General features: G+C 72.0%; 105 protein-coding genes and 5 pseudogenes (1 of these 110 cut by a window edge). 53 read left to right on the top strand and 57 right to left on the bottom strand.

Features of this window, described 5'->3' with window-relative positions:
• Both metK (AC061S_RS12080) and AC061S_RS12075 read left to right on the top strand, forming a co-directional pair.
• Window positions 1–1,023, top strand: the 3' portion of a protein-coding gene (gene metK, locus AC061S_RS12080; protein ID WP_478685895.1) for a methionine adenosyltransferase. The gene continues 201 nt to the left of window position 1, outside the view; 1,023 of the gene's 1,224 nt are visible here — the last part of the coding sequence; its start codon lies off the left edge, out of view; the stop codon is at window positions 1,021–1,023.
• A 32-nt stretch (window positions 1,024–1,055) separates the two neighbouring features.
• Window positions 1,056–1,418 carry a hypothetical protein gene (locus AC061S_RS12075; protein ID WP_478685894.1) on the top strand — a complete coding sequence of 121 codons (363 nt, stop codon included), beginning with the start codon at window positions 1,056–1,058 and terminating at the stop codon, window positions 1,416–1,418.
• A gap of 63 nt (window positions 1,419–1,481) precedes the next feature.
• Here AC061S_RS12075 and AC061S_RS12070 read toward each other — a convergent pair whose 3' ends face one another.
• The 6 genes from AC061S_RS12070 to AC061S_RS12045 form a co-directional block, all read right to left on the bottom strand.
• Complete coding sequence (locus tag AC061S_RS12070; protein WP_478685893.1) at window positions 1,482–2,489, bottom strand: hypothetical protein; 1,008 nt, start codon at window positions 2,487–2,489, stop codon at window positions 1,482–1,484.
• A gap of 147 nt (window positions 2,490–2,636) precedes the next feature.
• Window positions 2,637–2,867 (bottom strand): hypothetical protein, encoded by a 231-nt coding sequence (locus AC061S_RS12065; protein ID WP_478685892.1) that lies wholly within the window; start codon window positions 2,865–2,867, stop codon window positions 2,637–2,639.
• Window positions 2,864–3,814: an oxidoreductase gene (locus tag AC061S_RS12060; protein ID WP_478685891.1), complete on the bottom strand. Its 951-nt coding sequence runs from the start codon at window positions 3,812–3,814 to the stop codon at window positions 2,864–2,866. The genes AC061S_RS12065 and AC061S_RS12060 overlap by 4 nt, the downstream gene beginning before the upstream one ends.
• A gap of 29 nt (window positions 3,815–3,843) precedes the next feature.
• Window positions 3,844–4,383 (bottom strand): carboxymuconolactone decarboxylase family protein, encoded by a 540-nt coding sequence (locus AC061S_RS12055; protein ID WP_478685947.1) that lies wholly within the window; start codon window positions 4,381–4,383, stop codon window positions 3,844–3,846.
• A 182-nt stretch (window positions 4,384–4,565) separates the two neighbouring features.
• The gene (locus AC061S_RS12050; protein WP_478685890.1) at window positions 4,566–5,108 is read right to left on the bottom strand and encodes a carboxymuconolactone decarboxylase family protein; all 543 of its coding nucleotides are present in this window, start codon (window positions 5,106–5,108) and stop codon (window positions 4,566–4,568) included.
• Between the two features lie 20 nt (window positions 5,109–5,128).
• Complete coding sequence (locus AC061S_RS12045) at window positions 5,129–6,130, bottom strand: hypothetical protein (RefSeq protein ID WP_478685889.1); 1,002 nt, start codon at window positions 6,128–6,130, stop codon at window positions 5,129–5,131.
• Between the two features lie 233 nt (window positions 6,131–6,363).
• Here AC061S_RS12045 and AC061S_RS12040 point away from each other — a divergent pair, with 233 nt between their 5' ends.
• Together AC061S_RS12040 and AC061S_RS12035 are read left to right on the top strand one after the other, a co-directional pair.
• A complete protein-coding gene (locus AC061S_RS12040) occupies window positions 6,364–6,903 on the top strand; it encodes a carboxymuconolactone decarboxylase family protein (protein ID WP_478685888.1) in 540 nt (179 codons plus the stop codon).
• Between the two features lie 14 nt (window positions 6,904–6,917).
• Window positions 6,918–8,231, top strand: a complete 1,314-nt coding sequence (locus AC061S_RS12035) for an MFS transporter (protein ID WP_478685887.1) — start codon at window positions 6,918–6,920, stop codon at window positions 8,229–8,231.
• Window positions 8,232–8,251: 20 nt separating this feature from the next.
• On the opposite strand, the gene AC061S_RS12030 is transcribed toward AC061S_RS12035, so the two are convergent.
• Window positions 8,252–9,043, bottom strand: coding sequence for an MBL fold metallo-hydrolase (locus tag AC061S_RS12030; protein ID WP_478685886.1), 792 nt, complete (start codon window positions 9,041–9,043; stop codon window positions 8,252–8,254).
• A gap of 719 nt (window positions 9,044–9,762) precedes the next feature.
• Here AC061S_RS12030 and AC061S_RS12025 point away from each other — a divergent pair.
• The 3 genes and pseudogenes from AC061S_RS12025 to AC061S_RS12015 all read left to right on the top strand — a co-directional run bounded on the left by AC061S_RS12025 (window position 9,763) and on the right by AC061S_RS12015 (window position 12,173).
• The gene (locus AC061S_RS12025) at window positions 9,763–10,608 is read left to right on the top strand and encodes an aminotransferase class IV (RefSeq protein ID WP_478685885.1); all 846 of its coding nucleotides are present in this window, start codon (window positions 9,763–9,765) and stop codon (window positions 10,606–10,608) included.
• Window positions 10,609–10,903: 295 nt separating this feature from the next.
• A pseudogene (locus AC061S_RS12020) lies at window positions 10,904–11,675 on the top strand (transposase).
• Window positions 11,676–11,825: 150 nt separating this feature from the next.
• Entirely contained in the window at window positions 11,826–12,173 is a 348-nt protein-coding gene (locus AC061S_RS12015) for a VOC family protein (RefSeq protein WP_478685884.1), read from the top strand.
• Window positions 12,174–12,206: 33 nt separating this feature from the next.
• On the opposite strand, the pseudogene AC061S_RS12010 reads toward AC061S_RS12015, so the two are convergent.
• From AC061S_RS12010 to AC061S_RS11995, 4 genes and pseudogenes are all read right to left on the bottom strand, one after another.
• Window positions 12,207–12,997, bottom strand: a pseudogene (locus AC061S_RS12010) (IS5 family transposase).
• Between the two features lie 57 nt (window positions 12,998–13,054).
• A complete protein-coding gene (locus AC061S_RS12005) occupies window positions 13,055–13,468 on the bottom strand; it encodes a transposase (RefSeq protein ID WP_478685883.1) in 414 nt (137 codons plus the stop codon).
• Window positions 13,456–13,911: a helix-turn-helix domain-containing protein gene (locus AC061S_RS12000; RefSeq protein WP_478685882.1), complete on the bottom strand. Its 456-nt coding sequence runs from the start codon at window positions 13,909–13,911 to the stop codon at window positions 13,456–13,458. Before AC061S_RS12000 ends, AC061S_RS12005 begins: the two co-directional genes overlap by 13 nt.
• 406 nt (window positions 13,912–14,317) lie before the next feature.
• The gene (locus AC061S_RS11995; protein WP_478685881.1) at window positions 14,318–15,040 is read right to left on the bottom strand and encodes a GbsR/MarR family transcriptional regulator; all 723 of its coding nucleotides are present in this window, start codon (window positions 15,038–15,040) and stop codon (window positions 14,318–14,320) included.
• Between the two features lie 240 nt (window positions 15,041–15,280).
• Here AC061S_RS11995 and AC061S_RS11990 point away from each other — a divergent pair, with 240 nt between their 5' ends.
• Window positions 15,281–15,952 (top strand): DUF4097 family beta strand repeat-containing protein, encoded by a 672-nt coding sequence (locus tag AC061S_RS11990; protein WP_478685880.1) that lies wholly within the window; start codon window positions 15,281–15,283, stop codon window positions 15,950–15,952.
• Between the two features lie 113 nt (window positions 15,953–16,065).
• Here AC061S_RS11990 and AC061S_RS11985 read toward each other — a convergent pair whose 3' ends face one another.
• A complete protein-coding gene (locus AC061S_RS11985) occupies window positions 16,066–16,440 on the bottom strand; it encodes a DUF4267 domain-containing protein (RefSeq protein ID WP_478685879.1) in 375 nt (124 codons plus the stop codon).
• A gap of 98 nt (window positions 16,441–16,538) precedes the next feature.
• On the bottom strand, window positions 16,539–17,522 hold the full coding sequence (locus AC061S_RS11980; RefSeq protein WP_478685878.1) for an NADP-dependent oxidoreductase: 984 nt from the start codon (window positions 17,520–17,522) through the stop codon (window positions 16,539–16,541).
• 71 nt (window positions 17,523–17,593) lie between these two features.
• On the opposite strand from AC061S_RS11980, the gene AC061S_RS11975 reads away from it, so the two are divergent.
• Window positions 17,594–18,046, top strand: coding sequence for a winged helix-turn-helix transcriptional regulator (locus AC061S_RS11975; RefSeq protein WP_478685877.1), 453 nt, complete (start codon window positions 17,594–17,596; stop codon window positions 18,044–18,046).
• Between the two features lie 102 nt (window positions 18,047–18,148).
• Here AC061S_RS11975 and AC061S_RS11970 read toward each other — a convergent pair whose 3' ends face one another.
• Window positions 18,149–18,892 carry a class I SAM-dependent methyltransferase gene (locus AC061S_RS11970; RefSeq protein ID WP_478685876.1) on the bottom strand — a complete coding sequence of 248 codons (744 nt, stop codon included), beginning with the start codon at window positions 18,890–18,892 and terminating at the stop codon, window positions 18,149–18,151.
• 814 nt (window positions 18,893–19,706) lie between these two features.
• Between AC061S_RS11970 and AC061S_RS11965 the strand changes: the two genes are divergently transcribed.
• Window positions 19,707–20,147, top strand: a complete 441-nt coding sequence (locus tag AC061S_RS11965; RefSeq protein ID WP_478685875.1) for a nuclear transport factor 2 family protein — start codon at window positions 19,707–19,709, stop codon at window positions 20,145–20,147.
• A gap of 68 nt (window positions 20,148–20,215) precedes the next feature.
• Here AC061S_RS11965 and AC061S_RS11960 read toward each other — a convergent pair whose 3' ends face one another.
• Genes AC061S_RS11960 through AC061S_RS11950 form a run of 3 tightly spaced genes read right to left on the bottom strand, consistent with a single transcriptional unit; the run spans window position 20,216 to window position 22,480 of the window.
• On the bottom strand, window positions 20,216–21,136 hold the full coding sequence (locus AC061S_RS11960; RefSeq protein WP_478685874.1) for an MBL fold metallo-hydrolase: 921 nt from the start codon (window positions 21,134–21,136) through the stop codon (window positions 20,216–20,218).
• Window positions 21,133–21,669, bottom strand: a complete 537-nt coding sequence (locus tag AC061S_RS11955; protein ID WP_478685873.1) for a flavin reductase family protein — start codon at window positions 21,667–21,669, stop codon at window positions 21,133–21,135. Before AC061S_RS11955 ends, AC061S_RS11960 begins: the two co-directional genes overlap by 4 nt.
• A 25-nt stretch (window positions 21,670–21,694) precedes the next feature.
• A complete protein-coding gene (locus AC061S_RS11950) occupies window positions 21,695–22,480 on the bottom strand; it encodes an SDR family NAD(P)-dependent oxidoreductase (protein ID WP_478685872.1) in 786 nt (261 codons plus the stop codon).
• Window positions 22,481–22,657: 177 nt separating this feature from the next.
• On the opposite strand from AC061S_RS11950, the gene AC061S_RS11945 reads away from it, so the two are divergent.
• Window positions 22,658–23,125, top strand: a complete 468-nt coding sequence (locus tag AC061S_RS11945; RefSeq protein WP_478685871.1) for an SRPBCC family protein — start codon at window positions 22,658–22,660, stop codon at window positions 23,123–23,125.
• Between the two features lie 53 nt (window positions 23,126–23,178).
• On the opposite strand, the gene AC061S_RS11940 is transcribed toward AC061S_RS11945, so the two are convergent.
• Complete coding sequence (locus AC061S_RS11940; protein WP_478685870.1) at window positions 23,179–24,201, bottom strand: methyltransferase; 1,023 nt, start codon at window positions 24,199–24,201, stop codon at window positions 23,179–23,181.
• A 246-nt stretch (window positions 24,202–24,447) separates the two neighbouring features.
• Here AC061S_RS11940 and AC061S_RS11935 point away from each other — a divergent pair, with 246 nt between their 5' ends.
• Entirely contained in the window at window positions 24,448–25,566 is a 1,119-nt protein-coding gene (locus tag AC061S_RS11935; protein WP_478685869.1) for an acyl-CoA dehydrogenase family protein, read from the top strand.
• Here the strand turns inward: AC061S_RS11935 and AC061S_RS11930 are convergent.
• On the bottom strand, window positions 25,530–26,081 hold the full coding sequence (locus AC061S_RS11930; RefSeq protein ID WP_478685868.1) for a DinB family protein: 552 nt from the start codon (window positions 26,079–26,081) through the stop codon (window positions 25,530–25,532). The genes AC061S_RS11935 and AC061S_RS11930 overlap by 37 nt on opposite strands.
• Before the next feature lie 177 nt (window positions 26,082–26,258).
• Between AC061S_RS11930 and AC061S_RS11925 the strand changes: the two genes are divergently transcribed.
• From AC061S_RS11925 to AC061S_RS11900, 6 genes and pseudogenes are all read left to right on the top strand, one after another.
• A complete protein-coding gene (locus AC061S_RS11925; RefSeq protein WP_478685867.1) occupies window positions 26,259–26,789 on the top strand; it encodes a nuclear transport factor 2 family protein in 531 nt (176 codons plus the stop codon).
• A gap of 102 nt (window positions 26,790–26,891) precedes the next feature.
• Window positions 26,892–28,004 (top strand): annotated as a pseudogene (locus AC061S_RS11920) (cytochrome P450); the annotation flags it as partial.
• A 114-nt stretch (window positions 28,005–28,118) separates the two neighbouring features.
• A complete protein-coding gene (locus AC061S_RS11915) occupies window positions 28,119–29,525 on the top strand; it encodes an NDP-hexose 2,3-dehydratase family protein (protein WP_478685946.1) in 1,407 nt (468 codons plus the stop codon).
• Window positions 29,526–29,657: 132 nt separating this feature from the next.
• Entirely contained in the window at window positions 29,658–30,686 is a 1,029-nt protein-coding gene (locus AC061S_RS11910; protein ID WP_478685866.1) for a zinc-binding dehydrogenase, read from the top strand.
• Window positions 30,687–30,805: 119 nt separating this feature from the next.
• Window positions 30,806–32,446 (top strand): MFS transporter, encoded by a 1,641-nt coding sequence (locus AC061S_RS11905; protein ID WP_478685865.1) that lies wholly within the window; start codon window positions 30,806–30,808, stop codon window positions 32,444–32,446.
• Complete coding sequence (locus AC061S_RS11900) at window positions 32,443–33,609, top strand: winged helix DNA-binding domain-containing protein (protein WP_478685864.1); 1,167 nt, start codon at window positions 32,443–32,445, stop codon at window positions 33,607–33,609. Before AC061S_RS11905 ends, AC061S_RS11900 begins: the two co-directional genes overlap by 4 nt.
• Window positions 33,610–33,631: 22 nt before the next feature.
• Here the strand turns inward: AC061S_RS11900 and AC061S_RS11895 are convergent, their stop codons facing one another.
• The gene (locus AC061S_RS11895; protein WP_478685863.1) at window positions 33,632–33,982 is read right to left on the bottom strand and encodes a hypothetical protein; all 351 of its coding nucleotides are present in this window, start codon (window positions 33,980–33,982) and stop codon (window positions 33,632–33,634) included.
• A 62-nt stretch (window positions 33,983–34,044) separates the two neighbouring features.
• Here AC061S_RS11895 and AC061S_RS11890 point away from each other — a divergent pair, with 62 nt between their 5' ends.
• Entirely contained in the window at window positions 34,045–35,151 is a 1,107-nt protein-coding gene (locus AC061S_RS11890; RefSeq protein ID WP_478685862.1) for a winged helix DNA-binding domain-containing protein, read from the top strand.
• Window positions 35,152–35,155: 4 nt separating this feature from the next.
• Here AC061S_RS11890 and AC061S_RS11885 read toward each other — a convergent pair whose 3' ends face one another.
• The gene (locus AC061S_RS11885; protein ID WP_478685861.1) at window positions 35,156–36,043 is read right to left on the bottom strand and encodes an NHL repeat-containing protein; all 888 of its coding nucleotides are present in this window, start codon (window positions 36,041–36,043) and stop codon (window positions 35,156–35,158) included.
• 172 nt (window positions 36,044–36,215) lie between these two features.
• On the opposite strand from AC061S_RS11885, the gene AC061S_RS11880 reads away from it, so the two are divergent.
• Window positions 36,216–37,367 carry a nucleotide disphospho-sugar-binding domain-containing protein gene (locus AC061S_RS11880; protein WP_478685860.1) on the top strand — a complete coding sequence of 384 codons (1,152 nt, stop codon included), beginning with the start codon at window positions 36,216–36,218 and terminating at the stop codon, window positions 37,365–37,367.
• A gap of 47 nt (window positions 37,368–37,414) precedes the next feature.
• On the opposite strand, the gene AC061S_RS11875 is transcribed toward AC061S_RS11880, so the two are convergent.
• The 7 genes from AC061S_RS11875 to AC061S_RS11845 form a co-directional block, all read right to left on the bottom strand.
• Window positions 37,415–38,203, bottom strand: a complete 789-nt coding sequence (locus AC061S_RS11875; RefSeq protein ID WP_478685859.1) for an SDR family oxidoreductase — start codon at window positions 38,201–38,203, stop codon at window positions 37,415–37,417.
• Window positions 38,200–38,796, bottom strand: coding sequence for a dTDP-4-dehydrorhamnose 3,5-epimerase family protein (locus tag AC061S_RS11870; protein WP_478685858.1), 597 nt, complete (start codon window positions 38,794–38,796; stop codon window positions 38,200–38,202). Before AC061S_RS11870 ends, AC061S_RS11875 begins: the two co-directional genes overlap by 4 nt.
• Window positions 38,793–39,530, bottom strand: a complete 738-nt coding sequence (locus tag AC061S_RS11865) for a class I SAM-dependent DNA methyltransferase (protein WP_478685857.1) — start codon at window positions 39,528–39,530, stop codon at window positions 38,793–38,795. Before AC061S_RS11865 ends, AC061S_RS11870 begins: the two co-directional genes overlap by 4 nt.
• 79 nt (window positions 39,531–39,609) lie before the next feature.
• Window positions 39,610–40,623: a zinc-binding dehydrogenase gene (locus AC061S_RS11860; protein WP_478685856.1), complete on the bottom strand. Its 1,014-nt coding sequence runs from the start codon at window positions 40,621–40,623 to the stop codon at window positions 39,610–39,612.
• Window positions 40,624–40,724: 101 nt separating this feature from the next.
• A complete protein-coding gene (locus AC061S_RS11855) occupies window positions 40,725–41,216 on the bottom strand; it encodes a hypothetical protein (RefSeq protein WP_478685855.1) in 492 nt (163 codons plus the stop codon).
• Window positions 41,217–41,241: 25 nt separating this feature from the next.
• Window positions 41,242–42,486, bottom strand: coding sequence for an NAD(P)/FAD-dependent oxidoreductase (locus tag AC061S_RS11850; protein ID WP_478685854.1), 1,245 nt, complete (start codon window positions 42,484–42,486; stop codon window positions 41,242–41,244).
• Window positions 42,486–42,809: a 2Fe-2S iron-sulfur cluster-binding protein gene (locus tag AC061S_RS11845; protein ID WP_478685853.1), complete on the bottom strand. Its 324-nt coding sequence runs from the start codon at window positions 42,807–42,809 to the stop codon at window positions 42,486–42,488. Before AC061S_RS11845 ends, AC061S_RS11850 begins: the two co-directional genes overlap by 1 nt.
• A gap of 227 nt (window positions 42,810–43,036) precedes the next feature.
• Between AC061S_RS11845 and AC061S_RS11840 the strand changes: the two genes are divergently transcribed.
• Genes AC061S_RS11840 through metF form a run of 8 tightly spaced genes read left to right on the top strand, consistent with a single transcriptional unit; the run spans window position 43,037 to window position 55,225 of the window.
• On the top strand, window positions 43,037–44,524 hold the full coding sequence (locus AC061S_RS11840) for an MFS transporter (RefSeq protein WP_478685852.1): 1,488 nt from the start codon (window positions 43,037–43,039) through the stop codon (window positions 44,522–44,524).
• A 20-nt stretch (window positions 44,525–44,544) separates the two neighbouring features.
• Window positions 44,545–46,032: an alpha/beta fold hydrolase gene (locus AC061S_RS11835; protein WP_478685851.1), complete on the top strand. Its 1,488-nt coding sequence runs from the start codon at window positions 44,545–44,547 to the stop codon at window positions 46,030–46,032.
• Window positions 46,029–47,468, top strand: coding sequence for an adenosylhomocysteinase (ahcY, locus tag AC061S_RS11830; RefSeq protein ID WP_478685850.1), 1,440 nt, complete (start codon window positions 46,029–46,031; stop codon window positions 47,466–47,468). Before AC061S_RS11835 ends, ahcY begins: the two co-directional genes overlap by 4 nt.
• Before the next feature lie 52 nt (window positions 47,469–47,520).
• Window positions 47,521–48,744, top strand: a complete 1,224-nt coding sequence (gene metK / locus AC061S_RS11825; protein WP_478685849.1) for a methionine adenosyltransferase — start codon at window positions 47,521–47,523, stop codon at window positions 48,742–48,744.
• Window position 48,745: 1 nt separating this feature from the next.
• The gene (locus AC061S_RS11820) at window positions 48,746–49,732 is read left to right on the top strand and encodes a carbohydrate kinase family protein (RefSeq protein WP_478685848.1); all 987 of its coding nucleotides are present in this window, start codon (window positions 48,746–48,748) and stop codon (window positions 49,730–49,732) included.
• Window positions 49,729–53,208, top strand: a complete 3,480-nt coding sequence (gene metH / locus AC061S_RS11815; RefSeq protein WP_478685847.1) for a methionine synthase — start codon at window positions 49,729–49,731, stop codon at window positions 53,206–53,208. Before AC061S_RS11820 ends, metH begins: the two co-directional genes overlap by 4 nt.
• Window positions 53,209–53,246: 38 nt before the next feature.
• Window positions 53,247–54,323: a methyltransferase gene (locus AC061S_RS11810; protein WP_478685846.1), complete on the top strand. Its 1,077-nt coding sequence runs from the start codon at window positions 53,247–53,249 to the stop codon at window positions 54,321–54,323.
• The gene (gene metF / locus AC061S_RS11805) at window positions 54,320–55,225 is read left to right on the top strand and encodes a methylenetetrahydrofolate reductase [NAD(P)H] (protein ID WP_478685845.1); all 906 of its coding nucleotides are present in this window, start codon (window positions 54,320–54,322) and stop codon (window positions 55,223–55,225) included. The genes AC061S_RS11810 and metF overlap by 4 nt, the downstream gene beginning before the upstream one ends.
• 75 nt (window positions 55,226–55,300) lie before the next feature.
• Here metF and AC061S_RS11800 read toward each other — a convergent pair whose 3' ends face one another.
• The 4 genes from AC061S_RS11800 to AC061S_RS11785 form a co-directional block, all read right to left on the bottom strand.
• Complete coding sequence (locus AC061S_RS11800; protein ID WP_478685844.1) at window positions 55,301–56,524, bottom strand: cytochrome P450; 1,224 nt, start codon at window positions 56,522–56,524, stop codon at window positions 55,301–55,303.
• Between the two features lie 33 nt (window positions 56,525–56,557).
• Window positions 56,558–57,700, bottom strand: a complete 1,143-nt coding sequence (locus tag AC061S_RS11795) for an epoxide hydrolase family protein (RefSeq protein WP_478685843.1) — start codon at window positions 57,698–57,700, stop codon at window positions 56,558–56,560.
• A 175-nt stretch (window positions 57,701–57,875) separates the two neighbouring features.
• The gene (locus AC061S_RS11790) at window positions 57,876–58,646 is read right to left on the bottom strand and encodes an SDR family NAD(P)-dependent oxidoreductase (protein ID WP_478685842.1); all 771 of its coding nucleotides are present in this window, start codon (window positions 58,644–58,646) and stop codon (window positions 57,876–57,878) included.
• A gap of 123 nt (window positions 58,647–58,769) precedes the next feature.
• The gene (locus AC061S_RS11785; RefSeq protein WP_478685841.1) at window positions 58,770–59,873 is read right to left on the bottom strand and encodes a winged helix DNA-binding domain-containing protein; all 1,104 of its coding nucleotides are present in this window, start codon (window positions 59,871–59,873) and stop codon (window positions 58,770–58,772) included.
• A 117-nt stretch (window positions 59,874–59,990) separates the two neighbouring features.
• Here AC061S_RS11785 and AC061S_RS11780 point away from each other — a divergent pair, with 117 nt between their 5' ends.
• From AC061S_RS11780 to AC061S_RS11725, 12 genes and pseudogenes are all read left to right on the top strand, one after another.
• On the top strand, window positions 59,991–61,181 hold the full coding sequence (locus AC061S_RS11780; protein ID WP_478685840.1) for a CaiB/BaiF CoA transferase family protein: 1,191 nt from the start codon (window positions 59,991–59,993) through the stop codon (window positions 61,179–61,181).
• Window positions 61,182–61,280: 99 nt separating this feature from the next.
• A complete protein-coding gene (locus AC061S_RS11775; protein WP_478685839.1) occupies window positions 61,281–62,402 on the top strand; it encodes a DegT/DnrJ/EryC1/StrS family aminotransferase in 1,122 nt (373 codons plus the stop codon).
• A 13-nt stretch (window positions 62,403–62,415) separates the two neighbouring features.
• Window positions 62,416–63,480, top strand: a complete 1,065-nt coding sequence (locus AC061S_RS11770; RefSeq protein WP_478685838.1) for a glucose-1-phosphate thymidylyltransferase — start codon at window positions 62,416–62,418, stop codon at window positions 63,478–63,480.
• 176 nt (window positions 63,481–63,656) lie between these two features.
• Window positions 63,657–65,282 carry a citramalate synthase gene (cimA, locus tag AC061S_RS11765; protein WP_478685837.1) on the top strand — a complete coding sequence of 542 codons (1,626 nt, stop codon included), beginning with the start codon at window positions 63,657–63,659 and terminating at the stop codon, window positions 65,280–65,282.
• Between the two features lie 25 nt (window positions 65,283–65,307).
• Window positions 65,308–66,342 carry a ketoacyl-ACP synthase III family protein gene (locus tag AC061S_RS11760; RefSeq protein ID WP_478685836.1) on the top strand — a complete coding sequence of 345 codons (1,035 nt, stop codon included), beginning with the start codon at window positions 65,308–65,310 and terminating at the stop codon, window positions 66,340–66,342.
• Window positions 66,343–66,434: 92 nt separating this feature from the next.
• The gene (locus tag AC061S_RS11755) at window positions 66,435–67,418 is read left to right on the top strand and encodes an aromatase/cyclase (RefSeq protein WP_478685835.1); all 984 of its coding nucleotides are present in this window, start codon (window positions 66,435–66,437) and stop codon (window positions 67,416–67,418) included.
• Entirely contained in the window at window positions 67,405–68,034 is a 630-nt protein-coding gene (locus tag AC061S_RS11750) for a hypothetical protein (protein ID WP_478685834.1), read from the top strand. The genes AC061S_RS11755 and AC061S_RS11750 overlap by 14 nt, the downstream gene beginning before the upstream one ends.
• A 95-nt stretch (window positions 68,035–68,129) precedes the next feature.
• The gene (locus AC061S_RS11745) at window positions 68,130–68,342 is read left to right on the top strand and encodes an acyl-CoA carboxylase epsilon subunit (protein ID WP_478685833.1); all 213 of its coding nucleotides are present in this window, start codon (window positions 68,130–68,132) and stop codon (window positions 68,340–68,342) included.
• Complete coding sequence (locus tag AC061S_RS11740; RefSeq protein WP_478685832.1) at window positions 68,339–70,066, top strand: fatty acyl-AMP ligase; 1,728 nt, start codon at window positions 68,339–68,341, stop codon at window positions 70,064–70,066. The genes AC061S_RS11745 and AC061S_RS11740 overlap by 4 nt, the downstream gene beginning before the upstream one ends.
• Entirely contained in the window at window positions 70,063–71,790 is a 1,728-nt protein-coding gene (locus AC061S_RS11735) for an acyl-CoA dehydrogenase family protein (protein WP_478685831.1), read from the top strand. The genes AC061S_RS11740 and AC061S_RS11735 overlap by 4 nt, the downstream gene beginning before the upstream one ends.
• 31 nt (window positions 71,791–71,821) lie before the next feature.
• Entirely contained in the window at window positions 71,822–73,054 is a 1,233-nt protein-coding gene (locus AC061S_RS11730) for an acyltransferase domain-containing protein (protein ID WP_478685830.1), read from the top strand.
• A 108-nt stretch (window positions 73,055–73,162) separates the two neighbouring features.
• Window positions 73,163–73,753, top strand: a pseudogene (locus AC061S_RS11725) (4'-phosphopantetheinyl transferase family protein); the annotation flags it as partial.
• Window positions 73,754–73,870: 117 nt separating this feature from the next.
• Here AC061S_RS11725 and AC061S_RS11720 read toward each other — a convergent pair.
• The 4 genes from AC061S_RS11720 to AC061S_RS11705 form a co-directional block, all read right to left on the bottom strand.
• Complete coding sequence (locus AC061S_RS11720; RefSeq protein ID WP_478685829.1) at window positions 73,871–74,485, bottom strand: response regulator transcription factor; 615 nt, start codon at window positions 74,483–74,485, stop codon at window positions 73,871–73,873.
• 23 nt (window positions 74,486–74,508) lie between these two features.
• The gene (locus tag AC061S_RS11715) at window positions 74,509–75,720 is read right to left on the bottom strand and encodes a sensor histidine kinase (RefSeq protein WP_478685828.1); all 1,212 of its coding nucleotides are present in this window, start codon (window positions 75,718–75,720) and stop codon (window positions 74,509–74,511) included.
• 156 nt (window positions 75,721–75,876) lie between these two features.
• The gene (locus AC061S_RS11710) at window positions 75,877–78,156 is read right to left on the bottom strand and encodes a TOMM precursor leader peptide-binding protein (protein ID WP_478685827.1); all 2,280 of its coding nucleotides are present in this window, start codon (window positions 78,154–78,156) and stop codon (window positions 75,877–75,879) included.
• Window positions 78,153–78,407, bottom strand: coding sequence for a hypothetical protein (locus tag AC061S_RS11705; protein WP_478685826.1), 255 nt, complete (start codon window positions 78,405–78,407; stop codon window positions 78,153–78,155). The genes AC061S_RS11710 and AC061S_RS11705 overlap by 4 nt, the downstream gene beginning before the upstream one ends.
• A gap of 281 nt (window positions 78,408–78,688) precedes the next feature.
• Between AC061S_RS11705 and AC061S_RS11700 the strand changes: the two genes are divergently transcribed.
• The 7 genes from AC061S_RS11700 (at window position 78,689) to AC061S_RS11670 (ending at window position 86,324) form a co-directional block, all read left to right on the top strand.
• Window positions 78,689–79,483 (top strand): AfsR/SARP family transcriptional regulator, encoded by a 795-nt coding sequence (locus tag AC061S_RS11700; protein WP_478685945.1) that lies wholly within the window; start codon window positions 78,689–78,691, stop codon window positions 79,481–79,483.
• A 50-nt stretch (window positions 79,484–79,533) separates the two neighbouring features.
• Window positions 79,534–81,123, top strand: coding sequence for an acyl-CoA carboxylase subunit beta (locus AC061S_RS11695; RefSeq protein ID WP_478685825.1), 1,590 nt, complete (start codon window positions 79,534–79,536; stop codon window positions 81,121–81,123).
• Between the two features lie 194 nt (window positions 81,124–81,317).
• The gene (locus AC061S_RS11690; RefSeq protein WP_478685824.1) at window positions 81,318–82,622 is read left to right on the top strand and encodes a beta-ketoacyl-[acyl-carrier-protein] synthase family protein; all 1,305 of its coding nucleotides are present in this window, start codon (window positions 81,318–81,320) and stop codon (window positions 82,620–82,622) included.
• Window positions 82,619–83,833: a ketosynthase chain-length factor gene (locus tag AC061S_RS11685; RefSeq protein ID WP_478685823.1), complete on the top strand. Its 1,215-nt coding sequence runs from the start codon at window positions 82,619–82,621 to the stop codon at window positions 83,831–83,833. Before AC061S_RS11690 ends, AC061S_RS11685 begins: the two co-directional genes overlap by 4 nt.
• A gap of 68 nt (window positions 83,834–83,901) precedes the next feature.
• Complete coding sequence (locus AC061S_RS11680; protein WP_478685822.1) at window positions 83,902–84,201, top strand: acyl carrier protein; 300 nt, start codon at window positions 83,902–83,904, stop codon at window positions 84,199–84,201.
• Window positions 84,202–84,333: 132 nt separating this feature from the next.
• A complete protein-coding gene (locus tag AC061S_RS11675) occupies window positions 84,334–86,100 on the top strand; it encodes an acyltransferase domain-containing protein (protein WP_478685821.1) in 1,767 nt (588 codons plus the stop codon).
• Complete coding sequence (locus tag AC061S_RS11670; RefSeq protein ID WP_478685820.1) at window positions 86,097–86,324, top strand: DUF6059 family protein; 228 nt, start codon at window positions 86,097–86,099, stop codon at window positions 86,322–86,324. Before AC061S_RS11675 ends, AC061S_RS11670 begins: the two co-directional genes overlap by 4 nt.
• 24 nt (window positions 86,325–86,348) lie before the next feature.
• On the opposite strand, the pseudogene AC061S_RS11665 reads toward AC061S_RS11670, so the two are convergent.
• The 7 genes and pseudogenes from AC061S_RS11665 to AC061S_RS11635 form a co-directional block, all read right to left on the bottom strand.
• Window positions 86,349–86,537: pseudogene (locus AC061S_RS11665) on the bottom strand (integrase core domain-containing protein); the annotation flags it as partial.
• Between the two features lie 33 nt (window positions 86,538–86,570).
• Window positions 86,571–86,810, bottom strand: a complete 240-nt coding sequence (locus AC061S_RS11660) for a transposase (protein ID WP_478685819.1) — start codon at window positions 86,808–86,810, stop codon at window positions 86,571–86,573.
• 128 nt (window positions 86,811–86,938) lie between these two features.
• Window positions 86,939–87,274, bottom strand: a complete 336-nt coding sequence (locus AC061S_RS11655; protein ID WP_478685818.1) for a hypothetical protein — start codon at window positions 87,272–87,274, stop codon at window positions 86,939–86,941.
• Between the two features lie 113 nt (window positions 87,275–87,387).
• The gene (locus AC061S_RS11650) at window positions 87,388–88,377 is read right to left on the bottom strand and encodes a hypothetical protein (RefSeq protein WP_478685817.1); all 990 of its coding nucleotides are present in this window, start codon (window positions 88,375–88,377) and stop codon (window positions 87,388–87,390) included.
• Between the two features lie 541 nt (window positions 88,378–88,918).
• Complete coding sequence (locus tag AC061S_RS11645) at window positions 88,919–89,368, bottom strand: DUF2871 domain-containing protein (protein WP_478685816.1); 450 nt, start codon at window positions 89,366–89,368, stop codon at window positions 88,919–88,921.
• A gap of 398 nt (window positions 89,369–89,766) precedes the next feature.
• Entirely contained in the window at window positions 89,767–90,012 is a 246-nt protein-coding gene (locus AC061S_RS11640; protein ID WP_478685815.1) for an IPT/TIG domain-containing protein, read from the bottom strand.
• Entirely contained in the window at window positions 90,009–90,209 is a 201-nt protein-coding gene (locus AC061S_RS11635; RefSeq protein WP_478685814.1) for a hypothetical protein, read from the bottom strand. The genes AC061S_RS11640 and AC061S_RS11635 overlap by 4 nt, the downstream gene beginning before the upstream one ends.
• A 239-nt stretch (window positions 90,210–90,448) precedes the next feature.
• Between AC061S_RS11635 and AC061S_RS11630 the strand changes: the two genes are divergently transcribed.
• Together AC061S_RS11630 and AC061S_RS11625 are read left to right on the top strand one after the other, a co-directional pair.
• Entirely contained in the window at window positions 90,449–91,093 is a 645-nt protein-coding gene (locus AC061S_RS11630; protein WP_478685813.1) for an RNA polymerase sigma factor, read from the top strand.
• A 15-nt stretch (window positions 91,094–91,108) separates the two neighbouring features.
• Window positions 91,109–91,516: a hypothetical protein gene (locus AC061S_RS11625; RefSeq protein ID WP_478685812.1), complete on the top strand. Its 408-nt coding sequence runs from the start codon at window positions 91,109–91,111 to the stop codon at window positions 91,514–91,516.
• Between the two features lie 548 nt (window positions 91,517–92,064).
• On the opposite strand, the gene AC061S_RS11620 is transcribed toward AC061S_RS11625, so the two are convergent.
• From AC061S_RS11620 to AC061S_RS11590, 7 genes are all read right to left on the bottom strand, one after another.
• Window positions 92,065–94,647 (bottom strand): ABC transporter permease, encoded by a 2,583-nt coding sequence (locus AC061S_RS11620; RefSeq protein WP_478685811.1) that lies wholly within the window; start codon window positions 94,645–94,647, stop codon window positions 92,065–92,067.
• On the bottom strand, window positions 94,644–95,411 hold the full coding sequence (locus AC061S_RS11615; protein ID WP_478685810.1) for an ABC transporter ATP-binding protein: 768 nt from the start codon (window positions 95,409–95,411) through the stop codon (window positions 94,644–94,646). Before AC061S_RS11615 ends, AC061S_RS11620 begins: the two co-directional genes overlap by 4 nt.
• A complete protein-coding gene (locus AC061S_RS11610; protein ID WP_478685809.1) occupies window positions 95,408–95,698 on the bottom strand; it encodes an SHOCT domain-containing protein in 291 nt (96 codons plus the stop codon). Before AC061S_RS11610 ends, AC061S_RS11615 begins: the two co-directional genes overlap by 4 nt.
• Before the next feature lie 135 nt (window positions 95,699–95,833).
• The gene (locus AC061S_RS11605; protein ID WP_478685808.1) at window positions 95,834–96,508 is read right to left on the bottom strand and encodes a response regulator transcription factor; all 675 of its coding nucleotides are present in this window, start codon (window positions 96,506–96,508) and stop codon (window positions 95,834–95,836) included.
• Window positions 96,505–97,713: a sensor histidine kinase gene (locus AC061S_RS11600; protein WP_478685807.1), complete on the bottom strand. Its 1,209-nt coding sequence runs from the start codon at window positions 97,711–97,713 to the stop codon at window positions 96,505–96,507. Before AC061S_RS11600 ends, AC061S_RS11605 begins: the two co-directional genes overlap by 4 nt.
• A gap of 53 nt (window positions 97,714–97,766) precedes the next feature.
• Window positions 97,767–98,342: a DUF2269 domain-containing protein gene (locus tag AC061S_RS11595; protein WP_478685806.1), complete on the bottom strand. Its 576-nt coding sequence runs from the start codon at window positions 98,340–98,342 to the stop codon at window positions 97,767–97,769.
• A 108-nt stretch (window positions 98,343–98,450) separates the two neighbouring features.
• Window positions 98,451–98,888: a DUF4345 domain-containing protein gene (locus AC061S_RS11590; protein ID WP_478685805.1), complete on the bottom strand. Its 438-nt coding sequence runs from the start codon at window positions 98,886–98,888 to the stop codon at window positions 98,451–98,453.
• Between the two features lie 87 nt (window positions 98,889–98,975).
• Between AC061S_RS11590 and AC061S_RS11585 the strand changes: the two genes are divergently transcribed.
• Window positions 98,976–99,662, top strand: coding sequence for a TetR/AcrR family transcriptional regulator (locus AC061S_RS11585; protein WP_478685804.1), 687 nt, complete (start codon window positions 98,976–98,978; stop codon window positions 99,660–99,662).
• Here the strand turns inward: AC061S_RS11585 and AC061S_RS11580 are convergent.
• A complete protein-coding gene (locus tag AC061S_RS11580) occupies window positions 99,613–100,584 on the bottom strand; it encodes an aldo/keto reductase (RefSeq protein ID WP_478685803.1) in 972 nt (323 codons plus the stop codon). The two genes, AC061S_RS11585 and AC061S_RS11580, sit on opposite strands and share 50 nt — an antisense overlap.
• 113 nt (window positions 100,585–100,697) lie before the next feature.
• Between AC061S_RS11580 and AC061S_RS11575 the strand changes: the two genes are divergently transcribed.
• Window positions 100,698–101,075 (top strand): MerR family transcriptional regulator, encoded by a 378-nt coding sequence (locus tag AC061S_RS11575; protein ID WP_478685802.1) that lies wholly within the window; start codon window positions 100,698–100,700, stop codon window positions 101,073–101,075.
• A gap of 268 nt (window positions 101,076–101,343) precedes the next feature.
• Here AC061S_RS11575 and AC061S_RS11570 read toward each other — a convergent pair whose 3' ends face one another.
• The 5 genes from AC061S_RS11570 to AC061S_RS11550 form a co-directional block, all read right to left on the bottom strand.
• On the bottom strand, window positions 101,344–101,775 hold the full coding sequence (locus AC061S_RS11570) for a DUF5958 family protein (protein ID WP_478685801.1): 432 nt from the start codon (window positions 101,773–101,775) through the stop codon (window positions 101,344–101,346).
• Between the two features lie 301 nt (window positions 101,776–102,076).
• Window positions 102,077–102,985: an ATP-binding protein gene (locus AC061S_RS11565; protein ID WP_478685800.1), complete on the bottom strand. Its 909-nt coding sequence runs from the start codon at window positions 102,983–102,985 to the stop codon at window positions 102,077–102,079.
• 173 nt (window positions 102,986–103,158) lie between these two features.
• Entirely contained in the window at window positions 103,159–105,582 is a 2,424-nt protein-coding gene (locus AC061S_RS11560; protein ID WP_478685799.1) for a transposase family protein, read from the bottom strand.
• Window positions 105,579–106,313 (bottom strand): TnsA-like heteromeric transposase endonuclease subunit, encoded by a 735-nt coding sequence (locus AC061S_RS11555; RefSeq protein ID WP_478685798.1) that lies wholly within the window; start codon window positions 106,311–106,313, stop codon window positions 105,579–105,581. Before AC061S_RS11555 ends, AC061S_RS11560 begins: the two co-directional genes overlap by 4 nt.
• 169 nt (window positions 106,314–106,482) lie before the next feature.
• A complete protein-coding gene (locus AC061S_RS11550) occupies window positions 106,483–107,469 on the bottom strand; it encodes a hypothetical protein (protein WP_478685797.1) in 987 nt (328 codons plus the stop codon).
• 351 nt (window positions 107,470–107,820) lie between these two features.
• On the opposite strand from AC061S_RS11550, the gene AC061S_RS11545 reads away from it, so the two are divergent.
• Both AC061S_RS11545 and AC061S_RS11540 read left to right on the top strand, forming a co-directional pair.
• A complete protein-coding gene (locus AC061S_RS11545; RefSeq protein WP_478685796.1) occupies window positions 107,821–111,291 on the top strand; it encodes a Helicase associated domain protein in 3,471 nt (1,156 codons plus the stop codon).
• Between the two features lie 433 nt (window positions 111,292–111,724).
• On the top strand, window positions 111,725–112,129 hold the full coding sequence (locus tag AC061S_RS11540; RefSeq protein WP_478685795.1) for a hypothetical protein: 405 nt from the start codon (window positions 111,725–111,727) through the stop codon (window positions 112,127–112,129).
• A gap of 369 nt (window positions 112,130–112,498) precedes the next feature.
• Here the strand turns inward: AC061S_RS11540 and AC061S_RS11535 are convergent, their stop codons facing one another.
• Window positions 112,499–113,131 carry a hypothetical protein gene (locus AC061S_RS11535; protein ID WP_478685794.1) on the bottom strand — a complete coding sequence of 211 codons (633 nt, stop codon included), beginning with the start codon at window positions 113,129–113,131 and terminating at the stop codon, window positions 112,499–112,501.
• Between the last annotated feature and the right edge of the window lie 756 nt (window positions 113,132–113,887).

The raw sequence follows: 113,887 nt of genomic DNA, 5'->3' as shown, positions 1-113,887 counted from the left end.
CTCGTGCGCGAGAAGATCCTGGAGATCGGTTACGACTCCTCGAAGAAGGGCTTCGACGGCGCTTCCTGTGGTGTGTCGGTGTCCATCGGCGCGCAGTCTCCGGACATCGCGCAGGGCGTCGACACCGCGTACGAGCAGCGGGTCGAGGGTGCTGTCGAGGGCGAGGAGGGCGATGAGCTCGACAAGCAGGGCGCGGGCGACCAGGGCCTGATGTTCGGCTACGCCTGTGACGAGACGCCCGAGCTGATGCCGCTGCCGATCCACATCGCGCACCGACTCTCCAGGCGGCTGACGGAGGTCCGCAAGAACGGGACCGTCCCCTACCTGCGTCCCGACGGCAAGACCCAGGTCACCATCGAGTACGACGGCGACAATCCGGTCCGTCTCGACACGGTCGTCGTGTCCTCGCAGCACGCCGCGGACATCGACCTGGACTCACTGCTGACCCCGGACATCCGCGAGTTCGTCGTGGAGCACGTCCTGAACCAGCTCGCCGTGGACGGCATCAAGCTGGAGACCGAGGGTTACCGCCTGCTGGTCAACCCGACCGGCCGTTTCGAGATCGGCGGCCCGATGGGCGACGCGGGCCTGACCGGCCGCAAGATCATCATCGATACGTACGGCGGCATGGCCCGCCACGGCGGCGGCGCCTTCTCGGGCAAGGACCCGTCCAAGGTCGACCGCTCCGCCGCCTACGCCATGCGCTGGGTCGCCAAGAACGTGGTCGCCGCCGGCCTCGCCTCGCGCTGCGAGGTCCAGGTCGCGTACGCCATCGGCAAGGCCGAACCCGTCGGCCTGTTCGTGGAGACCTTCGGCACGCACAAGGTCGACGTCCAGAAGATCCAGGACGCCATCGGCCAGGTCTTCGACCTCCGCCCGGCCGCGATCATCCGCGACCTCGACCTGCTCCGCCCCATCTACGCCCAGACCGCCGCCTACGGCCACTTCGGCCGCGAACTCCCCGACTTCACCTGGGAACGCACCGACCGCGTGGACGCCCTGCGCACCGCCGCCGGTCTCTGATCCCCACTCCTTCCCCGAACCGAGGAACACTCATGACGCACTCCGCCACCCCGTCCGCCGGCACCCTCCTCCTGGAGCGGCCGGCCACCGAACAGGCCCGCCGCCAGGTCGAGGACCTCCTCACCGACCTGCGCCTCGGCGACTGGACGCCGACCCCGCTGGAACGGCGCGTCGCCGACATCCTGCACCTCTCGGCCGCCACCGGAGCCCTGAGCTCCCGGCACGTCCGTGACGCCCTCTGGGAGGGCGCCCTGACGATGACGCAGGAGAACGGGGCCCGCTTCGCCACCGCCCTGGCCCTCCTCGTCCCGGTGCTCGAAGAGCCCGCGCCGAGCGCCCCCGACGTGGCGTACGCGGCCGTGGAGCTGCTCGCCGCGATCGTCGATCACCGCTGAAACGGCAGACGGCCCGGGAGGAGCGCCGAGACGCTCCTCCCGGGCCGACGGCGCCCGTATGCCTCAGGCAGCCCAGGGAGCCAGCGGGTACCAGATCAGGTCCCGGCGCGCGAGCATCCGCACGTCCCAGTAAAGGATCATGAAAATTCCGGCGGCGATGAACGCGGCGGCCATCACCGCGGACGCCCGGCTGGGCTTCGCCGTCATCCAGCGGTGCAGACGCTCGCCGAGGAAACCGCTGACCAGCAGGAACAGCACCGCCACGATGACGATGTTGCCGAGGGTCTGCAGGCTGAAGACCAAGGCCCCGTAGAGCACGTTGTGGCTCTCGGCCGCGTCCTGGAACAGCTGGCGGAACAGCGAGAACGGGCGGCCGATCAGGAACGCGCCGATCAGCCCGCCCATGACCACCATCGGGGCGTTCGGGAAGCGGACGCTCAGCCGGGCCAGCGGGTCACGGACCATGCCGAGCGCGGCCAGGCCGAGGTACGTCATGACGAGGCCGATCAGCCCGTAGACCACCATCGCCTGCACCAGGCGCGGAGAGAAGCCGGTCCCGCCGCCCGCGACGCTGGTCTGGAACTGCGGCATTCCGGTGCCCACCAGCGCGACGACGACACCGTAGAGCGCGGAGACCGCCACGGCGCCGGCAGCGAGGAAGCCCAGCGGCCGCAGCGCCGCGGCCATCCGGCCTCGCCGGGTCGTGGCCGTGCCGGCCAGCGGCGCGAGCGCGCTGAAGACGGCGACGTTGCAGGCGGTGAAGGTGCCCGCGACTCCGGTGGCGAGCGCGAAGGCGATACCGGCCAGCACCCCGGTGATCGGGGTGCCCTTGGCCGCGTGGCCGAGCAGGGAGTCCGCGACGTTGTCACCGATGGTCTTGTCGACGAACTTGGCCGACCAGACGACGGTCAGCGCGAAGCCGAACAGGGCTGCGGTCAGGAGGACCAGCGCGCGGCGGCGCGGGGCGTGGCCGTTGAAGAAGAAGGAGGGCGTCCGTGACCGTCCGGTCCCTGCGGTGCGGCGCTCACTGGCTTCGGGCGCCGGGGCAGGTCGATGCGCGACCTGAGTCATGGGGGTGGCCTTTCCACTGAGGCGTGACTGTCGGTGAGGGCAGACTAGGACGGCGTGAGCGGCCTCAGGCGGCCCCGATGCCACCCCGTCCCTTTCATCCCCCGCCTCGTCTCCACCCAGCCAGGTCGGACGCCCCGGCGGGGCCGCTCACTGCAACGTTCGTGTCAACGACCGTACGACCAGAGGCGGTTCGGGCATCTTGGAAACCGGAGCGGCGGGATCGGTCTGCCACGCGGCCCCGCTGACATCGGGCAGGGACAAGTCGAAACTGCGCCACGCCCACGCCCAGGCGGCGGCCTCCCGGAACCGTCCGCCGCCCTCGGCGATGCCCTCGCCGACCGAGGCCGCGACGGATTCCTCTCCCGTCACCACGCTCATCGGGCCACCTCCACGACGGGCTGCCGCTCTGCCCTGCGCGAGGCATCACGCGCGTAACGCACCCCGGTCAGCTCCTCGGACATCTCCCACAGCCTGATCTGCGCGATCACATCACGAGAGGCCCGGCTCGATCGCGCCGGCCCCGCCCCGCCATGGCACTCGGAGACGCCGCCCGGGCCGAAGTAGTCGCCGCCCCGTACGAGGGGATCGGTGGCGGCCCGCAGCGTCGGCAGTGCGGCCCCCGCGGCGGGCTGTCCCAGCCACCGCAGGGCGGCCGTGCTCACCGGCCGCAGCCACGCCGGTGCTTCGTCGTGCCACAGCCCGGTCGCCGACAGGCCCGGATGGGCGGCCACCGAGACGGTCTCGGCCCCCGCGTCGGCCAGTCGGCACTGCAGTTCCCGGGCGAACATCAGGTTGGCCAGCTTGGACCGGCCGTACGCCGCGACCGAGCGGTGTCCGCCCGCCGCGTGCACGTCGGCCGGACCCGGCCCGTGCCCGGCCACCCGGTGGGCGAGGCTCGCGACCGTCACCACCCGCGAACCCGGCACGTCCCGCATGAGCCCCAGCAGCAGGCCCGTCAGCGCGAAGTGCCCCAGGTGGTTGACGCCGAAGTGCGGCTCGAAGCCGTCCTCGGTACGCCGGTACGCCGGGAACATCACGCCGGCGTTGTTGACGAGGAGGTCGAGCCGGTCGAGCCGGCGCCGCACCTCCAGCGCTGCTTCCCGGACCGACTCCAGCGAGGCCAGATCGACCCGGACCACCTCCGTACGGCCGCCGATGCGGGCTGCCGCGGCAAGGCCGCGCTCCATGTCGCGGCAGGCCAGGACGACCCGCGCGCCGCGGCCCGCGAGAGCCCGGGCCGTCTCCAGCCCGATGTCGCCCGAAGCCCCGGTGATCAGGGCCGTCCTGTCGCTCTGGTCGGGCATCTCTGCCGTGGACCACACCATTGCGTCCTCCTCCGGACCGGGATTGCGTGTCAGCGGGCCGAGCCGTACCCGTGCGCGACGATGCGGTCGGCGACGGCGGTGTAGTGCGAGCCGTCGGCGGGCAGGTCGGTGGCCAGGCAGTTCACATAGCGGTTGAACATGCAGAACGCGGCCGCGATCAGCACCGTGTCGTGGATCTCGGCATCGCCCGCGCCCTCCTTGCGGGCTGCGGCGACGGCCTCGTCGGAAAGCGGCTGCGCCAGCTCCTGCACCTCCGCCGCGATCCGCAGCAGAGCCCGTAGCAGCGGGCTGATCGGCGCGGACTGCGGGTCGGCGAGCACCTGCGCCACCAGCTGCTGCCCGCCCTCCAGCTGCGCGGCGGCGAACGCGCTGTGCGAGTCGGCGCAGAAACGGGTGCGGTTGAGCTCCGAGACGTATGCGGCGATCAGCTCGCGCTCGCCCCGGCTCAGCGGGGACTCACCGCGCAGCAGCGCATTGGCCACCGCGTTGAGCGGCCCGGCCGTGTCGGGGCGCTGCACCATGAGACCGCTGATGCCGGGCAGGTCGTTGGTGATCTCGATGTGCGGCACTGGAGCATCCATTTCTGAACGGACTGGTCGGTACTTCATCGTGACCAGACCCCGAAGCCATGCCAACTCCTCCTGTGCGGAGGCGAGTTCACCGCACACCGGGCCGGGGCGGCGGGCCGCCGCCCCGCCGCCCCGCGTGTTCAACCGCCGCGTGAACGCGGCGCGGCACGCGCCCTGCTCCGCTACTCCGCCGGAGGCAGGTACCCGTGCGCCGTCAGGAACGCGCCGATCTCGTCGTACACCGCCGGGTCGTCCGGGGTGATCGCGCCCAGCCCGTCCACGTACCGGTTGAACATGCAGAACGCGGCCGCGATCAGCACCGTGTCGTGGATCGCCTCGTCGTCCGCCCCGGCGGCCCGGGCCGCCGCGACGTCCTCCTCGCCCACCTCGCGCGCGTCGCCCCGCACCTTGCCCGCGATCGCCAGCAGGGCCCGCATCCGCTCGCTGACCGGCGCACTCGCCGGGTCCCGCTTGACGGCCTCCACCAGCTCGTAGTCACCGCCCAGCGCGTGCGCGGCAGCCGCAGTGTGCGAACCCGTGCAGTAGCGGGTCTGGTTGCGGAAGGACACGAAGGCGGCGATCAGCTCCCGCTCACCCACGCTCAGCGGGGACTCGCCCCGCAGCAGCTGCTCGGCGAGCTCGCTCAGCCGCCGCCCGGAGGCGGGCTTGCTGGCCATCAGACCGCGGATCCCCGGCACCGGGGCCGGAATCTCGATGTGCGGCACGGTACGTGCTCCTTCTCCGGTTAGTTGTTGAACCAGGGGGTGGTCGTCGAGTCCGTGCTGAACTGGTCGAGGATCAGGTCGGCGACCTTCTGCTGACCGGTCGCGCTGGGGTGCACACGGTCGGACACCAGGTCGGAGCACGCCCACTCCAGGCCGTCACTGCGCCCCGGGGTGCCACCGGCCACACCGTCCGCGCCCAGGCCGTCCGCCCACAGGTACGGACCCCAGGACAGCCACGGCGCTACGCCGCCCTGCCCGTAGGTGAGGTTCGAGGCGCCGTTGATCTGGTTCTGGATCAGCTTCTTGACGGCCCAGCCCTGCTGGTACGCGCCCGCGCTGCGCACCGGGTTGTAGGTGTAGATCCGGCTGGCCACGTAGCCCAGAGCCAGGTTCGGGTAGTTCGACCGCGCGTTGCGAGCGATCGTGCCGAGCGTGTTGGCCAGGGCGTCGGCCCCGGCCGGGAAGGCGCCGATGTTGTCCCCGACGAGCTGCTCCTTCAGCCACACCGCCTGCACCTGCGCGGGGGTCACCCCGGCGGTGGAGAGCCGGGAGGCGAGCACCGACCAGGTGGCGTTCGCCGGGTCCGCCCACGCGTTGGCGTCCTTGCCGCCCTGGGCGCCGTCGACGATGACGAGCTTCGAGTTCAGGTTGGCGTACCCGCCGGCGGTCTGGATGAACTTCTGGAACTCCTGGGTGGTGTTCGACATGCCGATGGAGATCAGCACCACCTTGCCGTTGACCAGGTCGACCTGCCCGGCCGCGTTGCGCGGCAGCACGTGGTTGTTCGCGATGTTCTCGCCCGCGGTGTTGTGCGCGGCCGGCCGGGTGTTGCTGCCGCCCGGGTACAGACCGCCCGTCAGCCCCTGGTAGGTGCCGGTACCCAGGTCGTTCAGCGGCACCAGGCCGCTCTTGGTGTACGTGCAGTCGACCGGGGCCGCGGACGACGCGGTCTGCGGGATCAGGGCGATGGCGACGGCCGTGGCGGCCGAGGTCACGAAGGCGGCGGTACGGGTGATCTTCATGGTTCCTTCCGGATGTCGACAGCGGGGCATGCCGGGACGGTCCCCCTCCTACGAGGCTGTCGACAGGGGCGGGGCAACCGCACCTTCCGCCGTGCTCTTCCGTGGCCGGCCGTCCGCGGCCGGCGCATCGCGCGCCAACCCAACTCCGCACAGCAGGAGTTGGCACGATCGTGCCAGCCGCGCCAACGATGGCACCCACCCCGCGAGCCACCCTCCAGCAAAGGACGCACCCGGTGCCGCACATCACGATCGTCAGCGACCTGCCCGGCATCAGGGGGCTGATGACCGACCGTCCCGAGTCGGCCGCCCCGCTCAACGCCGTCGCCGACACCCTGCTGCGGGGCCCGTCCCCGCTGCCGCCCGGCGAGCGCGAACTGATCGCGACGTACGTCTCGGAGCTCAACCGCACCCGCTTCTGCTCCGACACCCACGGCGCGGCCGCCGCCGCCCAGCTCGAAGGCGGCGCCGACCTCGTCAAGGCAGTCCAGCACGACGTGGACACCGCCCCGCTGTCCCCGCTGGTGCGCGCCCTGCTGCGGGTCGCGGCCGAGGTCCAGGCCCAGGCCGCGCCCGTGTCCGACGAAGCGATCGCCGCCGCCCGCGCGGAAGGCGCCACCGACGGCCACCTCCACGACACCGTGCTCATCGCCGCGGCCTTCTGCATGTACAACCGGTACGTCAGCTGCCTCGCCACCGCCCTGCCGGCCGAGCCCGGCTACTACGAGGAAGCGGGCCGCCGGATCACCACCCACGGCTACGCCCGCGCGGTCTGAGAGGCCTGACGACCATGTCCACCGCGTCCCCCGAGGCCCGCGCCACCAAGCGGACCCACCGCCGCGCCGTCACCGCCACCGTCGTCGGCAACTTCGTCGAGTCCTTCGACTGGCTGGGCTACGGCCTCTTCGCCCCGCTCCTCGCCCCCCACTTCTTCCCCTCCAGCAACCCGGTCACCTCCCTGATCGGCGCGTTCGCCGTCCTCGGAGTGGGCGTCCTCGTCCGTCCGCTCGGCGGCATCCTGCTCGGCCGCCTCGCCGACCGGCGCGGCCGGCGCCCCGCCCTGATGCTCGCCATCGGCCTCATGACCGCGGGCTCGTTCGTCATCGGCATCGCACCGACCTACGGCGTGGTCGGCATCCTCGCCCCCGTCATCCTGCTGCTCGCCCGCGTGGCCCAGGGCATCTCCTCCGGCGGTGAATGGCCCGCGGCGGCCGCCTACCTCATGGAAGTCGCCCCGCCCCAGCGCAAGTCCCTCTACGGCAGCCTCTTCTCCCTGACCACCGCCGCGGGCGCCTTCACCGCGGCGATGCTCGGAGGCCTCCTGACCGGCGTCCTCGGCGCCGACGCCATGGCCGCCTGGGGCTGGCGCGTCCCCTTCCTCGTCGGCGGCGTCTTCGGCATCGTCCTGCTGTTCCTGCGCCGCGGGCTCGCCGAGACCGAGGTCTTCCAGCGGGAGGTCAGCTCCCGGGCCACCCGGGGCTCGCTGCGCCGGGTACTGGTCACCTACCGGCGCCAGGTGCTGATGTCCGTGCTGTTCATCGCGGGCATGGGCACCATCGGCGGCACGTGGACCTCCGTGATCCCGGCCATGGGACAGCGCCTGAGCGGGCCCGGCACCATGTTCGGGGTCGTCGTCTGCGCGACGGCCATCCTGATGGTGATCAACGTGCCCATCGGGCTGCTCGCCGACAAGGTAGGACCCCGCCGCTTCCTGCTCGGCGCGACCCTCCTCTTCGCCGTCACCGGCTCGTACAGCTTCCTCACCATCGACGGCACCTTCGCGCGCCTGCTGTTCGCCTACCTCAGCGGCACCGTCTACCTCGTCTGCGCCACGACCACGCTCCCCGGCATCCTCTCCGAGCTCTTCCCCGCCGAGAACCGCGCTCTGGGCATGGGCCTGCCCAACGCGGTCACCTCGGCGGTCCTCGGCGGCATCGCCCCGGCACTCGCCACCTACCTCGGCGAGCACGGGGCCTCCGGCTGGTTCATCGCCGGCGTCACGGCCATGGTCCTGCTCGCCTGGCCCGCCACCCTCCTCGCCCTGCGCACCCCCAGCCCGTCCGAGCCCGTCCTCGACAAGGCCTCCCTGATCCTCACCAAGTAGCGCAGCGGCCCCGGGGGCCGTCAGAGCGCGAAGCGGCCGCCCGCCCCGGGAACCACCAGGCACTGGGCGACGCCCGCCTTCTCGAACGAGGCGCCGACCGCGTCCTGGCCCTCCGTGAAGTGCTGCCAGCCGTCCTGGTGCACGGCGAGCACCTTGCGGGCGCCCAGCAGCTCGGCCACCTCCACCGCCTGCTCGCCGGTCAGCGAGAGCAGCGCCGGGCCGAACGGGGCGAGCCGCGCCGCACCCACGTGCAGGACCGCCAGATCGACACCGGCCCCGCCGAGGCGCTCCGCGAGGTCCCGTACCGGCTCCAGGGAGACGTTGTCGCCGCTGACGTACACCGTCGGCAGGCCCTCACCGCTCAGCAGGAAGCCGGTGACGTCGCCGAGCACCTGCTCGGTCCCGGCCGGACCGTGCCGCGCCGGGACCGCGGTGACCACGAGCCGGCCGCCGTCCGGGCGCTCCAGTACGTGCTCGGCCCACGGCGCCAGCCCCGTACCGCCCACGCGCTCGGCGGACTGCTCCGTGGTGAGGACCAGCGCGACCTCCGCGAGGAAGGCGCGCCCGGCCCCGTCCAGGTTGTCGGGGTGCTGGTCGTGCGAGAGCAGGACGGCCGCGACCGGACCCACCTGCCCGGGGGTGAGCGCGGGGCCGGCCAGCTTGTGCAGGGCGATCGGGCCCAACGCGTAGGAGGAACCGGCAGGGTCGAACGTCGGGTCCGTCACGAACCGCAGTCCGCCCAGGTCGATGACCACGGTGGGGCCGCCCACGACGGTGACGGCGAGCTGTCCGGCGGTGTTCTCAGACCTCATGGAACTGCTCCTCGGGGTACGGGACTTGGAGTGTGGAAGACCTCTTCCGAATCGAGGTGATCATACGAAGATCCGAGTGTGGCCGCCGTGTGGCCCCGCGGGGCGGACCGGCGTGATCCAGCCGTTCGCCGATGTCTGCGGCGTGCTCGGCGCCGGTGTGGCGGGCAAGCGGAAACGGGTGCTCGACCCAGCTTCCGCCGTGTTGTTCCGTAGAGGTCCCGCGTCCGTCCCCAATTCGTCGATCACGAAAGGACTGAAGCGTCACAGGGGAAGCGCTGAGCCAGAATTTCGAAAGTGCGCAACCGCGAATTCCTGCTCCCCGGTCACCCTGTGACCGTGGATATCAGTCGTTCCGTGAGTTCCCTCGCGGGGAATCGAGACCCCAGGGCTGCGCTCCATTGACCGGCTGCTGGGGTCGAGTCATTTCCGTCGAGGCGGCCCTTCCCGGCCGCGCCCCGCCTGGAATTCGGCCATCGGGCCCTTCTGTCGGTTCCGGCTGCCGGGTCCGCCCTTTCTCCCCCTCGTGAGGCGAACCTGCGCGCTCTCCGGTGGATAGCCAAGGCTCCTTCACCGTCAATCCGTTCCACCCTCCCGGATGAGGCGAACTGGCAGGAGCCCGCCGTGATCCGCGACGATGAACCGGGGTGGCGAATCAGCCATTGTGAACCGGAGGAGGGCCTCGCCATCCGTACCGCCGTCGTGAACCAGGAGCACATCCGTTGACCGCCCCGACCGCCCCGGTCCGCGCCGACCGCCTCTTCGCGCTCACCCCGTCCGGCACCCTCCGCGAGGTCCCCGCGACGGAGGGCCCCGGCACGCTCCTCGCCGCGGACTCCTGGCTGGTCGCCGACGGACGGGTCCGCGCCCTGGACCGGCACCGCATCCGATTCACCGCCACCTGCGCCGAGACCGCCGGCGTCCCCGGCGCACTCCTGGACATCTTCTGGGCCGCCATGGCGGCCCGGCTGCCCCGGGAGGCCGGCCACTGGTTCCCGCGCGTCGAGCTGGCACCCGCGCCCGCGGACGCGTCCCCGGACACGGTCCTGCCCGGCGGCCACCGGCTGCTGTACCGGCCGCGCCCCGCCCCCGCGCGCTCCACGACGGCCAGGGTTTGGGGGGTGGCCGTCCGCGACCCGCGCCGGGAGCCCCGGCGCAAGGGGCCGGACCTGGGCGCCCTGGCCGCCGTCCGCTCCAGGGCCACGGCCGAGGACGCCGACGAGGCGCTCCTGGTCACCGCGGACGGGGTGGTGCTCGAAGCGGCCAACTCCTCGCTCCTGTGGTGGGAGGACGACGTCCTGTGCCATCCGCCCGCCGAGCTCCCCGTCCTCCCCGGGGTCACCGCCTCGCTGCTGCTCGACCGCGCGGCGCGCACGGGCGTGACCGTACGGCCCGTCCGGCGCCGGCTGTCCGCACTGGCCGGACGCGAGGTCTGGGTGGCCAACGCCCTCCACGGCCTGCGCCCCGTCACCGACTGGACGGGCGGCTCCCTGCCGGCCGGCACCCCGCTGCGCGCCGCCTCCTGGCAGAGCTGGCTGGACGGCCTCGGGACCCCGCTCCCGGCGTGAGCGACCGCCACCCGCCGTGCACATGCCCTGAGCAGGTGCCGGACGCTATTCCGGAGAAAGGACCGGACCAGCCGGTGCGGGCGCCGCTTTTCCGAACTCCGCGCGGCGGTCCGGAAACACCCGGAACGCAGCTGTTCGGCCGCCGCGATCGGCTGGAGCCGTCGGGGGATCGTCGAGCCGGCTGGTTCGGGTCGGGCCAGATCGCCGGAGAGCCTGGTGCAGCTGCTGGAGCGGAGCGGACGGCTCCAGCCCTAAAGGGTGTTGCAGAACCTCCGGGATGGGGCGTTCCTCTTGTATGGGTGGGGTGTTGCGGGCTGAGCCGGTGTGGGTTGAGGCGTTCACGGGTTTGCGGATGGACCGGTTCGCGAAGCTGGTGAAGGTGGTGCGGGAGCGGGGCGGGAACGGGCCCGGTGGTGGCCGTCCGTGGTGCCTGCCTCTGCCTGACCGGGGTCCTGCTGGTGGCGGTGTACTACCGGACGAACCTCACGATGCGGCAGCTCGCTCCGCTTTTCGGGATCTCCCCGGCCACCGTCTGCCGGGTCATCAAGCGGCTCCGGCCGCTGCTGGCACTAGAGCCGGCCCCGCGGCCGGTCGCCGACGTAGAACGGCTGTGGATCGTGGACGGCACCTTGATCCCGGTCCGCGACCGCACCGTCGCCGCCTCGTCCCGCAACTACCGGTTCTCGGCGAACGTGCAGGTCATCATCGACGCCGACAGCCGCCTGGTCATCGCGAGCGCCCGCCCGGCGCCCGGCAACAAGGCCGACGCCCACGTCTGGCGCGAGTCGGACCTGCCGGCCCAGGCCGCCGGCACGACAGTCATCGCGGACGGCGCCTACTTGGGTACCGGGCTGATCGTCCCGCACCGCAGAAGGGCCGGCCGTCCCCTCCTACGGGGGCAGGAGGAGGACAACGCCGAACACCGCAGGGTTCGCGCCCGCGTCGAGCACACCTTCGCCCGCATGAAGAACTGGAAGATCCTCCGCGACTGCCGCCAGAAAGGAGACGGCCTCCACCACGCCGTCCAAGCCGTCGCCACCATGCACAACCTCGCCATGACACAGTGAAACAGCAGGTCAAACACCACTCAGACCTGCCCGACACCGACCTTCTGCAACACCCTTTAGGGCCCGTATCGGAAGTGTGTGCGGCGGCGGACGTGCCGTAGTACTTCTGGGGAGACAGAGAGACACGTTTGTTCTCACTTGGAGTCGTCGATGGCCGTTCGTCGTGTCGTGCCCAACATCCAGTCGGAGGCCGCGCAGGAGAGCCGGGAGTTCTATGGCCTGCTGGGCTTCGAGGAGGTCATGAACCACGGCTGGATCATGACGCTCGCCTCCCCGTCCAGCCCAGCAGCGCAGATCAGCGTCATGACCAGCGACAAGACCGCGCCTGTCACCCCCGACATGAGCATCGAGGTGGACGACGTGGATGCGGCTTATGCCGTCATGCGAGCGAGCGGCGCAGAGATCATTCACCCCTTGCAGGACGAGGCGTGGGGCGTGCGCCGGTTCTTCGTCCGCGACCCCAGCGGACGGGTGGTCAACGTGCTGGGCCACCACTGACGGCCGCACCCACACCCCTGGTGGACGTGCTGGTCATAGCCACTCGTTGATGGCCGCGACCAGGACAGTTGCTTCGTAGCGGACGGCGAGTTTCTCGTAGCGCGTGGCCACCGCCCGGTGCCTCTTGAGGCGGTTGATCCCGCACTCCACCGCATGCCGCTCGCGATAGTCGATCTTGTCGAACCTCGGCGGGCGGCCGCCGCGGGAGCCGAGCTTCTTGCGGGAGGCGTACGCCTTGTCGGCCCGCACCCGGTTCGGCCGGGTGCGCGGCCTGCCGGCCCGACGCGACCTACCCGGATCTTCTCCAGTACGGGCTCGAACTGTGGGGAGTCTCCGCGCTGCCCGGCCGTGATCACGATCGACATGGGCTTTTGGCCCTGCTCGACGGCCAGGTGCAGCTTGGTGGTCAGGCCGCCGCGCGAGCGTCCGAGCCCGTGGTCGTCGGGCTCGGTGTCGACGCCGCCCGGCGGCTCGACCTGCAGGTCCCATTTTTCCGTGCCCCGGCAGGCGTGCTGGTGGGCCCGGCAGACAGTGGAGTCGACGTTGATGTCCCAGGTGATCTGCTGCTTCGCGTCGGCCTGGGCCTGCAGCTCGGCAAAGATCCGCTTCCAGGTGCCGTCTCGCTGCCAGCGGCGTAACAGGTCGTACGCCTGTCCCCAGGGCCCGTACCGCTCCGGGACATCCCGCCACGGTGCCCCGGTCCGCGTCCGCCACCGTACGCCGTCGATCAACTGTCGCCTGGTCCATACCGGAGGGCGTCCCGGCTTCGTGCCCACTGACAACAGCGGCTCCAGGCCGGCCCACTGCGTATCCGTCAGATACACGCCCTAGTGTCTCGTGATCCTGTTCATGCAAGTTCGCGTTGTTATTGACTAGTTTCTTCACGTTGGTCGCGACGAGTCGGACCTTCGCGAGGACCTCGCCGCCGCTGTCCAGGTGAACGGTTTCGCCGTCGTGGCCTCCGGGGTGGTGTGCGTCGAGAGGTTGTCCAGGACAACATGGATGTCCTTCCCGGCGTGCGGCTTCACCGCCTTCTTGAGGAAGGCCAGGAAATCCTTGCCGTTCCGGGTTGGCTTGCACTCGCCGAGCACTTCGCCGGTGGTCACGTTCAGGGCGGCGAACAGGTTCGTGGTGCCGTGCCGGACGTAGTCGGCGGTGCGCTTCTCGCTCGTCGCGAAGGCGACCGGCAGTACCGGCTGGGTCCGGTCCAGCGCCTGGATCTGCGTCTTCTCGTCGATCGAGAGGACCACCGCGCCGCCCGGCGGGGCCAGATACAGTCCGATCACATCGGCCACGCGGGGTCTTTGGAAATCTTGAAAGTGCCGGACCGGTGCGGCTTCAGGCTCTCCTCCCGCCAGATCCGCGCGATGTAATGCCAGGACACCGTGGTGTTCTCGACCCGCTTCAGGTACTTCGCCAACTCGCGTGTGGACCAGTGCGAAAGCCCCGTGCCGTCCGGCGGTGTCATGCGTGTCAGCGCGATCACGCGGGCCCGCAACTGCGCCGGCACCTGTTCCCGCGCTCCGCCGGGCCGGTCGCCTTCCAGCCCGGCCAGTCCGAGCTCGGCATAACGCCGCTTCCAGCGGTCCACCGTCGGCAGCGATACGCCAAGCAGCTCGGCAATGTCCTTGCGTCGACGGCCTTCGCTCGACCACAGCACGATCCGGCCCCGCGTCGCTATGTCGGCGGGTACGTCCCGGCTGTTCACCAACTCCCGCAACGCGGCGGCCTGGTCCACGGAGAGCTCCACACCAAGAGACCCTGCCACACAAGATCAAATAATGCTGACGGAATCACGAAACACTAGTTCTGGTAGGCCTCCAGGGCGCGCCGGCCCCCGCCCGAGCGGCCTCGGCCTCCACGTGCTCCTCGGTGACGGTGAGCCCGCGCAGTTCGAAGCGGCGCCGCACGTCGGCGCCCGAGGAAGCCGCCCACCGGCCGACGTGCCCCGCATCTCGCGGGGCGGGGCGCCCAGGGGCCGGCGGACAGCTGACCGGACCGTGCTCCACAGCTTCTTCGGGCCGGGCCGCGGGTTCAGCACACCGTGCTTTCAGAGCCTGGCCAGAGTTCTGCAGACGTCGTTCGCCCGTGTAAGGAACGACCCAGGTGGAGTTCAGAGGAGAGGCAAAGGGGCCCGCCCGCCCTCAGGGGGGTGGCGCGGGCTTCGTGTGGAGGACCTCGCGGGCCTGCTCCGCGGCGCGGGTTATGCCCTCGCTCACGAAGTCGACGAACCGGGCGATGTTTTCGAGGCGGGTGGCGGCCGGCGTGCCCGGGCCGAGGACGCCGACACCCTGCCGGGCCGTTTCCACGAGCAGGGTGTGGGCGCGGGCGCTGGCGATCATCCCCTGGTACCAGACGTCGTCGTCGACGACGTAGCGCTCGCGGCGGCCCTCGTCCGGCTCCCGGCGGACGAGCGACTGGCCTTCGAGGAAGGTGATGGCCTTCGAGACGGACGCCGGGCTGACCTGGAGGCGCCGGACGAGTTCGGAGGCGGTGAGACTGCCCGCGTCGGTGGTGTAGAGGGCGGCCAGCACCCGGGCCGTCATCTTGGACAGGCCCGACTGGACGAAGATGCCGGCGAACGTCTCCTCGTACGCGCGCACGGCCTCGGCATCGCGCCCGTCGGCCTGCGGGGAGGCCTGCGGCCCCCGGGGGACGGCCTGCCTGCTCCGGTGGGCACGGCGTTCGGTGGCGCGGTGGGCCAGATCCGAGCGGTAGGAGGAGGGGCCTCCGTTGCGCATCACCTCACGGGTGACCGTCGAGGTCGGCCGGTCCAGCCGCCGGGCGATCTCCGCGTAGGCCAGCCCGTCGGCCAGCCCCAGCGCGATCTGCTGGCGCTCCTGCTGCGTGAGTCTGCCTCCCGGCACCGTGAACTCCCTCTGTAGGCCCCCTGATGGTCCCCAGCATAGCGTTCACTCCCAGTTCATTGCAACGCTGACGCAGCCGTCGTTGCATTGAATTCAAGGCCATTGCAACAATAATGGGCACTTGACCTGCGAAAATGCAGATCATGCGCAACGAGCATGTTGCCGGATATTGGAATGCAACGTAGCTTTTCTGTTGTCGGAAACAAACACCGCAGCACAGCGAAGACACAGGAGAGCATCATGCAGAAGTTCGCCACCACCGCCCCGATCGCCGCCGTCCTCGACATCCCCGCCGGCCGCATCCGCCTCATCGCCGCCGACCGGGCCGACACCACGGTCGAGGTCCTGCCCGCGGACGCCTCGAAGGGCCGCGACGTGAAGACGGCGGAGCAGACGACGGTCGCCTACGCCGACGGAGTCCTGCGCATCGAGGTCCCCGAGCCGAAGAACCGGATCCTCGGCGCCGCCGGGTCCATCGAGGTCACCGTCCAGCTCCCCGCCGGCTCCCGCATCGAGGCCAAGGCGGCCGCTGCCGAGCTCCGCGGCGTCGGACGGCTCGGCGACGTCGCCTTCGAGGGCGCGCAGGCCACGGTCAAGCTCGACGAAGCGGCGAGCGCCCGCCTCACCGTCCAGGACGGCGACATCGCGGTCGGCCGCCTGGGCGGCCCCGCGGAGATCAGCACCCAGAAGGGCGACATCACCATCGCCGAGGCCGTGCGCGGCACGGTCGTCCTGCGCACCGAGTCCGGTGACGTCTCGGTCGGCGCCGCCGCCGGAGCCGCCGCCTCCCTGGACGCGGGCACCTCGTACGGCCGGATCCACAACGCGCTGAAGAACACCGAAGGCGCCGCCGACCGGCTCGACATCCACGCGACCACCTCGTACGGCGACATCACCGCCCGCAGCCTCTGAGGGAACGGCGCGATGAGCACCACCGAGCAGCACCAGGCCGCGGGGCGGCTCCTGCACCGCCCCGCGCGCCCCGCCCGCCCCGGTCGGCTCGTCACCGGCGCCTCGACGGCGCGTCAGACCAGGAGGCAGACGCCGGTCACCAGCATCACCAGTGCCGTTGCGGCGTGGACGCCGTAGGCGGTGGCCTTCGGTCCACCGCTGCGCAGCACGACCACCGCGTCCCCGGCCGGTATCGCAGCGAGCGTCAGCACGTACCAACCCAGCACCGACGGCGTCGCGACCAGCATCAGAACGAAGACGAAGACCCCGAACGCGATCTCGCGCAGGCCCTTCACGCGCAGCCAGGACCGGAAGGCGGGGTCGTCGGCCGGTGTACCGGGAATGCCGAAACCGAGGGCGTTCTGCGGCCTCGCGAAGGCGCTCCCGCCCATGAAGATGAGGGCCGCGCCGAGCAGCCCGGCGAGAACAGTGGCAATGGTGGTGAGCATCAGCTTGTCCTGTCCGTCGGGGGAGTCTCTGGTGACGAAGTGGTTGTCGTGCGTTGCGTGCCGGTGCGGGCCCTAGGCCGCGAGGCGGGGCCAACCCGTCACGGGACGAGGACGATCCGGCCGCGGACGCCGCCCTCGGCCATCGCCTCGTAGGCGCCGGCCGCTTCGCCGAGCGGCGCGACCGCGTGGACGCGAGCCGGCAGTTCTCCCGCCGTCACCCGTGCGAGCAACCGGGCGAGGAGCGCACCGTCGGGACGGGCGAACACGACCTCGACGGAGATGCCGCGCTCCTCGGGAAGCTGTGAGGCCGGCTGCACGCCGACGAAACGGCCACCGTCGCGCACGGCCCGCAGGGCGTGCTCCTGCAGGGCTCCGGCATCGGCAACGGCATCCCAGCCCTGCCCGAGCTCGGTGGCGAAGCCGGCGCCGAGTCCCCGGACGAACGGTTCGTCGGCCGCTCGGGCCAACCCGGTCACCTGCCAGCCGCTGTCCTGGGCGAGTACGGCGACGTGCGCGCCCACCGCGCCTGCCGCGCCGGTCACCAGCAGGCGCCGGCCCCCGCCCGACGGCTCACCGAGGAGGCCGACGAGCTGGGCCGCGGCGGTGGCGTTGAGCGGCACCGTCGAGGCCGCGACCAGGTCCAGGCCGTCCGGAACGACGGCGACCTGCGCGGCGGAGACGATGAGGTGCTCGGCGTGGGATCCGTGGTCGCGGTCGAAACCGTCGATGAACCCGGCGACACGGGTGCCGACCGGCAGCTCGACGCCGGGGCCGGCGGCATCGACCGTGCCGGCGAAGTCCCAGCCGAGACCGGTGTGGTCCGGCTGGTGGACGAATCCGAGCCGGTGGAAGACGCCCCCGGCCACCCCCAGGTCGACCGGGTTGATCGCCGCGGCGCCGATCCTGACGCGGATCTCCGCCGGCCCCGGCTCGGCCACCGGGACGTTCACGGTCTCGATCGACCGGGGCCCGGACGGCACACGGACCACGGCCCGCCGAGAGGTCATCTGGTTCATCGTCATCCGCTCCTTGGTGAGGCCCTGTGAGGTGGTCTTGCCATCGCTGTGGTGCAGCACCACCATGGAGGTAGCTGCTTCCCGGCGGGAAGTAGGTACCTGAAAGTGCCTAAGTCACCGAGCGAAGGAGACGAGTCGTGCCGACCAGCACCGCGTCCCAGCGGCGGGCCGTAGCCAAAGCGGAGTACGACGCGTTCTTCGCGGCATGTCCCAGCCGCCAACTCCTGGAGCGGCTCTCCGACAAGTGGGTCGCCCTGGTGCTCGCCGCCCTGGGCGGGGACGGCCCGCATCCCGGGGCCGCCTCCGGCGGTGAAGCGCGGCCCATGCGCTTCTCCGAGCTGTCGCGCCGGATCTCGGGCGTGAGCCAGAAGATGCTGACGCAGACGCTGCGCGCACTGGAGCGCGACGGGATGCTGACCAGGACCGTGACCCCCACGGTGCCCGTCACCGTCACCTACGAGCTGACGGACCTCGGCCGCTCGCTCCAGGTGGTCATGCGGGGAATCAAGGAATGGGCCGAGGGCCACATGGCGGAGGTCCTCACCCATCGCGACGGCTACGACCACGGGCGGGGCGAAGCCGCCGACTGATGCGAAGAGGAGCCGACGCCCGAGCCGGGCACCGGGTGAACCGCCGACGGCCCGGCCCCGGGAGACCTCCGGGGCCGGGCCGTCACTTCGTGCGACGCGTCGTCAGGCGCGGCAGCGCAGCATCTCCAGCGGGGGGTTGTCGGCGAGGTTGGCCCAGTGCTCCGCACCGAACTCCTGCAGGCCGGCCTCCGACACCGTCACCGGGGTCCAGGTGAGCTCGCTGAAGCCGGCCGCCTTCAGGCAGGCCTCGTACACCTCGCGGCGCGGGAAGTGGGCGACGAACGAGACCGGCGGGTCGAGCAGCGCCGTGGTCCGCACCTTGAACCCGACCTCGACCTCCTCGCCGGTGAGCTCGGTGCGGAAGCCGTACTTCTCCGGGGTCGGCCCGTCGAACCGGTAGTCGGGCGACTGGTTGATCAGGAAGAGCTCGGCGCCGGGCTTCAGGCTCCGGTGGATGTTGCGGCACATCCGCTCGGTGGTGGCGATGTCCGCCGAGTAGTTGAGGAGCTGGACGGCCAGCCCGACGTCGAAGGGCTCCTCGAAGGACCGCAGCTCGGCCGCGTCGCCCACCTCGTAGCGCACACCGAGGGGATCGCGCTCCTCGATCGCCTGCGACACGGCGACCATCTCGCCGGAGATGTCGATCCCGAGCACGTCGGACGCGCCGCGTCGCTTGAACTCCCGGCTGTAGAACCCGGTACCGGACGCCAGGTCGAGCACCGACTTGCCCGCCACGTCCCCGACCAGGGCCAGGAACCCGGGCACGATCGCCCACTGCTCCAGCGGAAGGGCCTTGAACCCCTCGTACGCCTCACCGATCTCGTCGTACTGCTCCTGTGCACTCATCGTGCCGTCCTCCCCGTAAGTTCCACGACGTCAGGGCCCCACCCCCGCCCACAATTGGGACGGACCGAGCCCTCTGCCTGGCAGTCTCTCCCAACTCGCCAACTCGCCAGCCTTAGCGAAAACCACAAAAACAAGCCACCCCTCCCGGCCCCCCGCACAGCTCCGAGCCCCAGACGGGGAAGCACCGGACGCCCCGGGGCGTAGTGGATGCTCGCGGTCGGAGTCCTGGGCGTCGTCATGCCGTCGTCGTCGCACAGAAGGACGTCCTGGCCAAGGAACCATCGGATCCCTTGCTGTTCCTCACCGACGGGATACGCCGGAACGGGCAGTCGGACGGTGCCCGCCTCCCGCAGCCTGATGCTGCCGTCGTCCGGGACGAGGAAGTCGCAATGCTTCCGAACAGGCTGCGCATCCGGATCCCGCGGCGCAGGATGCGGGCGTCGGCGGGCCGGGAGGTCTCGATGATCTCGGGCCGCATCAGCCCCGGGGCCAGGTGGTCATGCCCTCCGACCGGCTGAAGAGGGTCCGCCGGTCGGCCCCCGCGATCGCGTATTGCCCGCCGTCACCCGGTGATCGTCGGTCACGGGTACGAAACCTCAGGTGGGAGCGAGTGACGCAATGTTCCAGGCCGCCGAGCAGTGGCGCGGGCGAAGCGGACGGCGGACACGACGAGGCGATCGACCGCATCCCGTGACCCGTGGTCCGGAGCAGACGGACCTCGGGCCCACCGCGTCTCCAGCGGTGCTGCAGCCAATTGCGGCAGCCTGCTGGAGATCGTGCGGCCACGAGGGCAGCCGTCTCGAAGGGAGTTGCCATGTCTCAGCCGGTCGGGACACTGGGGCACCAGGTCACGGGAGACCTCTACGCGGAGGTGCGGACCTTCTACGCCTGTCAGATGCGGCGCGTCGACGCCCTCGACATCGAGGGCTTCGCCCAGACCTTCACCGAGGACGGCGAGGTCGTCCACTCGGGAGGCGAGCGCCAGCGCGGGCGGGCGGAGATGATCGAGGGCATGCGGGCCAACCTGCCGAGGTACCAGGGCATCGCCGTACGGCACTGGTTCGAGCACCTGCTGATCGAGCCGGACCCGGCCGACGAGCACACCCTGCGCGTCTCCTACTACACGCTGGTCACCCAGACCCGCTCCGACGGCTCGGTCACCTTCCAGCCCACGTTCACCGTGGAGGACGAGCTGGTGCGCCGCGACGGCCGGCTGCTGACCCGGTCCCGGGTGATCCACCGCGACACCCCCTGAGGCGGAGCGCCGCCCGACGGGTACGGCCCAGATGCCCCTCCCGGGGCATCTGGGCCGTACCCGTCGGGTCAGGCGTGGCAGGCGGGCAGCCCGCCGTGCAGGGCGACCATCTCTTTGAAGGAGGCCAGTACGTCGATCCGCGCGCCCGGCGCCAGCCCGTCCAGCTCGGCATAGGCACGGTGCAGGTTGCCCACCAGCCGCTCGGAATCGACCAGGCCGGCGAAGCCGCCGAGGTCGGCGCGCTCGGCTGCGCCGAGCGGGCTCAGCCCGTCGCGCAGGCCGTCCCGCGCCAGGTCCCGCAGCCAGCGGAGGTACGCCTCGGTCTCGTCGATCAGCTCGGGGCCGCCGACCGGCCCGTGCCCGGGGACGACCACGGCCGCTCCCAGGGACCGCAGCCGTTCCAGCGCCCGCAGCGAGCCGCCGACCGACCCCATCAGGACGTACGGTGTGACACCCGACCACACCACGTCGCCGGTGAACAGCACCGAGCGCTCGGGCACCCACGCCACCACGTCGTTCGCGGTGTGCGCCGGCCCCACGTGCAGCAGTTCGACCCGTAGACCGTGCCCGTGCAGGGTCAGGCCATCGGTGAAGGTGAGGGTCGCCGGGGTGAGCGGGGTGTGGCCCCACTCCACGTCCGGCCACAGCCCGCGCAGTGCCAGCCCGGCCTCCTGCGTGTCGGCGCGGGTCCCCTCGTGTGCCACGACGGCCGCACGGGGCGCGAACTGGCCGTTGCCGAAGGTGTGGTCGCCGTGGAAGTGGGTGTTGACGACGAAGTCCGGGCCCCCGGGCGCGATCCGCTCCACCTCCTCCCGCAGCCTGCGGGTGCGGGCCTCGGTCGCCGCCGTGTCCACCAGCACCGCGAGGTCCCGGTCCACGATCAGGCCCGCGTTGTTCAGGCACCAGCCGCCGTCCGGCTGGACGAAGGCGTACACCCCGTCGGCGACCTGCCGCAGCGAGCCCGGCGGGGCCGGCCGCGCGGTGGTCACGCCGCCTCCGTACGGCCGGCGGGCAGCCGGGTGAAGCGGCCCTGGTGGAAGACGAGCGGGTCGGGCGCGGCGGGCCCGCCGGACAGCGCGACCACCCTGCCCACCAGCAGGGTGTGGTCGCCGGCCGGGTACTCGGCGTCGAGCAGGCACTCGAAGTACGCCTCGGCGGAGGGGATGACGGCATTGCCGGTGACCCCCTGGTCCGCGCCGAGCCGGCGCATCGCCGCGTGGCCCTCCGGCCGGTCGGGCCGGCAGAACTCCTGGGCCAGCTCCTGGTGCTCCCGGCCCAGCACGTTGACGGCGAAGCTGCCGGAGCGGGCGACGCGCGGCCGGATCCGGCCGTCGGCCTTGACGGAGACCAGGATCAGCAGGGGGGACAGGGACACGGAGGTGAGGCTGTTGAGGGTGATCGCGTTCGTGCGCGCGCCGCTGCCCTGGGTCAGCAGGGTCACGCCGGTGGGGAAGCGGCCCATGGCCGTTCGGAACGCGGCCGTGTCCGGCGCGGCGAGCAGGGCGGCTGCTGCCTCGGTCATCGTGTGGACTCCGTCTCTGCTCGCATCAGTAGTTGCCCAGACCGCCGCAGACATTCAGCGCCTGAGCGGTGATCGACGCCGCGGTGTCGGAGACGAGGTAGCCGACAAGTCCCGCGACCTCCTCGGCGGTGGAGTAACGGCCCAGCGGGATCTTGGCATTGAACCGCTCCTGGATGTCCTGCTCGCTCACCCCGTAGTGGCCCGCGTAGCCGGCCCGGACGCGCTGGGCCATCGGGGTCTCGACGTAGCCGGGGCAGACCGCGTTGACGGTGATGCCCGTCTTGGCGAGCTCCTTGCCCACCGCCTTGGTGAAGCCGACGACGCCGTGCTTGGCGGCGGAGTACGGGGCGGCCAGCTCCACGCCCTGCTTGCCGCCCGTGGAGGCGATGTTGATGATCCGGCCCCAGTCGCCGTCCTTCATCAGACCGGTGTTCAGCACCTCGCGGGTGACGCGGAAGGTGCCGCTGAGGTTGGTCTCGATCACATCGTCCCAGAGGGAGTCCTCGATCTCTGCCGTCACCCCGCCGCCGCCGCGCCCCGCGTTGTTGACGAGAACGGAGATCCGGCCGTACTCCGCGACCGCGGCCCGTACGGCGGCCTGGATCTGTTCCAGGGAGGTGACGTCGCAGACCGTCCCCGAGACCTCGAGGCCCTCCGCCCGCAGGCGCTTGACCTCGGTGCGCACGCCCTCCTCGCTGCGTGCCACGCCGAACACGGCGATGCCCTGCCGGGCCAGCAGCTCGGTCACCGCGAGACCGATCCCGCTGGTCGCGCCGGTGACGAAGGCGACCCGTCGTCCCGTGTCTGTCATCGTGCTCTCCCGTTGCTCGTCCGGTCGTCATCCGAGTGCTACGACCGTGCCGCCGGTGCCTTGGGCGCATCTCGACTCCGCCTCGAGGAGCCGTTCGAGCGGTGGTCCATGGCCGGCCTAGCCGTCTGCGTGACGGTGGGCCGGTATCGGCAGATGTGATGAGCGCGAGGAGGGTCCGTGTCAGAGCAGCAGATTCCGGACGTACGGAAGTCGGTCACCGTGGCGGCCACGCCCGAGGAGAGCTTCGAGGTGTTCACCAGCCGGCCCAAGGACTGGTGGCCGCCGTCGCACGTCCTGCTCAAGAAGGAGCGGGCGGGCCTGGCGTTCGAAGGCGGCGCGGGCGGGCGCTACTACGAGTGGGACGTGGAGGGGAACGAGGTCACGTGGGGCCGCATCCTCGAGTGGGAGCCGGGCCGGCGGCTGGTGATGACCTGGCGGCTCGACGGCAACTGGCAGTCCATCCCGGACGACGAGCGCGCCAGCGAGATCGAGGTGGTGTTCACCCCGGTCGGCGCTGACGCCACCACCGTGGAACTGGCCCACGTCAAACTCCACAAGCACGGCGAGGGCGCCCAGGGGATCTTCCGGGCGCTGGACGGTCCGAGCCCGGGGGAGACGCTGGAGCGCTTCGCGAAGCTGTTCTGACGCGGGCGGCGGAAAGGGGTCCCGGCCGCCGGCCGGGACCCCTTTCCGATCGGTCACTCGGCGATGGCCTCGATCACCGAGACGACCGGGTCGGAGGTGTCCAGGACCCGTGTCACCTTGAAGCCCGTGGCGCCGAGGATCTCCTCGAACTCGCGCAGGGTGCGTTCCTTGCCGTTGAACACCGTCATCATCATCACGTCGATGGTCTTGCTGACGTGCGGGTCGTTGCCCGCGGGGATGACGGCGTCGACGACCAGCAGCCGGGCGCCCTTCGGCATGCCCTCACGGGCCGCCTTCAGGATGCGCACGCCGTTCTCGTCGCTCCAGTCGTGCAGGATCGCCTTGAGGACGTAGACGTCGCCGCCGTCCGGCACCGACTCGAAGAAGTTGCCCGGCTCGGTCTTCCAGCGGCCCGCGGTCTCCGGCTCGTCGAGCAGGTGGTCGCGCAGCACGGACTCCTGGTCGTAGAGCACGCCCGTGACCGTCGGGTGCTTGCGCAGGATCGACCGCAGCAGCCCGCCGCGCCCGCCGCCGATGTCGACGACGTTCGCGCCCTCCGGGAACGGGTACGTGTCCGCGACGAGGTCGGTGATCTGGCCGGAGAAGTTCGCCGTGCCCGCGTTGAAGACCGCGGCCTCCTCGGGGTGGGAGCCCAGCCACTCGAAGAACGGGGCGCCGTAGAGGTCGTCGAAGACCGTGCTGCCCTTGCGCGTGGTCTCGTTGAGCTTGCCTATGGGCTTCCAGAAGACCTCGTTGCCCAGCATCAGGAAGCTGTCGCGCACCGAGTTGCCCACACCGGTGCGCAGCAGGTCGGCCAGCGGCGTCAGGTGGAAGCGGCCCTCCTCGTCCTCCCGGAACACCTCGCGGGTGGCCAGGTAGCGGAGCAGCCGCCCCAGGTACGGGCCGTGCAGGCCGGTCAGCTCACCGAGTTCGGCAGGCGTGCGCGGTCCGTCGGCGAGATGGTCGGCGACCTTGGCCTCGGCCACGGTGTAGAGCGAGGCGGAATACAGGAAGCCCACCATGTGCACGGTCAGCTCTGCGGCCAGTTCTGCGCGGTCGGACTCGGTGGCACTCATATGACCCCTCCGTTGTCGGCAGCCCGTCCGTGCAGTCGGCGCGCACGGCCGGACAGGTGAGCTGACACGGTGCACCGGGCGGCATGAGCGGCGGCACAGGCCCGGTCGTACGCCGCACGAGCGCCGACGCAGGCGAAGGCCCGGCCGGCCGCGGTCCAGTGCGCCTGCAGCCGCCTTCGAGGCACGGCCCGCACCCTGCCGGGGCCGACTGCCCACGCAACGCGCTCACCACAGGAGGTCACGACGATGGCTGCCGTCACACCGAAGGACACCGGACTGGCCGTGGCCGCCGACAAGATGTGGGAGCTCGCGGCCCGCCACGCCGCCGAGGCCGACCTCGGCCGCCGGCTGCTTCCCGAGGTCACGGACGCGATCCGGGAGGCGGGCTTCGCCCGGCACTTCGTGGCCACCCGGTGGGGCGGGGCAGAGGGCTCGTTCGACGAGCTGACCCGGGCCGTCACCACCGTCGGCGAGGGCTGCGCCGCCACCGCCTGGTGCGCCTCGCTGTCCGCGTACTCGGCCCGCTTCGCCTCCCATCTGCCCGAGGAGGGCCACCGGGCGATCTGGGGCGAGAGCCCCGACGTGGTCGTGGCCACCGCCCTGATGCCGGCCGGCCGGGCCAGGGCGGCGGACGGCGGCTGGCGGCTGACCGGCAGGTGGAGCTACGTCAGCGGGATCGACTTCGCCGACTGGGCACTGCTGTGCGCCGCCGTGCCCGGCGCCGAAGGCCCGCCCGAGCTGCGGTTCTTCGCGCTGCCGCGCGGCAGCTGGAGCGTGCACGAGAACTGGGACAGCATCGGCATGCGGGCCACCGGCAGCCACACCGTCGTCGTCGAGGACGCGGCCGTGCCCGCGCACCTGTCCTTCGCCCGCGTGGACATGCTCACCGGGCACAACGCCACGTCGTCCGCGGCCTGCCACCGGGTGCCGTTCCAGGCGGTGGGCGGCCTGACCTTCATCGCCCCCGTGGTGGGCGCGGCAGCCGGCGCACTGGCCGCCTGCGCCGCCACCATGACGGGCCGGCGCCGCGGCCAGGCGGGCGAACTGCTGCTGGTACGGGCCTCCGGACGGATCGACGCGGCCCGCCACCTCGTCGCGCAGAACGCCGAGGCCATCGACGGGCGGCAGTTCACCCCTGAACTCATGGCGCGCAACGAGCGCAACGCCACCTTCGCCGCCGAGATCCTCCAGGAGGCGGTGGCCCTGCTGATCCGCGCGGCGGGTACCGGCGGACTGGGGGAGGCGCACCCGCTCCAGCGGTTCTGGCGCGACATCACCTCCGCGACCAGCCATGTCGCCCTGCAGTACGACACCGCGGCGCGCAAGAACTACTCGGCCGTGCTGCTCGGCCCGGAGGAGAGCTGAGCGGCGGCCTCCAGCCCGTAGGCACTCGCCCCGTCGATCGACTCCCGGATGATGTCGGCGTGGCCCGCGTGCCGAGCCGCCTCTTCGATCAGGTGCAGCAGGATCCAGCGGACCGTGCGGGGGCCTTCCGGGGGGCCCCACGGGGTGAGCGGCATCGGCACCCGCCGGCCCAAGTCCGGCAGGGCCCGTACGGCCCGGGCGACCTCCTCGCCCACCCGCCGGTGCTCCCGTAGCAGCTCGGCCGTGCTCTGGCCCGCGCGCGGCGTGAACTCCGCCTCGCCGTCGCGGTGCGTCCAGTCGCCGCCCTCCCCGCGCAGCACCGGGATCCACTCCGGCTCGCCGCGCACGGCATGGGTGAGCAGCGCGGCCAGCGACAGCGCGCTCGCACTCGGCGTACTGCGCGCCTGTTCGTCGGTCAGGTCGCCCGCGGCCAGGCGCAGCGCCGCGCGCTGCGCCTGCCAGCACCCCAGTAGTTCTTCGCACTCATCGGTTTGCGCACCCGCCAGGACCGGCATCGCCGACCGCCTCTCACCTGTGCCGTACACGGACTCCGTGCACAACGGGGCCTCGGGCCTGCGGGACACGGGTCCGGTCCAGCGCCTCTCCAGGCCGTGTCCAGACCTGCTGGGCACCGTGGACCGCGGGTGCGCACCACCAGCCGCGGTGGTGCGCCCGGACCGGAGGGAGCCGAGGTGTCCCAAGCTCTGCGGGGAGCCGACCGGCGGATCAGCGCCGAGCTGTACGTCGAGGTGCAGCAGTTCTACGCACGGCAGATGCCGCTTCTGGAGGAGCGCCGTCTCGAGGAGTTCCTCGAGACGCTCACCGAGGACGGTTCCATCGAGCACCGGCCCGGCGGCTGGAAGCTGGAGGGCCGCGTCCAGCTCCTGGCGGAGATGCGGGCCCGCCGGGGCGACGCCGAGCGCCCGCTCGCCGAGCAGATCTCGGCGCGCGAGGCACGCGAGCGCAACATCGCCTACTACGACGGGCTGGTCTACCGGTACTGGTTCGACCGGATGCGGATCGAGGAGGCCGGCGAGGGGACCCTGCGCGTCCGCTACCAGGCGGTCGTCAGTATGACCGACGCCCTGGGCAAGGTGAGCTTCGAGCCGACCACCACGGTCGAGGACGTCCTGGTCCGCGTCGACGGCGATCTGTACACCCGCTCCCGTGTGGTCACGCACGACTCGCCCCACTGGGCGGACAAGATCCACAACCCCTCCTGAGGCCCGCCCCCGCCCCGCCCCGCCCCGCCCCGCCCCGCCCCGCTTCGCCCCGCCCCGCCCTGTTCTCAGCCCCCGACAGCCCGCATCCCGCGGAGGTATCCCATGTCCGCCTGCCCCGTCGCCCACGACATGTTCCCCTTCTCCGGCTCGACCTACCGCGGCCCGGCCCCGCAGTACGCCGGCCTGCGCACCGAGCAGCCGGTGGTGCGCGTGCGCACCGCCGGCGGCGTGGACGCCTGGCTGGTCACCCGGTACGAGGACGTGCGCGAGCTGTCGGCCGACAACCGGCTCAGCCGCGCCCTCGCCTGCGGCCCCGAAGCCCCCCGCGTCGGCGGGACCATGCACACCACCCCGGAGATGATCATCTCCCTGGACTCGCCCGAGCACTCCCGGCTGCGCAAGCTGGTGGCCGGTGCCTTCACCCTTCGCCGGGTCGAGCGGATGCGGGAGGGGGTCCAGAAGGTCGCCGACGAACTGCTCGACGCGATGCTCGCCCAGGACGGCCCGGTGGACCTGGTGCAGCAGCTCGCCGTACCGCTGCCGCTGACCGTCATCGGCGAGCTGCTCGGCGTACCGCCCCAGGACCTGCGGGACTTCGAGAAGTGGGCGCGGGCCTTCGCCACCGTGGACGACCGAGCGGGCGGCGAGGAGTCGCTGGCCGGACTCGCCAAGCTCAGCGAGTACATCGTCGGCCTGATCGCGGACAAGCGGGCCAACCCCGCCGACGACATGCTCTCGGAACTGATCGCCGTCCGCGACAGCGGCGACCGGCTCAGCGAGCAGGAGCTGGTGACCTTCGGCTTCACCCTCATCGGGGCCGGCTTCGACACCACCGCCAACCAGCTCGCCAACTCCGTACTGGCACTGATCGCCGACCACCGCGACCAGTGGCAGCTGCTCGTCAAGGACCGCACCCGCATTCCGCGCGCCGTCGAGGAACTGCTGCGCCACGTCAACCTGTTCGCCACCGACACCTCCGGGTTCCCGCGCATCGCGGCCGAGGACATCGAGGTCGGCGGGGTGACGATAGCCAAGGGGGACGCGGTGCTGCTCTCCCTCGCCTCGGCCAACCGCGACCCGGACGTCTTCCCCGAGCCGGACCGCCTGGACCTCGCCCGCGAGCGCAACCCGCACATCTCCTTCGGCCACGGCCTGCACCACTGCCTGGGCAAGCACCTGGGCCGGATGGAGATGGAGATCGCCCTCGACGGCCTGGTCCGCCGCTTCCCCGAGCTGCGCCTGGCCGTGCCGGAGGCGGACCTGCCCTGGCACAACGGCGAGATCAACCACACGCTGACCAGCCTGCCGGTCGTCTGGGGGCCCGACCCGATGGCCGCCGAGGCCCCGCCCGCGCTGCGGGAACGGGCTGATGCGGGGCCCGCGGAGCGCTTCGCGCGCTCCGCGCGCGCCACCTCGGCCGGCGCGTGGATGGCGACGTCCGAGGTGGCCGGATGGCTGGAGGCGCGCCGCCGGGCCCACCACTTCGCGGTGCACCGGATTCCCTTCGCCGAACTGGACGGCTGGGCCTTCGAGGCCGGCAGCGGGAACCTGGCGCACCGCAGCGGTCGCTTCTTCACCGTCGAGGGCCTGCGGGTGACGGCGGACGGCCCCTCCCGCCACTGGGAGCAGCCCGTCATCCACCAGCCCGAGGTCGGCATCCTGGGCATCCTCGCCAAGGAGTTCGACGGCGTCCTGCACTTCCTGATGCAGGCCAAGATGGAGCCGGGCAACCCCAACCTGCTCCAGCTCTCGCCCACCGTGCAGGCCACCCGCAGCAACTACACCAAGGTCCACCGCGGCGCGGACGTGAAGTACCTCGAGTACTTCACCCAGCCCGGCCGCGGCGCCGTCGTGGCCGACTCGCTCCAGTCCGAACACGGCGCCTGGTTCTTCCGCAAGAGCAACCGCAACATGATCGTCGAGACCTCCGAGGAGGTGCCCGCCGACGACGACTTCCGCTGGCTGACCCTCGGCCAGATCGGCGAACTGCTGCGCCGGGACAACCTCGTGAACATGGACTCCCGGACCGTGCTGGCCTGCGCCCCCGGCCCGCAGGCGCCCGCGGAATCGAACGCCCTGTACAGCGACATCGACCTGCTGTCCTGGGTGACGGGCGAACGCTCCCGTCGCGAGGTCACCGCTCGGACCATCCCCCTCGCCGAAGTGGCCGACTGGCAGCGCGGCCCGGAGTCCATCGGCCGCGAGGACGGCCGGTACTTCAAGGTGGTGGCCGTGTCCGTCGAGGCCGGCAGCCGCGAGGTCAGCGGCTGGAGCCAGCCGCTGATCGAGTCGGCCGGGCTCGGGGTGACCGCCTTCCTCGTACGCCACATCGGCGGCGTACCGCACCTGCTGGTCCGCGCCCAGGTCGAGGGGGGCCTGCCCGGCATCGTGGAGCTGGGCCCCACCGTCCAGTGCGTACCCGACAACTACACCCACCTCGGCCCGGCGGACCGCCCGGCCTTCCTGGACGCCGTCCTGGGCGCCCGCCCGGAGCACATCCGCTACGCGGCGGTCCACTCGGAGGAGGGCGGCCGCTTCCTCAACGCCGAGAGCCGCTACCTCCTCGTCGACGCCGACGCGGTCCCGGAGGCGGGCGGCGACCCGCTCGCCCCTCCGCCGGGCTTCCGCTGGGCCACCCCCGGCCAGCTGCGCTCACTGACCCGGTACGGCCACTACCTCAACGTCCAGGCCCGCAGCCTGTTGTCGCTGCTCACCACGGGTGCGGCAGCGCTCTAGCCAGTGCTGTGACCGGGAAGGTCCACCGGGTCGCCACACCTCCCGGCCACAGCACTAGCGATCATCGAGGGCGCCGCGAGTGGCCGGCGTCACACTGGGGCCACCGCTTTTACGTCTTTTTGGAGGACAGTCATGACGGCCGGAGCCATTTCCGCGATCCCGGGCACGGCCCGCGAGATCCGCCTGGCCAAGCACCTCGAGGGTGAGCTCACCCTTGACCACTTCGAACTGGCCGAGGTGGCGGTCGCCGAGCCCGGCCCGGGTGAGGTCGTCGTACGGATGGACCACCTCGGTGTCGCCGCGGCCTACCAGGACCTGATGCGCACCGACTGCCAGCTGCCGCTGCCGCCCTACCGGGTCGGCGGGCGGATCGGCGGCGGTGAGACGGGCACCGTCGTCAAGTCCAACAGCCCGGACCTGGCCGTGGGCGACCTGGTCCAGTCCATGACCGGCTGGTGCGAGTATTCGGTCGGGCCCGCCTCCTCCTACTGGAAGCTGTCCCCGGGACTGTTCCCCAGCACCTCCTACTTCCTGAGCCAGGGGACCACCGCCTACTACGGGATGGCCACGCTCGCGCGCGCCGGCGAAGGGGACGTGGTCTTCGTGTCCGGCGCGGCCGGCGGCGTCGGGTCCCTCGCCGGGCAGATCGCCAAGTGCCGCGGCGCGGCCAGGGTCATCGGCAGCGCCGGCAGCAAGGAGAAGGTCGCCTACCTCGTCGACGAGCTCGGCTACGACGCGGCCTTCGACTACCACGACGGGCCCGTCGTCGACCAGCTCCGGGAACTCGCCCCCGACGGCATCAACGTCTTCTTCGACAACGTCGGCGGCGAGCAGTTCGAGGCGGCGCTTCAGGTCGCCGCCCCCCACGCCCGGTTCGCCCTGTGCGGCGCCCTGTCCGTCCAGAACGGCGGCGGCTCGGCGGCCTTCCCCCGCCTCGACCTGATGACGGCGATCACCCGCCATCTGGAGCTGCGCCCCTTCGCCTGCTACCACACGCCCGAACAGATCGGCGCCTGGATCCAGCACTTCGCGACCTGGCTCGGCGAGGGCCGCTTCGTGTTCCCGCAGACCGTGGTCGAGGGCGGCATCGAAGCCGCGCCGCAGGCCCTGATCGCTCTGCTGGCGGGCGCCTACCGGGGCAATGTCTCCCTCGCGCTCTGAACCGTGACGGCCCGCCGCCCACCGCCGCAACCGGTCCGGGCGCCAGGCCGTCCCCCACCCCTCACCTTCGTCTCCCACCGTCACCACCCCACCGCACCCGCAAGAGAAATGGGAACGCCATGACCACAGGGGCCGTATCCGCGGACACCCCCCGCAGGGCCGGCCGGCGCGAATGGCTCGGGCTGGCCGTGCTCGCCCTGCCCGCCATGCTGATCGCGATGGACATGACCGTTCTGTATCTGGCGGTCCCCCAGCTCAGCGCCGACATCGCCCCCGACAGCTCCCAGTTGCTGTGGATCCTGGACGTGTACGGGTTCCTCGTCGCGGGCTGTCTGATCACCATGGGCACCCTGGGCGACCGGATCGGCCGACGCCGGCTGCTGATGATCGGGGCCCTCGCCTTCGGCGCCGCCTCCGTCCTCGCGGCCTGGTCCACCAGCGCCGAGATGCTCATCGCGACCCGGGCGCTGCTCGGCGTGGCCGGGGCCACCCTCATGCCCTCCACCCTGGCCCTGATCCGCAACATGTTCCCCGACCGCAAGCAGCGCACCACCGCGATCGCCGTGTGGATGACCAGCTTCACGCTCGGTATGACGCTGGGCCCGCTGGCCGGCGGCGCGGTGCTGGAGCACTGGTGGTGGGGCGCGGTCTTCCTGCTCGCCGTACCGCCGATGCTGCTGCTGCTGTTCACCGCCCCGGTGCTGCTGCCCGAGTACCGTGACCCCGCGCCCGGACGCCTCGACCTGTTCAGCGCGGGCCTGTCGATCGTCTCCGTGGTCTCCTTCGTGTACGGCGTGAAGGAGATCGCCAAGGACGGGGCCGGGGTGGTGCCCCTGGTGGCACTGCTCGCGGGCATCGCCCTGGGTGTGCTGTTCGCCCGGCGCCAGCGCAGCCTCGACGATCCGATGCTCGACCTCAAGCTGTTCTCCGACCGGGCGTTCAGCGCCTCGCTGGGGACGCTGACCCTGACCCTGTTCGCCATGTCCGGGGTGTTCTTCTTCATCTCCCAGTACATGCAGATGGTGCTGGGTCTGACCCCGTTCGAGGCGGGCCTGTGGACCCTGCCCCAGGCGGGTGCGATGGTCGTCGCGGCCGTGGTCACCCCCGCGCTCGTGCAGTACACCCGGCCCGCGTACGTGATGGCCGGCGGGCTCGTCGTCGCGGTCGTGGGGTTCCTGGGCTTCACCCAGCTCGACAGCCCGGGCAAGCTGTGGGTGCTGGTCACCGCCTCGGTGGTGCTCTCGATCGGTGTCGCCCCCATGACCATCATGGGCGTGGACATGATCGTCGGGGCGGCGCCGCCCGAGCGGGCCGGAGCCGCCTCCGCGATCTCCGAGACCAACCAGGAGTTCGGCATGGCGATCGGTGTCGCCGTGCTCGGCAGCGCCGGCACCGCCGTGTACCGCAGCACCCTCGACGAGTCCATGCCCGCCGGGGTCTCCGCCGAGGCCGCCGCGGCGGCCCGCGACACCCTGGGCGGCGCGCTGGAGGCTGCCGCCACGCTGCCCGGCCCGGCCGGAGCCGAACTCGCCGCCGCCGCCCGGCAGGCGTTCACCCACGGCCTGCACGTCAACACCGTGATCAGCGCCGCCCTGGTGGCCGTGGCCGCCGTACTCGTCGCCTGGCTGCTGCGGCACGTCACACCGCGGACCGCCGAGGAGGCCGAGGAGCAGGCCGGCGGGAAGACCGTCCCGGACTCCGGGGCCGAGGCCGCCGGGGAGGCCGGCCGGACGGAGCTGAGCGGGGAACCGGCTCGATGACCTCCCGTACCACCGTGGCCTGGTCACAGGCCAACGCCCGGCGTCTGGAGCGGCACGCGCTGGCCGCGCCCGCGAAGGACGCCGGGCCGGCCGGTGTGGTGGCCGCCATCAGCGGGGCCCACGCCCAGCTGATGTCGGCCGCCGAGCTGTCCATCGGGCTCCGCCTCGCGGACACGACCCGCGCGGACGTGGCGGACGCCCTGTGGAGTGCGCACACCCTGGTCAAGACGTACGGTCCGCGCGGCACCGTCCACGTCCTGCCCACGTGCGACCTGCCCCTGTGGACCGGGGCGCTGTCCGCCCTCCCGGGCGTGCGCCACCTGCACGCCCCCGACGTACGGCTGACGCCCGAGCAGAGCGACCAGGTCGTCGAGGCCATCGGCGCCGCTCTCGCCCGAGCAGAGCTGACCGCCGACGAGCTGGGCGAGGCCGTCGTGGACCTCACCGGCCCCTGGGCCGGGGACCTGGTCGTCCCGGCCTTCCAGGGCCACTGGCCGCGCTGGCGCCAGGCGATGGACGCCGCGGCGGCCCGCGGTGCCCTGTGCTTCGGTCCCCTCCGGGGCCGCAAGGTCACCTACACCAGCCCGCACCGCCTGCTGCCGGGCCTTTCGCCCACCCCGGGCCCGGTGGCCCTGGCCGAGCTCGCCGCTCGCTACCTGCACGCGTACGGACCGGCCACCGCCCAGCACTTCGCCCAGTGGCTGGCGGTCCCGCGCGGCTGGGCCGCGGACCTCTTCGCCGAACTCGCCGGGGACGGCCGTCTGGAGGAGGTCGAATTCGCCGGCGCCTCCGCCTGGGTGGTGGCCGGCGACACCGCCTTCGGCGCCGAAGCGCCCAGAGGGGTCCGCCTGCTCCCGTACTTCGACGCCTTCGCGGTCGGCTGCCACCCGCGCGGATCGCTGTTCCCGGGCCGCGCCGCACAACGCGCCCTGTCCGGCGGGCAGGCCGGCAACTTCCCCGTCGTCCTCGTCGACGGCGAGGTGGCCGGAGTCTGGCACCAGCGCCGCTCGGGCCGCAGAGTCCACCTCACCGTGGAGACCTTCAGCCCGCTGGGCCCCGCCGGGCTGCGGGAGCTGGAGGAGCAGGCCGACCGCGTCGCGTACGTCCTGCAGGCCCGCCCGGAGCTCACCATCGGCGAGGTGACCGTAGGCGCCCACGCCTGAGGCGGGCCCCGCGGGGCCCGCCTCAGCGCAGCGCGCGGGCCCGGATGGCGACCTGCACGCCGCGGCCGGGACGGCCCTCGCCGTCGTGGACCAGGGAGGTGCCGGAGCTGGTCCACGACGAGCCGTCCAGCGCCGCACGCTGCGTGATGTCGACCCAGCCCACGCAGGCGCCGGCCGCGTCGATGACCGGCTCGGCGATGCGGAAGGAGAACGAGCCCGCGTCCGTCGCCCGCCAGGTGCCGGCGCCGCCGGAGCCGAGGAAGACCTGGCCGTCCGCGGTGAAGTGCAGGGTGCAGGTGTGCGTCCCGCCCGGCCGGGTGACGCGGGCGCTCCAGGAACCGGCCGGCGCCGGTGCTTTCGGCTCTGTGCTCATATACGGGACGCTGCCGGGATCCACTCGAGCGCCGGTCGAGCCGCAGCAGGGACAATGGGGCCATGCCCGTGCTCTCCCAGCGTGCCCTGAACAGGACGCTCCTCGAACGACAGCTGCTGGTGCACCGCACCTCCCGTACCCCGCTGGAGGTGACCGAGCACCTGGTGGGCCTGCAGGGCCAGGAGCCCGACGGGCCCTACATCGGCCTGTGGACGCGGATCGCCGGCTTCCGCCACGAAGACCTCACCGCGCTGGTCGAAGACCGCGCGCTGGTACGGGCGAAACTGCTGCGCAACACCCAGCACCTGGTCAGTGGCGAGGACTTCCGCTGGCTGCAGCCGCTGATGGCCCCGGTGCTGGGCAAGGCCCGCCAGGGCGCGTACGGCAGGGCGGTCGAGGGGCTCACGGCCGCGGAGCTGACCGAGGCCGGACGCGAGCTGCTGGACGGGCAGCAGCTGACGCGCCCGCAGCTCGGGCGCAAGCTCGCCGAGCGCTTCCCCGGACGGGACAGCACCGCCCTCGCCTACGTCGTGCAGTCGCTCGTCGCGCACATCCACCCGCCGCCGAGCGGCACCTGGGGCCACCGCGGTGCCACCCCGCTGACCTTCGCCGAGTCCTGGCTCGGCCGGCCCCTGGCGCAGGAGCCCCGGATCGACACCATGGTCCTGCGCTACCTGGCCGCGTTCGGCCCGGCCGGGGTGATGGACGTCCAGGCGTGGTCGGGCCTGACCCGGCTGCGCGAGGTCCTCGAGCGGATGCGCCCCGGACTGCGGGTCCACCACGACGCGCAGGGCAGGGAGTTGTACGACCTGCCGGACGCGCCGCTCGCAGACCCCGAACTGCCGGTCCCCGTACGGTTCCTGCCGGCCTACGACAACCTCGTCCTGGCGCACGCCGACCGCACCAGGGTGATCAGCGACGAGGACCGGGCCCGGGTGATCACCGGCAGCGAGGTGCGGCCCACGTTCCTGATCGACGGTCTGGTCCGCGGCATCTGGACCCTGAAGGACACCACGGTGCTGATCGAGCCCTACCGGCCGCTGGCGGACGGCGAGGCCGGGCAGGTAGAGCAGGAGGCGCGCCGGCTGCTCGCCTTCGTCCTGGCGGCGCCGGCCGTCAAGGGCGGGCGCGGTGCACCGGCCGGCGAGCCGGCCGTGGTCTTCTGCTGACCGGTCAGAGCGCGGGCAGCGGCAGGACCAGCACCTCGTACGGGGTCGTCGGCGTCGGCTCGATCATGGCGATCCGCGAGTTGGGAACGTAGAGCCGCCCGCCGTGGACGGCGACCGCGGACGGCGCGTCGAACCGCTCGTCCTCGATCCACCGGACCACCTCGCCCCGGGTGCCCGGCCCGTCGAGCCGGACCACGGCCAGCCGGTGCTGGATGCCGACCGCCGCGTACAGCAGCCCGTCGCTCATCGTCAGCCCGTCAGCCGGCAGTGCTTCGCCGCCCAGGTCCACCACGCGGGCGGCGCCGTTCGCCGGGTCCACCCGCAGCAGCAGGCCGGTGTTGGCCTGCACGACCAGCAGCGCCGAGCCGTCCGGGGTGCGCTCGATGCCCATGGCGTTGAGGCCCTGCTCGTACACCGCGGCGCCGGTCAGCGGGACCCGCTCCACCGCCTCCGGGCCCGGCAGGGCGCCCGCGGGACCCAGCGGGAGCCGGTAGAGCACCGGCGTGAACGCGTCCGTGAACCAGGCGGCCTCCGGCGTCACGATGACGTCCGCGATCAGCGTCTGCCCCTCGGCCGCGAGCCGGTAGGAGGCCAGTGTCCGCCCGGTCGCCACGTCCAGGACCCGCCCGTCGCCCGCGAAGGCGCCCGCCACGAACAGCCGCCCGTGGCCGTCGAGCCGCACCCCGGCGGCCGGAGCGCCGGTCCCGGGGGCGAGCGTACGGCCTTCACCGGTGCCCAGATCGATCCGGTGGACCGACCCGTCCGCGAGGGAGCCGAAGTAGGCGATGGGCTCCGCGCCGATGGACAGTGACTCGGGCTGGAAGCCGTCCGGCAGGCGCAGGGGTGCGAGTACGGGGCTCTGCGCGGCCTGCGCGTCCCTGGTGTCTGTCATCCGTCCGCTCCTTGTCCACCCTGCGCCGGGCCGGCCGGCCGGCGGCCCCGGCGACCCTGCCCCAGGCCGCTCGACCCCCGCTCGAAGGACTCTGGACCGGCGCGTCCGGCGCGGGACACGGCCGAGAGGTGGACTCGAGCCCCCTTCGACGCGGGCTCCTTACCCTCCGGGCATGAGAATCCTGGTGAACACCGGCCCCTCTCACGGGCTCTACTTCCCCGTCGTCCCCATGGCCTGGGCCCTGCGGGCCGCCGGGCACGAGGTCCTGGTGGCGGGCACCGACGGGCTGCGCCCGCTCGTGCACGGCTCGGGCCTGCCCTTCACGGAGATTCCGGGACCCCGCCATACGAGCGAGGCCATGGTGACCGACCGCTCCGGGGAGTTCCTGGCGCCCCCGGACGACGAGGCGAGCGTGCTGGAACACATGGGCCGAGGCTTCGCCCGCCTCGCCGCCCGCACCCTCGACGGGCTCGCGGAGACCGCCCGGCGCTGGCGCCCCGATCTCGTACTCGGCGACACGCACTCCTACGGAGCCGGCCTGGTCGCCCGCGCGCAGGGCGTCCCGTGGGTCGAGCACGGCATCGGGCTCGGCTACCGCCACCGCCCCGTCATGGACAAGTGGGGGGCCGAGGAGCTGGCCCCCGAGCTGGAGCGGGCGGGCCTGTCCGGGCTGCCGGGCGCCGACATGGTCCTCGACGTGTGCCCGCCGAGCCTGCGAGCCGAGCAGGCGCACGCCGTGGCGCCCCTGAGATACGTGCCCTACGACGCCCCCGGCACCCTCCCCGGCTGGGTGTTCGAGGAGCGCCGCCGGCCGCGGGTGCTGCTCAGCATGGGCACCGTCTGGCCGATGATCGGCGGGACATCGGTGCTGGGAGCTCTGGTGAAGGCCCTGGCCGATCTGGACGTGGACCTCGTGGTGGCCGTCGCCGACGAGTACGTCGAGCAGGTACGGCCGCTGCCCGCCAACGTCCTGGGGGCCGGCTGGACTCCGCTGGGATCGGTCCTGCCCGGCTGCGACGTGGTCGTCCACCACGGCGGCGGCGGGCTCACCATGGCCGCGCTCCGCGCCGGGCTGCCGCAGCTGCAGGTGCGCTACCTCATCACGGCCGAGATGTTCGACAGCGGGCGCCGGCTCGTGGAGGCGGGTGTGGGCCGCCAGTCCGTGACGGAGCAGCCGGACCTGGACGCGGTGGTGGAGAGCGTACGGCTGCTGCTGGACGACGCCGGCTACCGGGAGCGCAGCCGGCGGGTCCAGGCAGAGATCGCGGCCATGCCGGCGGCCACCGAGGTGGTGCGCGAACTCGAGGCCCTGGCCGGCCGGTAGGCCGCGCCGAGGGGGCCGGGGGATCGCCCCGGCCCCTCGCCTGTGCGTCAGCCGTCCTCGCGCCGGCGCTGGAAGCCGTTGATCTCGCGCAGCCAGCCCTCGTGGTCGGTGGCCCTGGCCAGTGCGTGGTCCGCCACCTCGGAGTGCGGCAGGATCAGGAACCGGCCGTGCACCATACCGTCGAACAGGGCGTCCGCCACCTCGTCCGCGCCGATCGGCGCGGAGGTGAGGGTGAGCCCGCCCGAGGAGTCGGCCGCCGTGTGCAGCGGCGTGCGGACCCCGCGGGGGCAGACGGCGTGCACCTCGATGCCCCGGTGCCGGTAGGTGACCGAGAGCCACTCGGAGAAGGCGAGCGCCGCGTGCTTGGACACGGCGTACGGCGCCGAGCCCACCATGGTGAGCAGTCCGGCGGCCGAGACCACGGAGACGAACCGGCCGTGGCCGCGCTCCAGCCAGCGCGGCAGCAGCTCCCGGGCGGCCCGCACATGCGCCATCAGGTTGACGTCCAGAGCCTCGGACCACAGCTCGTCGGCGATCTCCGGCCCGCCGGCCGTGACGACCCCGGCGTTGGCGCAGTAGACGTCGACGTCCGCGCCGAGCAGGTCCCGCGCGGCCGGCACCAGCGCGCCGCCGGCGTCGCCGGGCAGCGCCAGCCCACCGACCTCGGCGGCCACGGCCCGGGCCCGCTCCGGGTGGCGGTCGTTGACCACCACCCGCGCCCCCGACGCGGCGAACCTGCGGCACAGCGCGGCGCCGATGCCCTGGCCCGCGCCCGTCACCACCACGCCCGCGCCGCGCAGTCCGGGCGGCCGGGCCGCACCGGCGGCGGGGCTCACGGCCGCACGTCCAGGGCGCGGCAGTCCTCGTAGCGCGGCAGCAGGCCGGCGCGTTCGGCCTCGGCCAGGGTCGGGGCCACGCGGTCCCGTTCGGACAGGACGGGGGTCAGGCCGGCCGGCAGGGGAAGGCCGAGCGCCGGGTCGAGCGGGCAGAGGGCGAGCTCGCGCTCCGCCGCGTAGCTCGTGGAGAGCAGGTAGGAGACGGCGGTGTCGTCCTCCAGCGCGATGAACAGATGGCCGACGCCCACCGGCAGGTACACCGAGCGGGCCTCGTGCGGGTCGAGGACGACCGAGTCCCAGCGGCCGAAGGTCGGTGATCCCGCCCGGGTGTCGAGGACCACGTCCAGGGCCGCGCCGCGGGAGCAGTACGCGTACTTGGCCATGCCGGGCGGCGTGGCCGTGTAGTGGACACCGCGGACCACGCCGCGCCGCGACAGGCTGTAGCTGCACTGGGCCACCGGGAACAGCGGGCGGCCCACCGCCCGGGTGAACGCCTCCTCCTGGTAGGGGGAGAGGAAGACGCCTCGGTCGTCGTGGAACACCTCGGGGGTGAACTCGTAGGCTCCTTCGACGGCCAGGGCCCGCGCTTTCACGGCCGTACGCCGACGAACAGGCCGGGTCCCGCCTGGTCGTAGGGCAGGAACTCCACGGACAGGCCGGCCCTGCGGAAGGCGTTCTCGTACTGCTCGCGGGTGAAGAGGGTCATGATGTGCGTGTCGGTGAAGTGGTGTATGCCCGTGTCCGACTCGGCGACCACGTAGTGCACCTCCATGCGGCTGGCGCAGCGCTCCTCGTGCCACACGGTGTGCGAGATCCGGGAGATGGTCCGGCCGTCCACGTCGACGACGTCGCCGGCGACATAGCCGGGCAGGAAGGTGTCGGGGGACCACCAGGGCTCGACCACGACGACCCCGCCGGGGTTGACGTGCCGGGCGAAGCTGCGCAGCGCCGCGTCGAGTTCGCCGTCGGTGGCCAGATAGCCGACCGAGCTGAACATGCAGGTGACCGCGTCGAAGGTGCGGCCCAGGTCGAAGTCGCGCATGTCGCCCTGCCGGACGGGGACCCCGGGCAGGTTCGCGCCGGCGGTGCGGACCATGTCGTCGGACAGGTCCACGCCCTCCACGTGGGAGAACCGCTGAGCGAAGTGCCGCAGGTGGGAGCCGGTGCCGCAGGCGACGTCCAGCAGGGTCGCCGCGCCCGGGCTGCGGTCGAGGACGGCGCGCACGGTGACCGCGGACTCGGCCACGTAGTCCTTGCCGCGTCCCCGGTAGATGGCCTCGTAGATGTCTGCCCGGTCGTACAGGTCGACCACTTCTGCCGCGTTCACTGTCTCTCCATCCCGTGAGGTGGGCGCCGAAGAGCGGCCGGGCCCCGGGGAAGGGGCACCGGCCGCGTGGGGGTTCTGCTCAGTGCTGGGACAGCTTGACGAGCACCTGGCCGGTGTACTCGCCCTCGAGCAGGGAGAGGAAGGCCTGGGGCGCCTTCGCCGGGCCGCCCTCGACGACGGTGTGCGGGAAGACGATGCGGCCCTCACGCAGCCAGCCGCCGAACCGCTCGCGCCACTCGGTGAGCGCGGCGGGGTCGTAGGGGGTGCTGAAGCCCTTGATGACCACGTCGCGGCTGACGGCGGGGTCCAGGTCCAGGGTGGGGTTCTTGCCGGACAGGGCGCCGCACAGCATGAACCGGGCGCCATGGGCGGCATTGGCCAGCGCGGCCTCGAACTGGTCGCCGCCGACGGTGTCGAAGTACACGTCGATGCCGTCGGGGGCCAGCTCGGCCAGGCGCTCGGTGAGGGAGCCGTCCTTGTAGTTGAAGGCGGCGTCGAAGCCGAGCTCCTTCGTCAGGTACTCGACCTTGGCGGCGCTGCCGGCGCTGCCGATCACCCGCTTCGCGCCGAAGCACTTGGCGATCTGGCCGGCGAGGGAGCCGACACCGCCGGCCGCGCCGGAGACGAACACGGTGTCGCCCTCGCGGATGTCGGCGCCCTTGATGCCCCAGAAGGCGGTCGGGCCCTGCTGGGCCAGGAAGTACTTGGGCTCCGGCAGCAGCGCGCCGTCCAGCGCGGCGAACTCCCCCGCCTCCGCGGTCGCGTACTCACGCCAGCCCAGGTTGTGGGACACCACGTCACCCACGGCCAAGCCCGGATCCCTGGACTCCACGACGGTGCCGACCGACGGGAACCACAGGGGCTCGCCGACCTCGAACGTCGGGAACGGCAGCTCCGGGTCGGATTCCAGGCTCAGCATGAAGCTCATCGCATAGGCCAGGGCCATGTAGTCGTTGCGGACGAGCGCTTCGCCGGGGCCCGGTCGGCGGACCTCCGCATCGACCACGTCGAAATGGTCGAGGGTGATGTCGTCGGCCGGGCGGGAGGACAGCCGTACTTCCTTGGCAAATGAAGGGATTCCGGGGGTGGTCACGAGATTCTCCTTGGTCAAAGAACACTTGGCGCTGCAACCAGGCTAGGGTCATTCCGCTTGAGCAGACCTCGAGCCGCCCTGGACCGGCTGCGCGTCCGCGGTCACTCTTCGCAGACACGCCCGGGATGCGTCCGGGAGGTCCTCGTGAAATCGGACTCGCCCTCGAAGGAGGCGAGCAGGTTCCCGGCCGCGTCGTAGATCTTCGCGGTGCCCACGGCGTGGTAGCCGGCGCCGCTCTGGGTGGCGTGGTCGGTGATGTCGGCGTGGCCGCGCGCGACCCCGTCGACGGGCGGGAACACCTCGATCACGCGGTATGAGAAGGTGTTCCGCCCGGTGCGGTACCAGTGACCGGTGCCCTCCGCGCCGCCTGCGCCGTTCATGCAGACCCGGCCGTGGCGGTCGAAGGAGATCTCGATCGTGTGAGGGCCCTGGGGGGTCTCCATCGTCGTTTCCCAGATTCCCACCGGGCTGGAGAATCTCTCCCACGTCCGTACCGCGGCGGAGTCCGCGTACGCCGCCGGGGCGTTCAGCGAAACCACCAGCAAGGCGCCCGCCGCGGCGGCGGCCGTGCGCAGGGCGATCGTCTTCTTCATCGTCGTACTCCTTGGTCTTCCCGCCCTATGCGGGCAGTGCGGCGGGGCCCGCCGCGCGGGTCTTGAGGTCGAAGCCGGGGCGGGCCGCCTCCTGCGGGGACAGCCCGGGGTCGCCGGAGGCCAGCAGCCGGCGCGTGATCATGTGGTCGGCGGGGCGGTTGACCGATTCGGCGCCCAGGAGCCGCCCGGCGCGGAAGCAGAGCACGGAGAACCGCCGCCCGGCCGGATCGCCCACCGTCACCGTCTGGTCGTGGCCCCCGGTGATGCCGGCCATCTGCACCCGCAGGTCGTACTGCTCGGTCCAGAACCAGGGCACGGCCGTATAGGGCCCGCTCTCGCCGCAGATCGAGGCCGCCACCCAGCGGGCCTGGTCCGAGGCGTTCTGCACGGACTCCAGCCGCAGCCGGCCGGGCGCGTGCGGGCTCGGGAAGCGGGCACAGTCGCCGACTGCGTGGATGGCGGGATCGCTGGTGCGCAGGAACCGGTCGACGAGGATCCCCCCGCCCACCTCGAGCCCCGCGTCGGCGGCGAGCCCCACCGCCGGCAGCGCCCCGACGGCGATGACCACCACATCGGCCGCGATCCGCTCGCCGCCGTCCAGTTCGCACGCCCGGACCCGGCCCGCGGGGTCGCCGGCCAGCGCCACCACCTCGCGGCCCAGGAGGATCCGGGCCCCGCGTGCCCGGTGCTCGGCGGTCAGGAAGCGGGACAGGGCCGGGCTGACCGACCGCCCCATCACCCGGGGGCCGGCCTCGACCACGGTCGCCTCGACGCCCAGCTCGAGCGCCGTGGCGGCGAGTTCCAGCCCGATGAACCCGGCGCCCACCACCACCAGGTGGCGGGCGCGGCCCAGTTCGCGCCGCAGCGCCTCGGCGTCGGCGAGGCCGCGCAGGGTCAGTACGCCGTCCAGGGCGGCCCCGGGCACCGGCAGCTCCCGGGGCCGGGAGCCGGTGGCCAGGACCAGGCGGTCGTACCGCAGCCGCCGCCCGGAGCGCAGGACGACCGCCCGGCGTTCGCGGTCGATTCGCGCCGCCCCGTCGCCGCGCACCAGGCCGATGTCCTGGGCGGCGTACGAGGACTCGGGCAGCAGCTCCAGCTCCGCGGCGGGCACCGCGCCCGACAGGTAGCCCTTGGACAGCGGCGGACGCCGGTAGGCGAGGGCGTCCTCCTTCCCGACCAGGGTGACCGGACCCGGGTAGCCGCGCTTGCGCAGCTCGGCCGCCGTGTCCGATCCCGCCTGGCCCGCGCCGACGATGACGACACCGTCCATCAGCTCTGCCGTTCCGGCAGGTGCACGACCAGCCCGTCGACGGCGTCCGAGACGGGCAGCTGGCAGCTCAGCCGGCTGGTCTCGCGGCGCGGGCTGGCCGTGCCGTAGAGCACGTCGTCCTCGACCTCGTCCATCGCCGGCAGCGGAAGCGTGTTGGCCGCGTCGATGTACACATGGCAGGTGCCGCACTGGGCGGAGCCGCCGCACTGCGCCTCGATGCCGTCGACGTTGTTGAGCTTCGCGCCGCGCATGACCGTGTTCGGCTCCTGGACGTCGACCACGGTCTCGCTGCCGTCCGGATGCGTGTACCTGATCTTCGCCATGGCGCCCTCCTCGTGAAATCCGACCGGCCGTACGCCCGCTCGGCAGGGACTCTGACGACACGGACTGGGGGGTGGGTCGAGCCCTCCTCGAACCGGCACCCCTTCCCCGGACCGCCGGGCCCCGCGCGAGGCCGCTCCCCGGGCCCAGGTCCCCGCTCCAGCGGGCCGCTACCGGGCTCCAGCGGGCCGCTACCGGGCATCGATCCGCCGGCCGCAGCGTCCCGGGTATGACCGCTCGGACACTGCGGACTCCCACCGCCCCCGCCACCGCCTCCCCCCGGCTCCGGCTGATCCTCGCCGCCTGCTGCCTGGGGCAGTTCATGAACGTTCTCGACGCCTCGGTCGTCAACGTCGCCCTGCCCGTCATCGGTTCCGACCTGGGATTCACCCGTACCAGCCTGACGTGGGTCAACAACGCCTACACCATCACCGTCTGCGGCTTCCTGCTGCTCGGCGGCCGGCTCGCCGACCTGTTCGGGCAGCGTCGCGTCTTCCTCGCCGGAGTCGCCCTGTTCACCCTCGCGAGCAGCGTCGGCGGCATGGCCGACGACCCCGCCACGCTGGTGCTCGCCCGCGCCTTCCAGGGACTGGGCGCGGCCGTCATGGCGCCGGCCACCCTCACCGTGCTCGGTACCACCTTCACCGAACCGGCGGCCCGCGCACGGGCGTTCGGGATGTGGAGCGTGGTGTCGGGGGCGGGCGGCGCGGCGGGCGTGCTGGCCGGCGGCTTGATCACCCAGTGGTTCTCCTGGCGCTGGACCCTGCTGGTCAACGTGCCCATCGGCTTACTGCTGCTCGCCCTCGTCCGCTCTGCCGTGCCCCGGACCCCGGGTCGGCCCGAGGGGCGCCGGGCCGTGGACGTGCCCGGCGCGATCACCGCGACCGCCGGGCTGATGGCCCTCGCGTACGGGATCGCCGAATCCCACACGTACGGCTGGGGCTCGCCCCGGGTGCTGGGCGGCCTGGCGGCCGGAGCCGTGCTGCTGACGCTGTTCGCGCTGATCCAGGCGAAGTTCGCCCGCTTCCCCCTCGTACCGCTCGGCGTCTTGCGCAACCGCACGCTGAGCAGCGCCAACCTGGTCGCCTTCTTCAGCATCGCCGCCCTCTTCAGCACCTTCTACTTCTTCACCCTGGTCCTCCAGCAGGTGCTCGGCTTCAGCCCGCTGCGCACCGGACTGAGCTATCTGCCGCTGACGGTGGGCATCGCCGCCGGCGGCTGGGGCGTCTCCTCCTTCGTGCCGCGCACCGGCCCCCGGCCGGTGCTGATCGGCGGGCTCACCCTGTCCGCGGCGGGCTTGCTGTGGCTGTCCCGCCTCGACGAGCACTCCGGGTTCGCCCCCGATGTACTGGGCCCCGCCCTGCTGCTGGGCCTGGGCATGGGCGGCGTACTCAACGCCACCACCAACGCCGCCACCTCCGGGCTGCCGCCCGAGCAGGCCGGCCTCAGCTCGGGGCTGCTCAACACCACCCGGCAGCTGGGCAGTGCGATCGGCCTGGTGTCGCTGGCGACGCTCTCCGCCTCCCGCATCGAGGCGGGACTCGATGCCGGACAGGCCGTGCCGCGGGCTCTGGCCGCCGGCTACGGCGCCGCACTCGCCGGCGCGGCCCTGTTCGCCGTCGCCGGACTGCTCGCCTCGTTCGCCGTGCCCTCCCGCAAGGCGGTCCGGAAGGGGTCCAGAGGCTCTCGAGGTGAGACAGAGACGCTGGCGGCCTGAAACGACACGGAGGTTCTGCGGTGGCAACCAAGCGGTCCGCGACGACACCGCCCGACTCGCTGAGTGCGTTTCGCACTCAGCGGCCGCGGTGGACGACGGCCACGTCCGACGACGGCAGCACGACCGAGCACACGACCATCGAGGTCCCTGCCGACTACGCCCGGCCCGAGGGCGAGCGCCTCACCCTCGCCCTCACCCGTCACCGGGCGGCCGACCCCGCACGCCGGCGCGGCATCATGCTGTCCGTCAACGGCGGCCCCGGCGGTGACTGGGGCCGGGGCCGGGGCCTCGCGGCGGCGTTCGCGGGCACCCCGGTGCATCAGGCGTACGACCTGATCGGCTTCGACCCGCGCGGCACCGGCGCCTCCACCCCGCTGTACGCCGAGGTCACCCTGCCCAAGGCGCCCTTCGACTCCCGCCCGCCCGACGAGGCGTTCGCGGAGCTCGCCGAGGACATGCGACGGCGCGAGCTGGGCTGTGAACGGGCCGGCGCCGCCCTGCGCCCCCACATCAGCACCCGCAACACCGCCCGGGACATGGACGTCATCCGGGCCGTGCTCGGCGAGGAACGCCTCTCCTTCGTCGGATACGCGTACGGGGCCTACGTGGGCGCCGTCTACGGGAGCCTGTTCCCGGACCGCCTCGACCGCAGTGTGCTCGACTCCTGTGTCCACCCCGGCTGGACCTGGCGGGAGCAGTTCCTGTGGCAGGGCGACGCCGTCCAGCGCAATGTGGACCAGTGGGCGCGCTGGACCGCGGACCGCCACGGCCGCTTCGGCCTCGGCGACGAGCCCGCCGCGGTCCTCGTCACCGTCGAGGAGGTCGTCGCCCGGCTCGAGAAGCAGAGCGACACCCCTCATCTGCGGACCCTGTTCGACGGGGCCGTCGGCAACCGGTCCGGCGACCGCGGCCGGTGGGCCGACCTCGCCGTCCTGGTGGCAGAACTGCTCGAGGCGACCTCCGCCGAGGACACGGACAGGTCCCGCACCCTGCTGTCCGAGCAGGGCACCTGGCGGCCCGGTGACGCGGAGGGCGAACTGCGCACGGCGGTCCTGGAGGCCATCACCCTCGAGCACGCCTGGCCCGAGGACCTGGAGGTCTACTTCCAGGACATGCGGGAGTTCCGCGAGCGTTTCCCGTACGGCTACGGGGTGCTCCGGGCCCAGCCGTGGGTGGGCGCCTTCCGCACCTTCACCGCCCCCGAGGAGCCCGTCGTACTCGCACGGGACGGCTACCCGGTGGGCCTCGTCGTCCAGGCGGACGGCGACCCCATGGACCACTACGCGGGCGGTGTCGCCATGGCCGAACGCCTCGGCCACCACCTGATCACGGTCGAGGACTCGGGCGACCACGAGATCTACGCCCTCCTCGCCAACCCGCGGGTGGACGCGCTCGTCAGCCGCTACCTGGTGGAGGGCGAACTGCCCCCGCCGCGCGTGAGCGTTCCCGCAACCACACCCAGGCCGGACATCCCGGCGGACCCCGCACGAAGGAGCAACCAGCCGTGACGACTGCCGCCAACCGACAGGACTTCAAGGTCGCCGACCTGTCGCTCGCCGCGTTCGGCCGCAAGGAGATCACCCTTGCCGAGCACGAGATGCCGGGCCTGATGTCGATCCGCCGCGAGTACGCGGACGCCCAGCCCCTGGCCGGCGCCCGGATCACCGGCTCCCTGCACATGACCGTGCAGACGGCCGTCCTCATCGAGACCCTCGTCGCCCTCGGCGCGCAGGTGCGGTGGGTGTCCTGCAACATCTACTCCACCCAGGACCACGCCGCCGCCGCGATCGCGGTGGGCCCGAACGGCACCCCGGAGAACCCGCAGGGCGTCCCCGTCTTCGCCTGGAAGGGCGAGACGCTGGAAGAGTACTGGTGGTGCACCGAGCAGGCCCTGACCTGGCCGGACGCCGTCGGACCGAACATGATCCTCGACGACGGCGGCGACGCCACCCTCCTCGTCCACAAGGGCGTCGAGTACCAGAAGGCCGGCGCCGTCCCGGACCCGGCCACGGCCGACAACGAGGAAATGGCCCTGGTCCTGCGGCTGCTGCGCGACAGCCCGCTGGACTGGGCCGTGCTGGTCGGTGAGATCCGGGGCGTGACCGAGGAGACCACCACAGGCGTCCACCGCCTCTACGAGATGCACCGCGAGGGCACGCTGCTCTTCCCGGCGATCAATGTGAACGACGCCGTCACCAAGTCGAAGTTCGACAACAAGTACGGCTGCCGGCACTCCCTCATCGACGGCATCAACCGCGCCACCGACGTCCTCATCGGCGGCAAGACGGCCGTGGTCTTCGGCTACGGCGACGTCGGCAAGGGCTGCGCGGAGTCGCTGCGCGGCCAGGGCGCGCGGGTCATCGTCACCGAGATCGACCCGATCTGCGCCCTGCAGGCGGCGATGGACGGCTACCAGGTCGCGACCCTGGACGACGTCGTCGCGACGGCGGACATCTTCATCACGACCACGGGCAACAAGGACATCATCATGGCCGCGGACATGGCCAAGATGAAGCACCAGGCGATCGTGGGCAACATCGGCCACTTCGACAACGAGATCGACATGGCCGGCCTCGCGAAGATCGAGGGCATCGTCAAGGACGAGGTCAAGCCCCAGGTCCACACCTGGAAGTTCCCCGACGGCAAGGTCCTCATCGTCCTGTCCGAGGGCCGCCTGCTGAACCTGGGCAACGCCACCGGCCACCCGTCCTTCGTGATGTCGAACTCCTTCGCGGACCAGACCCTGGCCCAGATCGAGCTCTTCACCAAGCCGGCCGAGTACCCCACCGGCGTCTACGTGCTCCCCAAGCACCTCGACGAGAAGGTGGCCCGCCTCCACCTCGACGCCCTCGGCGTCCGCCTGACCACCCTGCGCCCGGAGCAGGCCGCCTACATCGGCGTGGACGTGGCCGGCCCCTACAAGCCGGACCACTACCGCTACTGACCAACCGTCACCGACACCGTCACCGACACCGACACCGACACCAGGAGTGTGCATGTCCCGCCGTCTGTTCACCTCGGAGTCCGTCACCGAGGGCCACCCGGACAAGATCGCCGACCAGATCAGCGATGCCATCCTCGACGCCCTGCTGCGCGAGGACCCGGCCTCCCGGGTCGCTGTCGAAACCCTCATCACCACAGGCCAGGTGCACATCGCGGGAGAGGTGACGACGAAGGCGTACGCGCCGATCGCGCAGCTCGTCCGCGACAAGATCCTCGAGATCGGTTACGACTCCTCGAAGAAGGGCTTCGACGGCGCCTCCTGCGGCGTGTCGGTGTCCATCGGCGCGCAGTCCCCGGACATCGCGCAGGGCGTCGACACCGCGTACGAGCAGCGCGTCGAGGGCGCCGCCGCAGGCGAGGAAGGGGACGAGCTCGACAAGCAGGGCGCCGGCGACCAGGGCCTGATGTTCGGCTACGCCACCGACGAGACGCCGACGCTGATGCCGCTGCCGATCGACCTGGCCCACCGGCTGGCCCGCCGGCTGACCGAGGTCCGCAAGGACGGTACCGTCCCGTACCTGCGCCCCGACGGCAAGACCCAGGTCACCATCGAGTACCGGGGCAGCCGCCCCATCCGCCTCGACACGGTCGTGGTCTCCTCGCAGCACGCCGCGGACATCGACCTGGAGGCGCTGCTCGCCCCCGACATCCGCGTGTACGTGGTCGAGCATGTGCTCAACCAGCTCGCCGAAGAGGGCATCAAGCTGGAGACCGAGGGCTACCGGCTGCTGGTCAACCCGACCGGCCGGTTCGAGGTCGGCGGCCCGATGGGTGACGCGGGCCTGACCGGCCGCAAGATCATCATCGACACCTACGGCGGCATGGCCCGGCACGGCGGCGGCGCCTTCTCGGGCAAGGACCCGTCCAAGGTGGACCGCTCCGCCGCGTACGCGATGCGCTGGGTCGCCAAGAACGTGGTCGCCGCCGGTCTGGCCTCGCGCTGCGAGGTCCAGGTCGCCTACGCCATCGGCAAGGCCGAGCCCGTCGGCCTCTTCGTCGAAACCTTCGGCACCGCACTCGTGGCCATCGACCGCATCGAGAAGGCCATCACAGAGGTCTTCGACCTGCGCCCCGCGGCGATCATCCGCGACCTCGACCTGCTGCGCCCCATCTACGCCCAGACCGCCGCCTACGGCCACTTCGGCCGCGAGCTGCCGGACTTCACCTGGGAGCGCACCGACCGGGTCGAGGCCCTGCGCAAGGCTGCGGGGATCTGACATGCGCGTCGCCGTCACCGGATCCATCGCCACCGACCTCCTGATGGTCTTCCCCGGCAGCATCACCGACCAGCTCCTGGCCGACCAGCTCGAGAAGATCTCGCTCTCCTTCCTCGTCGACGGCCTCGACGTCCGGCGCGGCGGAGTCGCCGCCAACATCTCCTACGGCCTCGGCGGCTTCGGGCTGAGCCCCGTTCTCGTCGGCGCCGTGGGGGAGGACTTCGCCGAGTACCGGATCCATCTCAAGGAGCACGGGGTGGACACGGACAGCGTCCACGTGTCCGAGACCCGGCAGACGGCGCGCTTCCTGTGCATCACCGACCGGGACATGAACCAGATCGCCGCCTTCTACGCGGGCGCCATGACCGAGGCCCGGGACATCGCCATCGGGCCCGTCGCCGAGCATGCGGGCGGACTCGACCTCGTCCTGGTCTCCCCGAACGACCCGGAGGCGATGCTCCGCCACACGGCTGACTGCCGCGAGCTCGGCATCCCCTTCGCCGCCGACCCCTCCCAGCAGCTCGCCAGCCTCGAAGGCCACCAGATCGAGCAGCTCGTGGACGGCGCCCGCTGGCTGTTCACCAACGAGTACGAGGCCGCGCTGCTCCTGGAGCGCACCGGATGGCAGCGCGCGGACGTCCTCCGCCGGGTCGGGACCTGGGTGACCACGCTCGGCGCGGACGGCGCACGGATCGACCGGGACGGTGAGGACCCGGTGCGGGTGCCGGCCGTCCCGGCCGGCACCACGGCCGACCCCACCGGCGTGGGCGACGCCTTCCGGGCCGGGTTCCTCGCGGCCGTCGGCCGCGGGCTGGACGCCGGGAGCGCGGCCCGGCTGGGCTGCGCCCTGGCCACCACCGTGCTGGGCACGGTCGGCCCTCAGGAGTACGAGGTACACCCCGCCGCGCTCCTGGCCGACATCGAGGCAGCCTACGGCGTGCAGGCCGCTGCCGCCTTTCGCCCCTGGCTGAGCGAGGAGCCGCGATGAGCACCCGGGCCGATGCGCTTCGCCAGGCGCTCGCCACCCGTGTGGTGGTCGCCGACGGAGCCATGGGGACCATGCTTCAGGCGCAGGACCCCACGATGGAGGACTTCCAGCAGCTCGAGGGCTGCAACGAGGTCCTGAACGCCACCCGCCCGGACATCGTGCGCTCCGTGCACGAGGAGTACTTCGCGGTGGGCGTGGACTGCGTGGAGACGAACACCTTCGGTGCGAATCTCGCGGCACTGGCCGAGTACGACATCCCCGAGCGGAACTTCGAGCTGTCGGAGTCCGGTGCACGCATCGCCCGCGAGGTCGCCGACGAGTTCACCGCCTCGACCGGGCAGCAGCGCTGGGTGCTCGGCTCCATGGGCCCCGGCACCAAGCTGCCGACGCTGGGGCACATCTCGTACGGGAAGATCCGCGACGGCTACCAGATCAACGCCGAGGGCCTGCTCACCGGCGGCGCCGACGCACTGCTGGTGGAGACGACGCAGGACCTGCTCCAGACGAAGTCCTCGATCGTCGGTGCGCGGCGGGCGATGGAGGCGCTGGGCGTCTCGGTCCCGCTGATCTGCTCCGTGACCGTGGAGACCACCGGCACGATGCTGCTGGGTTCGGAGATCGGCGCGGCGCTGACCGCGCTGGAGCCTCTGGGCATCGACATGATCGGTCTGAACTGCGCGACGGGTCCGGCGGAGATGAGCGAGCACCTGCGCCATCTCGCCCGCAACTCCCGTATCCCGCTGTCCTGCATGCCCAACGCCGGCCTGCCGGTCCTGGGCAAGAACGGCGCGCACTACCCCCTGTCGGCCTCCGAGCTGGCCGACGCCCAGGAGGCTTTCGTCCGGGAACACGGCCTCTCCCTGGTGGGCGGCTGCTGCGGTACCACGCCCGAGCACCTGCGCCAGGTGGTCGAGCGCGTACGGGGAGCCACGCCCGGGGCCCGCGACCCGCGTCCGGAGGCAGGGGCCGCGTCCCTCTACCAGACCGTGCCGTTCCGCCAGGACGCGGCCTTCATGGCGATCGGCGAGCGGACGAACGCGAACGGGTCGAAGAAGTTCCGCGACGCGATGCTGGAGGCCCGCTGGGACGACTGTGTGGAAATGGTCCGCGACCAGATCCGCGAGGGCGCGCACATGCTCGACCTGTGCGTGGACTACGTGGGCCGTGACGGCGTCGCGGACATGGAGAAGCTGGCGGGCCTGTTCGCCACGACTTCCACGCTGCCGATCGTGCTGGACTCCACGGAGGTTCCCGTCCTGCGGGCCGGTCTGGAGAAGATCGGCGGGCGTGCGGTCATCAACTCGGTGAACTATGAGGACGGTGACGGGCCGGAGTCGCGTTTCGCGAAGGTCACGGGTCTGGCCCGGGAGCACGGTGCCGCGCTGATCGCGCTGACCATCGACGAGGAGGGCCAGGCCCGTACCGTCGAGCACAAGGTCGCCATCGCCGAGCGGCTCATCGACGATCTGACCGGCAACTGGGGGATCCACGAGTCGGACATCCTCATCGACACGCTCACTTTCACGATCTGCACGGGTCAGGAGGAGTCGCGTAAGGACGGCATCGCGACGATCGAGTCGATCCGTGAGCTCAAGCGCCGCCACCCGGACGTGCAGACGACCCTGGGCCTGTCGAACATCTCCTTCGGTCTCAACCCGGCCGCGCGTGTGCTGCTGAACTCCGTCTTCCTCGACGAGTGCGTCAAGGCCGGTCTGGACTCGGCGATCGTCCACGCGAGCAAGATCTTGCCGATCGCGCGCTTCGACGACGAGCAGGTGGGCACCGCCCTCGACCTGATCTACGACCGGCGTGCCGAGGGCTACGACCCGCTGCAGAAGCTGATGGCCCTCTTCGAGGGCGTCAACACCAAGTCGATGAAGGCCGGCCGCGCCGAGGAACTCCTCGCCCTGCCGCTGGACGAGCGCCTGCAGCGCCGCATCATCGACGGGGAGAAGAACGGTCTGGAGACCGACCTCGACGAGGCCCTCCAGACCCGCCCCGCCCTCGACATCGTCAACGACACCCTCCTGGAGGGGATGAAGGTCGTCGGCGAGCTCTTCGGTTCCGGTCAGATGCAGCTGCCGTTCGTGCTCCAGTCCGCCGAGGTGATGAAGACGGCGGTCGCCTACCTGGAACCGCACATGGAGAAGAGCGACGCCGAGGGCAAGGGCACCATCGTGCTGGCCACCGTCCGCGGCGACGTCCACGACATCGGCAAGAACCTCGTCGACATCATCCTGACCAACAACGGCTACAACGTGGTCAACATCGGCATCAAGCAGCCGGTGTCCGCGATCCTCGAAGCCGCCGCCGAGCACAAGGCCGATGTCATCGGGATGTCCGGTCTCCTCGTGAAGTCCACCGTGATCATGAAGGAGAACCTGGAGGAGCTCAACCAGCGCAAGCTGGCAGCCGACTACCCCGTCATCCTCGGCGGCGCCGCCCTGACCCGCGCCTACGTCGAACAGGACCTCCACGAAATCTACGAGGGCGAGGTCCGCTACGCCCGCGACGCCTTCGAGGGCCTGCGCCTCATGGACGCCCTCATCGCCGTCAAGCGCGGAGTCCCCGGCGCCACCCTCCCCGAACTGAAGAAGCGCCGCGTCGCCAAGCGCACGGAAACATCAGCGGCCGGCGCCGCGGACTCCCTCGGCCAGATGGCGGAGGCGAAGGGCCCGGCCCGTTCCGACGTGGCCGTCGACAACCGCGTCCCCACCCCGCCGTTCTGGGGCACCCGCGTCGTCAAGGGCATCCCGCTCAAGGACTACGCCTCCTGGCTCGACGAGAGCGCCCTGTTCAAGGGCCAGTGGGGCCTCAAGGGCGCCGACACGATCGCGTCCGAGGGCCGGCCGCGGCTGCGCATGTGGCTCGACCGGCTTCACACGGACCACATGCTGGAAGCCGCCGTGGTCCACGGCTACTTCCCCTGCGTGTCCAAGGGCGACGACCTGATCATCCTGGACGAGCGCGGCAGCGAGCGGACCCGGTTCACCTTCCCCCGCCAGCAGCGCGGCCGGAACCTGTGCCTCGCCGACTTCTTCCGCCCCGAGGAGTCCGGCGAGACCGACGTCGTCGGCCTCCAGGTGGTCACCGTCGGCTCCAAGATCGGCGAGGCCACGGCCAAGCTGTTCGAGTCCGACTCCTACCGCGACTACCTGGAGCTGCACGGCCTGTCCGTCCAGCTCGCCGAGGCCCTCGCCGAGTACTGGCACGCCCGCGTCCGCACGGAGCTCGCCATCGCCGCCGACGACCCGGACGGCCTCGACGGAATGCTGCGTACCGAGTACCAGGGCTGCCGCTACTCCCTGGGCTACCCGGCCTGCCCCAACCTGGAGGACCGCGCCAAGATCGCCGACCTCCTCCAGCCGGAGCGCATCGGCGTCGTGCTCTCGGAGGAGTTCCAGCTCCATCCCGAGCAGTCCACCGACGCCATCGTGATCCACCACCCCGAGGCGAGCTACTTCAACGCACGCTGACCCCCCGCCCCGCATCCCACGAAGGAGCCACGACCCACATGGCCAAGACCGCGACGCCGACGACCCCGACCACGTCCCGCCCGCCGGCCGCCGAGCCGGCGCCCCAGGAGATGATGCTCCAGCTGCTGATGGGCACCTTCGTCAGCCAGGCGATCAGCGTCGCCGCGAGCTACGGTGTCGCCGACGTCCTCGCCGAAGGCCCGCGCACGGCGGACGAGATCGCCGCCGAGGTCGGTGCCCACGGGCCGACGCTCTACCGCCTGCTGCGCCCGCTGGGCGACATGGGCGTCTTCACCGAGCTGGACGGCCGCCGCTTCGCCCTGACCCCGCTGGGGGAGCTGCTGCGCGCCGGCACTCCCGGCTCCCTGCGCGGACTTGCCCGCCACTTCGGCTCGACCATGCACCGCGCCGCCTGGTCCGGCCTCCACGAGAGCGTCCGCACCGGCGAGTCCGCCTTCGCACGCGTCCACGGCCAGCCCCAGTTCGACTATTACCGCACCCACCCCCAGGACGCCGCGGTCTTCGACGACGCCATGACCTCGGTGGCCTCCGCGGTCTACGCCACCCTCGATGCCTACGACTTCAGCCGCTTCGGCACCGTCGTCGACGTCGGCGGCGGCAACGGCGCCTACCTGGCCGGCATACTGAAGGCCCACCCCGGGGTCCAAGGTGTCCTGTTCGACCTGCCCGACGTGGTGGAGCGGGCCCTGCCGCTGCTCACCGAGGCCGGCGTCGCCGACCGGGTGAAGATCGTCGGGGGCTCCTTCTTCGACGAGGTCCCCGCCGGTGCCGACGCCTATGTCCTGACCGCCGTGGTGCACGACTGGAACGACGAGGAGTGCGTACGGATCCTGCGCAACTGCCGGGCGGCCATGCCCGACCACGCCACACTGCTGCTCGGTGAGCCCGTGCTCCCCGAGGGCCCGCAGCCGTCCATCGGCAAGCTCCTCGACCTCGAGACGCTCATCGGCACCACGGGGCGGCAGCGCACCGAGCGTGAGTTCCGAGAGATCCTCGAGCCTGCCGGTCTGCGGCTCACCGGAGTGACCACCAGCGCGGGCCCCGACTGCCTGGTCGAGGCCGTGGCCGCGGACGGGGACGAGGGCCGACGGTGACCTCGGCCCGCTTCCTGGCCGAGGTTCTGGCGGCCGGCGAGCGCAGTTTCTCGTTCGAGTTCTTCCCGCCGAAGTCCCCGGCCGGGGAGCGCGCCCTGTGGGACGCGATCCGGCGCGTGGAGGCGCTCGCGCCGACCTTCGTCTCCGTGACCTACGGCGCCGGCGGCTCGTCCCGCGACCGGACCGTCGAGGTCACCCGGCGGATCGCCGCCGAGACCACCCTCCGGCCCGTTGCCCACCTCACCGCCGTCGGCCACTCGGTGGCCGAGCTGCGCCAGATCATCGGCCAATACGCGGACGCGGGCATCCGGGACGTACTCGTCCTGCGCGGCGACCCGCCCGGCGATCCGCGCGGGCCGTGGGTACCGCACCCGCAGGGCCTCACCTTCGCCCGCGAGCTGGTGGAGCTGGTCCGCCGGTCCGGGCAGTTCAGCGTGGGCGTGGCGGCCTTCCCCGAACTGCACCCGAGGTCGGTGGACTGGGAGAGCGACATCCGGCACTTCGTCGCCAAGTGCCGGGCCGGCGCCGACTACGCGGTCACCCAGATGTTCTTCGACGCGGAGGACTACCTGCGGCTGCGCGACCGGGTCGCGGCGGCCGGCTGCGACACCCCGATCATCCCCGAGATCATGCCCGCGACCGACGTCCGGCAGATCCGCCGGTTCGCCGAACTCAGCGACGCCGCCTTCCCGGAGGACCTGGCCCGTCGGCTGGACGCCGTACGCGACAACCCGCAGGCCGCGTACCGCATCGGTGTCGACCATGCCACCGCCATGGCGGACCGGCTCCTCACCGAGGGAGCCCCCGGCCTGCACTACATCACCCTCAACCGCTCCACGGCCGCCCTCGACATCCACCAGAACCTGGCTCTGACCGCAGCCCGCCCGCTGCAGCCGCACTGATCCCCGCAGCGCGCGAAGGGGCCCTGCTCTCCACCGGAGCAGGGCCCGTTTCCGTGTCTCAGCGCGCCGCCGGCGTCACCAGCCTTCGACGGGCAGGCTCCACAGGCCGTAGATCACCGCGCCTTCCTTGCGCTCGATCTCCAGGAACGGCTGGGCCAGTTTCAGGCCCGGGATGCGGTCGAACAGCCGGCTCCACACGATCTCCAGCTCCAGCCGGGCCAGGTCGGCGCCGATGCAGTGGTGCACGCCGTGGCCGAAGCCCAGGTGCTTGCGGCTGCCGCGGCTGATGACGAGCTTCTCCGGCTCGGGGAAGACCTCGGGGTCGCGGTTGGCGGCCAGGCCGAGGCAGAGGATGCCGTCGCCCTTGGGGATGACCTTGCCGCCGATCTCGATGTCCTCCAGCGCGACCCGGGGCACGGCCGTGTCGCCGATGGTGGCTATCCGCACCAGCTCTTCCACGGCCGGCTTGATCAGCGACGGGTCGTTGCGCAGGAGTTCGAGCTGGTCGGGGTTCTCCAGCAGGCAGGCCGTGCCCAGCGAGATCTGGCTCGCGGTGGTCTCGTGGCCGCCGTTCATCAGCAGCCGCACCATGTTGAACAGGTCCCGGTCGGTGTACTCCTCGCCGGACGCCTCGTAGTCGGCCATGGCCCGGCTCAGCAGGTCGTCGCCCGGCTCGCGCTTCTTGAGCTGGATCAGCTCGTCGACGTACTCGTTGACCTCGACGATCGCGGCCTGGCGCTCCTCGGTCGAACTGTGGCCGCCCAGCAGGGCCGTACCGTGCTTGATGAAGAAGTCGTGCCGGTCCTGCGGAATGCCGAGCAGCTCGCAGATGACGGTCATCGGCACCGCCAGCGAGAACACCCGGTGCATGTCGACCGGGGCCTCCATCGCCAGCATCCGGTCGATGTGCTCGTCGACGATCTCCTCGATGCGCGGGCGGAGCCGCTGCACCTGCCGGTTGGTGAAGGTCAGGGCCGCCTTGCGGCGGGTGTCGATGTGCTCCTTGCCGTCGTACCCGATGAACGAGGTCTCGGTGCGGTACTCGGGCGGCGCTATGAAGTAGAAGGGGAAGTTCTCGTGCCGGCGGGAGGCGCTCACCCGCGGGTCGGTCAGCAGCTGCCGGATCGTGTGGTAGCCGGTCACGGTCCATATGCGCAGGCCCGATCCGCTCAGCGTGACTTGCGAGACGTCCTCCTCGGCCATCTGCGCGTACTCGGCCGGCGGGGTGAAGGGGCAGGTGCGCCGGTAGGGGAACGTCTGGGTCTGCTCCTGGCCCTGCTCGGCGGTTTGGCTGGTCACAATGGGTCCTTCCGGGTGGGAGCGGCGATGGGTTCAGTGCAAGGGGCCGAAGAACGCGCGCAGTTCGGCGACGAGCACACCGGGCTGTTCCAGTGCCGGGAAGTGGCCGCCGCTCTCGTGGTCGGTGAAGCGGCGCAGATCGGTGAAGCGGCCCTCGATCCAGGGGCGCGGCATACGCCCGTCCGCGGGGAAGTTGGAGACCGCGGCCGGGACCGCGACGGAGCCCAGCGCCAGCTTGTTCTGGCTCTCCCAGTAGATCCGGGCGGAGGAGGCGGCGGTCGCGTTCAGCCAGCCCACCGTCACCGCGTCGAGCAGCCGGTCCCGGGGGACGGCCTTCTCCACGTCACCGTCGTGGTCGCTCCACGCCCAGTACTTCTCCACCATCCAGGCGAGCTGCCCGGCCGGCGAGTCGGTCAGCCCGTAGCCGAGGGTCTGCGGGCGGGTGGTCTGGATGACCGAGTACCCGCCCTCGTTCTGCTGGAACTCCTTCATGGCGGCCAGCCCGGCGAGGTCCCGCTCGGACAGCTCGGCCTGCTCCTGCGGCGGACGGGCGAACGGCATGGTCAGGTGGATGCCGATCAGCCGACGCTCCCCGGCCGGGCGGGCCGTGTCCCGCTCGCCGAGGATCGCCGTGACGAACGAGCCCCAGTCCACGCCGTGGGCGGCGTACCGGGCGTAGCCGAGCCGGGTCATCAGCTCGTCCCAGGCCGCGGCGGTGCGCTCGGCCGTCCAGCCGGGCCCGGACGGTTTCTCGCCGAACCCGTACCCGGGCAGTGAGGGGCACACCACGTCGAAGGCCGGCGCCGCCGGGTCCCCCGGGTCGGCCAGCTCCCCGATGATGTCGAGGAATTCGACGACCGAGCCGGGCCACCCGTGGGTGAGCAGGAGAGGCACGGCACCAGGGCGCGGGGAGCGTACGTGCAGGAAGTGGATGCCGAGCCCGTCGATCTCGGTGCGGAACTGCGGCAGTGCGTTGAGCCGGGCCTCGGTGGCCCGCCAGTCGTAGCGGTCGGCCCAGTACCCGCACAGCTCCTGTACGTAGGCCAGGGGGGCGCCCTGAGACCAGTCGGACACCGTCTCCGGTTCCGGCCAGCGAGTGCGGGACAGCCGCTGCCGCAGGTCGGCCAGCTCCGCCTCGGGTGTCTCGATGCGGAAGGGGAGAAGGGCGGAGCTCATCCGGCGGTCCTTTCGGGGGGCGTGGCGGGGCGGTGCGTGGCGCGGCCGAACTCGGGCATGCCCGCCGGGCGGGCCGGGAGCGAACCGGCCCGCCCGGCACGACGGACCCTAGGCCGCCGCCCTGAATCCCGGCTCGAGCGGCGGTCAAGAGGCGCGAGGCTGCCGGGCGTGGCCTTCAGCCCCGGCCCCCGCCCACGTCCATCCCGCCGTCGACGGTGACGATCTGACCGGTCACCAGGGAACTGGCCGGGTCCGCGAGCCGGGTGATCCACGGGGCGATGTCCTCGGCGTCCGCGACCCGGCCGAGCGGGATGCCGTGGACGACACCCGCGAACAGGCCCTCGACCTCCTGGGGGCCGAGCCCGTTCGCGGCGTACGCCTCGGTCCGTACGAAGCCGGGCGCGACCGCGTTGACCCGGATCCCCCGGTCGGCCAGCTCGGCGGCCCAGCTCCTGGTGAAACTGTGCACGGCGGCCTTGCTCGCCGAGTAGACGGAGCTGCCGGGGCCCGGGTTGTGGCCGCCGCGGCTGGAGACGAGGACGATACTGGCGCCCGGGGAACGCAGCAGCGGCAGCAGCCGGTTGGTGAGCAGCAGCGGGCCCAGGACGTTGATGTCCAGGACCTCGCGGGCGGCGTCCGTGTCCAGCGCGGCCAGCGGGCTGAACCGGAACACCCCGGCGTTGTGCACCAGGACGTCCAGGGTGCCGCCGGCGTCGCGCACCGCGTCCGCGACGGCCTGCGCGCCCTCCTCGGTGGCCACGTCGGCAACGACGGGAACCACGGCGGGGCTGAGGCCGGCGGTCTCCTCGAGCCGGTCCTTGCGCCGGCCCGTGACGATCACCCGGGTGGCGCCGAGACCGGCGAAGGCCAGGGCGGTGGCCCGGCCGATGCCGGTGCCGCCTCCGGTGACGACGACGGTACGGTCGGCGAACGGCTGGTCGGTCATGGCGGATTGCCTCATTCCTTGGTTCGGGACAGTCATTCGGAACAGTCACTCGGGACAGTCGCCCGGGATACGGCAGGGGACGCCGTCCGGGGCAGGGCGTCAGGGAACGTCGCCCGGGGCGGGTCAGGCGGACGCGATACGGATGTCGTGTCCCGCGCTGTCCGCCGCGGCGAAGCCCAGCAGCCGCTCCCCCTCCTCGGCCACGGCGTCCGTCTCGGCCCGCGACAGGGCCGCGAACGGCTCGACGCACAGCGTGGCCGTGTCCCGCTCCCGGGCGACCGTCCAGGTGCCGCGCACCAGGCCGTCGACGAGCACGGTGGCCCGGATGATCCCGTTGCGGGTGAAGACCGCCGAGCGGGGGACCTCGCCGAGGATCCGCGCCCGGTCGGCGTGGGAGAGCAGGATGTTGTCGAACTCCGGCAGGAACCGCACCGGCGCCGGGATGTCCGGGCCGGGCAGCGGCCCGTCGGGCACGTCGAACAGTTCGGCGCCGTGCTCGTCGCGGAAGGTACGCAGTGCGGGGCGCAGCCGCTCCAGCACCGCACGCAGCCCGGTCAGCCCGGCCCACGTCTGCACGTCCTTGACGCTCGCCGGACCGTAGGCCCGCAGGTAGCGCGTCACCACCGTGTCCAGCAGGGGCGCGCGGTCCAGGGAGCGGCCGAGCCAGGACTCGGCGGCCGCGTACCGGGTCCGGCCGCCCACGCCCCAGATACCGCGCGGCGGCACCTGGACCACCGGCAGCAGATTGCGCACCGCGTACGCCAGGCCGGCGGGATCGCGGTCCGGCCAGATCCCGCCGAGCGCCTCGCCGATCTCCTTGGGCGTCAGCGGACGCTCCGCGAGGACCGCCCGCCCCACCTCCCGCAGCCGCTGGGCCGACAACCCCTCGGCGGCCTTGGCGTAGCGGGTGGCACCGCGCAGGTCCCGGTCGAGGGCGGGCTGGGTCAGGGGCCGCAGCGTCAGGCAGTCCTGGGCGGTGACGAGGTGGACGGTGGCGCGCATCAGGGCGATGCGGACCGCCTCCCGCCGGCTGATCAGCCCGGCCAGTTCCCCGGGCGCGAAGTCCGCCAGCCGGGTCCACAGCCCGACGTACGGCGGGTCGGGCGCCTGCGCCTGCATCCCTACCAGATGGCCGATCGTCTCGGCGGCGGTCAGCCGGTGCCGGCGCAGCAGCAACTGACGCTCGAGGAGTGCGCGGTTGAGCGCGCGGCGCGAGAGCGTGGACATGCCCGCACTGTGCCCGGCGCCGCTCGGGGCACCCTCGAGGACCGGGGGCCGGCTCGTCGGCCGTGCGGGGGCCCGGGGCCCCAGGGATCCTGTAGGGGCCCTTCCTACTGTTGCCCGATGGTGACCACGGAACGTGACGACGTACGGCCCGGCGGCCCCCTGAGCGGGCTGCGGGTCATGGAACTGGCCGGGATCGGCCCGGCGCCGTTCGCCTGCATGATGCTGGCAGACCTGGGTGCCGATGTGGTCCGCGTCGACCGGGCCGACGGGGCCCGCTCGTTCGAGGACTGGCACCGCATCCTCGACCGGGGCCGCCGCTCGTTGGTGCTCGACCTCAAGGCCCCCGACGGCGTGGAGGCGGCGCTGCGGCTGGCCGCGCGCAGCGACGTGCTGGTGGAGGGTTTCCGCCCGGGTGTGGCCGAACGCCTCGGCATCGGCCCGCACGTGTGCGCGGAGCGCAACCCGGCCCTGGTGTACGCCCGGATGACGGGCTGGGGGCAGGGCGGACCGCTGGCCGCCGCCCCCGGCCACGACATCAACTACATCGCGCTCAGCGGCGCCCTGCACGCCATCGGCGGCGCGGACGGGCCGCCGGTGCCGCCCGTCAACCTGCTCGGCGACTTCGCAGGCGGCGGCATGCTCCTCGTCTGCGGTGTCCTCGCCGCCCTGTACGAACGGCAGCGCTCCGGGCTCGGCCAAGTCGTCGACACCGCCATCGTCGACGGCACCGCGAACCTGCTGGCCATGCTGCTCGGCATGGCCCAGGCGGGGCAGTGGCCCCGCGGCCGGGGCCGCAACCTCCTCGACGGCGGAGCCCCCTTCTACTCCGTGTACGCGTGCGCGGACGGCCGGCATGCGGCGGTCGGCGCCTTGGAGGACCGCTTCTACCTCGCCCTCCTGCAGGGCCTGGGCCTGGATGCCGGGCGGCTGCCCGACCGGTCCGACCCGGCCAACTGGCCCGTTCTGCGGGAGGCGTTCGCCGCCCGGTTCGCCACCCGCACCCTGGACGCGTGGACCGCTGTGTTCGACGGCACCGAGGCATGCGTCAGCCCCGTGCTGTCCGTCACCGAGGCCGCCGCCCACCCGCACCACCGCGCCCGCGGCACCTTCGTACCCACCGCCGACGGGCCCCAGCCCGCCCCCGCGCCGCGTTTCGCCAGGACCGCCGCCGCCGCGCCCGCTCCGCCGCCGCACCCCGGCGAGCACACCCGGGACGTCCTCGCCGAGTGCGGCTGGAGCGAGGCGGACATCGAACGGCTCCTGCTGTCGGGCGCGGCCCACGGCCGCCCGGCCCCGCTCGCCGTGTGACGACCAGCCGCGCTTGAGCGAGACCCGACTGGAGCACCACACCCTGCTGGCACCTGGTCGACGGACCGCTCGACGGAACTGATGGAGGCTGACCCACCCATGACCACCTATGTCTGGGACTACCTGCCGGAGTACGAAGCCGAGCGGAAGGACATCCTCGATGCCGTCGAGACCGTCTTCGGCTCCGGCCAGCTGGTCCTCGGAAAGAGCGTGCGCGGTTTCGAGGAGGAGTTCGCCGCCTGGCACGGCGTACGGCACTGCACCGGAGTCGACAACGGCACGAACGCCCTGAAGCTGGCCCTGCAGGCCCTCGGCGTGGGGCCGGGCGACGAGGTGATCACCGTTTCCAACACGGCCGCCCCGACCGTCCTCGCCATCGACGCAGCCGGAGCCACGCCGGTCTTCGTCGACGTGCGCGAAGAGGACTTCCTCATCGACACCGAGCAGGTCGCCGCGGCCGTCACACCGCGGACCAAGGCCCTGCTGCCGGTCCACCTCTACGGCCAGTGCGTCGACATGGCGCCCCTCACCGAGATCGCGAAGGCGCACGGGCTGAAGATCCTGGAGGACTGCGCCCAGTCCCACGGCGCACGCCGGGGCGGCCGGCAGGCCGGCACCTTCGGCGACGCCGCGGCGTTCTCCTTCTACCCGACCAAGGTGCTCGGCGCCTACGGCGACGGCGGCGCGGTGCTGACCGACGACCCGGACGTCGACGGCAAGCTGCGCCGGCTGCGCTACTACGGCATGGAGCAGACGTACTACGTCGTAGAGACGCCCGGCCACAACAGCCGCCTCGACGAGGTGCACGCGGAGATCCTGCGCCGCAAGCTCACCCGCCTCGACGCCTACATCGAGGGACGGCGCGCGGTGGCCCGCCGCTACGAGGAGGGCCTCGCAGACCTCACCGGGCCCGGCGGGCTCCTCCTGCCGTCGACGAACCCCGGCAACGAGCACGTCTACTACGTCTACGTCGTCCGCCACCCCCGCCGCGACGAGATCATCGAGGCGTTGAAGGCGCACGACATCCTGCTCAACATCAGCTACCCGTGGCCCGTGCACACCATGACCGGCTTCCGGCACCTCGGCTACCCCTCGGGCTCCCTCCCGGTCACCGAACGGCTCGCCGGCGAGATCTTCTCGCTGCCGATGTACCCGTCGCTGCCGCGGGAGACCCAGGACCGGGTGATCGGCGCCCTCCGCGATGTGCTGGCCGCGCTCTGAGGGAGATCCCACGATGAAAGCACTCGTACTGGCCGGAGGGCTGGGCAGCAGGCTGCGGCCCTTCAGCCATTCCATGCCGAAACAGCTCATGCCGATCGCCAACAAGCCGGTGCTGGTCCATGTGATGGAGGACCTGCACGCCCTGGGCATCGAGGAGGTCGGCCTGGTCGTCGGCGACCGGGGCCGGGAGATCGCCGACGCCCTCGGCGACGGCTCGCACCTCGGTGTGCGCCTCACCTACATCCAGCAGGACCTGCCGCGAGGCCTCGCCCACTGCATCGCCATCTCCCGGGGCTTCCTCGGCGACGACGACTTCGTGATGTACCTCGGCGACAATATGCTCACCGAGGGCGTCAAGGAGATCGCCGACGACTTCCGCGCCGCCCGCCCCGCCGCGCAGATCGTGGTCCACCCGGTCCCCGACCCGCGTGCCTTCGGCGTCGCCGAGGTCGATGCGGAAGGCCGGGTGCTGCGGCTGGTGGAGAAACCCAGCCGGCCGCGCAGCGACTTGGCCGTCATCGGCGTCTACTTCTTCACCCCCGCCATCCACGAGGCGGTGGCCGCCATCGAACCCAGCGCACGCGGGGAGCTGGAGGTCACCGACGCCATCCAGTGGCTGATCACCCGCGGCCACGACGTGCGCGCCCGTACCTACCGGGGCTTTTGGAAGGACACCGGCAAGGTCGAGGACGTCCTGGCCTGCAACCGCAAGCTGCTGGACGGGCTGAAGCCGTCCGTCACGGGCGACGTGGACGGCACCAGCGAGCTCGTCGGCGCCGTCGTCGTCGAGGAGGGCGCCCGCATCGTGCGCTCCCGCATCGTCGGCCCCGCCGTCATCGGCGCCGGCAGCCGGGTGGAGGACAGCCACATCGGTCCGTACACCGCGATCGGCCGCGAATGCGTGCTCAGTTCGGCCGGCGTCGAGGACTCGATCATGCTGGACGGGGCCCGGGTGGAGCGTGTCGGCAGTGTCCACGGGTCTGTGATCGGCCGGGACGCCACGGTGACCGCCGCGGTCGGCACCCACGGCAGCACGCTCGTGGTCGGCGACCACTGCAGTGTGGTGGTCGCCGCATGAGGTCTTCGTGACGGGCGGCACGGTCTTCACCGGCTCGCACGACGTCGTGCACTTCGCCGCGGAGCCGAAAGGCGGCGGCCGCGACCTCCGCTCCAGCCGTTCTTGAGTCCGCCGCCCGACGGTTGCCCGACCGGCCACGTATTGCCGAGCACCACGTGCACAAGTGAGGAGGGACGATGGCTGAGCGGAGCTTTCAGCTCTACGACACGACCCTGCGCGACGGAAGCCAGCAGGAAGGCATGGTGCTGACGGTCGAGGACAAGCTCGCCGTCGCCCGCCACCTCGACGCCCTCGGCGTCGGATTCATCGAAGGCGGCTGGCCCGGCGCGGTGCCGCGCGACACCGAGTTCTTCCGCCGGGCCCGCACCGAACTCGACCTGAAGCACGCCCAGCTGGCGGCCTTCGGCGCCACCCGCCGGGCCGCCACCTCCGTTGCGGTCGACCCGCAGGTACGCGCCCTGCTGGCCGCCGGGACCCCGGTGATCACGCTGGTCGCCAAGAGCCACACCGGCCATGTGAACCGGGCCCTGCGCACCACGCTCGCCGAGAACCTCGCCATGATCGGCAGCACCGTACGGCACCTGGTGCACGCCGGCCGGCGTGTCTTCGTCGACGCCGAGCACTACTTCGACGGCTACCGCCTCAACCGCGAATACGCCCTCGCGGTGGTCCGTACCGCCGCTGAGGCCGGGGCCGAGACCGTCGTACTGTGCGATACCAACGGCGGCTCCCTGCCCGACGAGGTCGGGGAGATCGTGGCGGAGACCGCCGCCCTGACCGGGGTGCCGCTGGGCATCCACTGCCACGACGACTCCGGCTGCGCCGTGGCCAACACCATGGCCGCCGTGGACGCCGGAGCCGACCACGTCCAGGGCACCGCCCACGGGTACGGCGAACGCTGCGGCAATGCCAGCCTGTTCACCGTGATCGGCAACCTGGTGCTCAAACGGGGCCGCGAGGTCGTCGACCCGGCGCAGCTCACCGGCATGGCCGCCACGGCGCGGGCCGTCACCGAGCTCACCGGCGTCCCCCCGCTGCCGGCCGCCCCCTACATCGGCGGCGCCGCCTTCACCCACAAGGCGGGCCTGCACGCCTCCGCGCTGCGCGTCGACCCGGACCTGTACCAGCACATCGACCCGGCCCTCGTCGGCAACACCATGCGCACCCTCGTCTCCGACATGGGAGGCCGCTCCTCCGTCGAGCTCAAGGCGCGCGAACTGGGCTACGAGATCACCGCGGACTGCGAGGAGGTCGCCCGCGCCGCCGCCCGCGTCAAGGACCTGGAGAGCCGCGGCTACAGCTTCGAGAGCGCCGACGCCTCGTTCGAACTGCTGCTGCGCGAGGAGCTCGGCGGACGCCCGCTGGAGCCCCCGTTCGCGGTGGAGTCCTGGCAGGTGTCCGTGGCCGGGGAGGGCGCGGAGGAGGAGGTGCGCACCGAGGCATCCGTGCGGCTGTGCGTCGATGGGGTGCCGCTGGCCGCCACCGGAGTCGGCAACGGCCCGGTCAACGCCCTCGACCGGGCCCTGCACCAGGCCCTCGACCCGTACTTCCCGCAGCTCGCCCGCCTCGAGGTGGTCGACTACCGGGTCCGGGTCCTGACCGGAGAGACCGGCAGCGGGGCCGCCGCCCGCGTCCTGATCTCCTGCCGCGACGGCGAACGCCGCTGGGGCACCGTGGGCGTCGGCCGCAACACCGTCGCCGCCAGCTGGCGCGCCCTGCTGGACGCGGTCCACTACGTCCTGCTGGACGAAGTCCGCCCCGGCCGCGGCGCCGTCCCCCTGGCGACGGCCTGGGCGGGCTGACCGACCTCGATCCATGGGAGTAGCCGTGCGTGTGGAAGACATCTGGATCCGGGGGACCTCCGTACGGCTCCCCGGCTCGCTGCAGGTCGCCGAGGCCGTCGCGGCCGGCGCCTGCCCTCCCGGCATCGCCGCCGCGACCGGCCTGGAGTCGGTGGCGTACTCGTCGGACGAGTCCGCCGCCGAGATGGCGGCGGCGGCAGCCCGGACCGCCCTCGAGCGGGCCGGCTCCGGACCCGAGGACGTCGGCCTGCTGCTGCATGCCGACACCTATCACCAGGGCCAGGACCTGTGGCCCGTCGCCTCGTACATCCAGCGCGAGGCGCTGGGCAACAGCTGTCCCGCGGTCGAGATACGCCAGATGTCCAACGGCGGACTCGCCGCCCTGGACCTGGCCACCGCCTACCTCACCGCCGGCCACGGGCACGCCGACGCCCTGCTCACAGCGGCCGACCGGTTCTGCGAGCCCGGCATCGACCGCTGGCGCACCGACCCCGGAACGCCCTACGCCGACGGGGCCGCCGCCCTGGTGCTCTCTCGCCGCGGAGGCTTCGCCCGGCTCCGTTCGCTCGCCCTGCTCGCCGACCCCGAACTGGAGCCGCTGCACCGCGGCGACGAGCCCTTCACCCGGGCCCCGTTCACCCACCGCATCCCCGTCGACTTCGACGAGGCCAAGCGCGCCTTCGTCGCACGGGCCGGCATGTCCTTCGCCATCACCCGCGCCCACGCCGGCCAGCAGACCGTCATCAAGCAGGCACTGGCCGACGCCGGGCTGGAACTGGCCGAGGCGGAGTGGGTGATCCTGCCCCACTTCGGTCGTCGCAGGCTGACGTCCATCTACTACCGGCCGTTCGGCATCGACCCCGCCCGCACCACCTGGGAGTGGAGCCGCACGGTCGGGCACCTGGGCGCCGGCGACCAGTTCGCCGGCCTCGACCACCTCGTGACGACCGGCCGGGCCCGGCCCGGCGACCGCTGCGTGCTGATCAGCGTCGGCGCCGGATACAGCTGGGGCTGCGCCGTGCTGGAGATCACCGAGGCGGCCCACTGGGCCGCGCCCTGACCTGGATCCACCCGCGCTCGAGCCGCCTTCGAGCCCGACTCTGACACTCTGATCCGGCCGCTGCGACGGCCGCACCGAAGGGAAGGTACGCCGTGGCCACCGCTACTCCCGCCACCTGGGACACCCATGTCACGGAGCACTCCGTGACCGTGGCCGCCCCGCCGGAGACCGTCTACGGCATGGTCGCCGACGTCTCCGCCTGGCCGCAGGTGTTCGGCCCCACCGTCCACGTCGAGGTGCTCGAGGAAGCCCCGGCAGGCGGCGGCGAGCAGCTGCTGCGGATCTGGGCCATCGCCAACGAGCAGGTCCGCACCTGGACCTCGCGCCGGGTCCTGGACCCGGCCGCCCGCACCGTCACCTTCCGCCAGGTGGTCTCCGCCGCACCCGTCGCCGCCATGGGCGGTGCCTGGCACATCGAAGCGGTGGACGACGGCACCACCCGGGTGGTGCTGCTCCACGACTACCGCGCGGTGGACGGCGACCCGGCCGCCGAGCAGCTCATCGAGCGGGCCGTCGACCACAACAGCCGGGCCGAACTCGCCGCACTCAAGAACGCGGCCGAGGCCGGCCTGGCCGGCGAGGAGCTGCGGTTCACCTTCAGCGACAGCGAGACCATCGCCGGCGCCGCCGGGGACGTCTACGCCTTCCTCGACCGCGCCGACCTGTGGCCCGAGCGACTGCCGCACGTGGCCCGGCTCGCCCTCACCGAGGAGGAGGGCGGCGTCCAGCACCTGGACATGGACACCCGCAGCCCCGACGGCTCGCTGCACAACACCACCTCGGTCCGGGTCTGCTTCGAGGACCGCCACGCGATCGTCTACAAGCAGCTGCGGGTGCCCGCCGCGATGAGCGGCCACACCGGCCGGTGGACGATCGAAGCGCTGGGCGACGGTACGGTGAAGGCCACCTCCTGGCACACCGTCACGCTCGACCCGGAGGGCGTACGGAGCGCGATGGGGCCCACCGCCACCCCCGCCGATGCCCGCGACCTCGTGCGCAAAGCCCTGGGCACCAACAGCTCGACCACGCTGCGCCACGCCAAGAAATTCGCGGAGGACGCCCGTGACAGGCCGTGATCTGAGCAGCCCCATCACCGTCGTCAACCGGTTCGGCGTCACGGGCGACGTCGCCGAGTTCGAGCACGGGTTGCACCGGCACTCCCAGTTCCTGCGCCACCGCGCCGGCTTCGACTTCCTGGTCGCCATGCAGCTCCTGGAGCAGCCGCGGACCTACGTCCACCTCGGCCACTGGCGCAGCCTGCGCGGCTTCCTCGACACCGTCCACGACGACTCTTTCACCGATCAGGTCCGCCACCTGGGCCCCCTCGTCGACGCCGAGGCAGACCAGAGCGTCAGCGTCGGCCGGACCCTGAACGAGGGCGCGCCCGTGGGAACCTCCGCTGTCGTGCTGCTGCGCGCCCAGGCGCAGAGCGACCCCGCCGAGTTCGAGCGCCGCTACCAGGCCCTCGGCGACGCGGGCGCGGAGTGCGGCGGCTTCGGCGGCAGCGATCTGCTCCGCTCGACGATCAAACCCCTCGCCTACACCGGCGTCCAGTGGTGGCGGGACGCGGCCCACTGCGAGGGGGCGCTTGCCTCCGCCGGCTACCGGGCCGCGCTCGCCGGCCTCGGTGAACCGGCCGCCGTCACCACCGAGCGCGCCCGGCTGCTGGCCTACGAGCGGGCCGTCGGCTGAACTCCACAAGGACGGGAGCCGGGCACCACGGGTCCTCGGCTCCCGTCCGTGCCACCCGCGAGCCCAGCTCGAGCACCCGGGTGCACGCTTCGCACATGGCAGAAGAGACAGGAATTTCCGTGCTGCGCGGCCTGCCGGATGCGGCGGAGCTCGCTGCCGTGACCATGGTCCTGATGGCACTCGTGCGCAGCCGGGCCGCTGCCCCCCGGGGCCCGGTCCCGGCGGCGCCCGCCGGCTGGGGCGTCGCCGGCACCGGCCGCGAGGCCGCCGCGTCCTGGTCCGTCCGGCGCGCGAGGTGGCCGCGGTGAGGGCGGCACCGGACTTCACGGGCCTCCTCGAAGCCAAGGCCGCCGAGGCACCCGATCACGAGGCCCTCGTCCTGCTCACCGAACGCGACGGACTGCTGCGGCCCGACGCGGTCACCTACGGGGAACTCGACCGCCGGGTCCGCGCCCTGGCCGCCAGGCTGCGCGAGCACACCGTGCCCGGCGACCGGGTGCTGCTGCTGCACTCCTCCCGCCGGCTGTTCACCGAGGGATTCCTCGCCTGCCTGCGCGCCCGGGTCGTCGCCGTTCCCGTCGGACCCCCCGCAGGCCGCGCCGGCCACCTCGACGACCGCATCGCGGGCATCGTCAAAGACGCGGCGGCCGGGTGCGTGCTCACCGCGGCCGCGCACGCCGCGGAGGTCTCCCAGCTGCTGGCCCGCACCGGACTGGGGCAGGTCACCTGCTTGCTGGCGGACGTCGCCTGTGACACCCCGGACCGCGGCGCGGAACCGGGGCCCGCGCCGGACGCGGACACCGTCGCCTACCTCCAGTACACCTCCGGCTCCACCCGCGAACCGCGCGGGGTGATGGTCACCCACGGCAACCTGCTCGCCAACCAGGAGGCCATCCGCCGGGCGCTCGGCACCGGCCCGCAGTCCCGGTTCGGCGGCTGGCTGCCCCTGCACCACGACATGGGGCTGGTCGGCCAGCTCCTGCACCCGCTGTGGCTCGGCGCGACCACCGTGCTGCTCACCCCCGAGGCCTTCGTCAAGAAGCCCTTCCACTGGCTCGACACGATCTCCCGGTACGGCCTCACGGTCAGCGGTGCCCCCGACTTCGCGTACGAACTGTGCACCCGCAAGGTCAACGACGCCCAGCTGGCCGGGCTGGACCTCTCCCGTTGGCAGACCGCGGTCGACGGCGGTGAACCGGTGCGGGCCGACACCCTGCGCGACTTCGCCGAGCGTTTCGCCCCCGCCGGGTTGCGCCCCCAGGCGCTGATCCCCGCCTACGGCCTGGCCGAGGCCACCCTCCTCGTCGCGGGCGGCGCTCCCGCCGGGCAGCCGTACCCGCCCGCCGCCGGCGGGCCGCGCCCGGGCGCCGCACTGTGCGGGCCGGCCGCCACGGAGATCCGCATCGTCGACCCCGAGAGCCACACCGAGGTGCCCGACGGGCACAGCGGGGAGATCTGGGTGCGCGGCGCCGGCGTCGCCCGCGGCTACTGGGGCCGGCCCGCCGAGACCGCCGCCGCCTTCGAGGTACGCCTGGGCGGCGAAGGGGGCTATCTGCGCACCGGTGACCTCGGCGTCATGCGGGACGGCATGCTCCATGTCACCGGCCGCATCAAGGACGTGATCGTGGTGGCCGGCCGCAACCTGTGGCCGCAGGACCTGGAGCGCACCGTCCAGCAGGTCTGCGGCCGGTTCGGCCCGGCCAGCGTCTTCGCCGTGCCCGGGGCCCGCGAGCGCGTCGTCGTCATACAGGAGGTGCGGGCGCACAGCCACTACGACATCGACCTGGCCCAGCTCGCCAACGCCGTCGAGGCCCGCATCGGCGAGGAGTACCAGATCCGGACCGGGGCGCTGCTGTTCGTACGGCCCGGCACGGTCCGCCGCACCACCAGCGGCAAGGTCGAACGGGCCGCGATGCGCGGCATGTTCCTGCGCGGCGAGCTCGGCGCCCTGTACCAGCGGATCGACCACGAGATCGAAGCGCTCACGGCGGACGGACAGCCTGCCCGGACCGCGGCGGGAGTCGGCGCATGACGACCGTGGCGGACCGGGCCGCGGCACTGGAGCGGTCCTTCGGCCCCCTCGACGACCCCGCCAACCCGCTCGGCGGGCGCGCACTGGTCGCCGCCGACGCCGTGGGAGCCGTACTGCCCGCGGCCGAGCGGGTCCTCGACGAGCACGGCTTGAACAAGGAGTTCGTGCCCGCCGGTCTCGGCGGCCGGCTGCGCCGCATGGACGAACTCGGCCAGGTGCTGCGCCCCGTCTTCCGGCGGGACGCCTCCCTCGGCTTCGGCTACGGGCTCAGCTGCTTCTTCGCCGTCACCCCCGTGTGGACCGCGGGCGACCGGGGCCAGCAGGAGCTGGTGGCCGGGCTGATGCTGGGCGGCGAGCGCATCGCGGTCGCGCGGCACGGAGTGGCGCACGGCAACGACTTCACCCGGGACGAGTTCACCGCGGCTCCCGGGCCCGGCGGCCTGCTGCTCAGCGGCAGCAAGACCGGCATCGCCAACGCCTCACGCGCCCGCGGCCTCGTGGTCTTCGCCAGAACCGGTCCGCCCGGCGGCAGCGCCAGCCACACCGTGCTGCTCCTGGACCGCGACCAGGTGCCGCCCGGCAGCATCCGCGACCTGGGCCGCCGGGCGACCCAGGGCATGCGCAGCGCCGAGTTCGGCGGGCTGCTCATCGACGACTGTCCCGTGCCGCCCGGCGCACTGGTCGGCGCCGTGGGCGGCGGCTACGAACTCTCACTGCGCTCCTCCCTGGTCATCCGCGGGATCATCCCCTCGATCGTGCTGGCCGGGGCCGACACGGCGCTGCGCACGGTGTCCTCCTTCGCGGCCCGGCCCCGCCCCGACGGCCGCTCCTCCCTGGACGTCCAGCACGTCAAGGACGTGCTCGCCGGCGCCTTCTTGGACCTGCTGCTCGTCGACTGCCTCGCACTGGTGGCGACCCGGGCGCTGCACCTGCTGCCCAAGCAGATGAGCGCGTACGCGGCCGCCGCCGCCTATCTCGCCCCCAAGCTGGTCTCCGAGTGCATGGACGAGATGTCCGCGGTCCTGGGCGAAGAGACCTTCGCGGAGGCGGGCGCGTACGGGATGTTCCGCAAGCAGCTGCGCGATCTGCCGGTGACCTCGCTGGGCCACGCGGGCAGCGCGGGCCGCCAGCTCAGCATCCTGCCCCAGCTGCCCTTCTTCGCCCGGCACGCCTGGTTCGCCGATCCGGAACCGCCCCCCGCCCTGTTCCGGCTGCACGACGAGCTGCCGCCGCTCGACCTGGGGCCGCCCGCGTTGCTGGGCGACTCGGACCCGCTGGCGGCGGCCCTGGTGGCCGGCACCGACCTGTTCGAGGCGGGGCGGCTGCACCACGGTGGCCGGGACGGGGGAGTGCTGCGGTTCCTGGCACGCGCGTTCGTCATCGAGCTCGCCGAACTGCGCAAGGAGTTCGCCGGCATCCCGCAGGGCGACCGCAGGGCCCTGGCCAGCCCGCACAGTCTCGCCCTCGCTGACCGGTACACCCTGGTCCTGGCCGCCGCCGCCTGCCTGGGTGTCTGGCGGGAGCAGCAGGCCGCCGGGGACCGCGCGGACGGCTTTCTCGCTGACCCGGCCTGGCTGTGCGCGGCCCTGTACCGGCTGGCCCGCCGACTGGGCCTGGCGCTGCCCGACCGGCCCGCCTCGGCCGAGCAGCGGGTGCTCGCCGAGGTGCTGGCCCGGCTGCACGGCCGCCGCAGCTACGACCTCTACGGGTCCCCGCTGGCCTGACCGCCCTCCGAAGAAGTAGGGAGCAACGACCATGTCCATCAAGGAACCGGACCGCTTCGGCGGGGTCCACCGCGAATGGCTGCTGGCGCGGGTAGCCCAGTACTTCGGCCGGGTGGTGGAGGACACCGTGCCGCTGGCCGAGTACGGGCTCGACTCGGTGGCCGCGCTCAGCCTGTACGGCGACATCGAGGAGGAGTTCGGCCCGATCATCGACCCCGACGACATCTGGGCCTACCCGACCGTGCGGGACCTGGCCCGCCGCATGATGTCCCGCGACATCAGGGCGGGCGACGGTCACCGGGTGCGGGCCGCGTTCATCTTCGCTGGGCAGGGCTGCCAGCACCCCGGGATGACGGCCGGGCTGTACCTCGACTCCGCCACCTACCGCGGGCACCTCGACGAGGCGGCCGAGGCGCTGATGCCGTACCTGGGCCTGTCGGTGGTGGACCTGATCCTGAGCAAGGCCCCGACGATCCACCAGACCGCCTACGCCCAGTCCGCCCTGTTCGCCGTCGGGTACGCGCTCGCCAAGACCCTGGAGACGGCCGGCGTCGCGCCGGTCGCGGTCCTGGGCCACGGCATCGGGGAGTTCGCGGCGGCGGCCGTCGCGGGAGCCCTGGGCCTGGCCGACGCGGCCAAGCTGGTCGCGCTGCGCGGGGCGTTCCTGCAGTACCTGCCGTCCGGCGGCGGCATGATGGCCGTCGGCGTCACCCTGCGCGAGGCGCAGGAGCTGGCGGCTACGGAGCCGGGCGTGAGCGTCGGCGTGATCAACGCGGTCAAGTCGACCGTGCTCTCCGGCGGCGTCGCCGGCCTGGAGCGGATCGAGGACAGGCTCGCGGCCCGCGGCATCCTCTGCCGCCGCCTGTCGGTGACCCACGCGTTCCACTCGCCGCTGATGGAGCCCGCGGTGCCGAAGGTGGAGGCGGTGGCCCGCCGGGTGCCGGGCGGGATGGCCCGGATCCCGTTCTACTCCACTGTGTACGGCCGGCTCACCACCGAGCCGCTGTACGCCTCGTACTGGACCAAGCAGCTCACCGCGCCTGTCCGGTTCGCCGACGCGGCACGCGCTCTGCTGGACCAGCAGGCACCCACGCACGTCGTGGAGATCGCCCCGCGGCCCGTCCTGCGGCCGTACCTGGCCCGGATGGGCGGCCCTGTGTGCCTTCCGGTGTGCACGGGACCGCAGAGCGACGCCGTGGACCTGGCCGGGGTGATCGCCGCCCTGGGCGCCGGCCCGCTGGCCGCCGAACTCGCGAGCGCCTGAGTGGCCGGCCGGATCGGGCGGCCCCTGCCCGCCCTGGGACCGGGCAGCGTGTGGGACCCCGCCCGCGAGGAGCTGGCCGGCAGCGGGAGCGTCCTGGTCTACGCGACGATGCCGGCCTGGCTGCCGCGCGGCGACCCGGACGGGGTGCGCCGGCTCCTGGGCCGGGACTGGCCCCGCTCCGAGAGCTTCGCGCGGCCCCGGATGCGGGACCGGTTCGTGGCCTCCCGGCTGTTTCTGCGGTACACGGCGGCGGCAGTGCTGGACACCACCGCGGACCAGGTGGACCTGGCCTACCAGCCGGGCGGGCGGCCGTACGTGCGCGGCTGCGACCAGATCGACGTCAGCCTGAGCCACACCGAGGAGATGATGATCGTCGGGGTCACCCGCCGGGGGCGGATCGGCGTCGACGTGGAGCGTGCCGACCGCCGGCTGGCCGGCACCGGTTCGGAGCTGCAGGCGTGCACCCCGTACGAGAAGCGGCGGCTCGACGAGGGCGGCGAGCAGGCGCGCAACGACACCATGGTGCGGCTGTGGACCCTCAAGGAGGCGTACAGCAAGGCGCTCGGGCAGGGGCTGCGGTTCCGGTTCACCGAGTTCGGATTCGACCTGGGGCCGTCGGAGGTGCGCCTGGTACGCCCCGACGGCACCCCGGCCGCCGGCGCCGAGTGGATCTTCGGGACCTTCGGGGTCGGCGGCCGGTATGTGGTCAGCGCCGCCGTCCACGACGCCGGCTTCGGGGAGCCGGCGGACGTGTCGGTGGGGACGATGCTCGACGAGGGGATGCTCGATGCGGTGCTGGGCCTGGCGAGGGCCGGGTCAGGGGATCCAGCCGGCTTCCTCGGCGATCCGCACGGCATCGATGCGATTGCGCGCGCCGAGTTTGCTGACGATGGCCGTCAGGTAGTTGCGCACGGTGCCCTTGGAGAGGAAGAGGCACCCGGCGATCTCGGCGGCGTCAGCGCCCTGCGCCGCGAGCCGTAGCACCTCCAGCTCCCGGGGCGAGATCGGGGCCTCCGGCGAGTCCCAGGCGGTCAGCGCCAGCTGGGGGTCGACGATCCGCCCGCCGGCGGCCACGGCCCGCACCGCCTGGGCCAGCTGGTCCGGCGGCGAGTCCTTGAGCAGGAAGCCGCCCACGTGCGCGGTCAGGGCCCGCCGCAGCGTGCCGGGGCGGCCCAGGCTGGTCAGGATCAGCGTCCGGCAGGAGGGCAGCACGGTGTGCAGCTCGGCGGCGGCGGTCAGTCCGTCCGTGCCCGGCAGGTCGATGTCGATGATGGCCACGTCGGGCCGGGTCTCCAGCGCCGTCTTGACGATGGTGTCGCCCCGGTCCACGGAGGCGACGACCTTCAGGTCGGGTTCCAGCTCGAGCAGTGCCACCAGGGCGCCGCGGATCATGTGCATGTCCTCGGCAAGCAGAATCCTTACGCCGAGCATCAGTCCCCCGGTTGGTCAGACCGTCACGATAGGGCGGCGGCCGTTTCGGCAGCACGCGGCCCCGTGCTGTGGGCGGCACCCTCGGAATTGCGCGGCTGAGCAGGGGCGTACGCCTCGAGATGGAAGTTGCCGTCCTCCCGCAATCCCGCCGTAAGCCGCCCCCCGATCTCCGCGAACCGCTCCCGGAGATTGTCCAGGCCGCTGCCGGACTCCCGGTAGCCGGTGCCCGGAGCCGCCGGCTCCGCCCCGTCGTTGACCAGCCGGAGCCGGACCGTCTCCGCCTCCACGGCGGCGGAGATGGTGCAGCTCTGCACCTTGCTGTGCCGCAGGATGTTGGTCACTCCCTCCCGCAGCGCGGTGGCGAGCACCGTGTCGACGACCGGGTGCAACCGACCGCAGTCTATGTCCACCTCGGCCCGTACGTCGGCGGCAGTCAGAATTGCGGCGGCCGATGTGGCCTCGTCCCGCAGGGACATGTCCCGGTAACCGCTGGAGACCAGCCGTACGTCGGTCAGGGCCTGGCGAGCCACCCCGAGCAGTTCGCCGGTCTCTGCCTGCGCCTGCTCGGGGCGGACCGCGATCAGACGGTGGATCAGCTCCCCCTTGAGGGTGATGGCGGACAGGCTGTAGCCGAGCAGGTCGTGCAGGTCCCGGGCGAAGCGCAGCCGTTCCTGGCCGACCGCCATGCGCGCCAGTTCCTCACGGGTGCTCTGCAGCTCGTGGACGAGGTCGGTGAGCCGGCTCAGACCGTAGATGACCAGGCCGCAGAGCGTCCCGGCGATGAACAAATATCCCACCTGGGCCGCGGGCAGGCCCAGCGCGGTGGCGTACAGGGGAATGCTGGCCACCACGGCCCCGAACAGCGGCCAGGCGATCCTGGTCGGCAGCGCCAGCAGCACGGAACCGGCCAGCGGCCCCTCCATGCTGCCCCAGGAGATCCCGAACCAGACCAGCGGGACATAGGTCAGCAGGGCCTGGAAGGCCAGCACCGTGAGCCTGCGGCGCAGGCTCCACAGCCGGGCCCGCGGCGCGGTCACGATGAACTGGACCCCGAAGACCATCAGGACCAGGCCTGTGCAGACCACCAGCCGGAAGGGCTGGGGATCCCCCCACCGCAGGACGTTCAGGATGGTGACCGCGGCGTAGCAGCACAGTGCGGTGACGGTGATGCCGCGCGCCAGCCGGGGGGCCGGAAGCTCCGGTCGGTCCCGGACTTGACTGGAGCGGTCCGACATCGCAGCCTCCTTGGCCAAGGACTGTGGCAGAACCGCATCCTGGCTTGTGGTTGAACCCCGGCAAGATCGTTTCTCGAGTTGACGAAGTCCATGTGCCGGTCGAGCTTAGTGAACAAACATTCCCACCGGCGACAGTTGGGGGCGAGAGGCGCGAATTCAGACGAACAGGGGGACGGGGTTGAGGTCCTCGGACCGGATGGGGCGGGTGCGCCACCCCATGCGCACCGGCACGTCGTAGAGCCGGCCCGGAGCGAACCGCGCCCAGAAGTGCCGCAGGCCCGGCACGATCACCTTCACCACGGGAAGCCCCACATCGGGCCGTGTCTGGTCGAGCACGAGCAGCTCCATGCCGTGGGCGCGCACGAGCGCCTCCGCCGCCGCCACGTCGGCGCGCAGATCGGCGCGCGGGACGTACCCGTACGCCACGGGCCCGCGCGCCTGCTCGCCTGGATCGGGCAGCAGATGTGCCTGGTTCTCCACGGTCGCACCGGACCACCACCGGCGCAGTTCCTGCGGAATCAGGTCGGGCTGCGGGGCCGGTCCGCCCTGCGCGCCCTCCGCCGGAGGCAGCAGTTGGCACATCTCGGTGACGGCCCGGCGCAGCGCCAGCCGCGGATCGAAGTGCGCCCCGAACCCGAAGCACAGGGCCTGCTCGGCGCCCTCGGCGCGGCGGGAGACGGCCGCCATCACAGGGATGCCGAAGTCGGCGGTGAGATCGAGCACCCACAGGCGCCGGCCGGCCTTCGCGTACGAGGTACGCGCGCGGGTGAGCCACGGCTCGTCGAACGCGTCGAGGTCGACGGCCGGCCGGCGCAGCCGGTTGTACCACCACAGGGCCACCGCGTCGCGCTCCACCAGCTCCAGGAAGCCCTGGACCACTGCGTCCTCCGGGCTGCTGCCCGCCGCGTTCCCGTTGGAGTCCGCCCAGGGGGAGCCCTCGGCGCCGGCCGGCTGCGGTCCGGGGCCTTCTCCGAAGTACAGCATGGAGGTGGGCAGCAGCCGGTGCCGTCCCGCCGTGAGCGACCACACCGGGGTCCACTCGCGGGCAGCGCCCCGGTCGAAGGGCGGCGGCACGGACTGGGCCGGGGAGTGCCGCGCGTTCCACCGCTCCCGGTCCCGCAGCTGCCACCCGGCATACAGCTGGCAGTCATTGGGATGCAGCGCCGCGCTCCCCAGATTCGCGAGCGAGTCCCGTACCACGGGCTCGTCGCCCTGCCGGGTCCCGCAGTAGCGTTCCGCCGCCTCGCACAGCGCGCCCGCCTCCGCTTCCTCTGGGGTGACGCCCTTGCCACCGCTGTGGCTGCGCGGCCCGTCCAGCGGCAGGCCGCGCAGCGCCAGGTTCCGCCCGGAGACCCACCGGTTGAGGCCCTCCGGGGTGCCCGGCACGGCCCGCACCTCGGCGATGATCCCGGTGACCGGGTCGACCAGGTGCCGGTAGCGGGCCAGTACCTGGGCGGGGGACAGGGCACGGTGGTTGCCGCCGCCGCCCGCCGCCTTGGGCCGCGACACCAGCGTTACCGGCCGCCTCACCAGCTCGCCCACCAGCCCCGGATCGCCGCAGGCGGCGCACTGGGGCCGCCGCGACACCGGGTGGTGGCTGCTGCGCAGGGTGCGCGTGTCGAGGGTGCACACCGCGCCCTGCCCCTCGTACCGCATCCCCGCTGCCCACTTGAGGGCCTCCAGCACGGTGGCCTGGAGTCCCAGCATGCGCACGGTGCTCAGCGAGGCCTCCGGCAGTGCCACCGGTCCTGCCAGACCCAGCGCGTGGCGCACCCCGTCCTGCGAGGAGCGATGGCCCCGCAGCCGGTGCTCCAGGCACGACCAGCAGGGCCCGTCGCCCGCGCCGAACACTGGACCCACCCACACCTCGGGGCCGCAGGGCCGGGCCAGCAGCCACGGCCGCCGGTCCGCCCGGTGCCGGGCGTCGACCTGCGCGAGCCCCGGGTCCAGGTAGTCGTCGCACAACACCAAGGAGAACGCGGCCCGCCCCGCTTCCGCGGCCAGGGTGAGCCCGGCCGCCTGGCACTGCGCACGCGCTGCCGCGCCGTCCGTCCGCCCCAGTGCGATCACCTGCACCGCGGTGTCCCGGAGCGCCGACAGCGCCGCGGGGAAGCCGAGGCCGGCCAGCTCCCAGTACGCCTCCGCCGCCGCGTCGGCGGCCGGGTCCCGGTACCCCACCAGATCGGCCCGCGCCAGCGCGGCGATCACCTGGCCCGCCTTCGTCGGCGTCAGCTCCGCCGCCACCTCGGCGAGTACGGCGGGCAGGGTCCGGGTGCCGTCCAGCAGCGAGGCCAGCGCTTCCACGTCCCGCCCCCGCAGCACCGTGGTGCCGCGCTCCGACAACAGGTAGACGGCCTCACCCCTGACCGCCTCCACCCGCAGATGACGCTTGAAACCCACCGGAAGATCGGCGGGCACGGTCCCGGCGACCGTCACGGGCGCCACATGCCGGCCGGCGCCTTGCGGGTGCCCGGACCGTGGGTGAAGTTGCACCACATGGTGACCGTGAGATCAGGGTTGTCCAGGTCCTCCATCAGCAGTTCCCCGGACAGGTACACCGGCTCGGCCAACGTCAGGCCGAACTCGGCGAGCACCGCCATCGGGTCGTCGGTGTACCGCTGCGCAAGGTCCGGCTCCAAGCCTGTGCGGGCGGTCAGCAGGGCGTGCCGGTGGTCCGCGGCGTTCACGTGCAAGGTGGTACCGGTTTCGACAGCAGTCGACCCGACCATGATGTTCCCCTCCTGAGCGGTCGTGTGGGGTGGTCCCCGACGTCCCGTGGCTCAGGATTCTGCGGTGCGGCCCTCATGGATGCACAGTGCTCCGCTCACCATCGCGGTATGACATTTTCATGTCCCTGTTCATGAAACGCGCACTGGGGCTCGAGCGTCGCGGCTGCCAGGCTCGTTCAATGCTCCGGCCGAACGCCGGTGGCTTGGCCCCACGGGGAACCGAGGAACAGGGGAGCATGATGGAGATCAACGTACTGGGCCCGCTCACCGCATTCGAGCACGGTGTTTCCGTGGTGCCCACGGCGGCCAAGCCGCGCCAGATCCTCGCACTGCTCGCCCTCCAGTCCGACCGGGTCGTGACCGTGCCGACCCTGATGGAGGAGATCTGGGGCGAGGACATTCCGCGCAGCGCGGCGACCACGCTCCAGACGTACATCCTCCAGCTCCGCCGGAAGATCGCCGCGGCCCTGGACGGGGACCCGGTGCGCCAGGCCAAGGACGTCCTGGTCACCCAGCACGGCGGCTATCTGCTCCAGGTCCAGCCCGGCCGGGTCGACGCCCAGGAGTTCACCCGGCTCGCCGCCTCCGGGCGCGCCGCCCACGAGGCGGGCGACCACCGAGCCGTCTCCGACCTGCTCGGCAGGGCCCTGGACATGTGGCGCGACGGAGCCCTGGTCGACGTCCGCGTCGGCAGCGTCCTGGAACTGGAGGTGCTGCGGCTCGAGGAGGACCGGATGGCGGCGCTGGAGCGGCGCATCGAGGCGGACCTGCATCTGGGCCGGCACACCGGGCTCGTGCCCGAACTGCGGGTGCTGGTCGCCAAGCACCCCATGCACGAGAACTTCTGCGCCCAGCTGATGACCGCCCTGCACCGCTCGGGCAGCGCCTGGCGCGCCCTGGAGTCGTACCAGCGGCTGCGCAGCACCCTCATCGACGAGCTGGGCCTGGAGCCCTCGCCCCGGCTGCGGCGCCTCCACCAGGCAGTACTCTCCGCAGACCCGGTGCTCGACCTGCCCGTGCCGGCCACCGGCTGACGGCCCGCCCGATCCAGTGCCTCTCGAGGCAGGCTGCCTACGTTCGGCCGATGACGATCCTTGAAGGTCTCCCCTCCAGCCCGCCCGCCCCCGACCTGCGACGGGCCACCGCCGAACTGCTCCGCCTCAAGCACGAGGTCAGCCACGGGCCGGATCCCGCGGCCACCCGGCGCCAGCACGAGAAGAACAAGCTCACCGCCCACGAGCGCCTGGCGATCCTCTTCGACCGGGGCACGTTCACCGAACTGGAACCGCTGCGCCGCCACCGGGCCACCGGCTTCGGCCTGGAGGACCGCAAACCGCACGGCGACGGCGTCGTCATCGGCTGGGGCCTGGTGCACGGCCGCACCGTCTTCGCGTACGCCCACGACTTCCGGGTCTTCGCGGGCGCGCTCGGCGAGGCGCACGCCGCCAAGGTCCACAAGGTGATGGACCTCGCCGAGTCCGCCGGCGCGCCGCTGGTCTCGCTCAACGACGGGGCAGGCGCCCGTATCCAGGAAGGTGTCACCGCCCTGGCCGGCTACGGCGGGATCTTCCGCCGCAATGTCGCCGCCTCCGGGGTGATCCCGCAGATCAGCGTCATTCTCGGCCCGTGCGCGGGCGGTGCCGCCTATTCGCCGGCCCTCACCGACTTCGTGTTCATGGTGCGTGAGACCGCACAGATGTTCATCACCGGGCCCGACGTCGTCCAGGCCGTGACCGGCGAGCGGATCACCCACAACGGCCTGGGCGGTGCCGACGTCCACGCCACCGCGTCCGGCGTCTGCCACTTCGCCCACGACGACGAGGCCGAGTGCCTGGAGGACGTGCGGTACCTGCTGTCGCTGCTGCCGTCCAACAACGGGGAGCTGCCGCCCGCGGTGCCCTGCGAGGACCCGGCCGAGCGCAGCACCGGGGCGCTCGCCGACCTGGTGCCCGCCGACCCGGGCCGCTCGTACGACATTCGGGCGGTGATCGCGGAAATCGTCGACGACGGCGAGTTCTTCGAGGTGCACGAGGGGTGGGCGGCCAACGTGGTGTGCGCACTCACCCGCATCGACGGCCACCCGGTGGGCATCGTCGCCAACCAGCCCGCCCACCTCGCCGGCGTGCTGGACATCAACGCCTCCGAGAAGGCCGCCCGCTTCGTGTCCACCTGCGACGCCTTCAACATCCCGCTCGTCACGCTGGTGGACGTACCCGGCTTCCTGCCCGGCGTCGGCCAGGAGCACAACGGCATCATCCGGCACGGCGCCAAGCTGCTGTACGCGTACTGCAACGCCACCGTCCCCCGTATCTCCCTGGTACTGCGCAAGGCGTACGGCGGCGCCTACATCGTGATGGACTCCCGTTCCATCGGCGCCGACATGGCCTACGCCTGGCCGACCAACGAGATCGCGGTCATGGGTGCCGAGGGCGCCGCCAACGTCATCTTCCGCCGGGAGATCGCTGCCGCCGACGACCCGCAGGAGGTGCGGGCCCGGCGCATCAAGGAGTACAAGGCCGAGCTGATGCACCCCTACTACGCCGCCGAGCGCGGACTGGTCGACGACGTCATCGACCCCGCCGACACCCGCCGCGTCCTGGCCCGCTCGCTGGCCGCACTGCGCGCCAAGAAGGCCGAGGTACCGGCCCGCAAGCACGGCAACCCCCCTACGTAGTGCCGCCTTCCGTCAGGTCCACGCACACGCGAGCCTCCGTCGAGGGCACACACGTTCCATGGCTGCACCGGAGACGGCAGCACGCCACGAGCGGCTGACCGTGCCGGCCGGCCGGCCGGGGCGGGGAGGCCCTGACCCTGAACCACTCCGGCCGCCGCATCGATTGACGAGCGTTACGGACGAAGGGATCGGCAGTGACCCCCACAGTTCCATACGGCTCAACGGGGCCGGAGCCGCGCAGAGTCGTCATCACCGGCCTGGGCGTCGTGGCCCCCGGCGGGGTCGGTGTCAAGGAGTACTGGAACCTGCTGACAGCAGGCCGGACCGCCACCCGCAGGATCACCTTCTACGACCCGTCGCCGTTCCGTTCCCAGGTGGCCGCAGAGTGCGACTTCGACCCGAAGGCCGCCGGACTGTCGCCGCAGGAGATCCGCCGGCTCGACCGGGCGGCCCAGTTCGCGGTCGTCTCCACCCGCGAGGCGCTCGCCGACAGCGCCATCGACCTCTCCGCGCTCGACCCGGGCCGCATCGGCACCTCGCTGGGCAGCGCGGTCGGCTGCACCACCAGCCTGGAGCGCGAGTACGCCGTCGTCAGCGACGGTGGACGCAAGTGGCTGGTCGACCACGAGTACGCGGTCCCCGAGCTGTACCGGCACTTCGTACCCAGCTCCATGGCCGCGGAGGTGGGCCGGGCGGCCGGCGCCGAAGGTCCCGCCGCGGTCGTCTCGACCGGCTGCACCTCCGGCCTGGACTCGCTGGGCCACGCCGTGGACCTCATCCGCGAGGGCACCGCCGACGTGATGATCGCCGGCGCCACGGAGGCCCCGATCTCGCCGATCACCTCGGCCTGCTTCGACGCCATCCACGCCACCACCCCCCGCAACGACACCCCGGAGAGCGCCTGCCGGCCCTTCGACCGCACCCGCAGCGGCCTGGTCCTCGGCGAGGGCGCGGCCGTCCTGGTCCTGGAGGAGCTGCAAAGCGCCCGGCGGCGCGGGGCGCACATCTACGCCGAGATCGCCGGCTTCGCCTCCCGCTGCAACGCTTACCACATGACCGGCCTCATGCCCGAGGGCCGAGAGATGTCCGAGGCCATCGACGTGGCCCTCGCGGAGGCCCACCTCGCACCCGCCTCCGTCGACTACATCAACGCCCACGGCTCCGGCACCAAGATGAACGACCGCCACGAGACAGGCGCGTTCAAGCGCAGCTTCGGCGAGCACGCCTACCGCACCCCGATCAGCTCCATCAAGTCGATGATCGGCCACTCGCTCGGGGCGATCGGCTCGCTGGAGATCGCCGCCTGCGCTCTGGCGATGGAGCACGGAGTGCTGCCGCCCACCGCCAACCTGCACGAGCCCGACCCCGAACTCGACCTCGACTACATCCCGCTGACCGCCCGTGAGCAGAAGACCGACGTGGTGCTGAGCGTCGGCAGCGGCTTCGGCGGCTTCCAGAGCGCCATGGTGCTGGCCCGCCCGGAGAGGAGCAACGTATGAGCACGGCCGCCGTGGTGACAGGCGTGGGCATCACCGCCCCCAACGGCCTGGGCGCCGAGGACTACTGGAAGGCCACCCTGGCCGGCGAGTCCGGACTCGGGCCGGTCACCCGCTTCGATGCCTCCCAGTACCCGTCCCGCATCGCCGGCGAGGTCCCGGGCTACGTCGCCGAGGACCACATCCCCAGCCGGCTCATCCCGCAGACCGACCACATGACGCGGCTCGCGCTGACCGCCACCGACTGGGCGCTGGCCGACGCCGGCATCGACACCTCCGAACTCCCCGAGTACGGCATCGGCGTGGTCACCTCGGCGTCGGGAGGGGCCGTCGAGTTCGGCCAGCGTGAGCTGGAGAACCTGTGGAGCAAGGGCAAGGAGTACGTCAGCGCCTACCAGTCCTTCGCCTGGTTCTACGCGGTCAACACCGGCCAGATCTCCATCCGGCACAAGCTGCGCGGCCCCAGCGGAGTGCTGCTGACCGAGCAGGCCGGCGGCATCGACGCCATCGGCCACGCCCGCCGCCAGCTGCGCAAGGGCTTCCCCGCCGTCATCTCCGGCGGAGTCGACGCGGCCATCTGCCCCTGGGGCTGGGTGCCGCAGATCGCCTCCGGGCTGATGAGCACCGCCGAGGACCCCCAGCGCGCCTACCTCCCCTTCTCGGCGCAGGCGCGCGGATACGTGCCCGGCGAGGGCGGAGCCATCCTCCTCCTGGAGGACGCCGAATCCGCCCGTCGGCGCGGAGCGCGCCAGATCTACGGCGAGATCGCCGGGTACGCGGCCACCCTCGACCCCGCCCCCGGCACCGGCCGCCCGCCCGGCCTGCGCCGGGCCGCCGAAGGCGCGCTCGCCGACGCCGGGCTCACCCCGGGCGACATCGACGTCGTCTTCGCCGACGCCGCCGGAGTACCGGAACTCGACCGGGCCGAGGCCGAGGCCATCACCGCCGTCTTCGGCCCCCTGGCGGTGCCGGTGACCGCCCCCAAGACGATGACCGGGCGCCTGCTCGCCGGCGGCGCCTCGCTGGACGCGGCCACCGCCCTGCTCGCCCTGCGCGACGGCGTCGTACCCCCCACCGTCAACGTCACGCCCGACCCCGCCCACCGGCTCGACCTCGTCACCGAGGCGCGCGAGGCGAACCTGCGCACCGCCCTGGTACTCGCTCGCGGACACGGCGGGTTCAACGCGGCGCTCGTGGTGCGCCGCGCCCACTGAGTACGCCCGCTCACCCCACACGCTCAACACCCCTGCCCAGAGGCCCAACCGAGAGGACGGCACCGACCATGAGCACCACGACCACCGCAACCAGCACCGCCGCAGCCGCGGCCACCGCCGTGACCCTGACCGACCTGACCCGCATGCTGCGCGAGAGCGCGGGCGAGGAGGAGGGCGTCGACCTGGACGGCGACGTCATCGACACGCCCTTCATGGACCTCGGCTACGACTCCCTCGCGCTGCTCCAGGTCATCGGCCAGATCCAGCGCGAGTACGGAATCACCATCCCCGACGACGCCGTCGTCGACGCGGAGACCCCGGGCGCGCTCCTCGCCCTGATCAACTCCGGTCGGGCCGGCGCGGCCTGAGCCGGCCTCTGCGCGGTCGCCCCGCTCCCCCGCCCCCGCGGGCGGGGCGACCGCCCCAGGGATGCCCCGGGACGTCCGGGTGCTCCACGCACGGTACGAGCGGCCGGTGACCACGGCCCAGGAGGAGGGAACATGTCGCTCACGTCGTACAGCGCGGTCGTCCGCAGGCTGGTGGTCAGCCCCGGCGCCGCGCCGCAGCAGCACCCCTGGCCCCTGGCGTCGGCCGCCTCGATCTCCGCGGTGCTGCGCGCCTTCGGCCGCCCCCCCGAGCACCTGCCGGTCCGTACGGTCGTCCTCATCGCCGCCGCCCGCCTCGAACCGGGACTCCCCTCGCACCACGAGGGGTTCGCGGTACGCACAGCTCCCCCGGGCCACGCGCTGCGCCAGGCCCACCAGGCACTGCACGACGGCACCGCCGACCTGGTCCTGACCGCCGGGTTCGGCGAACCTGACCCGCAAGCCATCACCGTCCACGCCGTCAAGCGCGCCGCCGAGGCGGTGGCCGACGGCGACGCCGTCCTCGGTGTCCTCAGCGCCGACGAGGACACCGAGCCGCCGCTGCGGCCCCTGCGCCACGGCCGGCGGTCCACCGACCCCGAACACCACCGCCTGCTGCTGTGGTCCGGCAAGGACGCCAAGGACGAGGCCCGGGTCCGAGGCGAGCTCTACCCGCTGCTGGGCGGACTGCACCGCGAGGCCTTTCCCTCCCTGCCGACCGCCGTACCCTGCGGAGCCCCGCCCGGGCCGGTCCGCGGTGCCGCCGTCACGGTCGCCGCGCTCGCCGCCGCGACCGTGCACAAGGCCCGGCCCGTCGACGCCCGTCAGCCCCGGCCCGTCGCCCTGCTCTTCCCCGGCCAGGGCTCCCAGCACGCCGCCATGGCCGCCGGCCTCTACCGCCGTGAGCCCGTCTTCACCGCCGCCGTGGACGCCGCGCTGTCCCACATGGGCGAGGAGGGCCGACGGATCCGCGCGGACTGGCTGGCCCCCGGCGCGCCGCTGATCGGGATGGACGACGTACGCCGCGCCCAGCCGCTGCTGTTCGCGGTCGACTACGCGCTGGGCCGGCTCGTGCTCGGCTGGGGCGTACGCCCGGTGGCGCTGCTCGGACACAGCGCGGGCGAGCTCGTCGCCGCCTGCCTCGCCGGGGTCGTGTCCCTGCCGGACGCAGCCGCCATGGTGATGGTCCGGGTGCGCGAGGCCGTGAAGATCCCGGAGGGCGGCATGCTCGCCGTCGCCGCCGGCGAGGACCGACTGCGCCCGTATCTGAGCGGGGACGTCGGGATCGCGGCCGTCAACGCAGGCCAGCAGGTGATGCTGGCCGGTTCGAAGGACGCGCTGGCGGGCGTGGAGGCCCGGCTCAGGGCCGACGGCCTCACGGTGGTCACCGTGCCCGCCACCAGCCCCTTCCACTCCCCGGCGATGGCCCCCGCCTCCGAGGCGGTGGAGGCCCAGTACCGGGGGATCGCGCTGCGCGAGCCGAGGCTGCCCCTCTACTCCGGCTACACCGGCGCCCTGATGCGCCCGCAGGAGGCGCTCAGCCCCCGCTTCTGGGCCCGCCAGATCACCGACACCGTGTACTTCAAGGCCGCTCTGGAGGAACTCCTCGCCATCGAGGACGTCCTGCTCGTCGAGGCGGGCCCGCGCCAGACCCTGACCGCCTTCGCCCGCAGGCACCGCGCGGTCCGCCTCGGCGCCAGTGCGGCCGTCCCCCTGTTGCCGGCCCGCCGGGGCACCCCGGAGGCCGACCGGCAGTCCGTGCTGAACGCGGCGGCCCGCATCTGGACCGAGGGCCACGACCTCGACACGGACGCCCTGTCGCGGCTGTGGAACTGGAGCGACGAGGAGCCCGCGGCGCAGCGGGCCCGCCCCCGCATCCCGGTCCCGGCGCTGGGCTCGTGACCCGGCCGGGCTCCTGGGCCGTCCGGCTGCTGCGCGAGGCCTACCGGTCGCTGTCGGCAGCGGGATGGATCTGGATCGGCGCCCCCATGCCCCCGCCGCCCGATGCCCGGGCGCCCGCCCGGCTGCGCCCGCCGCCCCCCGGTCATCCCGAACGGCTGCGGCCCGACCTCCCGCTCAGCCGCGCCGAACTGATGCTCCAGCGGGAGCTCGTGGACCGGGACTGAACCGTTCCGGGTTCGGTAGAGATCTCAGTTGGTGGCTGTGTAATTGGCTTCGTATTCGACAGGTGGGATGTGCCCTATCCCACCGTGGAGTCGGCGGTGGTTGTACCAGTCGGCCCACTCGGTGGTGGCGAGCTCGACGTCCGAGAGCGTCTTCCAGGGCCGCTGCGGTTTGATGACCTCGGTCTTGTACAGACCGGTCGTCGACTCCATGAGCTTGACTCTGTCGGGGATCTTGTGCCGTCGAGTTCATCTTCCGAGGGTTCGCCAGGAGGTGAGCAGGGGGATCTTGTGCTGGTCGAGGTAGTTCTGGAAGGCCGTCGGTTGTCGGGGCGGAGAGCATCCTTCGGCCGACGGTAGTCCGCTGAGACGCTCGATGTTGACGGCGATCGCGGTCAGGACGTGCTGAATGTGGGCTTTGCTCTGGCCTCGGTAGCGGCAGCGTCGCATGCCGTGGCCGTGGGCGAACTCGTTGATCGTGCCTTCCACCCCGGAGCACTAGCGCGGCGTCCCGCAGCGATCAGGACTGCGGACCGGGCGGCCTTCCGAGCCACCGGTTCCAGCACCCGTCATGAGGCGGCAGTGCTGGTGAACACGCGGAGCGATCGCGAGCCGGGTCAGAGCGCGGCGGAGACGATGGCGAGGACGAGGCCGGCTGCGGCAGCGATGATGGCGGTGGCTCCGGCGGATGCCCACAGGGGATGGCCAGTTCCCTTGGGCTGCGCGAGGTCGGCGAGGTTGTCGGCGATCCGGGTGTACAGGGCGTTGAACGGCGTTAGCGACGAGTACCAGCGGCCGAGTCTGTCTATTTCGCCGGCGCTCTCGCCGTCGGGGATGTGTCCGCCGTGCATGGTCTGGCGGTGCGTAATACCTTCAGCGGCGACTTCGTCGAGGTGGTGGACGGTGGGGCTGGTGGTCTGGCAGACGGGGCAGCGGTAGCGGTAGCGGCGCACGGGCTGTGTCTCCTGATGCAAAGGTGAGTTGGGCAGGGCAGCGCGACGCCCCGCCGGGAAGGGTCTCCACGGGGCGCGGGGTTTGGCTATCAGGTTGGGGTGCCTACGGCCTTCTACGAGTTCTTGCGGTAGACGCCGGGCTTGACCCGTTCGATCTCGTTCGTTTTGACGAGGGCGGTCAGGACGTTGGACAGGGTCTTCTCGTTGAGGCCGGTGAGAGTGCGGATCTCTTCCTTGGTGATCTCCAGGCCAGCCGAGTCGTCGAGCAGGGCCAGGACGGCGGCGTCTGCACTGGGCTCCGGCGCCGCCTTGAACCCGCTGTCGAGCGGCGGCGTATACTCGCCGCCGCCACCCCAGGCTGAGCTGGTGTCGGGGGAGCCGTTGCCGTCCCCGATGACTGACACCTCGGCGATCTCGTTCCGGTCGTCCCAGCCCGGCCAGTCCGCCGGCCAGACGATGCGGTTGTGACGGATGTACGGGGCCGCAGATTCGAGGATCCAGCTGCGCATCATCTGGACAGGCTCGCCGGGCGATCCGACGTAGCCGAGGCCGAACGTCCTCGCCGGGTCGTTGAGCGGGATGTCGTCCGACCACACCAGAGGCTCGTCCTCGGCGGACCAGGCGGCCGGGATCGCACCGGGGTCGATGCCCTCGAAGCCATCGACCGTCACCAGGTTCGACTGGGCGGAGTCCGTACGCAGCATGACCATCGCGCCGCCCTGGATCACGTTGGTACGCAGAGCGGTGGACCCGCCGAGCTTGTCGGTGTTAACGGCCTGGTTGACGATCAGCAGCGTCATGCCGAGGTTCCGGCCGAGCGCGGCGATCTTGTCCAGGATAAAGACGGCCTCCTTGCCTTCCTCGGTGGCGGAGTCGGTGATCATGTGGGTCTCGTCCACGATCACCATGACCCACGGGCAGTCCGCGCCGGCCTTGAAGTTCTTGCGGCCGAGCCGCGCCGACTCCGCGACCCGGTGCTGCGGCAGGGCGTAGGCAAGGCGCAGGGCATCGCCCTCGTGCTGATGGCGGCACTCCTTGTCGGGGCAGGAGCCGGGAAACTCGCCCGTCTCGATGGCGCCACCTACCCCACCGCGCTCCGCCACGCGGCGGCCGCATTCGCTGCGGTGCTCACCCTTGCCGCCGCCGTTACTGCAGCCCTGGCCACAGTTCTCGTGTGAGGGCGAGCGGAGCGCCCGTGGTAGATAGTGCCAGGTGTCCTGTCTCAGAGAAGTTTGACCAGTCTCAAGGAAGTTTGACCGCACGACATCGGATACGGAGACGCTGCTCGTGCCGGATCCGGCGCTGCGCCTGATCTCGCCGGACTCCGTCCGCGCACCGGCAGTCCGCAGTTCGACATCCCGCGCAGTGCAGTTTTGTGTACAGCATCTTTCCAATGGCGGAATCTGGGAGGCTCAGCAGGATTGCAGCCAGCGGAAGGACTGAACACGTGCGCTTGCTCGATGACCTCCAGCAAGGTCTTGCGAGGCGGCACCGCCAGATCGTCAACTCCAGGCGGCAGAACTTCGGCCACGAGGTGAGGTTCGCAGCCGACTGGATCGGCAAGCAGCCACTGCTCGCCGCGATCATCGCCGAGGCCCGCCGAGTCGAGGAGCCACCGGTCGGCCCACCGGGCGTAAGGGGCCGTCAGACCGAGCTGTTCACGCGCTCGGGCTGCTCGGGCCGAGCGTTGTCGTGCTCCTTGACCCGCTTCCCGAGCAGGATGAAGAACAGGACGAGTCCCACGGTGAGGATGATGTGCCCCAACCCTCCTACCAGGGAGAAGAGTTCGGGAACCTCGTTGCCGAGCACGGTCTGGGTGCCCCGGTAGAGCATGCTGAGGCAGGTGATCGAGAGGCCCGCGTTGTAGAACCAGAAGAAGTAGGTGAACTGCTTGTTCCCGGACAGCGCGAACACCTTGTCGAGGCCGAGAACTATGAGGAAGACCAGCATGCCCAGCGCGAGCAAGTGCGTGTGGAGGACCCCGAGCTGGGTCTCGCCCTCGAACTCGTTGATCTTGGTCATCTCGCGGTAGTACAACCCGGAGAGCACTCCGACAATCATGTAAATGTGCGCCGCGACATACGACTTCCGCATCCCCGTGCCCGCTCCCTGCTGATCCCATCGCGCCCCTGACGGTGGCCATTGAAGCACCACGCGTAGCCTGTTCGGCGGAACGAACGGCCCCGCTCAAGCCGGCTTCAAAGCGAGATTCCACAGCCCCTGGAGCCCCACCCACGGCCACGGGAACCCGGCCACGGCGTGCGGCCCCGCGGTCCACGCACCCGGCGCACACCGCCTGGCCTGCGATGGACGCCCCGTCCGGCCCAGGCGGGAAGAACCCTTCCCGAAGGCGTACGGAACCAGGGTCCCGAGCCGTCCACCCACCGGTCGGCCGATGCCCCGCCATCCACGGTCTGGCGAATTCCTCTCCAGCAGTGGCGAGAAACAGGCAGGCAGTCGGTCGGGCCGGAGGGCCGGGAGAGGTGTCGACTTCAGTCGAGGAAGGTGTAGCCGAGCGGATTGCTCAGCCGCCCGCAGTCGGTGCCCGCATAGACGGAGACGGTCGCCGCCATGGGCCACTGGGGTGCGACGGCGACGACGGAGGTGTCACTGAGCACCACCACGTCCGAGGCTTCCCGGCCCGTGAAGCACCCGTCGGCCCCCAGCGTGCCGAAGAACACCCACGTAGAGGAACCGAGGTTGGCGCCGGTCAAGGTGACCTGATTGCCACCGCTCAAAGGACCGGCATCCGGCCGGAGCGAGACGAGCTCCCCTGCGGAACCCCGTCCGGCGGACCGGGCTGCCCGAAGAACGCCCCGCCCGCACAGCGCCCGGGCCCGGCGGCCTCGGCACGCGGCGCGGAGTGACCCAGCGGCAGGGCCCACAGGAACACCGCGACGAGCAGAAGCCCGGTCCGGCGCTGGGTACGCGTCATGGCGAAGAGACCTTCCGGCGAAGCGGGCGGACCGGGGCACCCCGGTCCGCCCCATCATGAGGAGCCCGCACCACGCGAATCCAGCACCAACGCGCCGAGCGGCGAGTCGGCGAAAAAGTCTGCCCGAAGGTGTCCGAGGCCTCCGGATCCCTCGTAGAGCCAGGTGTGGCGCGATCCGCGCTACAACGGCCACCCGGCCCATCACTCCTGCCGGGCCGGCTATCGAAACGGGAGAAGCCGTGACCACCACGACATCTCTGTGTACCACCCGGTGCCTGCTCGGGACCTTCCCCGACCTGGCCGACGGTGTACAGGCGTGTACCACCCCTGAGGTACCCGGGTGGCTGCGGCCCGAGTCCACCGGCTCGGGCCGGGTGCTCTGCGTGCTGAGCGCGGAGTTCACCCAGCTCGTGACGGAAACCCGGAACGGGCTCTACTGGTACGCCTACCGGCTGTGCGGAAACCACGCGCAGGCGGAGGACCTGGTGCAGTCGGGATACCTCAAGCTCTGGAAGAGCGCGAACTACCGTCTCGCCTCTCCGGAGCACAAGAGGGCTCTGGCATACAGGGCTGTCAGGAGCGAGTACCACGACTACCTCAGGGTCAAGTCGAACCGGTACGCGCCCACCGACCTCGCCGGTTACGACGTGGCCGCCGACAGTTCTGCTGCCGATGAAGAGCTCCTTGCGGACGAGAACGCACGCGAAGTGCTGCAGGCCATGAATCAGCTTCCCGAAATCTTCAGGAGGCTGATCGAGTTCGTCTATATCGACGAAGGGACCGTGGCCGCGTTCGCCGAGTCTGCGGGTCTTGCCCCGAAGAAGGCGAGCCGCTATCACCTCGAGGCCCTGAAGATCTTGCGTGGGATTCTTGGGGAGTATTAACAAGGGAGGCAGACCATGGACGCCGTAGCAATGCGTCTTCGTCTGGCCGCCGATTATCTCAAGAGGGAATCCAGCGCGGCTGTGGACGAGATGGTGTGCACGGCATTTCTTGCCGTGCACACCCCCGCGGTCGGCGTTGGGGAACTCGACCGGAGGGGGGAGGGCGTTTCCCTCCCCCCTCCGGGGGGATATCCCCGGCCGGCGCACTGGAGAAACGAAAAGGATCAGCAGCGCCTCCGCTTTATGGGGGAATTGGAGACACTGCTGGACTGCGAGAAGGAAGGACAGCTCGATGGTGAGGCTCTGCGCAGAATCGCAGAGTTGACTGAACTGTTCTTTGGTGAACAGCACGCTCAAAACTGGTGGTACCGAGCAGCACTGCAGGGTGACCGTGTGGCCATCCTGATGCTCGTCGACGACTGAGGACCTCGGCGGTACAGCGACTGGCAGGATCGCGACCGCCCGCACCACCGTCTGGAGGGAAAAGTGGCCGGTAGCCGGGCGAGAAGGACGCGCGGTGCACGGCAGACGAAGCCAGCACACGCGATTGTGGATTGTAAGTGATGAACAGCTCGGAGCCCGGCAGAGTACTGCCGGGCTCCGAGCCCACCCCCCCGTGTAGATCTACTGAGGAGCCAGGATGACAGGAGCAGAACACCCCGCACCACGGGGGAGCTCGCGCACCATGACGACCTTGGGTTCCGGGTCGCGAAACACCGTCTCGGTCAGTGCGATATCAGCACCGAGGAGCAGGGCTCCCGTTGCGAACCCGATGACCACTGACCCGCGCATGCGTCCCGGGTTGAACCACTTTCCGAAGGCGCCGCTCTCACCGCTCTCACCGCTCTTCAAAATCCGCCTGCCTGAGTTGAGGAGTGATGTTCTCACTCGTAGAACGACGGCAGAAAAGAGTTCGGACAGACCCCGGCCGCGGACGCCGCGCTCGCGCCGGCCCGCGTTCTCGGGACCGGCTAGTCGGCGGCGACCGCGCGCAGGATGTCCAGGCGGGCCGCGCGCCGCGCCGGACGCCAGCCCGCGAGGACACCCGCCGCCACGCCCACCAGGGCGACGACGGCGAGTTGCAGCGGCGGGACGGCGAACGCGAACGCACTGTCGCTCGCCCCGTCCGAGGCCTTCACCAGTACCCACCCGAGGACTCCGCCCAGCGCCAGACCGCCGGCCGTGCCGAACGCGGCGACCAGGACCGACTCCCAGCGGACCATGGCCCGCAGCTGCGCCCTGGTCTGGCCCACCGCCCGGAGCAGCCCCAGTTCGCGGGTGCGCTCGTGGACGGCGAGGGTCAGCGTGTTGGCGATGCCCAGCAGGGCGATCAGCACGGCGAGGGCGAGCAGCGCGTAGACGAGCGTGAGCATCATGTCGATGCCGCCTGCCGCCGACTGCGCGTACGCGTCGCGCGTCTGCACCTCGGGCCCCCCGTACAGCGCGGCCGTCTTCTCGACCGCCGCCACACCGGCCGCCGCCGACACCCCGTCCTTGAAGGTGACGGTCACCAGCGAGTCCGTGTCCTGCGCCCGGTGCGGCGCCCAGGCCGCCCGCGTGATGACGTAGTCGCCGGCCAGCTCCGACCGCTCGTACACCGCGCGGACCGTGAAGGGCTGCTTCTGCCCGTCGGTGAAGGCGAGTTCGACCGTGCTGCCGGGCCGCCACCCGTTCCGCGAGGCCTCCTTCGCGGACACCGCGATCCCGTCCGGTCCCAGCGCGTCGAGCCCTCCCGACACCGCGCCCAGGTCGAGGCCGACCGCGAGCGCCGCCGGGTCGGTGACGGTCAGCGCCCGCCCCGAGCCGTCGACCTCCGCGACCCCCTTGCCCAGGCCCACCGCGCCCGCCACCTCGGGCAGCGCCGCGACCGCCGGTGCCAGCTGCGGGCTCAGGCCGCTACCGCCCGCCCCGAAGGACGGGGCGCTGATGGCCACGTCACCGGCGAAGGAACGCGACACGGTCCGGTCCATGGTCGCCTTCAGTGACGAGCCGAAGACGGTGAACAGGGAGACGACGGCGACGCCGATCATCAGCGCGGTCGCCGTGGACGCCGTCCGCTTCGGACTGCGCCGCGCGTTGCGCGCCGCCAGGGCGCCGGTCACCCCGCGCACCCGCTCCAGCGGCCGGCCGAGCATCCGCACGGCGGACGAGGACGCCACCGGACCCAGGACGACGAACGAGGCCGTCGCCAGCACCGCGCCCGCCCCGGACAGCCACAGCGACAGCGACGGTACGGCGAGCACCCCGGTCAGGATCACGCCGATGCCGGCCGCGCCCAGCGCCACGCCGGAGACCGTACGGGACCGCGAGGCCCCCGACTGGTCCACCGCGCTGTCGAGCAGCGCGGCCAGCGGCGCCGTGCGCCCGGCCCGTACGGCCGGCAGCACGGCCGACCCGAGGCAGACGACGAGCCCCACGGCGAGGGGAACCAGCATCGACAGTCCGCTGATCACCAAGTCGCCTTCGGGGAAGGGGAATCCGATGGCCGGGAAGAGCGCCTGGAGCCCCGCGGCGAAGCCGACGCCGCCGAGCAGCCCGGCTGCCGAGGCGATGAACGCGACGGCGGCGGCCTCGGCCAGCGTGCCGCCGACGACCTGGCGCCGGGAGGCGCCCAGGGCGCGCAACAGGGCGTTCTCGCGAGTGCGCTGGGCGACGACGATCGCGAAGGTGTTGTAGATGCTGAAGGTGGCGACGAGCAGGGCGATGCCCGAGAAGACGAGCAGCATGGTGGTGAAGAGGGTCAGGAACTGACCGGAGACCATGTCGGTGTTCTCCCGGGCCGATTCCTGTCCGGTGATCGCCTCGACCCCCTGCGGCAGCACCGCGGTGAGCGCCTCCACCAGCTCGCCCTGGCTCGTTCCCGGACCGGCGCGCACCTGGATGGACCCCGCCTGACCGGGCGCCGGCGTCAGGTACTTCTCCGCGTCCGCCTGGGTCATCCCCGTGTACGTGACCTGCGCCATGCCGTCCGCGCCGCCGAAGGTGGCCAGTCCGACGACCGTCACCGGGACCGGGTCGGGCGTACGCAGCACCGTCGTGTCGCCGAGTTTCAGCCCGCCCTTCTCCGCGGTGGCCCGGTTGACGACGACCTCCCCGGTCCGCTCCGGCGCCCGGCCCTCCGCGAGCCGGTACGGATTGAGTTCCGGGTCCGCGATCCAGTTCCCGGCGAGCGTGGGCGGCCCCTGGCCGCTGATCGGTTCGCCGTCGGAGCCGACGAGCTGCCCCGCGCCCTGGACGGCGGGGGCGGCGGCGGCCACGCCCGGGGTGCGCCGGATCTCCTCCACGAGCGAGGTCGGTACGGGCTGCCGGGTGCCCTGGGCCGTGCCCGGGACGGTCACGACACGGGAGCTGCGGACCACCGCGTCGGTACCGCTCGTCGCGCCGGCGAACATGCCGTCGAAGCTCGCGCGGAGGGTGTCGCCCATGACGAGCGTCCCGGCGAGGAAGGCGACACCGAGCAGCACGGCCGTGAAGGTCCCGGCGAACCGCCGCTTGTGGGCGCGCAGCGAGGCCGTGCTGAGCCGCAGCACGGTGCGGGCACCGCTCGTGCTCATGACTCCTCCCTCAGGGCGGCCGCCGCCGTCAGCGGGCGGGGGTCGAAAGACTTGAGCCGGTCCAGGACGCGGTCCGCGGTGGGGCCCGCCATCCGGTCGACCAGCCGCCCGTCGGCGAGGAAGACGACCTCGTCGGCGTGGGCGGCGGCCACCGGGTCGTGGGTGACCATGACGACCGTACGGTTCATCTCGCGCACCGCCCGGCCCAGCAGCCCGAGCACCTCCTCACCCGAACGGGAGTCGAGGTTGCCGGTCGGCTCGTCGGCGAACACCACATCGGGGCTGCCGGCGAGTGCGCGGGCCACGGCGACGCGCTGCTGCTGGCCGCCGGAGAGCTCGGCCGGCCGGTGGTGCAGCCGGTCGCGCAGTCCGACGACGTCGATGAGGCTGTCGAGCCAGGCACCGTCCGCGCGGCCGCCCGCGAGGTCCTGGGGGAGCGTGATGTTCTCGGCGACGGTGAGGGTGGGAATCAGGTTGAAGGCCTGGAAGACGAAGCCGACGCGCTCACGGCGCAGCAGGGTGAGCCTCCGGTCGTCGAGCGCGCTGAGGTTCGTACCGCCGATGGAGGCGGATCCGGAGGTGAGGGTGTCGAGACCGGCGGCGCAGTGCATCAGGGTGGACTTGCCGGAACCGGACGGTCCCATGATCGCGGTGAAGCGGCCGGCCGGGAAGTCGACGCTCACCCCGTCCAGGGCCCGTACCTCGGTGTCGCCCCGGCCGTAGACCTTCACGGCATCGACGACCCGGGCGGCGGCGGTCCTCATGCCACACCGCCCTTGGCGGAGCGGCCGAACTGCTCGTCCAGGACGGACAGCCGCCGCCAGTACTCGTCTTCGTCGATGTCGCCGGAGGCGAAGCGCCGGCCGAGGATCGAGATCGGGGAGTGCTGGCCGTAGGGAGCGCCACGGCCCTGCCACGGTGCCCGGCGGCCGCGCCACACGGTGCGCCGCAGCACGGTGACGGCGCCGACCACCACGGCCGCCCAGACCAGCGGGAAGAACAGGATCCACGGGCCGGGCCCGTCGTGCGCGAGGGTGGTCAGGGTGTTCATATCGGTTCAACTCCTCGGAAGCGTGGACGTGTGCGTCACACTCCGAGACTGGCGCCGGGAGGGGGTCCGGGTCGTCGTACGGCCGGCTGCACCGCGCGTACCACCGGGGGAGTACGAGGGCCGGGTTGGGGGCGGTCAGCCGAGCCAGCCGGGCCGGACCAGCCCCGACTCGTAGGCCAGGACGACCAGCTGGGCGCGGTCACGGGCGCCGAGCTTCACCATCGTCCGGCTGACGTGGGTCTTCGCGGTGAGCGGGCTGACGACCAGGCGGCGGGCGATCTCCTCATTGGACAGGCCCAGGCCCACCAGCGCCATCACCTCGCGCTCCCGCTCCGTGAGCCGCTCCAGGCCAAGGCCCGCGCCGTCGGCGGCGGGCTGCTTGGAGCGGGCCGCGAACTCCGCGATCAGGCGGCGCGTGACACCGGGGGACAGCAGCGCGTCGCCCTCCACCACCGCCCGGACCGCCCGCAGCAGTTCCTCCGGTTCGGTGTCCTTCACCAGGAAGCCCGAGGCGCCGGACCGGAGCGCCTCGAAGACGTACTCGTCGAGCTCGAAGGTGGTGAGCATGACCACCCGGACGTCTGCCAGCGCCGCGTCCTCGGTGATCCGCCGGGTGGCGGCGAGCCCGTCGCACACCGGCATCCGGATGTCCATGAGGACCACGTCCGGACGCAGCGCGCGCACGAGGCGGACGGCCTCGTCGCCGTCGGCGGCCTCCCCCGCCACCTCGATGTCCTGCTGCGCGTCGAGCAGGGCCCGGAACCCCGCCCGGACGAGGAGCTGGTCGTCGGCGAGCACCACACGGATCACGGATCCTCCTGGGACGAGGCGGCCTTCAGCGGGATCCTGGCAACCACGCGGAAGCCGCCGTCGGGGCGCGGCCCGGCCTCGATGGTGCCACCGAGGGCCGCGGCCCGCTCGCGCATGCCCACGAGACCGGTGCCGCTGCCGCCCGCCGGATCGCCCGTGGCCGGCCCGTCGTCGTCCACGCGCAACTCCAGGACGCGGGGCTGCCAGGAGAGGTGAATGCGGGCGGAGCGTGAACCGGAATGCCGCACGACGTTGGTCAGCGCCTCCTGCAGGATGCGGAAGGCGGCGAGGTCCGCCCCGGGCGCCAGCGCCCGCGCGTCCCCGCCGGTCGCGATGTCGACGGTCAGCCCGGCCGAGACCGCCTGCTCGGCGAGCTCGGGGAGCCGGTCGAGACCGGGCGCGGGCGAGCGCGGCGCGTCGCCGGGACTGCGCAGGGTGTCGAGGACCTGCCGGACCTCGCCCAACGCCTCCTTGCTGGCCGCCTTGATGGTGGTCAGCGCCGAACGGGCCTGCTCGGGGTCGGAGTCGAGCAGGGCCAGCCCCACTCCCGCCTGGACGTTGATCACCGAGATGCTGTGCGCGAGGACGTCGTGCAGTTCGCGGGCGATGCGCAGCCGCTCCTCGTTCACCCGGCGGCTCTCCGCCGCCGACCGCTCGGCCCGGGCGAGGGCCCACTGCTCCCGGCGTATGCGGACCAGCTCGGAGACGGCCAGGATGGCGAGCACCCACGCGGTGACGACCATTTCCTGCGCCCAGGGCGCCGGGCCGTCCCCGGCGGGCGGGAGCCGGCGGTAGAGCCAGTGGCCGATGAGCAGGTGGCCGACCCACAGCAGCCCGACGGCCCCCCAGGCGGCTCTGCGGCGTCCGGCGACGACGGCGGCGAAGCAGGCCAGGGCCAGGCTGATGAACACCGGGCCGTACGGGAACCCGGCGCCCATGTACACGAGGGTGACGGCACTGACCCCGTACGCCACGGCCACCGGGTACCGGTGCCGCCACACGAGCAGCAGGGGCCCGAGCAGCAGCAGGAGCCGCGCGAAACCGTCCAGCGCCACCCGCCCGCTCTGCTGCTCCGCGGCCCACCCCGAGCCGACCTGGGCGAAGACGGCCACGAGCAGCGAGGAGCGCCAGGCCGGGCCCCGCCCGGTCCGCTCCACCCATCGCTGCCACGGAGGAACCCCCGGGCGCTCGCGCTGCTCTTCCATGCGTCCACGCTAGGCGTCGCCCAGCCGCTCGTGCGTCACCCCGGCGTAGCGTTTCACAGGTACTCCCCAGGTAGTACGGGTACTACGACGCACGGCCGCTGACCTTGGAGGCGGCGCCGTCCACCGCTCCGCGGGACACGGAGCGTCGCCTGCGGCCACGCTTCGTCAGACCCCCAGGGCTTGAGGATCGACAGCGCCACCATGAAGACGTACGAGGTCAGCGAGATCATCGGGCCGAGCAGTACCTCGCCGGCGTCGGCCAGCGGGTGGCCGGCGGTCACGTCGGTGTACGCGTCGACGATGGAGTCGCGGAACCCGAAGAACGTTCCGACGATCATGGCGAGGGTCAGCCAGAACTTCGTGTAGATCCAGCGGTGCCGTGCCAGCCCCCAGCTCGATCCCAGCGCCATCAGGAGCCCGGTCAGCAAGGTGAGCAGGGCGAGGGGGAAGACCACCCAGTCGACGAGGGTCTTCATGGAGCGGACGGAGGCCTCGAGGACCGGTGCGGATTCGGTCGTGGCCGCGGTGATGCCCAGAGCGAGCAGCCCGAGTGCGATCCCCAGCCAGCCGGCGGCTGAGACCACGTGCACAACGAGGGTCGCCCGACGTGCGGGACGCTTGAGTTTCATGCGAACACCGTGCCGTTCAGCAGCTGTTGGGGGCGTCTGCCGGGGGGAGTAGTCGTGCGTACCGGCCTCGGAGTACACGGCGCGGCGAAGGGGACGCCGGCGGCGCGGTCAGGCGAGGTGCGTCAGGGACGGACCGGCGGACGGCGCACCCGCGGGCCGCCGCTCCCGGGCGGCCCGCTCGTCCGCATCCGCCAGCCAGAACAAGACGGGCGGCAAGACCAGCTCGATCACGGTCAGCGCCACCTGGAACCCGTCCGGCCACCCGTGCACCGTCAGGGACAGCAGCCGCCCCAAGCCGCCCAGCAGGAACACCGCGGCGAGCCACCGCACCACGTTCGCGGGGACGGGGGACTGCCGGGCCGCCCACAGCCACGCCAGCCCGTACCCGGCGAAGATCGCCCCGAAGAACCGGCCCAGGCTGTCCAGAGTGGGGCCGGCGTCGGCCTCCCCCGGAATCGCGGCATTGCCGCCCACCACGTGGAACAGCCCGATCGCCGTGCACGCGAGACCCATCACCCATGCGAACACCCGAAGTGCCTTGGCCATGACGCCACCCCATCTACTTGACGCGCGTCTAGTTAATAGCAGGGTAGCCCCCTTAACTAGACGCGTGTCAAGTAGTAATCTGGGTGCATGCCACCCCGCCGACGCCTGCTCCCCGCCGACCGCCGTGCCCAACTGCTCGCCGTCGGCGCCCGGCTCTTCTCCGCCGCCCCCTACGACGACGTGCTGATGGAGGACGTCGCCCGGCAGGCCGACGTATCCCGCGCCCTGCTCTACCAGCACTTCCCGAGCAAGCACGCCCTCTTCGCCGCGGTCTACCAACAGGCGACCGACCGACTGCTGGAGGCGACCACCTTCGACCCCGGCGCCACGCTCGTCGAGCAGCTCTCCCAGGGCCTGGACGCCCACTTCGACTACTTCATCGCCAACCGCCACGCCGTCCTGGCCGCGAACCGGGTACTGGCGGGCGACCCCGTCATCCAGACGATCATGACGGACGAACTCGACGCCCTGCGCTCACGCCTGCTCAGTGGACTCCCGCTCGCCGACACACGCACGCACGCCGCCGTCTCCGCGGCACTGAAGGCCTGGCTCGTGTTCGTCCAAGTCCTGTGCGTGGACTGGCTCACACACGAGACCTGCACCCGCACCGAGCTGCGGGACACCTGCATCGGCGCGGCGGTCGGCGCCCTGCGCCCCCTGTTCGCCGACGACCCCGCCCCGGACTGGACTCCTGACAGCGGGAGAGCCACCTCGGCTCCAGGCCTTACGCCTCGTCGAGGTGGGCACGCTGAGCCGGGGTCAGCTCCAGGCTGACGGCGTCCAGGGCCTCGTCGAGCTGGGCGACGGTCGAGGCCCCGACGACGGGCAGCACGGGGAGCTCGCCACCGAGCAGCCAGGCGAGGACGACTTGGTTCGCGGTCGCGCCGGTCTCGGCGGCCACATCACGCAGCGCGGCCAACTGGGCCGCCGCGCCCGGGTGGTCGAAGCCGCTCGGGAGGGGCTTGGCGGGGTCGGTGTACGCGCCGGCCAGCAGCGAGGTGTACGCGAGCAGCGTGACCCCGGGTTCGCTGCGGACGTAGTCGAGCAGTTCCGGCGTCGCGTGCTCGCAGGAACCGAAGGTCGCGCCGGGCCGGGGCCGAAGGTAGGTGTACTGCTGCTGCACGCAGCTGTATCCGGCCACCCCTTGCTCGCGGGCCAGCGCACGAGCCCGGTCGATGCGCCAGGTGACCTGGTTGCTCACACCCAACACATCAACCGAACCATCGGATACGAGTCCGCCGAACGCCGCGACCGTCTCCTCCAGCGCCGGCCGACGGTCCTCCATGTGTGCGTACAGGACGTCGAGCCGGTCGGTGCCGAGCCGCTTGAGGCTGCCTTCGACGCCGGCCCGGACGGCTGCCGCCGACAGTCCCTCAGCGGTGCCCGGCCACTCACCGGGGCCGGTCGGCCGGGCGCCGACCTTGCTGGCCAGCACGACCTCGTCCCGGTTGCCACGTGCGGCGAGCCAGCGTCCTATGACCAGCTCGCTCTCGTCGCCGTTCGCGCCGTCGAGCCAGAAGGAGTAGCAGTTGGCGGTGTCGATGAAGGTGCCGCCACGTTCGACGAACCGGTCCAGCAGATCGATCGCCCGCTGCTCGTCGATGCGGGTGCCGAACGGCAGGGTGCCTAGGCAGAGCGTGCTTACCGTGGGGCCGGGTGTGCCGTCCGCGCGCACGCCAAGGGTACGGAAACGCATGGGAGTTCCTCCACGGATACAGAGGGGGGTGGGTGGAAGGAACGGTGCCACCTGGAGCGCGGTCCAGGTCAAACCACTCGGCGGCCCGCTACCGCCGATGGCATGATCCCCGCATGAGCGCACCCACGACCGGCTACCTGACCCCGGCCGAGACGGTTGAACGGTCCGGCTTCAGCCTGGACACCCTGCGGTATTACGAACGCATCGGCCTGCTGGGCGCCGTCCACCGCTCGCACACCGGCCACCGCCGCTTCACCGAGCACGATCTTCAGTGGCTGGCCGTACTGCGCGCCCTGCGCGACACCGGGATGCCGATCGCCGAGATGCAGCGCTTCGCCGGCCTCGTCCGCGACGGCGACGGGACCTTCGCCGAGCGCCTGGCCTTGCTGGAGCAGCACGACGCGCAGGTGGAGCAACGCATCGACCACCTGCGCGGACAGCAGGCCTACGTCCGCGAGAAGATCGCCTTCTACCGCCGGGCAATGAACTGACACCGGCGTAGACGCGGACCAGGATGTCTCCCCCTGACATCCATGACGATCCGGGCGGGCAGCCGTCCCTGGTGCTCAAGAGGGTGGCCGCGCCGTCCCCTGCCGGGGACTGAGGAGGCTTCGCGTGCGCTCCGTGGACCTGTGCGGCCCGTAGGCGGCACCCCAGTACGTCTCGGGTGGTACCGGCCGTGCGGCGCCCCGTGTGATACCCGGCGGCTTTTCTTCAGTGGTTCGGCGTGTGGGCTGCAGTTGGGGACGCTGGTCTCACTTACGGGGCTTCGGTTGGGTTGGTCAGGTTGTGCCAGGCGTGTGTGCAGGTGCCTTGGCAGTGGGTCTGTCTGCGTCTGGTGTCGGCCACGGCGAATACGGAGACGAGTACGCGGAAGGCTTTGATGTGTTCGTCGGCGGGGAGGCGTGAGAAGCCGTAGCGGGGTGGGTCCATGCAGATCATGACTGCGGGGTTGGCGGTGGGTTTCACCCCTGACCGTGCGACGCCGGTGCGGCCGTCTGCGGCCGTGATGTGGGCCTGCATTGCGTACAGGCCGGCCTCGTGCAGTACTTCCTGCCGGCGGGCTGGCGACAGGCTGGTGAACCAGGCGACCCCGTCGTCGAGGGTGAGGAGTTCTTGAGCGATCCCGTTGACGACTCGCTCGGTCCCGCGCCAGTAGGAGGGGTCGTCCACACTGCTCGATCCGGTCATCGTTTGATCATTCCACGATGGTGGTTCAGGGCGAGGGCGGTTGTCGTTGGTCAGTGTGCGTTCTCGTTCATGTTGCGGTGTGGCCGTTGACGGGCTGTCTCTTTGACCTGTGATGCTGCGGGTCGATGAGGCGGTCGGTGATGGGTTGTTTCCGGTGTCGGAGGGGTCTTGAACTGCGGTGCCGCAAGTTGGATGAGGGTCCCGCAAGTGTATTGAGAATTGCGGTGGGCGTTTGGGGCTGTCGGCGGGCAAGCGGGAAGCTGTGTGTCTGGTAATCCGTGCCGGGCCGGTTGCTCCGACGTCAGGCTTGTTCTGCCTGAGGCAGGTCGAGGTAGCGGGCGGCGTCGTGGAGGACCTCGGGGGTGAGGGCTTCTGTGCCGTCGAGGATGGCGAGTTGGGCGGCCATGCCGATCAGCGGCGTGAGGTGCTCCATGAGCCCGTCCGTGATCTGGTAGAGCTTCTTCTGGTGGTCCAGGAGGCTGTCCGGTTTGTGATGCCGCAGCCGGAGCCTGCCATCCAGCGCGGCCAGGGTGCTGACCCATTCGTCGGGGTGTTCCTTGCAGCGGGGTGGGAGCCGGTTGACCCAGAGGGTGGGGACCGATCGAGGCCGGATCGACGCCGTGGATTCTGTGGGTCGGCGCAGCGCGGGGAAGCGGGCGGCGCGGGCTTCGCGGAGGATGTCGCTGGAGCCGATGCCGCTCCAGAAGACGGTCAGGCCCAGTTCGTCGGTGAGGTAGTCGAAGAAGTCGAAGGTCGGCTGCAGGTCCTCGGGCCGCAGCCGGTCGATGCCGTCGACCAGGCAGACCTCCGTGCGGGCGTGGCGCATCACGTGGACGGCGGGGCCGGTGAAGTCCTTCATGCGCTGTACGGGGCGTTGCTCGGTGTCGGGGCGGTACAGGTCCCAGCCGACGAACAGGGCCAGGGCCGCGGACCAGTCGGCGGGTGAGCCCTGTTCGGGCGGGGCGTTGACGCAGACGACGGGGATGCGGTTGTCGTCGATGCCGTGGAGCTTTTCGCGGCGTCCCTGGTGGGCCATGCCGATGTAGTGGAGCAGGGTGCGTTTGCCGGTGCCGCGGCAGTCGCTGTCGATGGCGATGTGGGGGCAGGGGTGGCGGCGTTCACCGTTGAGGCGCAGCAGGCGTCGTGCGGTTTTCAGGCCTGTGGTGATGTCGGTGGTTTCGATGAGGCCGAGCTGGGCGTGGTAGCGCACCCGTGGGTCGTCCTCATCGACTGGGGCGGAGTCGCCGGCCGGCGGGATCGGGGGAGGGGAGGGCTGGAGCCGCACGCGTGCTCGCCAGCCGTGCAGGGTGGTCGGCGGTCCGGGAGAAGCGATCGGTGCCGGCGCCGGAGGCGGGACGCTTGGAGCGTCACGTGCGGGAGTTCTCAACGGTCGTCTCCGTGCTGTGCACTGTCCGGTTCATCGTCGGGCTGAGCGCCGGGCGGGGGAGCGGCAGGGCCGTTGTCGGCCCCGGAGGTGCTCTCCGGGCGGGGCATGGCGTCGGCGTCGCCCACGGGCTCGGGATCGGTGGGGGAGAGCGGGGAGAGGCCGGGCAGGGATGCCAGGAACTCCTCAAGGCTCTGGCCCGCGCCCCGCACGGGTTCGGACGTGTCGAAGAGGTCTGCGGCCGGGCGGTCGAGGGACCGGAACGGGCGGACGGAGTCCGGGTCCAGAGGCGGCATGTCGTCGTCGTAGGGCTCGGCCGGCGCCGGTAGTGCCGGACGGGACGGCACGACCGCGCGGGGAGCCGGCCCGGTGGCGGCGGGCGGGGGACCGGCGGTGGCGGTGCGCAGCAGCTGGGCGGTGGCGCGGGTGATGGCGGCCTCGTCGTGGCGGTTGCCGCCGGCGGCGAGGTGGATGTTCAGTGCCGCGGCCCAGGTCTCCTCGGTCCACCGGTCGCTGAGTAGCCGGCGGTGGATGAAGGGCACTTCGATCCACGGGTCGGTGCCGGGTTCGGCCCGGTGGTTGAACAGCCAGGCGACTTCGGGGTGGTCGGGGGAGTAGTGGACCTCCCAGCGGCCTTGCTGGGCTGTGATCCCGGAGGGCCCGCGGCACGGGTCCAGTTTTCCCCGGCCGAGGTTGTAGGTGCGGTTGTTGATCTGGAAGCCCTTGCGGCTGACCCGTACCCATACCGCCGGCAGCAGTTTGCGGTTCTCCTGCGGGGTCAGGGCGGTGGACCGGTAGCCGCGCAGGGACACCAGGGCCGCGTACATCTGGTTGGGCGTCAGACGCAGCCCGGGGGTGAAGGGGGAACGGAGCGCTCCGTGTGGGGTTTGCTGCCAGCGCAGGACCACCCACTGCTCGAACAGGTCCTGGAGCTGGGGGATCGTCCACAGCGGCTGCTTGCGAACTTGTTTGCCGCGCAGGTCCAGGCGGTGGTGGGTGTAGGTGGCCAGGTGCTGGCTGAAGCCGGTCTTCACCGCCCGCATGGCACGCTCCACGATGGCCTTGTCGACAGCGGTGCGCAGCCGTGCCTCGCGTACCTCGATGCCCAGGGAGTGGCAGGCGCGGGTGAAGTCCGCCGAGATGTATGGGGAGCCGTGGTCGATGACGAGGGTCTCGGGCTTGATGACGGGCCGGGCGGCGGCGCCGGCGAAGCGGGGGTCGGCGGCCAGGAGGTCCTCGAAGGGAAGGTCGGATCCTTCCGCGAAGGTTTCCGGGGCCCAGCCGGGCCGTGCGGGCAGCGGGGCCGTGGTCTGGGCGACGACCTGCATGGTGTCGAAGGAGCGGGTTGCCCGCCCGGCGAGCCACCGGCCACCCCCACCGGTCCGGCCGGTCCGCTTGGGCACGATCAGTGATCCGACGATGCTGCGGGTGGCCACATCGATCGCGATCGTGAGCTCAACGGAGATGACCGGCCCGTCGTCCCCCAGGACGAGGACGTCCAGCCCCGTGGTGTCGATCTGCACCAGGTCCCCGGGCCAGCGGGCCCAGGTCGCCCGCCGGGATCCGGCCGGCTCTGCCGAGATGGCGGATCCGGCCGCGCGGCGGGCAGCGGCGGTATGCGCGTTCTGCGGGGTGATCCCCAGCCGCTCCAGCAGCCGGTAGAACGTCGCCGGACTGTTCACCAGCCCCCGGGCGGTGTCCGGGGCGGCGAGCAGGTGTGCGTAGCGGGCCCGAACCGTCTGCTCCACCCGGTCGATCAGCCTGGACAGGGTTCCCGGTGACAGGCCCCGCTCGCGCTCGTCGTCCAGGACCTCCCACACGATGTCGATCACCCGCGGATCGACGCGTCCATGAGGGGCTGCGGCGCGCAGGTGTCGTTTGTCGACCAGGCCCATCAGGCCTTCTTTACGCCAGGCCGCGCACTTTCGTTCGACGGTGGCCGCGGAAACAGGGACTCCGGCCTGGGTGAGCTGTGCGGCCTTGGCCTGGTACCGCTGGCGCAGGGTGCGGCGCTGCGGGTCGAAGGCTGGCCCCGGCGCGGTGGTGGCGGGAACGTTCGGGGCCTGCTCGTGCAGTACCTCTTTGACATGCCGCTCCCACTTCTCGGCGGCCTTGCGCACGTCGCGCGGCAGGGCACTGAACTCACCGGCGCGCCCGGGCAGCGTGCTGCGCGGCGCCGCGCGGTCCAGTACGGCGAAGTCGGGGGCGGAGGTCACTGCCGTCTGCAGGATGATCAGTGGCTCTACCGGCTCTACCGGTTGCACCAATTCCACTGGTTGTGCGGCGTCGAGGAAGAGGCGCGGTCCGTGGAAGGCGGTGACCACCCACAGGGCACTGCGGAAGCGGATGGTGTCCCCCAGAGCGAGGGTGTCGGCAGCGGCAGGCGCTGCTGCGCCTGCGGCGTGCCGAGGTGCCGCGGTCATGCGACCTCTCCCGGGTGGGCCCATGCCGTCGACGACGGGGTGAGCGGGGTGCTCATGTCGGTGTGTAGGCGTCGCGCCCAGATCAGGTGATAGGCGAGGTCCAGCCCCGACAGTGGGGGCAGGGCGGCGCCGCGCACCCCGGAGCGGATGGTGCGCGGCGAGGTGAACTGCTTGGCCAGCAATTGGTCCTGCCCGGTGGTGAGCCATCGTGGACTGCGGGCGGCGTAGAGGAGTTGCAGGTTGTCCAGGGCCACCCCGGCGGGTGCCACCAGCATCCGGATCTGCCAGCCGGCTGCTGTCGCCGCCACGGCCAGCACTTCCTGCTCGGACCTCCACCGGTCGGTGAGTTCCTCCGGCTGTACGCAGATCACCTCGCGCCGTCCCGCCCGGGAGGCGACGAACGCCGGCCGCACACTGTGGCGGCGTCCTTGGCGGCTCCAATGCAGCTCCATAGGCCCGGCGCTGCGCAGCCCCACCGTCGGGTCGCGGTCCAGGAGTATGGCGCAGTGCTGCTGCCGCAGCGATCCGCACGCCAGGGACTGGTCGGTGGCGGATGCCCATGCGTTGGTGACGAACGACTTCCGTCCCGGGTAGGGGACCGGTCGGTCCAGCGGTGCCAGCGCCTCGAACGGCACCTCGGCGGCCTCGGCCACCGCGAGCTCGCGCCGCCGGCCGAACCGGTCGAGGTAGCGGACGACAATGTCGCCCGCGGTCACCTGGGTCTCCGGCATGTCCGCCACCCCCTTCAACGGTGCCGCGGGCCGCGCGGTGCGCGGGCGCGCCCGCTCCAGCGTCCGCGCACCGCAGTGGCGGACGCGGCCACTTGCAGCTCTTCCCACCGAACGGAGGAAGCGTGCGGACGTGCGTGTGAATCACGGGGTGTGTCACCGGGGAGGAACTTCATACGGCGGTGAACGGATCACTCCAGTCCCAGGGCAGACAGCAGCCCCCGGGGGAAACCGGGTTCTCCTCGCCGTAATGGATCAGTGCTGTGACCGGCTGCCGACCACGACGGCGGCCCATGCCCTCGCCTTCCCCCGTGGCCGGTGCGCACTTGTGGTGCCGGGCGAGCCACTCGGCCACCGGAACCTGCCATCTGCCCGGTGGCAATACGAGCTCACTCGCCAGCCGGGACAGCTTCGCCACCAGTCCGGCCTCGGCCGACGGCCAGGGCCCACCGGGCTGGGCGGCTCGCTGCTGTTCGTAACGCAGCAGTGCCCTGGCCACCCGCAGCGCTTCCGGATACACCAGCAGCCACGCCGTCTCGACGTTCCCGGGCTCCAGCCCGCCACGACCGGCCCGGTCCGTCCACCGGCCGGCCTCAGGGGCGCGGCGCCACCACCATCCGGTGACGGCGAAGGCATCCGCGACCAACGCGGCCCCGGCCGGCCCGTACCGCCGCTCGAGCCGGCCCCGCCGACGGTGCGCGTCGACCACCTCAGGCAGCCGGGCCAAGTCCACGCCGCCCGGTGCGGCCTGGCGTACGTGGGTGAACCGGCCGTGCCGATCGCAGATCTTCCACCGTTCTGGCCAGATGAGCCAGATCTCGCCCCTGTCCCCGCCCCGTGCTGCCGCGCACAGTCCGCAGGCCGGCACCAGATAGTGCGCGGGCGGCTGCCACGGCCACTCCCACCGCGCCCGGTCACCGGGCAGTAGATGGGATTCGCGCAGATGCGGCAGGGCCCACCGCAGCCGCGCGGACGGCACGGCCAGCATCTGCGCGAGCCGGTCCGCGGCCGCGCTGCTCAGGAACACCTCGGCCAGATGCGGCTGCAGAGCCTGTTGCCCCGGCGGCCTGTCACCCAGCTCGCCGAGCAGGAAATCGACCTCCACGCCCTGTACCCCGGCCAACCGCCAGAGGAACGAGCAGTTCGACTCGTACGCCACGAAACGCAACGGACGTGGCGGCAGGCTCCTGCCCCCCACCGCGTCCCCAACCTCCCACCCCCGACCCGAAGCCAACGGATACCCGGTCACCGCGCCACCCCCTGTGCAGACCCCGCCGTCCCGTGGTGCCCGCCTTTGCCCGGCCCCCTGGGCAGCGCGTCGCGCTGTCCGGGCCCGAGAAGCTCCTGGGCCGTGCGGCACTTCGCTCCCTACCACGGTTCGGTCCACCCCCGCCCGAGGGGTTCACTCCCAGGAGTGGCATGGTCCAGGACCCGCGCACCTCTCCGCAGGCCAGCCCGATCGTTCTTCTGAAAGGCCTTGTCATCTGCCCGCGCGAGGAGAGGCTGTCCGGTGCTGCACGACCTGCCTGCCGAACGTTTGCCCAGCACGCTGTGGGCGCGCCAGCGCGCCGCCGCGGACTGCGTCCTCAACGCCTTCGCCATGGGTTACGAACGCCAGCAGGTGATCATGCCGTGCGGCACCGGGAAGACCCACCTCGCCGTCCACATCGCCCACGAACTCACCCCCGCCAGCCGCAGCCTGACCGTGCTGCCCACCCTCCAACTGCTCAACCAGACCGCCCGCGTCTGGTACACCTCCGGCCGCCCGGGCCACTACCTCGGCGTGTGCTCCGACACGCAGACCAGCGAACACGTCCTTAACGGCGTGCTCACCATGACCAGCGACCCCGCCCACCTGGCCGCCGCCGTGCGCACCGCCGACGGGCCCGTCAGCGTCTTCGCCACCTACGCCTCGCTGCCCAAGCTCGCCGAGGCCCACCGCCGCCACCTACTGCCACGCTGGGACATCGCCGTCATCGACGAGGCCCACCGCACGGCCGGTGCCCGCCGCAAGCCCTGGGCCGTCATCCACGACAACGACGCCATCCCCGCCCGCCACCGCCTCTACCTCACCGCCACACCCCGCATCTGGGACGTGAACCGAGGCATCATCACCGAGCCGATCGCCTCCATGGACGACACCCGCCTCTACGGCCCCGTCGCCTACCGCTACTCGCTGGCCGAGGCCATCCACGAGGGACGGCTCGCCGACTACCGCATCGCCGCCCCCGAGATCCACCACCCGCAGCTGCACGCCCTTTTGACCGGCCGCGACGGCGCCAGCCGTACCCCGCAGGCCGACGCCATGCGCGTCGCGGCAGCCCAACTGGCCCTCCTCAAAGCCCGCGAAGACCACGGCATCCGCCGCACGGTCGTCTTCAGCAGCAGCATCGCCGCGAGCGACGCCTTCGCCGACACCCTGCCCGAGACCGCCGCCGCCCTACCCGCAGGCCATGCCGACGACCTGTGGGTCGCCAGCATCCACTCCGGCCACGGCCGCCGCGAGCGGCGCCAGCGCCTGGACCGCTTCGGCCAGCCCCCACGCGACCAGCGCCAGAACACGCCGACGGAGCTGAGCGTGCTGTGCACCGTGCGCCTGTGCATCGAAGGCGTCGACTTCCCGCTGGCCGACTCCGTCCTGTTCGCCGAACCCAAGCAGAGCACCATCGACATCGTCCAGGCGATCGGCCGCGCGCTGCGTATCGGCCCGGGCATGAACAAGATCGCCACCCTCGTCATCCCCGTGCTTTTCGGCCCCGGACAGCGCGCCGAGGACGCATTGTTCGGCACCCCCTACCACCTGCTGCACCAGGTCATGATCGCGCTCAAGGCGTACGACGAGCACTACTTCCACCGCCTCCCGATCGGCGGCACTCTGCTGGGGCCGCCGGTTCCGGCCGCCGCTGTCCGCCCGGCCCGCGCCGTGGAGATCGCCCCGCACCTGATGCTGAGGGTCATGGAGCCGGAGCCCGACATCTGGGAGGCGGGGATGGCCTGTGCGCAGGCCTTCTTCGACACCCACGGCCATCTGAACGTTCCCAGCAACCACATCACCGCCGACGCCTTCCACCTCGGCTGCTGGCTGGGCTACCAGCGAGCCCTGAAGGCCGCCGGGACCCTCTCTGCGGCCCGTGTCGCCGCCCTGGCCACCTGCACCATGCCCTGGGCCCACGCCAAGGACAGCACGGAAACCTTCCTCACCACCGCCCAGGGCTACGCCCGCTCCCACGGCCATCTACTCCCGGAAGCCGCCGAGACCCACCAGGGCCGGCCGCTGGGCAGTTGGCTCGAAGAGCAGCGCCGCCTGGCCGCCGCCGGCACTCTGCCGGCCCCCTACCGGCGCGCCCTGAAAGACATCGACCGCTGGTGGAACCCCGCCTGGCCCCAGGCGTGGCAGCGCATGTGCGCCCGCGCCCGCGCCGCCGGCACACCCCTGTCCCTCTGCCCCGGCCCACTGCCGGCCGACGCCGACGACCTCACCCACTGGCTGGATGAGCAGTTCGACACCTTCCCCGCACTCGCCAAGGGCCAGCAGACCCAACTGGCAGCGCTGCCGCTGCAGCACGACCCGCTGGCCCTCGCGCTACGCGCCCCGGCTGGCCACAAGGACACCACCCACGCCCACGGACTGCGCGCCGCCCGCCGCTTCTACCGCCGCCACCAGCACCTGCACGTCCCCGCCCACTACACCGACCAGGAAGGCGGCACCCGCTTCCCGCTCGGCCGGTGGATCACCGACCAGCGCACCCGGGCCAGCGAAGACCGCCTCACCCGAGAAGAGACCGATTCCCTCCAGGCCCTGGCCATGGAATGGACCCCGGGACTGCAGTGCGACGACACCCCGGCCGCCCTGCCCGGGCCCCGCCCACAGACGATCAGCACCAGCGGCACCAAAGCCCCCGCTCCGCAGCCGCCGCACGAGCACACCCGGCCCGGCCCGGTCTTCCGGATCGCCTGCAGCGCCCCGCCGGCCGGGCTGCCGGACATCCTGTTCCACGGCGGGAGCCGCATACTGCTCACCATGCCCGCCGGGGCGGACAAGACCATGACGGACGCCGTAGCCGTCCACGAGGCCGCAAGCCCCGCCTGCCTGCTCCTCGGCCCCCACACCGCCTACCTCCACCAGGCGGTCAGGACTTGGCGGATGGTCAGCAAGGGGCCGCTCGCCGACCTCAGCATCCGTCCCACCCGCAGCGGCAGGGCAGGCGTCCGGCTGAACGGCGTCGCGGGCGAACTGGCCGCCTGGATGGCACAGCAGCCCCCCGGCGCCCTGGTCGTGGCCCGCCACCTCGACGCCGCCCTCATCGCCCGCAGCCACCGCGACCACCACCTGCCGCCCTGGGAACACCTCGTCGTCGAAGAAGCCCACCGCACCGCCGCCGAAGGCGTCATCACGCCGGACAACCCGCACGCCGCGGTCCACAACGACGACGGCCTCCTCGCCCGCACCTGCCTCTCCCTCACCGCCACCCCGCCCATTCCCCGCGACCTACCCGCCCCCGGCGACCGGCAGGCCCTCGTCATCTGGGACGTCGACATGCCCGCTCAGCCGGTCTTCGGCACCCACCACCCGACCGTGCAACGCCCTGAGCTCGTCGAGACCGGACTGCTCACCCCCTACCAGCTGCTGAGGATTCAGGTCCCCGAAACCCTCGCTCTCCCGCGCTGGCGCGCCCAGGCCGTCGGCGCGGCCCACATCATCGAACAGCACCACCTGCGCCGCGTGGTGGCCGTCCTCGCCGACATGAAGCAGGCCGAAGCCTTGGCCTGCCTACTGGCCGTGCGGATGCTCGACGCGGAGATCCTCGTGCCCCGCCAAGGGCTCCGTGCGCTACCCGCAGCCCCAGCGAGTCATCCCTGCCAGCGCGCGAGTGACCCCGTGGCCCGCGACTCGGGCCAGCTCCTGCGCCGTGCTCACGCCTGCATCACAGAGCTCGGGCACGGCCTGGGCCTCGTCCTTGCGGACCCACGTCCGCAGTGACTTCGGTGATACCGAGATCCGCGGCCACTGCCGCGTACGTCCGTTTCCCGGCAGCGGCGCGATAGAGCGCGACGGCGTCCTTCCTGAACTCCTCCGGATACGGAGACCTGCGTCCCACCTGGACATCCCTCCCTGGACCATCAAGATCCATTGTCAGGGTGTCCACTCCCCGGGGGTCAGCCTCAGGTCGCCCGTGGCCCTCTACCGGGCCAGTCCATGCCGAGGTCGGCGCGCTGCGCCCGTTCCAGCCGTGTTCCCCGCACAGGCAGCCCGATCCATTCGTGTTCGGGGTGCCTGTGCGGGGTTGCGTGGAGTCGGAGGGTGACGCGAGGCAGGCCGTCGGCGCAGGGCCTGCGCCGCGAGGGTGCGCTGGGGAAAGTGGCTGCGCGAAACTCGCTGCTCTGTGTGGGCGGTCGGCTGGAATACTGTCCTGATGAGTAGAGATGCAGAGGTCATCGTGCTGGCGCGTGGGGCGGAGGCCGTGATGGAGCCGCTTACCCACCCGGATGCCGAGAGGGGGTGGCACGAGTGCTTCCGGCGCGTGGACGACAGCATGTTCGGGGGGTGGGGCGATTCGTCCGAACAGTGCTACACCTGGGTCATCCAGTTCGGCAAAGGCGAAAGATGGGCCATGCTGCTGCCGCATCTGGAGTCGTTGCCGTGGCCGGACCCGTGGTCGGTCCAAGTCCTGGTACACGACCAGGACGATGACTGTTTCGGCTTGTGGATGATCAACGATGGCCGGCTGGTGGAAGTATCGCTGCCCCGTACCCGGCGGGTGCCCTTCTCGACCTTCAAGTTCGGTGTGCTCGAACGTACTGACCGTACCGACCGCTGAGGAACCCATGACTGGCGAGTCGGTCGCCGGGGCAGCGGCTACAAGGCGTCTCTCGCACACGCTGCTGGACCCGGCCGGACACCGTCGCACGCCCGGCGAAATGTGACCCGGCCAGCTGCGGTCTCGCGACCAGGCGCCCCGGCGCTCGACGGACACGCGCTCCACCAGTAGGGCGCTGACCTGTGGAAAAAAGATCCCGACGAGGTCATGACACCGCACGACGGTCCAGATCAAGCAAGGCCCCCAAGATCGAAGCCGTTGATCATCCTCAAGGAATGTCTGCCAGAACCTGGCTATCACCGATACGCGGTGCTGCTAAAAGTGAACCAAGCCAGTCACCGAAACCCGTCGGGGCTGGCGCTGCCTGCCCTACGACCGCTGCCCGGGCCCGATGACCGTGAGTCCCACCTGCTCGGCGAGCCAGTGCGCATACGGCTCCCCCGTCTGTCGGCCGTTGAACACTGCGCTGCGGATGTGGACGAGGACGGTGTGGTCGTCGGCCGGTTGGTCGAGGTCGCGGGTGCGGGTGTTGAGGAGGAGTGTCACCTCGGCGTGCTTGGACTCGCTGGCGAATCCCGCCTCGGGCGCGTCCGGCCAGCACAGGCTCGCCCAGCGGATCTCGCCGATGTTCGCGCCGGTCGCTGCCGAGAAGGCGTCCTCGATGCTGCCGACCGGCTGGTCGACCAGCGAGCACTCGACCGGCAGCCGCCCTTCGTACGCGGACAGGTCGGCCGGCAGACCGGGCGCCTGGACGCCGACGACCAGCGCGGGCTGCTCCTCGAACGGCACCCCCTCGAACTCCCCGCATTCCTCCTGCCCCCGGAACCACACCCCGGGCAGCTCTTCCGCCGCCCGCCGTACCTCGGCGACGGAGGGGAGTTCTACGGACACGGAGACCTCGGAGTACTCGCGGCGGCCGAACTCCATGAGGCGGCGCGCGGTGCTCATGGCAAGCGCGAGGTCGGGGGAACGGAAGACGGGATAGGCGACGTCGTTGGACATGCGGTCACTGTGTCACGGTGTTTCACCGCAGGTCATCGCATTTTTCGGCACAGCCGAACGCCCCCTCCCCTCCGGGAGCCAGGTCTGCCCAAGGCCCCACTCGGCGTACCCCGCCCCATGGGCACTTCCCCGTGCGGGGACACCGCGTCCACGAGACCGGCCAGTTCGCGAAGCCCCCCGCCGCGAGCGCACCGTACCCCTACCCCGCCCGGAATCTGAGCGCATGACCCGAACGTCGCGCCCCCTGGGCGCCGGGCCCCGCTCCGCAACTCCCCCCTGCACGGCCCGGGCTGGCCGCCGGCCCCGTCTCGCTGCGGGCTGTGCCGGGTGGGCCTTGTGCTCCGGGTACACGGACGGAGGTTTGGTCCTGTCGCTGATGGCTTGCGCCGTAGTCCTGAACAGCCCGTGGCGGTCGGGCAGCCAGGCAGGGTGTGGGCGTGATGAGCTATCACGACGAGACGTCCTGCATCGTGTCCTACGCCCGTCACGGCACGCTGGATGGGCTGTTGCAGAACGGCCCGGGCTGGGCGCAGCACACACGGTCTGCGCCGGTGGCAGCCGCGCCGTGCGCGTGCGTGTGCGACGGGCTTCACCGGGCTGGAATTGGGATTCCCAGCGCGACACCCGTTAGAAGCCGTTGTCTTACCGGATGTGATCGTTGAGTTTCTGCTGGTCAGCATGGTTTCGGTCGGGTGAGGGATGCTCTCGACGTTCTGTTTCCGCTTGATCGTCGAGGGGTGTGCGGTGGCGTCGATG

The organism is Streptomyces sp. CA189, from assembly GCF_056428985.1.
Note: the sequence above shows the minus strand (reverse complement) of the source record. Positions and strands in the feature narration are given on the sequence as shown.

Bases quoted from the DNA above. Each gene is read 5' to 3' on its own strand.
- AC061S_RS11535 (WP_478685794.1), bottom strand. From the start codon at position 113,131: ATGTCCAACGACGTCGCCTATCCCGTCTTCCGTTCCCCCGACCTCGCG.
- AC061S_RS11570 (WP_478685801.1), bottom strand. From the start codon at position 101,775: ATGACCGGATCGAGCAGTGTGGACGACCCCTCCTACTGGCGCGGGACC.
- AC061S_RS11810 (WP_478685846.1), top strand. From the start codon at position 53,247: ATGGCCAAGACCGCGACGCCGACGACCCCGACCACGTCCCGCCCGCCG.
- AC061S_RS11795 (WP_478685843.1), bottom strand. From the start codon at position 57,700: ATGAGCTCCGCCCTTCTCCCCTTCCGCATCGAGACACCCGAGGCGGAG.
- AC061S_RS11850 (WP_478685854.1), bottom strand. From the start codon at position 42,486: ATGGACGGTGTCGTCATCGTCGGCGCGGGCCAGGCGGGATCGGACACG.
- AC061S_RS11700 (WP_478685945.1), top strand. From the start codon at position 78,689: ATGGAGATCAACGTACTGGGCCCGCTCACCGCATTCGAGCACGGTGTT.
- AC061S_RS11610 (WP_478685809.1), bottom strand. From the start codon at position 95,698: ATGAACACCCTGACCACCCTCGCGCACGACGGGCCCGGCCCGTGGATC.
- AC061S_RS11970 (WP_478685876.1), bottom strand. From the start codon at position 18,892: ATGAGTGCACAGGAGCAGTACGACGAGATCGGTGAGGCGTACGAGGGG.
- AC061S_RS11890 (WP_478685862.1), top strand. From the start codon at position 34,045: ATGCCCGTGCTCTCCCAGCGTGCCCTGAACAGGACGCTCCTCGAACGA.
- AC061S_RS12045 (WP_478685889.1), bottom strand. From the start codon at position 6,130: ATGAAGATCACCCGTACCGCCGCCTTCGTGACCTCGGCCGCCACGGCC.
- AC061S_RS12065 (WP_478685892.1), bottom strand. From the start codon at position 2,867: ATGAGCGTGGTGACGGGAGAGGAATCCGTCGCGGCCTCGGTCGGCGAG.
- AC061S_RS11955 (WP_478685873.1), bottom strand. From the start codon at position 21,669: ATGACCGAGGCAGCAGCCGCCCTGCTCGCCGCGCCGGACACGGCCGCG.
- AC061S_RS11990 (WP_478685880.1), top strand. From the start codon at position 15,281: ATGCAGAAGTTCGCCACCACCGCCCCGATCGCCGCCGTCCTCGACATC.
- AC061S_RS11715 (WP_478685828.1), bottom strand. From the start codon at position 75,720: ATGTCGGACCGCTCCAGTCAAGTCCGGGACCGACCGGAGCTTCCGGCC.
- AC061S_RS11880 (WP_478685860.1), top strand. From the start codon at position 36,216: ATGAGAATCCTGGTGAACACCGGCCCCTCTCACGGGCTCTACTTCCCC.
- AC061S_RS11965 (WP_478685875.1), top strand. From the start codon at position 19,707: ATGTCTCAGCCGGTCGGGACACTGGGGCACCAGGTCACGGGAGACCTC.
- metK (WP_478685849.1), top strand. From the start codon at position 47,521: ATGTCCCGCCGTCTGTTCACCTCGGAGTCCGTCACCGAGGGCCACCCG.
- AC061S_RS11930 (WP_478685868.1), bottom strand. From the start codon at position 26,081: ATGCCGGTCCTGGCGGGTGCGCAAACCGATGAGTGCGAAGAACTACTG.
- AC061S_RS11985 (WP_478685879.1), bottom strand. From the start codon at position 16,440: ATGCTCACCACCATTGCCACTGTTCTCGCCGGGCTGCTCGGCGCGGCC.
- AC061S_RS11775 (WP_478685839.1), top strand. From the start codon at position 61,281: ATGACCACCTATGTCTGGGACTACCTGCCGGAGTACGAAGCCGAGCGG.
- AC061S_RS11680 (WP_478685822.1), top strand. From the start codon at position 83,902: ATGAGCACCACGACCACCGCAACCAGCACCGCCGCAGCCGCGGCCACC.
- AC061S_RS11855 (WP_478685855.1), bottom strand. From the start codon at position 41,216: ATGAAGAAGACGATCGCCCTGCGCACGGCCGCCGCCGCGGCGGGCGCC.
- AC061S_RS11645 (WP_478685816.1), bottom strand. From the start codon at position 89,368: ATGCGGAAGTCGTATGTCGCGGCGCACATTTACATGATTGTCGGAGTG.
- AC061S_RS11600 (WP_478685807.1), bottom strand. From the start codon at position 97,713: ATGGAAGAGCAGCGCGAGCGCCCGGGGGTTCCTCCGTGGCAGCGATGG.
- AC061S_RS11940 (WP_478685870.1), bottom strand. From the start codon at position 24,201: ATGAGTGCCACCGAGTCCGACCGCGCAGAACTGGCCGCAGAGCTGACC.
- AC061S_RS11635 (WP_478685814.1), bottom strand. From the start codon at position 90,209: ATGACGCGTACCCAGCGCCGGACCGGGCTTCTGCTCGTCGCGGTGTTC.
- AC061S_RS11580 (WP_478685803.1), bottom strand. From the start codon at position 100,584: ATGCGTTTCCGTACCCTTGGCGTGCGCGCGGACGGCACACCCGGCCCC.
- AC061S_RS12070 (WP_478685893.1), bottom strand. From the start codon at position 2,489: ATGACTCAGGTCGCGCATCGACCTGCCCCGGCGCCCGAAGCCAGTGAG.
- AC061S_RS11695 (WP_478685825.1), top strand. From the start codon at position 79,534: ATGACGATCCTTGAAGGTCTCCCCTCCAGCCCGCCCGCCCCCGACCTG.
- AC061S_RS11915 (WP_478685946.1), top strand. From the start codon at position 28,119: ATGGCCGCCGAGGCCCCGCCCGCGCTGCGGGAACGGGCTGATGCGGGG.
- AC061S_RS12035 (WP_478685887.1), top strand. From the start codon at position 6,918: ATGTCCACCGCGTCCCCCGAGGCCCGCGCCACCAAGCGGACCCACCGC.
- AC061S_RS11770 (WP_478685838.1), top strand. From the start codon at position 62,416: ATGAAAGCACTCGTACTGGCCGGAGGGCTGGGCAGCAGGCTGCGGCCC.
- AC061S_RS11785 (WP_478685841.1), bottom strand. From the start codon at position 59,873: ATGTCCACGCTCTCGCGCCGCGCGCTCAACCGCGCACTCCTCGAGCGT.
- AC061S_RS12075 (WP_478685894.1), top strand. From the start codon at position 1,056: ATGACGCACTCCGCCACCCCGTCCGCCGGCACCCTCCTCCTGGAGCGG.
- AC061S_RS11685 (WP_478685823.1), top strand. From the start codon at position 82,619: ATGAGCACGGCCGCCGTGGTGACAGGCGTGGGCATCACCGCCCCCAAC.
- AC061S_RS11780 (WP_478685840.1), top strand. From the start codon at position 59,991: ATGGTGACCACGGAACGTGACGACGTACGGCCCGGCGGCCCCCTGAGC.
- cimA (WP_478685837.1), top strand. From the start codon at position 63,657: ATGGCTGAGCGGAGCTTTCAGCTCTACGACACGACCCTGCGCGACGGA.
- AC061S_RS11900 (WP_478685864.1), top strand. From the start codon at position 32,443: ATGACCTCCCGTACCACCGTGGCCTGGTCACAGGCCAACGCCCGGCGT.
- AC061S_RS11845 (WP_478685853.1), bottom strand. From the start codon at position 42,809: ATGGCGAAGATCAGGTACACGCATCCGGACGGCAGCGAGACCGTGGTC.
- AC061S_RS11625 (WP_478685812.1), top strand. From the start codon at position 91,109: ATGGACGCCGTAGCAATGCGTCTTCGTCTGGCCGCCGATTATCTCAAG.
- AC061S_RS11590 (WP_478685805.1), bottom strand. From the start codon at position 98,888: ATGGCCAAGGCACTTCGGGTGTTCGCATGGGTGATGGGTCTCGCGTGC.
- AC061S_RS12030 (WP_478685886.1), bottom strand. From the start codon at position 9,043: ATGAGGTCTGAGAACACCGCCGGACAGCTCGCCGTCACCGTCGTGGGC.
- AC061S_RS11895 (WP_478685863.1), bottom strand. From the start codon at position 33,982: ATGAGCACAGAGCCGAAAGCACCGGCGCCGGCCGGTTCCTGGAGCGCC.
- metH (WP_478685847.1), top strand. From the start codon at position 49,729: ATGAGCACCCGGGCCGATGCGCTTCGCCAGGCGCTCGCCACCCGTGTG.
- AC061S_RS11595 (WP_478685806.1), bottom strand. From the start codon at position 98,342: ATGAAACTCAAGCGTCCCGCACGTCGGGCGACCCTCGTTGTGCACGTG.
- AC061S_RS11675 (WP_478685821.1), top strand. From the start codon at position 84,334: ATGTCGCTCACGTCGTACAGCGCGGTCGTCCGCAGGCTGGTGGTCAGC.
- AC061S_RS11560 (WP_478685799.1), bottom strand. From the start codon at position 105,582: ATGACCGCGGCACCTCGGCACGCCGCAGGCGCAGCAGCGCCTGCCGCT.
- AC061S_RS11820 (WP_478685848.1), top strand. From the start codon at position 48,746: ATGCGCGTCGCCGTCACCGGATCCATCGCCACCGACCTCCTGATGGTC.
- AC061S_RS11980 (WP_478685878.1), bottom strand. From the start codon at position 17,522: ATGGTGGTGCTGCACCACAGCGATGGCAAGACCACCTCACAGGGCCTC.
- AC061S_RS11555 (WP_478685798.1), bottom strand. From the start codon at position 106,313: ATGCCGGAGACCCAGGTGACCGCGGGCGACATTGTCGTCCGCTACCTC.
- AC061S_RS11575 (WP_478685802.1), top strand. From the start codon at position 100,698: ATGAGCGCACCCACGACCGGCTACCTGACCCCGGCCGAGACGGTTGAA.
- AC061S_RS11745 (WP_478685833.1), top strand. From the start codon at position 68,130: ATGGCAGAAGAGACAGGAATTTCCGTGCTGCGCGGCCTGCCGGATGCG.
- AC061S_RS11910 (WP_478685866.1), top strand. From the start codon at position 29,658: ATGACGGCCGGAGCCATTTCCGCGATCCCGGGCACGGCCCGCGAGATC.
- AC061S_RS12060 (WP_478685891.1), bottom strand. From the start codon at position 3,814: ATGGTGTGGTCCACGGCAGAGATGCCCGACCAGAGCGACAGGACGGCC.
- AC061S_RS11585 (WP_478685804.1), top strand. From the start codon at position 98,976: ATGCCACCCCGCCGACGCCTGCTCCCCGCCGACCGCCGTGCCCAACTG.
- AC061S_RS11620 (WP_478685811.1), bottom strand. From the start codon at position 94,647: ATGAGCACGAGCGGTGCCCGCACCGTGCTGCGGCTCAGCACGGCCTCG.
- AC061S_RS11615 (WP_478685810.1), bottom strand. From the start codon at position 95,411: ATGAGGACCGCCGCCGCCCGGGTCGTCGATGCCGTGAAGGTCTACGGC.
- AC061S_RS11905 (WP_478685865.1), top strand. From the start codon at position 30,806: ATGACCACAGGGGCCGTATCCGCGGACACCCCCCGCAGGGCCGGCCGG.
- AC061S_RS11720 (WP_478685829.1), bottom strand. From the start codon at position 74,485: ATGCTCGGCGTAAGGATTCTGCTTGCCGAGGACATGCACATGATCCGC.
- AC061S_RS11730 (WP_478685830.1), top strand. From the start codon at position 71,822: ATGTCCATCAAGGAACCGGACCGCTTCGGCGGGGTCCACCGCGAATGG.
- AC061S_RS11840 (WP_478685852.1), top strand. From the start codon at position 43,037: ATGACCGCTCGGACACTGCGGACTCCCACCGCCCCCGCCACCGCCTCC.
- AC061S_RS11790 (WP_478685842.1), bottom strand. From the start codon at position 58,646: ATGACCGACCAGCCGTTCGCCGACCGTACCGTCGTCGTCACCGGAGGC.
- AC061S_RS11735 (WP_478685831.1), top strand. From the start codon at position 70,063: ATGACGACCGTGGCGGACCGGGCCGCGGCACTGGAGCGGTCCTTCGGC.
- AC061S_RS11540 (WP_478685795.1), top strand. From the start codon at position 111,725: ATGAGTAGAGATGCAGAGGTCATCGTGCTGGCGCGTGGGGCGGAGGCC.
- AC061S_RS11950 (WP_478685872.1), bottom strand. From the start codon at position 22,480: ATGACAGACACGGGACGACGGGTCGCCTTCGTCACCGGCGCGACCAGC.
- AC061S_RS12015 (WP_478685884.1), top strand. From the start codon at position 11,826: ATGGCCGTTCGTCGTGTCGTGCCCAACATCCAGTCGGAGGCCGCGCAG.
- AC061S_RS11935 (WP_478685869.1), top strand. From the start codon at position 24,448: ATGGCTGCCGTCACACCGAAGGACACCGGACTGGCCGTGGCCGCCGAC.
- AC061S_RS11885 (WP_478685861.1), bottom strand. From the start codon at position 36,043: ATGACAGACACCAGGGACGCGCAGGCCGCGCAGAGCCCCGTACTCGCA.